This window comes from Maridesulfovibrio salinus, from assembly GCF_055394525.1.
In genome coordinates this window covers 918449-1015000 of sequence record NZ_AP042461.1, presented here as the reverse complement: position 1 = coordinate 1015000, position 96552 = coordinate 918449, and the positions used below count along the sequence as shown (strand labels likewise).

Genomic DNA, 96552 nt, shown 5'->3' with positions numbered 1-96552 from the left:
ACCCACCCGGCAAAATTTAATCATCCATACAGATCTCTGTAAAAGAGATTCCGAAGGAGCTCTGCTCCATTGGCTGCCGGAGTAAACCCCGTCAAAATCAAAACGAATCATAACACGTACACACGTGAAAGCCCGATACTTTATTGGGCCTGTCTAAACAGATTAAAGCTTAAGACCTAGATATACCAAGGATAAATATGTCAGAATTCGTTCATCTCCATGTCCACACCGAATACAGCCTTCTGGACGGAGCGATCCGCATCAAGGATTTATGCCAGCAGGCCAAGGATTTCGGCATGCCCGCAGTAGCCATTACTGACCACGGATCAATGTTCGGCGCAGTCACATTCTATATGACGGCAATGGATATGGGCATTAAACCCATCATCGGCTGTGAAGTCTACGTTGCGCCCGGTGATATCGATGATGAACTTGCCCATACCAGAAAAGACAGCAGACACCGTTACCACCTTGTGCTGCTGGCCAAGAACCAGCAGGGGTATAAAAATATCATCAAGCTCTGCTCGCTTGGCTTCCTTGAAGGCTTTCATTACAAGCCCAGGGTCAGTAAATATCTTCTGAATAAATACAGTGAAGGAGTGATCGCTCTTTCCGCTTGCCTTGCCGGAGAGATCCCCCGTGCTCTGAGAAATGAAGGTCTTGATGCCGGGGTTGAAATGGCTAAACAGTATGCCGAAATTTTTCCCGGCAACTTCTATCTTGAAATTCAATCCAATGGGCTCAAGGATCAGGAAGTGGCCAACGATCTGCTCATCCAGTGTTCAGAAAAAACCGGCCTGCCTCTGGTTGCGACCAATGACTGCCACTACCTGACCCAGGAAGACTATGAAGCCCACGATCTCCTGCTGTGCATCCAGACCCAGACCACTGTGGATGCGCAGAAACGTTTTCGCATGGACACAGACCAGCTGTATTTCAAGCCGCAGGAAGAGTTTGAACAGGAATTTGCCCATGTTCCGGAAGCAATCGCCAACACCCAGAGGATTGCCGAAATGTGCAATCTGGAAATCGAGCTGGGCAACTACTACTTCCCGGAGTATGAACTTCCGGAAGGAATGACCATTGAGACCGAATTTGTCCGGCTCTGCAAGGAAGGCCTGCAAAAGCGCATTGAAAGTGCCCCGTATAAGATTGACGAGAAAAAATACTGGGACAGGCTTGAGTATGAGCTTGGCGTCATCAACGAGATGGGCTTCCCAGCCTACTTCCTTATCGTTCAGGACTTTATCAACTGGGCCAAAGACAATAAAATCCCGGTAGGTCCGGGCCGAGGCTCGGCTGCAGGATCAATCGTTGCGTGGGCTCTTCGCATCACAAACCTGGACCCGCTCCCCTATGACCTTCTTTTTGAAAGATTTCTGAACGTTGAGCGTGTTTCCATGCCGGATATCGATGTCGACTTCTGCGAACGCCGCCGTCTTGAAGTTGTCCATTACTGCTCTGAAAAATACGGTTTTGACCATGTGGCCCAGATCACTACCTACGGAACCATGAAAACCAAGGCGGTAATCAAGGATGTGGGGCGCGCTCTGGGTATGCACTTCTCCGAAACCGACCCTATCGCCAAACTGGTTCCTGACGATCCGGCAATCATAGCGCAGGGCCTCGGAGTTAAAAAAGCTAAGATTACAGTCCCTAATGCGGTCAAAGCCATACCAGAGCTCCAGAACATGGTGGACACCAACCCCAAGATCGCAAAGCTGATGGATATCGCAACCCGTCTTGAGGGAATGTCCCGGCATGCATCAACTCACGCTGCCGGGGTTGTTATCTCAGACAAACCCATGACCGATTACCTGCCACTCTATAAGGGTAAAAAGGGTGAAATTGTAACCCAGTACGATATGAAAAAGGTCGAAAAAGTCGGCCTGATCAAATTCGACTTTCTGGGTCTGCGAACCATGACCGTTATCGAGGACTGCCTCGATATCATCCGTCTTCAGGGCAAGGAGGCTCCGGATCTGGACACTCTGTCTCTGGACGATCCCGCTACATTCGACATTTTCTGCAAGGGTGACACTGACGGGGTCTTTCAGGTTGAGTCTTCAGGCATGCGTAAATACCTGCGTATGTTGAGACCAAGCTGTTTTGAAGACATCATCGCTATGCTGGCCCTTTACCGCCCGGGTCCACTTGGCTCCGGGATGGTTGATGAATTCATCAAGCGTAAACATGGAGAAATAGAAGTCAGCTACCTCTGGCCTACCCTTGAACCAAGCCTTGCCCCCACATACGGGGTCATCGTTTATCAGGAGCAGGTTATGGCAGCTGCCATGACCATCGCAAACTACTCTCTCGGTGAGGGTGACCTTCTGCGGCGAGCCATGGGTAAAAAGATTCCCGAGGAAATGGCCAAACACAGAGTCCGTTTTCTGGAAGGAGCACGCGAAAACGAAATTCCTGAAAAAACAGCCAACGACATCTTCGACCTCATGGAACAGTTCGCGGCATACGGCTTCAACAAGTCACATTCGGCTGCATACGCACTGATTTCATATTACACAGCATATTTAAAGGCACACTTTCCAGTGGAATTCATGGCTGCCCTGATGAGCACAGAAATGAACAATACTGATAAGATCATCATGTATATCAACGCCTGCCGAGATATGAATGTTACTGTCCGCCAGCCGGATATCAATCTGGGTATTGCTCGTTTCTCGGTTTACGAAGGGGACATAATCTACGGGATGGCCGGGATCAAGAATGTCGGCGAAGAAGCTATTAATGAAATTGTGGCCGAACGCAGACAGAATGGAGTCTTCAATGATTTTGTAGATTTTGTGACTCGCGTGAACTTGAGGCGGGTAACAAAAAGGGTAATTGAATACCTGATCCGCGCCGGAGCTTTTGATTCAATGGGCGGCTCAAGGGCGGGTATGATCGCATCGCTTGACCGGGTTGTTGCCTATGGTCAGAAAAAAGCCAAAGAAAAAGATTCCGGGATGATCAACATGCTGGATATGCTCGGAGGCGGAGGAGAAGATCAGGAGCCTGCAACTGTTACTTTTGAAGAGTTCAATCTACCTGAGATGGATGACAAGGAAATGCAGAGACTTGAAAAGGAAGCCCTAGGGTTCTATCTGACCTGTCATCCCCTCCTGAGCTACAGGCACGAAATGAACCGACTGGGCCTGCAGACAATAGAAGGATGCAAACAGATGGCCCATGAAGCCCAGATAAGACTGGGAGTGATCATCACCGGATTCAAGGAGCATATAACCAAGAAAGGAAAAAAGATGGCTTTCTGCAATATGGAAGACATGACCGGTTCCGGAGAGCTTATTGTATTTCCCAACGCATACGAAGGGGCAGCTCAATATTTAGGACAGGATATCCCCCTGCTGATCAAAGGCAAAGTTGACAATCCTCCGCCGGAGGATGGTGAAGAGGAAGGTCTGGCACAGGCCAAGGTGATGGCTGATGAAGTCAGTCCTCTGGAAAATGCGCAGGCCGGATGTCAGGAGGCAGTTCCACTTCCCGTGCACCACAGTCTGTGCTCCGATGAGGGGATAGCTGAACTCAAAGCCATACTCGGTGGATATCCCGGTTCTGCCCCGGTGACACTGCAGATATTTCTGGATAATTCCGTCTGCACTTTAAGGCTGGGACATAGCTATAACATCCGCCCCAACGGTGATTTCTGGCGTGAATTCAACCAATGGCGGAAAAACGGAAACGGAAACAGTTCCCTGATTCAATGATCAATAAGTTATAAAGACCCCTTCGCGGCTAACTATTTGATACACTTACTTTTTTAAGATAGTAGTTCCTTTCGGGCACTCCGAAAGGAACTACTGCTAAATAACGACAATGATACGGAGAAATATATGAGCAAAGGAAAATGGAGACTCAAAGTCAAAAAGGACTTCAGCGCGGCACACCAGCTCAGAAACTACGGTGGAAAGTGCGAAAACATGCACGGTCACAACTTCGGCGTAGAAGTTGAAATAGAAGGCAACCACCTTGATTCAAAAGTTGAAATACTTATGGATTTCAAGGAGCTGAAGAAAGAACTTGGAGAAGTCCTTGATACTCTTGACCATAAGCACCTCAACAGTGTGGAGTATTTTGAGCACCGCAACCCGTCTTCGGAAAACATAGCCCGTTATATTTATCAGGAAATGAAAAAAAGAATCGCGAATGAACATGTCCGTATGGTCTACGCCTCTGTTTCCGAAAAGGATTCTTCCGTCGCAAGCTATTTCGAGGATTAGGTAATGCGGCTAGTAATTCAAAGGACCAGTGGCGGAAAGGTTGATGTTGAAGAGAACACAGTCGGAGAGATCGGTCCCGGAATAATGGTTCTGGTCGGATTCGGTAAAGAGGACAGTGAAGAACTTCCCGGATCAAAAGTCTGGAACACGCTGATCGACAAAATGATCGGACTCAGAATATTTGAAGATGATGACGGGCGGATGAACAAATCACTGGCTGACATTGAAGGTGACATTCTGCTGGTTTCCCAGTTCACACTCTATGCCTCCTGCAAAAAAGGCAGGCGTCCCTCATTCACTGATGCGGCAGCGCCGGATCTTGCACACGGATTATGTGACAGGTTCACAGCTGATGTTTCCGCAAAAGCCCCGGGAAAGGTTGCCACAGGAGAATTCGGGGCCATGATGAATGTGGATTTCGTCAACTGGGGGCCTGTTACAATTATCCTTGATTCCAGAGATTTTGCCTGATTTTCCTGTTTTACCTTGACTTCCTTTGCTAAAAAGTGAGGATTAGGTATATTGAACTTAAGATGAGAACATAGCATTAAGTTGTAACAACTGTCATTGCTGACTGAATGTCAGCGATTCTAATTGGAGCATTCATGCATAATTATGTGCTGGAAGCAGTTCCTACACCGGAAAAAAGCAGAGAAGTTGCACGCAAGGCAATAAATATCCTCAAAGACTATATCGCGGATGAGGATATGCTCCATGATATTGACCTTGTCCTTACCGAGGGCTGCTCCAATGTCGCACGCCATGCATATGAAGATGATGAGCCATGCAACAGACTTGAGCTCGCAATAACCCTGGACCCCGGCAAGATGGTTGTATTCGAAATATCAGACTGGGGTAAAGGCATGTGCTCCCAATCCATAGACTTCAGCATGCCGGCTCCTGAAGCCGTTGGCGGACGCGGGATGTTTATAATGTCCAAACTTATGGACTCCTTCGAATTGATACAGAAAGACGGTAAAAATACAATCAAGCTGACCAGAATAATAGAGGAAAAAAAATGGCTGAGGAAAGAATAAAAATTGAAGACGGCATTCTGACCCTCAAATGCGGCAGGGAAGTCACCATAGAAACCATTTACGATTTCAAAGAAGTGGCTGAAGCCAAAAGTGAATCTGCCGAAGTCAATGCAGTAGTGGCCGACCTTTCCGAAGCACATTTTCTGGACAGCTCCGGCATCGGATTTCTGGTTTCCCTGAATTCACGCTTGAAAAGTATAAACAAAAACATGTTTCTTCTTAAACCGAGTGAGCAGATCTGCAAAACACTCGAACTCGTAAGACTTATATCATTTTTCACTATCATCGAAGACGAACGGGAAATCATCTAGAACAGCCTTTACCGGTCCGGAGCTTTTAAATGCCTTGCCTGAGACACTACTTTGACCCAGACTTCGATTATCAGAATCTCAAACCGGTGGAAAAAAGCGACGGAAGTGTTGATTACTACAACATGGGCTATGTCCAGAGTGTGATCACAGGGCAGGTCCTCGCCCAGTGGGATGAGCAGGTTGCCGATGATCAATGCCCATACGGATACCGCCACTTTACAGACAAAAAGCTGCCTGCCGGGCCTAACACCAAGACAAATCCTGAGAACAGGGATCAGTTGATTGCCACTAAAAACGGCTATGTATTCTACAATGAATCTGGCCTGATCACGGTCAAGGAATTGCTGAATGTTCGTGGTGACGTCAATATTTCCACCGGGAACATTTTTTTTGTGGGAGACCTCGTAGTCCATGGAGCAATTAAATCCGGTCTCGATGTTAAGGCCAATAATGTAAATGTTAAGGGTGTAATCGAGCAGGCAAACGTGCATGCCGCAGGTTTTCTCAAATGTGATGGTGGAATAAAGGGCAACAGCAAGGCCCATGTGGAATCGAAAAAGACCCTGAGAACAACTTTTTGCGAAAATGCAACACTTGTCAGTGGTGGAAATATTATCATTGATAAAAACTGCATGCATACTAATATATACTGTGAAGGAAAATTCGCAGTTAAAGGTAGACTGGCTGGCGGTAAATGCTACAGTTGTCAATACGTTTATGTGGGAGAACAGCTTGGGGGCGGGCTGAGTGCACAGGCTCAGGTCATCGTAGGCTACAACCCGCTGCTTCTGCTCCAGATTGACAAAATTTCAGCCCAGATTTCGCTGCTTAAAAACAATGTTGATGTACTTCTTAAGGCTATGAGCAACGGAGCTGCGGCTACGTCTGATTTCAGACAGAAAATTGAGAAAAATGAAATGAAGATCAGATTTCTCAAAAACAAGAAAAGACAATTGTGGGACAAAATCCAGCAGACAGAAAATCTGGAAAGCTGCAAAATCATGGTTGGGGGACTTGTCAAACCCGGAGTTGAAATAAGCATCGGCCAGGCTTACATGCAGGTCGACACTCCGCTTGAGAATGTACTTTTCTACTATGAAAACAATGAAATTAAAGTGGGTTCACCCGCACTAAAAAAATAGAAAAAATATGGATATTGCAACCTTAATCGGTATCGTCGGGGGATTCGGACTCATTGTAGCCACTATTATCATGGGTGGTAATGCCGCCGGCTTCATAGATCCCCCATCTGTTGTAGTTGTTTTCGGTGGAACATTTGCCTCTGCTTTCATTATGTTTCCCATGGGCGTTGTACTGAAAGCCTTTAAAATTGCCCTTAAAGGTTTTTTCGCCAAACCCAGTGACCCGAAAGCCATTATAGATCAGATCGTGGCTCTTGCCGAAACAGCCAGAAAGGAGAGTCTTGTTGCTCTCGAAAAAGTTTCAATCGATGATGAATACCTCAAAAAAGGAATTATCCTCGTAGCAGACGGAACTGACGGTGATCTCGTGCGGCAGATCATGGAAATCGAAATCGACTTTATGAAGAAAAGGCATTTTCAGGGGCAGGCGGTAATGAAAGGTATGGGAACAATGGCCCCAGCTTTCGGGATGATCGGTACTCTGATCGGTCTGGTAAATATGCTTTCAAATCTGAGCGACCCCGATGCCATCGGTCCTGCCATGGCAGTTGCGTTGCTGACAACTCTTTACGGTGCTGTCGTGGCCAACGTTGTCTTTCTACCTTTGGCTAAGAAACTTGAAGAGCGTTCCCTTGAAGAATCGCTGTACATGGAGATAATGGTCGAAGGGGTAGTTGCAATCCAGAAAGGGGAGCACCCTTCCATAGTGAAAGAGAAGCTTCAGTCTTTCCTCGCTCCTGCAATGCGTGACGCATCAGCCTAATCCAGGCTTTTACCAGAACAAAGCACAGACCCAAGGCAGAATATGGCAAAAATAGTTGTTATCAAACCAAAGGATAACAGCCCACCACCGGAAGAAGGACTTCCTCCGTGGATGGCTACATTCGCCGATATGGTTACTCTGCTGCTCTGCTTTTTCGTTCTGCTGCTTTCTTTTGCCAACAACGACCTTGCCAAGTTCAAAGAGTTGCTTGGTTCCATCAGGGATGCATTCGGTGTTAAAATTGAACGCAGAGAAGCGGATCATCTCTCATTGGTTCCGTCAGACCTTGAGCGTAAAGAAGTCAAGATGGACAGCAACGACAAAAGACTTCTGGGATTGGTTCTGCAAATCAAGGCCCTACTGGATCAAGAAGAGGCCACCAGAAAATCTACCGGAGTAAAGGCTGACCGGGACGGGGTACTGGTAAACGCAGACTCAGCATCACTTTTCAAACCGGGAACTGCAGAACTGAACCCCGGTGCCAGCAAAATTCTGGACAAGGTTATCGAGTTCCTCAAGGAGCACAATTACAACCTTGTTGTCCGGGGGCATACTGACAACTCGGAAAAACGGACCAGAAAATTCCCCACAAACTGGGAGCTGTCATCTGCCCGAGCGGCAAGCGCGTTGCGCTACATAATAGAAAAGGGCGGTATTGCACCCAAAAGGCTTAAAGCAGTAGGCTACGCAGATACGCAACCGCTTGTTAAAAATGACACTGCCGAAAACCGCCGTAAAAACCGCAGGCTAGAATTTTTCTACCATAAACCTGCGCGCGATTCGTGGTAGGGCAATCATGAAAGCCTGCCAAGCAGAACTGCTCACAGAAGAATCTGGACCTTATGATGTCAGAATAATCTGTGACGGAAAAACAAAACACATGTGGGGCCGCTTCGGCCACCGGAAAGAAACCGAACTTGCCGCACAGTTGGAGAAAGACCATACCCCTGTCCTTATCGGAGCAGGAACAGGAGTAGCGGCAAAAATACTGGCAAAGAGAAAAGACCGTCCACTGCTCATTCTGGACAATCAGCCAGATATTCTTGAAGCAACCGGCCTCCGAAGCGAATTGCGTAAATTTCCGAATGTAATATGGATCACTACTTCCTCCCCTCTGAACGCAGCACGGCATATACTTGAGCTTGAGGAGAATTTCGGCCAAAAGATACAGCTTCTTAAGATTCCCTTTTATCTGCGTCTTTCAGATTTTTATATCCAGGTTGAAACTATCCTCCAGAAAGAATCCGAGGAAAAACCTGAATTTCCATCCTGGCCCAAGTTTCGGAGCCCTGTACCGCGCATTCTGCTTTTGACCAGCCAGTATTTTTTAATGGGAGAAATCGTCTCCGCCTGCCAAAGACAGGGAATTCCCCACATGTTCATCAATATGGACACTAAGGAAATGGAGCTTGAAAACTTTGTAGGCAGAATTTCCAAGGCACTGGACACATTCCGCCCTGATTTCGTGCTCACGGTCAACCACTTGGGGGTGGATCAGGAAGGAGTTCTGAACACCCTCCTTCATAAGTTTCAGGTTCCGCTTGCATCGTGGTTTGTGGATAATCCCCAGCTTATACTCCCGCTTTACAAGGCGCAGGCGAATGCACAGACTGTAATATTCACCTGGGACGCTGATCGCATGGATGCTCTTCGCGACATGGGATTCAGCAACATTTTTCACCTCCCACTCGGCACAGACCAGACCCGTTTTATCCCCTCCAAAGGATGCATTAAAAATCGATGGGCCAGAGATATTTCCTTTGTTGGCAATTCTATGGTCCACAAGACGAAAAAACGCCTTGAGGCCGCCGGGCTTTCCGGAATACTCCTTGAGAAATGGGAGGATGTGGCTCGCCACTTTGGAAGGAACTCTGAGCCTTCCGTGCTAAATTTTCTCTCTGCGAATTATCCGGAGCTGTTGCCACACTATGAAAATCTGATCTCACCATACCGGAAACTTGCCTTCGAAACCCTGATTATCTGGAAAGCCACACTAGAATACCGCCTTTCCTGCGTAAGAAAGACTCTGGATTTCAATCCGCTAATTGTGGGAGATGATGGTTGGCACCAACTTTTAGACGAAGAAGACAACTGGGATTATCACCGGGAACTGTCATATTACAATGATCTTCCTGAATTTTATCCCTGCTCTAAAATCAATTTCAACTGCACCAGCCAGCAGATGAAGGGAGCTGTGAACCAACGAGTCTTTGATGTTCCCGCATGTAATGGATTCCTATTAACAGACCACCGCTATCAGGTGGAAAAACTCTTTGAGCCAGAAAAAGAGATCGCCATATATAATTCAATAGATGAAATTCCGGAACTCATTCAAAAGTACCTCGGGGATAGTGAGGCAAGGCAGAACATAGTCAAGGCAGCGCGCAAACGGATTCTGGCCGAACACACCTACGATTGCCGGATCAGGACTTTAATTGATTTTATGAAAAAAAATTACGCATAAGAAAATCCTCCTGAAATGATAATTCAGGAGGATTTTTAAATACTTTCCGACCGGAAAGAGACCTATCAACCTCACGAAAATCCAGATGAGCCACAGCCGCCTTCAGGCATGGACGGCATAAAATCTGCTCCGCCAGAAGACCTTCCGCAAAATGTTGACAGTATTTTCTCAGTATCTTTGCTTTTACATTCAGGACATATCGGATTTTCTTTCGCTGTAGAGAAGACCAGCTCTTCAAACTGACGCCCGCATTCTCTGCATTTATATTCATAAATCGGCATTGATCAGCCTCCGCAACCGCCGCCCTTCTTATCGTCAGATTCCCCACGGGAACCCTTTCCAATCTGTCAAGGCGAAACTCCCATCTTGGGAATGACCAGCTTCACAATTACAAATACAACTGCGAAGATAGCCAAAAGACCGAGAATATCATTCATTTCAAACCTCACAACCTGTTAATGGTTCATTACATGATTTAAGATTTGAATAAATAATGTCAATACCTGAAAAGAAAAGCAATCAAAAAACCGGATAGAGCATATAAACCACAACGGCTATCCAAGCTTAACATAAAAAGAGAACTCCGAGCCTTCACCCAACCTGCTCTTGACGAACATATCGCCTCCCATCATAGCCACCAGCTTGCGTGAAATGGGGAGCCCAAGTCCCGTTCCACCATATTTTCTGCTCGTTGAAGAATCTGCCTGAGTGAAGCTTTCGAAAATAATATCCAACTTTTCTTTGGGTATACCGATCCCGTTATCCTTCACAGAGAACATAACCCTTCCTTCATCCATATGAAGTCTGACCTCAACTGCTCCACCCGTAGAAAATTTCACGGCGTTGCTGATTAGATTCAAAAGAACCTGCCTGATCCGGGTGGGATCCCCGACAACCTTTTCCGGTACGTTGTCATCAATAACGCAGGATAACTTAATTCCCTTCCTCTGGGCGTCAGTTTCAAACATACCGACCACCCTCTCGACCATCTCTGCAATCAAGAAAGTATGACACTCAATTTCGAGATGCCCTGCTTCGATCTTGGATATTTCCAGAACATCGTTGATTATTGAGAGCAGGGATTCCCCGGCTGTTCCCGCAATATTGAGAAAATCCCGCTGCTCTTCGTCAAGCTTCGTTTCCTTCAGCAATTCGACCATTCCCAGAATGGAGTGCATGGGAGTGCGAATTTCATGACTCATATTGGCTAGGAACTCACTCTTGACCCTGTTTGCAACCACGGCCTTTTCCTTCTCATTCTGCAAACGTTCCAGTGTATCATTTATGGCGGCGGAAAGATCAGTCAATTCATCGTTTCCACTTATAAGAACTGTCTGACGCTCATCTCCACTAAATGAATCCCCTTTTAACTGAGCCTGCAGTTTCTTTACTCTTGAAACAAAGTTGACGTTGAGAAGAACAATGGTGGCAATGCCGATAACAACCAAGGCTCCCATAAAGCATATTACAAAGGCACGGGTCATGGCACTGCCTATTTCATGGGCGTCACGAGTCATCTCAAGTTGAAGCAGAACCAGAGGTTCGCCGTCCAAATCATCAAGAACCATGAAACCTTTTATTGTATCATCACCGGGGTCAACCGCCTTGAAAAATACTTTCTCTGAACTTATCCCATCAAGAGCGCTGAAGGACAGATCAAGCAGGAGTCCATCTCCCAACCGCTTGATTGCCGGGTCACCGTAAAAGCGCCCCATAACAACATATCCCGGAGACTTTCCCTGCACTTCACTGTTAAGAATTTTCTGAACCGAGACCATCATTATCTTATGATTCATCCTTATCAGCCCCGAATCGCCAAAAGAACCGGTTTCTGCAAGAATTTCAGCACCCATGCAGCCATCTTTTCCAAAACACTCAAAATATGTTTCAGCCCCATCAGAAAACCGACCGGAAACAACTCTTCCCTCACGATCCAGATATATCAAAATATCCAGATTTAAATTGATCATCACATCTTCAGTGAGATTGGATTTGATGAATTCTTCATTTTTGTCTGACATGAAAGAGTAACTGTCGTCCCACCATGCCCAGTCACGACAATAACTCTCCAAAGTCCGTATTTCAGAAGAGATAGCGTATGAAGCCCGGGTCAGATTCTCTTTCATAAGAACCTTTTCAATTTCATTGGAACTTCGTTCCATAAGTAAACACGCCCCCAGCCACGCTGCGAAAAATATTGCAGTGCAAAAAAGGACTACCCCGCAGATACTTTTACCACTTAAGCCTAAACGCATTCAAACCTCACTCTTGATTAAGGATAGCCGACCATACTCCCTAGCTAAAAAAAAAGAAACCGGACTGACGTCCGGTTTCCAAATATAAATTATAAATCTTATTAAAGCTTAGATCACATTCCACACAGCGCCCTGCGGTGTATCTTTTACTTCAATACCTAAAGAAATCAACTCGTCCCGTATTTCATCAGAACGGGAAAAATCTTTATTTTTTCTGGCTTCCTGCCTTGCTGATACAAGCTCTTCCACCTTGCTCACTTCGATTCCCTTGCGTTCAAGCATACACTGCTTCAGATTTTCGAGGAAAATCTTTGGCTCTTCTGTGAATATACCGAGAACCTCACCCCATTTCTTTACATTTTCCAGAATACGGGTCCAGGCATCACGCCCACCCTCGCTTTTACGCCAAGACTTTTCCTCGGCAATACGTCCGGCAAGTCGGATGAGAGTAAACATGTGACCTAATGCTGCGGCAGTGTTCATGTCATCTTCCATTGCAGCAGCCCAACCTTTTTCGGCATCTGCAATCTCGGCAACAACTTCCTCGGGCAGGGCAGCTTTGGACCATTTGGATTTCAGTAAAGCCTCTTCAATCTGCTCGATAGCGGTATACACCCGCCTGATACCTTTTTCAGCTTCCTCAAGAGCTCCGAAGGAAAAATCCAGCGGACTGCGGTAATGCATTGTCAGCAGAAAATACCGCAGAGTTTCGGGCATAAATTTAGCAATTATATCACGGATGGTGAAAAAGTTTCCAAGTGACTTGGACATTTTCTCGGAGTTGATCTGCACAAATCCGTTATGAACCCAGAAACGGGCCATCTCTTTTCCGGTAGCCGCTTCACTCTGGGCAATTTCGTTTTCATGATGGGGAAAGCTCAGATCCTGTCCGCCGCCATGGATATCAAACGGCAAAGGAAGATACTTTTCGCTCATTGCGGAACACTCAAGGTGCCATCCGGGACGGCCTTTGCCCCAGGGGCTTTCCCATGAAGGTTCTCCGGGCTTTGCTGCCTTCCACAAAGCGAAATCAAGAGGGTCCTGCTTTTCTTCTCCGGGCTGGATGCGGGCTCCGGACTGCATATCCTCGATATTTCTACCCGACAGCTTACCGTAATTTTCAAAAGAGCGGACCTTGAAATAAACATCACCTGAAGGAGTTGGATACGCATGCCCCTTTTGGATGAGAGTCTCAGTTAGGCCGATCATCTCGGGAATGTGTTCCGTACATTTCGGCTCGATATCTGCGCGCAGGATGTTGAGCTTATCCATATCCACATAAAATTCACCGATGAATTTTTCAGCCAGTTCCATGGAGCTTACTCCAGTCTCATTGGCACGGTTGATGATTTTATCATCAATATCGGTAAAGTTACGAACAAAAGTCACATCATAACCTTTAAAACGGAGATACCGGACCAGAACATCAAAGACCACGGAAGAGCGGGCATGTCCGATATGGCAGAGGTCATATGCGGTAATTCCGCACGCATAAAGGCTGACCTTATTGCCGTTTAAGGGAACAAATTCTTCTTTCTTACGCTTAAGTGTATTGTAAAGGCGCATAGCCACTCCTTATTATTCTTGAATAAAGTCCATTGATGCTCAGATTATTATGGATTTTCGGTTTCAACCGTTACTCCGTAAACATCCAGCAGCTCTTCAAAACTGCGACCCATGAAAATATAGAGCAGAGGAACCGGTTCAACCGGATCCACCCTGAGCATCAGTTTTCCGGGGCGTTCGATGAATTCTTTCAATCCGCCATAAAAATTTTCCGCATGCCCGTTTCCACGGCTGCGGGCCTCCTGCATTCTGAGCTGTAGACCTTCCAGAAATCTGTTTCTGAACTGATCAGATCCCAGATTCTCAGACTCAGCGGCAAACTCAATCATTCTGGAAGTAAATGAACGATCCTGAACAACAAGCCTGCCATCAAGCATACTGACCCCGATGAGCCCACTCAATCCGGGATTCTGCAGCTTCATATCCCCAAGATCAAATCCTGCGCTTAGGCGCATTGTATCATCACCGTCAAAACTTATTTTTTTGACAGAAAGACGCCGTGTCCGAACTTCATATATGTAGTCCGCCTCAAGGTCAAAATTCAGTTTTTCATAACCGGCTTTTCTCAATTCAGAGGCATAGCTTCCGAAGTTCATAAAATCTACCGGAACAGAAACATCCTCAATACGTCCCTTGAAAAACTGCGGAATCCGATGCTCACGATCGAAGTCCTCAATAACTATTTTTCCGGCAGAACAGGTAGATCCGAATGCGAAATCACATTTTATTCCCCAGACATTCAGGCTTTGGTCAAACGGATTGATCATCGCCCTGTCAAAATCTACCCGCACCCACTTATCATAACGCTCTGCAAACTCCCTTACTTTCGCGGAAGAAAAATCCTCCAGCTTGTAATACCCGCCAGCGATTATACCGGCCAGAATCACAAACACGATCAGAAATTTTGTAAAGGATTTTCCGCCAGCCATTTCAAGCCTCAGGATATGGTTCTCAACCCGGTTACAGCGGCCACCGCCTTTATTCCCTTTTTCTCGCCTGTAAAGCCGAGTTTTTCTTCAGTCGTGGCCTTAACATTTACCTGCGCCTTATCAAGCCCCATGACCGAAGCGACATTCTTGCGGATCAATTCCCGATGTGGTGAAAGCTTGGGAATCTGGGCGATAACTGTCAGATCCACGTGGACAATTTCCACCCCGGCCTCTTCGGCCTTGACCATCACCTCTTTAAGAATAATACCGCTGGACATGTTTTCGCAGGCATCCGAAGTATCGGGGAAATGGGTTCCGATATCACCACCACCGAAAAGCCCGAGGATTGCATCGGACAGCGCGTGCAGGAGGACATCCCCGTCGGAATGGGCGATAACCTCAGGCCCGCCGGGAATCGGCACTCCCCCGAGAATCATGGGACGCCCTTCACCGAACTTATGGACATCATATCCCCAGCCCACGCAAGGCAAAGATCTTTTGCCTTCGTCAATGCGCTTCAAATCTTCAGGATTGGTCATTTTTACGTTTCCTTCCTCACCGGGGCAGATATGAACATTTTTACCGGCCATTTCTATCATGGAAGCATCATCTGTAACATCCCAGCCCTCCACATCTGCCTGTTTATGGGCAGCGAAAAGCTGCGGCAGCGAAAAGCCCTGCGGAGTCTGAACAGCTCTCAACCGTGACCGGACAAGAGTCTTCTCCACTATGCCGTCTTCAACTTCCTTGATGGTATCAGTAACAGCGACCGCCGGAATGACAGCATCCATACCGCTGTGCAGCATATCAATTATGTTACTGACCATGGAAACCGAAGCAAAAGGACGTGCCGAGTCATGAACAAGCACATGAGTACACCCGGAAGGAAGTTCATTCAACCCGTTAAAAACCGAGTCCTGTCTTCTAAGGCCCCCGGCTGTTATTCTATATGGCATTCCCAGTGAATCTGAACCATCAAGTTCCGCCACAACAGATTTCATTTCCTCCACCTGATCCGGTGGAAAAACAAAAACAACACCCTTCACAGCTGGTGTCTTTGAAAAAGTCAGTGCAGAGTGCCAGAAAAGCGGAAATCCTTTCCATTCAAGAAACTGCTTTTTAACTCCGCCCGCAGCTTCTGCCAGACGGGTCCCACTGCCGGCCGCCAGCAGGACAGCCCACACTTCACCGGATGCGCTCATGATTCATCCCCTGTCAGATATGAGAAAGGCAGCCCGAAGGCTGCCCGATTATTCAAAAAAAGGAGTCGGACTATAAGCCGGGTCCTGTATCCGCCAAAAGGCGGACGATCATCATTCCTCTAGGATGCATGTTACCATACACCTCAAGCAACCTACCCGAAAGCTTGGCCGGGCCGGCCTCAAACACTTCCCTATTTGGTCTTGCTCCGGACGGGGTTTACCTGGCCGGATATGTCACCATACCCGCCGGTGGGCTCTTACCCCACCGTTTCACCCTTACCCCGGTGAAATCACCGCGGCGGTCTGTTTTCTGTGGCACTTTCCCGGAATCACTTCCGCTGGGAGTTACCCAGCGCCCTGCCCTGCGGAGCCCGGACTTTCCTCCCCGGTACTAAAACCGCGGCGATGATCCGTCCAACTCCAAAATTCAATGCCACTTAAGGCAAAACGCCCCTGCGAGATAAGCAAAAAACTCACAGGGACGAATCTTTAAGATTTTATTTTGCTTCTTCTTTCTGAAGAGCTTTCGGCTTTGCAGCCTCGGGGATATGTTCGATCCAGTAGATAAGGCGCTGGCAATTGGGACAGCTCAGGATCTGTTTTCCTTCCTGCAGCACGTTATATTCCTGCGGAGGAATCATGATGTTGCAACCGGAGCAGACTGCGTTTTCAACAGGAACAATCACCGGATGGGAAAGACGTGAGCGGATAAACTCGTATCGGCCGAGGATGGGTTTGGGAACAACGTCCCCTGCCTTGTCACGGCGCTTAGTCAGCTTCTCAAGTTCTGCATTAGCTGCATCGAGCTTCTCTTTCAACCCGGCACGCTTTTCATCCAGCTCTTCATTGAGATCGCTGATCTTGGCGTTGAGTTCTTCCAGAGATTCAGTCTGGCGCGCAGTTTCTTCGAGAACGGTAATTTTTTCTTCTTCACGAAGGCGGTTGAGCTTTTCAAGGCTGTCCATCTCACGCATCATGGCGTGATATTCCTTGGTGGTACCAACAAGCATCAGCTTGCTTTTGCTCTTTTTTACCTTAACGGAGTCTTCTTCGATCTCGGTTTCAAGCTTTTTCCGCTGTTCTTTGAGGAGGTCAAGCTTTTCATCCAGCTGCTGCTTGCGCTTCATGAGAGATTCATGACGTGCTTCAAGAGCGGCTACATCTTTGGGTGCCTGATCGATTTCCGCTTCAAGAAGGATAATTTCGTCATCAACCTTCTGCAGGATTACAAGCTGTTCTATCTGTTTTTCGTACATTCTGGGGTCCCCTTTTGCGGACGGCCTTCAAAGGCCTCCGCCACATCGATGTTCGGAAACTTGGTTTGCCGCAAAGGCGGCCAGTCCGTTATAAAACATTATACAATCCCGTAAGGCCTCTACGGAACTGTTGGATTCTCTGTAATCAAAGTCCCTTTCAGGACCGACGGACGCCTTCCCCGGGCACATGGTAGGCAAAGGGATTTCGTCCGCTGAAAAATTTAACTTCAATACCCTCTCCGAGCTCACTGCCCAGAGAAACGGCAAAACGGCGCATCATCTCCTCTTCAAGAGAAAAATGCCCCACATCGAGAACCGCGCCAACGGTCTCCTGCGCAGGATGGTACTTAACATCACCGGTAATGAACACATCCGCTCCGGCGGCAAAAGCCCTGTCCATGAAAGACGATCCGGAACCGGGACAGATAGCCACACGGGTAACTTTTTCAGGTTCCGGCCCGCAGATAGCCACAACACCGCAGCCGGAAAGCTCTGAAACGCTTTCAACAAATTCACCGAAAACCACGGGGGCTGTGCAGTCACCTATGCAGCCGTAGCCCAGTATATCACCGGACTCATTTTCCGCAACAGGATCAAGTACCTCAAGATTTTTAAGCTTAAGGTCCCGTCCAAGCCAGGATACAGCTCCCTTGAACTGCACATCCAGAGAAGTGTGGGAGGCAAAAAGAGTAACTCCCGAGCACAGGACCTGCCGCATTACGTCATGATACCAGTCCAGTCTGACCGGAAGCTTTGGCTCAATAGCCAAAGGATGATGTGTCAGAATGAAATCCGCCCCCCAGTCAAGGGCACTGGAAACAACCTGGGGCAGAGGGTCCAAAGCCACGGCAATTTTATCCACCCTGCGTTCGGCTCCGGCTATCTGTACACCGCAGTTATCCCATGAGGCAGCAAATCCTGATGGAACAATCTTTTCAATCCGGCTGACAACTTCTGCTGTTTTCATAACGCCTACCGTGAATTTAAACCATCCGAAGCCCTGAAGCCACATGATGGACATATTCAATTATTACCGCATTTAATCTACAGACACAAACCATGATCCGCTAAAATAATATGCTCCCGCAAGGGTTTTCCCCCGGGAGCATATGAGCTTTCTCAAACTTGGAAAAGCGGAAAAGTCAGGATCATCTTCTGATATGTATCCATATGATAAAATTTGGTGGGCCAACCAGGATTCGAACCTGGGACCATCCGGTTATGAGCCGGGGGCTCTGCCAACTGAGCTATTGGCCCGTTTCGCCAAGCGAGTCGAGCTTAATACCCATAACTCGCTACACATGTCAAGCACTGAAAACTAAAAAATATCAAAAAAGATAATAATATCTAGCATACAAATCCGCGATTTGAAACTGCATCGGAGAGGTCCGGCCTATTCAATTTCGTTTTCCCGGATAAAACGTATTACCGAGGTAGTTGAATAACCCGGCAGCAGCGGCAGGGAAAGAACTTCACCACCACGTCCCTCAACTATGTCACGCCCGACAATGTTATCGACACTCCAGTCCCCGCCTTTAACGAGCACGTCAGGCTGCACTCTGCTGATCAGATTGTACGGAGTGTCTTCATCAAAATAAATAACGTAATCAATACATTCAAGTCCTGCCAGCACAAAGGCCCGCTGCCGCTGTCCTGTGACAGGACGCTTCTCGCCTTTGATTGAGCGGACAGATTTGTCACTGTTAAGCCCGAGTACCAGACAATCCCCATTTTCACCCGCGCGGGAGAGCAGGTCCACATGGCCGGCATGGAGGATATCAAAACATCCGTTGGTAAAAACTATTTTTTTACCGGACAAAGATTCTGACCTGATCTTTTCAAATTCCTCAGCAGTAACAATCTTGGGACTGCGAAGCTCTACATTAAGTTCCTGACTCAAAAAAATCTCCCATTTAAGGTGTGATCTGGTAATGATAAACAGAAATAACCGGTTGGCAAGGACTAAAAGATATGAATTACAAAGATAAGACCACAATTCTGGCAATTGCAGCCCTCCCGTTTTACCTGAATGACTTTTCCACAGCCTATGTCACCAGCTTCACACTCTGGATCGCTATAGATTACACCCTTAAGCTTCTTCCATTGTGGTTTTTATTCAGAATGCTTCAGAAAAGACATCTGACCGCTGAAGATCTCGGACTGGTCAGGATGTCCTTGAATGAACTTCTGACGTGGGCTGTCATTCTCACAACTGCAGGGTTCTGCCTTGATGAGCCCGGAATTATTTTCTGGAGCGGGATTTTCCCCATGCCCTTTCTGGACCCTGCAATAATGGACAGCAATCCGATTCTTAATCAGATTGACATGACTTTCGGTCTGGCTCTCGTGGCAATTGCGGAAGAAGTCATTTTCCGGGGGCTTGCCTTCAGTGCACTTAAAGAACGCGGATATTCCACGCCAAAGATCTTTATCGTTTCAGCCGCTATATTCGGTCTCATCCACTGGAGTCAGGGGCCCGCAGTCATCATTGCAACCGCGATCACCGGCTCGGCTCTGATGGTTTGCCGGTGGCGTTCTGGCTCAATCTATCCGGCAATTATAGCCCACTATTTCATCAACTATCTTGCTTTTTCAGGAATGGCCTCGGACTTCTGGACGTCTTTAATTTTCGGTTCCAGCGACTTAACACCCTTACTTTGATGACAAAATAGAGAATCAGACTGTCAAGAAAGATTCGGATGCAGGTTAAGCACAGAAACAAATGCTGCCCGACACATCTGAATTAAATGTCTTTAGGAGCACACAACTTTCGCATAAACATTCAACCCCAAAACCCACAAACAATTAATTTAAAGCGCAAATATCTATACTTCAGTTGAATAAGGGAATAGATCATCAAATCTATTCCCTTACTGCACTTTTCAACAAATTTATTTTCTGGGTTTTAAATTTTCACAGCTTCCGAGAACCAGAAGTTCAACCCAGTCAAGCGCGAAATCAAGGCAAGCCTCTTCATCATTAAGGATCGCCTGCTGCCGCTCTTCCGACACATCAAGGCGGGTGAACATATTCATATCCTTGACGAAATTTATGAAATTATCGACCTGATATAAGGCAAGAAAAACCATATTAAGCTTGCGCTCATCCAGCGCCGCTCCGGCCTGCCGTGCCCTGGTCATAATGGACATGTAGCGGTCATTGACTTCATTGTATCTCTCAAGACCCTGATCTTTGAGCCAATCCTCGCTTGTCCATTCTTTTTCCTCTTCAAAACCGCGACAGTGCGGTTCCTGCACAATGAAGAACTGTTCAATGGTTTCACCGTCTTCGCCCATGCGTGACGCACGGCCGAGAGGATATGTCCTGCAGGCTCCGGGACGATTTTCGTAGATGGAGCAGCCTTCTTCACGCACAAAAGGACAACTGCGTTTTGCATTATCAAGCATGCGCAGCTTGCACATTGGGAAACCGATCCCCGGAGTGCGGGTGATTTCAGCGTGGTTATGAATAAACTTCTTGCTGTCATGACCAAGCCCTTTGCGAAGACGCAGTACATCATAAGGTGTAAGCATGAGGTTGAGGTCACCACAGCAGGCATTGAAACAACGCACGCCGGGATGGCAGGCGAAACCGAAAGTTTTACCGGGCTCAAGTTCAGGCAGGTTATTCAGAAATTCCTGAGTTTGATCATGATCAGACATTATACTCTCCCTCTATTTCGATCCGGGGATAATTTCATTATCCACTAGAAATCTCATCTTTTTTTCCATATCCGACTGAAGAAGCCTTTCTTCATCAGCCATGATCTGCAGTATTTCACTTCTGGGGTGCATAGCCTGCATCTTGTATTTGTTGCCCAGAGCATTACCTTCCTGAACAACACTACTCCTGCTTGCCGCCCCCGTTCTCTTACGGTGCAGAATCCGCAGATGGCCCTGATAAACCGGAAAATCCCCTTTGAGGCAACTGCGCAGATCATGCTCCATGTCGTCATACTGCGACGGAGAAAGGAACAGGGAAAAGCCCCCGTTGTCAAGTAGCTTGGAAGTCCGGAAAAGATGGCAGCAGCCTGTAACAGAGGAACAGGGACGCAGGTAGTCAAAATAACCGGCGTCAAGAAGCTGGTGGTGCAGATCCGACACCTTGAAAGGATTTGGGGCAATCTTTGTGAGATCTACCTCGGGACCGTCCCCCTCGTCCCTCATGGGCTGGACAATATGCAGGTCAACCGATTGCAATACCGCAGGGGAATAATGGTCCACAACTCTGCATCCCCAGACGCCCGCATCAGGATACTCCCTGACCGCCGCGCCGAGCCGTGAAAGCCAGTCCGGCTCAACTTCCACATCATCATCAAGATACAGGGCGAAATCACACTCCCTGACTTGCGGAATATTCATCAGCCAGTTGCGTGCGGCAGCGGCCCCGACATTGACAGACAGGTCCACACGCTCCATCTGTAAGTCAAAAATCGATTCCCACTTGTCGATAACTTCTGCAGCCCCGTCATCAGAGCCGTTATCGAGCATGAAAATTCTTGAATCTCCGAGATCAGATTCATGAAGGGAGCGCAAAGTAGCATCCAGTTCTTCAGCTTTGTTGTAGGAATAGAGAAGTATGGCCAATTTTCCGGGCAAAGAGGCAAGAGAACCGTCCACCCCTTTGCTCAAATCATGAAGGCGTAAAGCCTCGGAAGTGCGCCACGGCTGCTCTTCCACCGCTCCGGCGAGGATTTTGACTGCTGAGCTGCGATCCCCGCGTGCAAGAGAAACAGACGCTGCGAGATGAGCCACGTTGTTGCTACCAAAAACATCCGTGGCAACTACTAATTCCCGGAAGGATTCAACATAATCACCAAGCATAAACCGGAAAAAAGCTCGGGAACTACTTACCGCAGGCATTAAATCACCGGGGAAATCATTACTCAGGACCTCAAGTCCGAACTGGAAATCAGATGCTGCTCCGGCATAAATAAGCCCCTGATGAACCCAGAAAATATTCCCGGGATCTTTCTCAAGACATGAACTGATATATTTCCTGATTTTAGTATCGTCGCGCCTGGAAGTAATGCGCAAAAAATAGGAGAGGTTTTCCGGCCTGTTCCAGAAATGGACCACAGATTGAAGACAGGCAACGGTGGAAACGGGAAAAAGAGACGTGACCCCTTCAATCTGAGAAATCTGACGGGCAATATTCCCATCAAGCGGACTTGAGGAATAGGCCGCAAAAAGCAGTTCGACTCCGAGCTGCGGGTCATGCTCAAGGGCCATTAGTCCGGTTTCAAGCAGATGCAGGGCTCCCACTGAACCCAGAAGCAGCTTCCGGCGCACAGCGGAATGCATTTCAGACCAATAGGAATCGGAGTATGTATTACTCATGAATTTCTCCCGCACAGATATATTTCAACAGTAATGAACCTGCTGAGATGCACATAACATTCATTGTGCAGGAATAAAACGCCCAGTTAACTGAAAATTACTTTCCAATAAGACTGTCAATATCCGGCAATTCAGTCTGGGGAGCATCTTTAGGCAGAGAGGAATACACTTTCAGCAAAGATTGCGCTTTGGCGGCAGAGCTCAGACAGGTGCGCACTATCCTGCGGTTAATGCGGCCCATATCCTTACGGAGTTCGCCATCCTCTATGAGCTTGCTCATGGCTCCGGCCAAGGCATCTACATCTTCCACTTCACAGAGAAAACCATTCACACCGTCCCGGATAAGTTCAGGAGTTCCCCCGGCTTTGGTACAGACTGCGGCCAGTCCGGCATCAAAAGCCTCCAGAAGAGTATTAGGCATTGATTCCTGGCGAGAGCTCATAACGTAAATATGTGAGGTGGCAAGCAGCTTCACAACCTCGTCATGGCGTATGTAACCGGGACATTCAATACGTTCCAAAGTAGAAGCAGACGCCATATCACGGTATTCCGCAAGGTCCTTCATCCCCACGGCGATAAACCTCACGCCTTCACATGAGTTCTCACCCAGCAGCCGGTCAACGGAACGGATAAACACATCCGGACCTTTGGCGTGCCCGGAGTTACCCACATAGATTACTGTGATCTCAATATTGCGGCGCGGCTTGCGCCCTCCGCCGACAAATGAATTATAGACAACCTGAGCACGCTTGGGGAGCACCCCGTGCTTTAACAGAACATTTCGGCTTTTAGCGGAATTGCAGATATAGCCGTTTCCAATCAGGGAAAATAGAGGAGCCAGCGGATTGGGTTTATAAATAACCCCACGGTTGAAGAACAGCTTGAACTTCTTCCCGCCCAGCAGGGAAAGCCCCTTGGCCATGCAACCTATCTTGACCGCGCGGTTATGAAAAGTGTGCACCACGTCCACCTGATGCTCTTCGATTACCTCGGAAAGAAAACCGGCCGCGGCAATCATGTTCTTGAAATCATCAAGAACCACAACCTCAGCCCCGATTTTTTCCAGCTCGGGAATCAGCCCTGATTCAGGCGGCAGAACCGCAACAACACCTACCCCGGCAAGCAGCATTGCTCTGGCACTGTTGATCAGCTGCCTGCTACCACCGGACAGTTTTTCGGTATCTGTTATATAAAGAACGTTACCTATGTCATTGCGCTTACTGAAAAACTTGAAACAGACCATTGCTGATGCTTCGTTGGAATACATCAGCAGACGTTTTTTAATCCACTGCGCATCCTTGCTGGAGCCGACACCTATCCGGTTAAGGCGCATCGGGTCCGTACCCAGCATGTTGGCGGAACGCTCAAGAGTGAAGGTGCCGGAAAAACCGGCCGCAGCCGCCTCCTGCATGGAAATGGAATCGAAATGCCCCCACGGCCAACAAAGGTACTGGCGGCGGGCCTTATTAATCTTCTGTATTTTTTCAATACAGCGATTGAAATCTTCACGGCAGAACTTTCGCCTGTCCTCGTCACTGCGTCTTTTAAACGATACATTGCCTTTACGGAATACAGGCCAGAACCCGTTATAGGCAAAGGCACTGCCATTATCGAAAACAGGCAGCTCGGGATTGAACTTGCGATATATCCCCCATGTGGACCAGTGTGAATTAGCGGAGTAGTTGCCTTTGGACCTAAAATCCTTGAAACAGCCCTGATGGCGACAGGTATGGGCATGAACCTCCATACCTTTGTCATGGACCAGAGACTTCAGCTCCGCCTCATTCATGAACTGGGAATTGTCGTTCTTTGACAAAACATTAATGAACGATTCGCGCATGGGCAGCATTTCCCGGACATCAGCACTGCTTCTGACCGGACCTTCACCTATGAAGTCACTGACAGCGAAAAAGACCCCGGTCATACCCCGTTCTTCGAGCAGGGGTACTGCATTGATCCAGTTGCTTATGTGACAGTCATCAAATGTGAGGACCACATACTTGTCATCTATGAGCTTGCGGCCCATACAGATTTCAAAAAGATGGTCCGCACTTATGGTTTTGAAGCCCATCTCAAGCATCATATCGAGATGGGAAGCAAACTGGGCGGGGGAATGGCCGTCCTCTTCGCAAACGGCGTGATAACAGAAAACAGGGACACTCTTACCGAGCATTAGACAACTCCCAAACGCTTCTATGTCAACAGCCCTCCCCCTGCCGAAACAGAGAGAGGGAGGTTATTTACATCTGCAGACGGAAAGTGTCGGTTGACAGCTTCCGTTCGAGTCGTCTTGCCACGAGACTCATCAGGTAGCAACAAATAAAGTACAAAAGTGCGATTGAGGTATAGATTTCGAAGGGGTAGATCATCAGCCTGTTATTAAGTCCCTGTGCTACGAATGTAAGCTCCAGTACCCCGATAACAAAAGCAAGGGAGGTGTCTTTGAAGATAGCGATGAACTGTCCGACAATGGCAGGAAGCATCTGCTTGAGAGCCTGTGGCAGAATAATCTTGCGCATCGCCTGCCAGTAGGTAAGCCCTGTGGAGACCGCAGCCTCAAACTGTCCGGGAGGAAGGTTCTGTATTCCTGAACGTACGATCTCGGCAAGATAGGCCCCGGTAAATACAGTCAGGGCAATTGTTGCAGACCAGAATACGTTCATGAACTGTCCGGTGAGAATGGGAATAAAAAAGTAAATCCAGAAAATAACCATAATCAGGGGGTTACCACGAATAAGTTCAATATAAAGAGTGGAGGGGATGAGAAAAAGTTTATTATTGGATGTACGTCCGATCCCAACTATCAGCCCAATAAAAAAGCTCACGGAAATGGCGATAACGGACATAAGGATGGAGAAGGACAGACCTCCCAGCCCCCAGAGTATTTCATCAGGCCCGCCATTGGGAAAACGCCACCAGAGCATAGTTCCGAGGTTTTCCCAGATTACCTGAAAATTGAAACTCATAACCCCCTGCCCGACTTTGAAAAGCAGAGCACACAAAGTGGCAACAAAGACACCTTTCCAGATGAAACCCAGAACTATGGATAACTTGGCAAAAAAAGCCTTTCTGGCAGCCTGGGCGCGGGTCAGGTTGAAATCATCCACCTTGCGCTTGCGCATAATCCGCCTGTGTATACGGGCCAGAAATACAATTGGAGCCTCGATAGGCCAGAAAAGCATATGGGCTGCTTTGTGTCCCATATTCCGGTTCTTAACCGGAACAATCTGCAACTTCCAGTTAACCAGAGTGAGAATACCGGCAATGATAAGGGACAGGGAAAGATAAATAACTGTCGCTGCCGTAGTTGCTTCAAACCCCCTGAAGGTCAGGGACTCGATCTGCTGCGAAGACCAGCAGAGTTCCGCAACGCCAACGACCATAGCAAGAGATGAGTTCTTCATGTTGTTGAGGAACTCACTGCCCAGAGGGGGAATGACGGCCCTGAAAGCCAGAGGCAGGACAATCTTGGTAAGAGTCTGAAAAGGGGTAAGCCCCGAAGAATAGGAAGCCTCCAGAAGTCCTTTCGGGATGGACTGGACACCGGCCCTGATAACTTCGGCCATGAAGGCACTAGTATAGATACCAAGCCCGACCGTTGCGGTTATCATTTCAAAATTCTGGTCAAAAAGAAAATCACGTACATTTTCCGGCAGGCCCATCGGCAGAGCGAAATACCAGAAAAAAAGCTGGACCAGCAGCGGGGTGTTTCTGAAAAATTCAACGTAACAGGTACAGAAATAATAAACAGGCTTGAACTGCGAAAGACGGCCAAGACCGAAAAGTATGCCAAGACCCAGCGCAATGACCGAACTCATGAGCGAAATACTTATGGTCAGCCCGAGCCCCTCGATAAGCATCTCACCGAGGACTTCACCGTAAGAGGGGTCTTCCTTGTAAAGGACACTCCAGTCAAACTTGTAGCCGAAGTCGAAGACCCAGCCGAAATAATAGACCAGCAGTCCGGTAACAGCAGCCAGACACAGGTACTGCACCCATGTTTTTTCCAGATAACGGTTGATCATTTTAAAAACTTTCTCTTTTTTATATCGACGCGCCATGCGCTTTAGTCAGACAATTCAAACTCTGACGATCAAAAACAAGCACCCGTTGTCCATGACAGAAGCCCGTATTCAGACTTTCATCCGAACAGCAGGAAGCTGTGAAAATTCCCGGGAATCAGGCTACAGCACCACCAGACAACTTAATTATGTCTTCAGGGAAGAGCGGGGCCGATACAATCAGCCCCGCCTTGGATCACTCAGATGCGATTTAAGAAAACCGTTCGGTTTTCAACTGCCCCCTAGGGCCACTGTTCGATTTTTTCAGTGAGAGGAAAGTAGTATTTGGTGTCGGGACCATACCACTTGTTGTAGATTTTTTCGTAAGTACCATCATTCCACATGTCCTGAAGAATGAAGTTAACGCTGTCACGAAGCTTGGAATCATCTTCGGGGAGGCCGATACCATAGGGCTCATTGGAGAAGAAATCGCCAACCAGTTCATACTTGCCGGGAACCTGTGCGGAGTAGCCAAGCAGAATGGTGGAGTCGGTGGACCATGCATTTACGCGACCCATCTGCAGCGCCTGAAAGCACTCGGACTCTTTCTGATAGGAGATAACTTTGGGATTGGCATCGCCAAGTTTCTTGAGCAGGTTTTTAACGTTAAGCTCGGAAGTGGTTCCCTGCATAACGGCAATTTTTTTGCCTACGAAATCCTTGAGAGAGGAAAACTTGCCTTTGGGAGCGAGCATTTTCTGACCATCGAAGAAGTAGGTAATGGAAAAGTCGATGGACTTATCACGGGAACGCTTGTGAGTCATGTTGGAAACAGACATGTCAATGCGGCCCTGCTGGAGGAAACCGATGCGGGTCTTGTTATTGACGGGAACCTGCTTGATTTCAACGCCCATACGCTTTGCGATTTCGTTGGCGATATCGACGTCGAAGCCGACCCATTCTTTTTTGGCATTGTAGAAAGCACCGGGGATGGAGTCGGTCATAATACCGACGTTAACAACCTTGTCTTTCATAATTTTGTCATAAGTAGGGCCTGCAAAAGCAGTAGCAGCAAAAGCCATAACCAGAGCGGCTGCGAGAGCCAGAGTCATAAACCTTTTCATTCTTTCCTCCTGCGTGGAAATAGACAAACAGTATACAATAAGAGCGGGCTCCGACACCGGAACACCGCCAGCTTCCTAGTGGGAAAGGATCTTGCTCAGGAAGAGCTTGGAACGCTCATGCTGCGGATTGTGGAAAAACTCATCGGGAGTATTTTCCTCAATCAAAGCTCCTTCATCCATAAATATTACGCGGTCCGCAACCTCACGGGCAAAACCCATTTCATGGGTGACACAGACCATGGTCATGCCTTCACGGGCCAGAGCCTTCATTACATCCAGAACCTCATTGATCATTTCCGGGTCCAGTGCTGAAGTTGGCTCGTCGAAAAGCATGATGTTGGGGCGCATGGCCAAACCTCTGGCAATAGCCACCCTCTGCTGCTGACCTCCGGAGAGCTGGGAAGGATAATCGCCCGCCTTGTCCGGGATATTGACCTTGGAAAGCAACTCCATGGCCAGTTCTTCAGCATCCTTGCGCTTCATTCCGCGCACCATGGTAGGTGCGAGTGTGATATTTTCCAAAACCGTCATATGCGGATAGAGGTTAAATGACTGAAAAACGAACCCGATCTCGGCCCTCAGCAAAGGCAGATTGACCCTGGGATCGTTCACACTCATCCCTTCTACAATAATTTCACCTTCCTGAATGGGCTCAAGACGGTTAATACAGCGGATCATGGTACTCTTTCCTGATCCGGAAGGACCACAGACGACAACCACCTCACCTTTTTTGATGTGAAGGTCGAGATCCCTCAGAGCGTGGTAGTCGCCATAATATTTATTGACATTGTTAAATTTTATCACTTTTGTACAAATCCCGTAAAAAATTTATTCAGACGCAGAGAAAATGGGTTATCAAATGGAACAAAATTCGGCAAGACCCGGTCATTTTTGGACGAAAGTTCTCTATTTTAGCGTTTCGCGAATTTTATATCTCAGCCAACGCCATTTTTGTTAAAAACACCCCTCTCTTTTCTAGTAAAAAGCAAAACCACACAATTTTGTTTATTGCGTAACACGAAATTAATTTAAAAATCTTTGCGTTTTCATTAGAAATATTCCTTTTTTATCAATGGTAAAGAAAGGGGGATTTCATTACTTCCGCTCATTATCTCTAAATAAAACATTATTATTTTCAGGCCAGCCGGGATAGAAACAAGATTTTTTTATAGTATTTGTTAGACTAATCACGATCAGAAAGTTAAAATTTATCGACATTCAATATATATAGAGTTGAAAAGGTTTCCACTTAAAGATATGAAAGCCCATGCCTGACAGTACATTACTCTTCATAGCAGAACCCCAGTCCGTCACAGCCGTGTTTTCACCGCTGAAAGAAGCCGGTTATCAAGCCGGCCTTGCCGACAACCTTGCCGGGGCCATAAATTTTATCAAAAAGTCAAAACCCTGCCTGATTTTTACCAGACCCATGATGCAGGGCTACTCTGCTCAGGCACTCCTCGCAGAAGCAGTCAACATTGAAAATTTCCCCCCTGTAGTGGTCTTCTCCCGATCCGGATCCGCTGATGAAGCCCGCAGATTCATGGAGCTCGGCGCCCGGGACTACTGGCTTGAGCCTCTTTCCTGGGAAAAGATCAAGCTTATGCTTCCGGATGAGCATCCACCGACTATGCCCACAGAAGAAGACCTTGGCACTCCTGCCCCCTCCAAGGGAGCGGATACTTCAGGAACTCAAGGTAGGTATCAGGTTATAGGTCAGCATCCTGCCATGATGAGGGTTCTCGGACTTGCCAAACAGGTTGCAAAATCCAAAGCCACGGTGCTTATTTCAGGTGAATCCGGTACTGGTAAGGAAATGTTCGCCAGATTTCTGCACCACCACTCCGACCGCAGTGACAAGCCGTTTGTAGCGATCAACTGTGCGGCACTCCCGGAGCACCTGCTTGAATCCGAACTCTTCGGACATGAAAAAGGAGCCTTCACAGGGGCGATCAGCCGCAAGCTCGGTAAATTCGAACTGGCTTCCGGCGGAACCATACTGCTTGATGAAATTACCGAAATGGAACTGGGCCTGCAGGCCAAACTGTTGAGGGTGCTTCAGGAAGGAGAGATTGACCGCGTAGGCGGAGTTGAAACCGTGAAAGTTGATGTGCGGGTGCTGGCAACCACCAACCGGGCCATCGAAGATACAGTAAAAGAAGGAAAATTCAGGCAGGACCTTTTCTACCGCCTGAACGTGATCCCTCTTAAACTGCCCGCTCTGGCTCAGCGCGGCAATGATGTAATGCTGCTGGCTAAATTTTTCGTGAACAAAAACTGCAGCGAATACGGTCTTCCCACACTTGAATTTTCCGAAGAAGCGGTGAAATGGCTTTTAAGCTATGATTGGCCCGGCAATGTCCGTGAACTTCAGAACCTGATGGAAAGGGCGGTACTTCTGGCCGGTGGCGGTCCCATCGAATCCAAGCACTTTCTCAATGATCCGGACGCATGGATGCCCGATGAAAATTATGTGCAGCCGGACTCGGCTGATAATCAGCCCGGTTCAGAAGCAAATTCGGCTCAAAACGGGGTCGCGGCTTCTTTTGAGGTTATGCCCATTTCAGAAATGGAAAAGAAACTCATCATCAAAAGTCTGAACCAGACTCAGGGCAACCGTACCAAGGCAGCAGAACTGCTTGGGATATCCGTTCGCACCCTTCGCAACAAGCTTAACGACTACAAGAAACAGGGACTGGATCTTTAGCCCGGAGCCCCTACACCCGAATCACAAACTCGAAGATAATTTGCTAATCATTCTCCGCACTATTTCAGTCGCGGCAACAATACCGCATTACTTTTCATCCGGAGCACAGACTCAAAGATTTCATACTAGCATCCCTGCGGAGTGCCATCCCTGTGACAATAGAGTTGTACCGAAATAAAATACCATGTCAGCACTCCCGGATTTAATCTGGTAGAATACCAGTAAAAGTGAAACTCACAAGGAGGGCTGAAATAGCTAAGCTGACAATATCATCAATTGGTAGGTTTGTGGAAGGCTTTGAGGGGCAACGTTTTTCCGTAGGTATTGATGTCCATAAACGCAGTTTTAGTGTGGCCTTGCTCAGGCCGGACGGAATGATTGATAGTTGGACAACTCCTGCAGATGTAAAAGCCATCACCAACAGACTGAGTTCTCTTCCGATGTACATTTCAACTGTGTAGTACGAGGCCGGAACGACAGGTTTCGGTCTTGCCCGCAGCCAGCGCTCAGCAGACATCAAAGTCATTGTTGCTGCTCCAAGCCGTATTCCTCGCCCAGTTGCTGCCACCGACAAAACCGACAGTCTCGATTGTATAAAACTAGTTGAGCTTGCAGCTTCAGGATTGGTTCGATCAATTGCTATTCCCAATGAAAAGGAAGAAGTATTCCTTGCTTTATCGAGAAGGCGCCACCAGTTCACGGATTCAATACGCAAGTCTAAACAACGCATCAGATCTTTACTTCTGGCTCTAGGTGTTGCTGAACCGGTAGGAATAGACAATTGAAGTAAAGCAGCAATATTTGCTCTTGAGCATCTGCCGCTCCCGGCAGGAGCAGCTGAGACTCGTGACAGCCTTCTTGCTAAACTGAAATATTTCATAGCGGGGTGCTTGACATTGTGCCGCACAAGAAAAGGCGATCCTAAATTGATTTGGTACCGAATCGGTACTTGGTGCCGCTGAGCACGACTAAGAAAGCCCCTTGCGACATCGTTGCAAGGGGCTTTGTAAATTCAAGCTGAATGCCTTTAATGTGTAAATTAATTCACCAACGCCAATTTATTATCATTACTTCCATATTCAAAATTTATTCTTTTTCTAACAACACTCTATAAAGATTTAAGAAATCATACCGAAAAAGCTAATCAAAGAATAACAACACTTAAATAACTGGAGAAATGATGAAAAAAAATTCAATCTCAGCTTTAATCTTTGTAGCTGCAATTCTGCTGATTTGCAGCTCTGCATTTGCGCAATCAGACTTTAACGCTCAGGGGCGTTTGTTGCTTCCGGGGATTAATTTTAAATACTTAGGTACATATAGCTATTCGTACACTGATATATATATATCAAACACAACCAACGAAACCATCACATGCAAAATTACAATTCTTGATGATGACGGAAACGATGCAACATTCCATATGAACCCTCCAACCGGTATACAAGAGATACCTCCCTATGGCACACGTCAGTTTGCCCTGCAAGACAGATCTCGAAATTTTTCCGTTAAAGGTCAGGCACGAATTGAATGGAAGTCAACCGACACCGGAGCAGCGGAAGCAATCACAGGCTTTGTACGTTACTATGGCCATGCTGGAAGTGCCAGTACCACCATGTCTGGTACTCATCTTATTAACAATGGACACCCCTTCTAAACTCCAAAACAACACGAAAAATACCATGTCAGCACTCCCGGGTTTAATCTGGTAGAATACCAGTAAAAGTGAAACTTACAAGGAGGGCTGACATGGCTAAGCTGACAATATCATCAATTGGTAGGTTTGTGGAAAGCTTTGAAGGACGACGTTTTTCCGTAGGTACGGGGTCGCGGCTTCTTTTGAGGTTATGCCCATTTCAGAAATGGAAAAAAAACTCATCATCAAAAGTCTGGACCAGACTCAGGGCAACCGTACCAAGGCAGCAGAACTGCTTGGGATATCCGTTCGCACCCTTCGCAACAAGCTTAACGACTACAAGAAACAGGGACTGGATCTTTAGCCCGGAGCCCCCTACTTTCTGAATACGGCAGCGAACCTTTCCCTGCAGACTTTGTCATTGGCAAAAGCTTTTGAAACGTCCAGAGGCATAACCTTTATCGCATCTGATTTTTTACCTGAAAAACTGATACCGCTCATCGCAGGATGCTGCCCCAGACTGGCCATAATTTTCTGCCCCTGTTCCGAAAGCATAAAATCCACATAAGCTTTGGCTGCATCATGATTAGTACTGGTGGCAAGCACAGCTACCGGCCTGGTCATAATGCTTGCCCCCTCATCCGGAATTACAAAATCCAAACCAAGCTTACTTATCATTTTGCGCACACTTTTAGTCGCGGCAACAATGCCGAATTCCTTGTCCCCACGGGCCACGGCCTCGAGAACACCATGGCAGCAGTTACTGTTTTCCGCACCATTTTTAGCAAGATTGTAGATAGCTTCCCACCCGAGCTCCGGGTGCTGAATTATTGAGTGCATATTGATCGCAGCGGAAGAGTCGTACAGCGGACTGCCCATAATGATTTTACCATTTGCCGCAGGACTAAGAAGATCCTTGATTGCCCGGGGCCTCAGGGAAGCATTCCTGCCGACAACTATCCCGGTAGGAATCATAGTTGTGCCGAAATAGAAAAAAGAAGAGTCATAGAATTCAGTGGAATATTTATCAAGACGGGCAAGTCCGTGCGCAAGAAGCCAATGTTTATTTTTGAGACCCTCCATGGCTATTCTGTCTTCAAGAATCACTACATCCGCATAGAATACTTTGCGCGCCCATTCCCCGCGTAAACGGTTTATCACCCCGGACTGCTCCCCGCATATCAAATCGACTTCTACGAACGGATACTTCTCCATAAACACATCCGCCAACAACCGGGCTTCAACATTATCCTGTACCGTATACACAACAAGTTTACTTCCGGCCCAGGAATGCCCGACACTAATGAGCAGAACCACAATCACTGTACAAAAAATTAATTTTCTCATTATCCCCTCCTGAAAAATCCCCCCATTGAAACAACTGCTTTTCATACATGCTTTCAGCATTTTATTGTGACACCTTCGTTTCTCAAAAGTTAAACATATGAGACTGTTGAAACATAACGTAATGCTGTACCCTCGCTACAATTCTCAATTACTGCAGGACAAAAAAAAGGACCGGCCCTGATGGACCGGTCCTGATATCTTTCAAAAAGATTGTGTAAAACTAATCAGCAGTAATCACTTCCATGCCACCCATGTAAGGACGCAGAGCTTCCGGCACAACAATGGAACCGTCTTTCTGCTGATAATTCTCCACTACAGCCACAAAGGTACGCCCGACGGCAAGCCCGGAACCATTGAGGGTGTGAACAAACCGTGCTTTTTTAGCATCTTTGGGCTTGAACTTGATATTCGCGCGGCGCGCCTGAAAATCAAGACAATTGGAGCAGGAGGATATCTCACGGTATTTGTCCTGTCCCGGCAGCCAGACTTCGATGTCATATGTTTTAGCGGAACCGAAACCGATATCTCCAGTACAAAGGGTAATTACCCGATAGTGAAGCCCCAGACGCTTGAGAATCTCCTCGGCGTGACCTGTCATTGCTTCAAGATCATCAAATGATTTGTCAGGATGTGCAAAGCGGACCATCTCCACTTTGTGGAACTGATGCTGACGGATCAACCCTTTGGTATCCTTGCCGTAGGAACCTGCCTCGGAACGGAAGCAGGGAGTGGGAGCGCAATAAGCGATGGAAAGTTCTTCTTCAGTAAGCACTTCATCCCGGTGCAGGTTGGTAAGTGGGACTTCAGCAGTGGGAATCATGAAATATTCCCAGTTTTCAAGCTTGAACAGGTCCTCGGCAAACTTCGGCAGCTGTCCTGTTCCGAAAAGGGAGTCACGGTTCACAATATAAGGAGGGATAACTTCAGTATAACCGTGCTCATTGGTCTGGATATCAACCATGAAAGAAGTGAGAGCCCTTTCCAGTTTTGCGCCCCATTTTTTGAGTACGGCAAACCTTGCGCCGGTCAATTTCGCAGCACGCTCGAAGTCTACTCCTCCCAATTCCACAGCCAGATCCCAGTGCTCACGGGGTTCAAAATCAAATTCCGGTTTTTCGCCGCAAACTCTGACCACAGGGTTGTCGTCCTCGGTTTTACCGAAAGGAACAGATTCGTCAGGCATGTTGGGAACGGAGACCAGCCAGTCACGCTCAGCGGCTTCAATATCTTTCAAGTCCTCATCAAGAGCCTTGATTCTGGAAGAAACTTCACCCATGCGGGCAATTATTTCAGAAGCATCGCCGCCTTCTCTTTTTATCTTCGCGATTTCGCCGGAAGTGGAATTACGCTCTGCTTTAAGGGCCTCCACTTCCTGCAGCAGCTCCCTGCGGCGGTCATCGAGTTCTTTGAATTCATTTACATCAAGCTTAGCGCCTCTTTTTTCAAGGCTTTCACGAACCACATCCAGATTGTTCTGAACAAATTTCAAATCGAGCATTTAAATTCTCCTCATCTCTGTATACAAAATACCTGCGCCAACCCTGCGCAGGTCTGGGATCCATGCGTTTCTTCGCCTCTGACGATCAATTGAGCCTCAGACGGTCAAAGGAACTCTCTCCTTTGAAATCCCGTTCAGTTGAAATAATTGTCGACCTGCTTCAGAGTAAATCGCTGTTTCAGCAAATATCCATACTGTCGCGCTGTCTTGCTACTACCTAATGTCTTACGGTTTTTAAAGGATCTTTTTGCCCTTAACCCATCCGGGAGATCATAAATCATCAATCCCCATGGCCTTATTGCCGTAAACGCAGCCGATGTTAACACAAATCCCTATAAATAAAAGCAGTGCCATTGCGCTTCCGAACCATGCAGCAGTACACACAAAAATCATCCCCGAAAAAAGGCCGAATGTCTGCATCCCCTTTTTCCAGCTCCAAGGAGACCTTAGCCACCTGCGTTCAATTTTAAGAATTCTCTCAATTAATTTGAATGGAGGCACAGCGGGTGGCAATTCGCATAATGAGGCAACCACTCCGGACATAAAGACAAAAAAAAGAAGAAAGGAACGGAACCACAGAGTCATCAGAAAGACAAGAACCGTACCCAGCATTATAATCCAGTTCCAGTGGGACTGATGCCTTTCCCAGACATATTCCACAACATTCCTGATAATCATCGGTTATTCCCTGAAGACATGAATCAAATAATTTTCCGGTAACTAATCCGGATAAGAACACTCCTTATGATGTAAAGCACTAAGTACCGACCGGGCAACAATTATATGGAAAACCGCGCTTCAAATATTTAAGAATTCCATATAGTGTAGCTTCATGATTAATAACATTGTTCCTTCTATCGGCAGAATTCTCGTTGAAAAAGGCTGGACCATGAGTACAGCCGAATCCTGCACCGGCGGTCTTGTCGCCGCCACATTGACAGATTTCTCCGGCAGCTCGGCCTGGTTTTCCGGTGCCATAGTTGCATACTCCAATGAAATCAAGATGGCTCACCTCAATGTTCCTGAAACTGCCATACTAGAACACGGGGCTGTAAGTGAGCCTACTGTCAGGGCTATGGCCGAGGGAATCTGCAAAGCCATGGAAACAGAAGTTGGGATTTCTCTTTCCGGCATAGCAGGACCTACAGGCGGAACCCCGGACAAACCTGTAGGGACAGTCTGGATGGGCTGGCATGTCAACGGAAAGACCTATGCTGAAAAATTTGTCTTTTCCGGTGACAGGATGGATGTAAAACAGAAAAGCCTGGAGAAAGTTCTCGAACGGCTTTTGGATATCCTAAAAGAGTGATGAGTCTGCCATGACTAAATACGTTTTCCTGCTCACGCTGATTATCTCACTTCTACTTACATCTACTGCAAAAAGTGCAGACCTGCACCTCTCTTCAGCTCAAAGTAGGAAAAGCGACGACAACAAGTCAGCCATGCTGCACTCTTTCGACAATGAGTGGAAGAGACTCCAGAATGCGACTGGCCCCCTGAGTATTTCCGGAGATGTTCTGACCTATTGGGATGGGTACACGGGCACGGAAATAGACGGCGAGAGTAGAGAAGGCAAAAATCAAGGCGCTGTAAAGGCGCGGCTGCGCTTGAACTGGAATCCTACTGAGAATGGGGAGTTTTTCTTCCAGATGCAGGGCGGTTATTCTGATACCGGCAGCAACCCTTCCAGCCGGGGACTGGTGGCTTCTCCCCTTAACAGCCAGGCCTCCCGCACCACTGCCGGAGGTCAGATCTCTGTTTCCGATGTCCTTTATACCCGGAAATTAGCGGAAGAACGAGCATACGTGACATTCGGGTGGACCGACCCCGAGTCATTCATCGATGAGAACCGCTTTGCAGGCAACGGACGCATTCAGTTCATCAACACCATTTTCAACAACGAGCCAATTTTCGATTCCATTGATGAAGCACTGCCCATAGTCGCAGCAAGTTTTCAGCCGATGGAATCATTGAAAATGACTGTTTTTACCCAGGCGTCAAGACGGAGTGCCCTTGACAGTGATCAACAGAAAGACGCTTTTGAAGACATGGCAGATGATCCCCTTATCGGAGGACAGATCACATTCACAACCCGGGCAGTGAAAAAGGAAGGGAACTACCGTTTCTTCCTGTGGACCGAGACATATGCTCAGCCGAGGCTGGACACTGACGGGACATCCGAAAACTGGGGAATCGGCTTCAATATGGATCAGGACATTACCGAGAACTTCGGTGTGTTCGCCCGAATCGGACGGGGAAACAGTGCGGTCAACAATATAACGTGGACATGGTCAGCCGGAACACATTGGCAGGGGCCCATTCAAAGCCGCAAGGATGATGTATGGGGAGTGGCTGCAGGAGGAGTGCAGGGCAACCGCCACACTTCCAACAGAGACATGGAATATCATTACGAAACATATTATCAGGCGAGTATAACTGAAAATTTCTCAATTGTTCCTGATATCACCTATGTGAATAATCCCAACTGCAACAGCGGGAACGATGACATATTGTTCGCAATGTTGAAATTTTTCTTCACTTTTTCCACACCCTGATCAAAACAGATATAACAGACGGAAATAAAATGAAAAAGATACGCACATTTATTGCACATCCGGTTCCGGACCAATGGAAGGAGATACTTGGTAACGCTTTTGGCGAACTACGGCAAGGAGTAAAATCCAGAGTAGCCTGGGTAAAGCCTGAGAACATGCACTTTACCCTTAAATTTCTGGGGAGTGTGTCTGAAGATTTTATCCCCGCATTGCACAAAAAGCTCCTTGAAATACCAGCCGTCCCATTCGAAATGAGCGCGGGAAATTCCGGCTTCTTTCCGGGTCCGGAAAAACCGCACGTTATATGGATAGGCCTTGGTGACGGGGCAAAAGAGATCTGTACCAATGCCGCTGCTGTGGATGAACAACTTTGCGCACTTGATTTTGAAAAGAACACAAAACCATGCCACGCCCACCTGACTCTGGGACGGGTAAAAAAACATGCTGAAGATGACTGGCCTGATCTTATCCGCAGGATCAATGCCATAGAGCTACCCAGAACAACAGTCACCTGTTTCAAGCTTTACCAGAGCGTTCTGACACCTCAAGGGCCCGTTTACTCCGTTCTGCACAAATACGGAGACTAAGCTTCAATACAGGAAAAACTGTTACCGTTTTATCTTGTAGCCCCACACCCCTCCGGCAGTCTTGAGCAGGCCGCCTATTGCCAAAAAACACCCGCAAAATTATTCCTTTTGCGGGTGTTTTTCAAAGCTTTATCCGGCTTCCAGGCCATATCCAATATGACCAAAGCCGTACAGTTCAAAGGATTACCACGACCAGACTAGGAATTTAGTTTCACGTAGTAGAAGTTGCGCCCACGCTGAACCTTGAGCATCACTTTATTGTTCATACGGTAGCGCAGGAATGCGTCAATAAAATCCTGCTGCGATCCGACTCTACGGTTACCGATCTGATGAATCTTGTCGCCGGACTGAAGGCCGAGCCTTCCGGCAGGGCTGTTCTTATTCACCTTTGTGACCAGCATGCCACGGCCACGGCTGTCACGGTCAACAGCCATCCCCCAACGGGACCATGCGAAGCTCTGCACCTGCCCGTTAGTCAACGACTGAGGTCGCAGTCTGATTTTACGAACTTTTTCCGCATGCAAAACCTCAAGTACGACATCTTCACTGCGGGTCTGTCCACGCATAAGGGCCAGATAGCTGTCCTTATCTTCGACTTCAATACCGTTGACAGAAAGGATCACATCACCGGGCCCCAACTGTGCTCTTGAAGCGGGAGTGGATTTGTAGACCTCGGCAACCAACAGGCCGTGAACGCGGGAAAGGCCGAAATAACTGGCGGAACTCTGGTCAAGGTCCTGACCGCTCACCCCGATCCATACCGGAGAAACCTTACCGGACGCAAGAAGCTCTTCCACCACCCGTTTAGCCCGGTTGATCGGTATTGCAAAACCTATCCCTTCTGCCTGGGCCTGAATGGCAGTGTTGATACCTATGAGCTCACCCAGAATATTCAAAAGCGGTCCGCCGCTGTTTCCGGGGTTGATTGCGGCATCAGTCTGGATAAAATCAGTAAAAGAACCTTGTTTCGATTTAACCGTGCGCTTGAGGGCGGATACAACACCTGTGGTGACCGTATGGGTGTAGCCAAAAGGGTTACCGATGGCGATCACCGTTTCACCAATGAAAATTCCGGATGAATCCCCCATGGACACCTGCGGAAGATTTCTGGCATCCCTTATTTTAAGCACTGCCAGATCAAAATCAGCGTCAGAGCCTACAATCTCGGCAGGAAATTCGTCCCCATCAATAGTTCTGACTTTGATGTCACTTCCGCCGGAAAGAACATGTGCGTTGGTAAGAACCAATCCACGCCGGCCGTTTATAATCACTCCTGACCCGGTACTGACTGAGCGGAATTTCTGTTTGCGCGCAGGGAATCCGTCAAAAAAAGAATCAAAGTGATCCCCGCCGAACATCTGCCCGAAAGGAGAAATGCCCCTCTCAACGATACGGGTAACAGTGATATTCACAACCGCGGGCGCTGTTTTCTGAACAGCTTTTACCACCGGAGTCATTCGCAGGGAGTCCCCGCCGGCGGACATAGCAGGCTGGGCAGCCATAACGACTGCCGCAGCCATAAAAACAAATATTCTGATTAACCTGGACATCTTAATTACGGGACATAGCCATAAGTCTTGCAATACGCTCTTCAGTAGAAGGGTGGGTGCTGAACCAGTTAGCCATGTTCCCGCCGCTGAACGGGTTGACTATAAACATATTCTCGGTAGCCGGGTTAGCATCCATAGGCAGATTGCGGGCATTAGCATCCAGTTTATAAAGAGCGGATGCCAGTGCTTTGGGATCATTGGAAATACGCGCGCCGGTTGAATCCGCAAGGTACTCCCTTGAACGGGAGATTGCCATCTGAATCAGGGTGGCTGCTACGGGGGCAATTATCGCCAGAGCAATTGCAGCTATGGGATTTACACCCTCCTCATCATCATTGCCGAAACCGAATATCGCGGCCCACTGCATCATATTCGCGATCATCATGATTGCACCCGCGAGAACCGCAGCTACAGACTGAATAAGAATATCACGATTGGCTATATGTCCTATTTCATGTGCAATAACCCCTCGTAACTCATCCGGAGTTAGAATTCGCATGATGCCGCTGGTGACAGCCACCACAGCGTTTTCGGGATTACGTCCGGTGGCAAAAGCGTTAGGGGAATCCTGATCTATTACATAAAGCCTTGGGGTGGGAATACCGGCATTGGCCGCCATTTCCTCAACCATTGAATAAACCTGCGGCGCATCATTGGGCGAAAGCTGCCTTGCCTTGTACATGGAAAGGACTATCTTATCCGAGTACCAGTAACTTCCCACATTCATGAACATGGCCAGAGCAAATGCTATAACCAGCCCCGTACGACCACCCATCATACCACCGAGAAAAAGAATGATTGCCGTCAGAGCGGCAAGCAGAAAAAAGGTTTTAATCTGACTTGTCATATTCTAAAACTCCTGTAACTTCCTGTTTTGTCATGTGTGTTTCGCCCCATAAGGCGACAGATAAGACCACCCTACCCGGTAGGGTACGGCAGTTCTAAAGATATGAATTTTAATTAACCCGTCAAGGGCCTGTAAATCAAGAAAATCAGGAATCGACAACCATATCGAGCGGCAGTTGGATAGTGAATGCTGTTCCCTGCCCTTCCTCGCTTGAACAACTTATCGTTCCACCCAGTCTGCTTGTAACCAGATTATATACGATGCTCATTCCAAGCCCGGTCCCGCCGTCCCCGCGCTTAGTGGTAAAGAAAGGCTCAAAGACCTTGCCGAGGTTGGTTTCACTCATCCCCTTACCGTCATCGGTATAACGGACCACAACGTTTTCATCTGTGACCTCTACTCCGATATCGATATTTCCCATCTCAATACCTTCAAAACCGTGAAGCAGGGAGTTTATGATGAGGTTTGAAAAAATCTGCATGAACGCGCCGGGATAAGTATTCAACTGCAGATCCTCCGGGCAGTTCACATGAATCTGATGCTTGGTCCTCTTGTATTTGGAACGAAGACTCAGCAGAATTTCATCTATATATTTACCCAAATAAATTGTCCGTTTCTGTCCGGACGCCTGATCAGCTGCAACCTGCTTAAAGTTACCGATAAGTTCGGCCGCGCGGTGGAGGTTCAACATACTTGATTTGGTAGCTTCACGGGCGACCCCTAAAAATTTATCAAAATCAGATTTCCGCAGCTCTCCGGCGGCAACCTTGCGGTCTATCTCCTTCAGCTTTTCTTCAAGATAACTGATGCTGGTTACGCTGATTCCTACCGGTGTATTGATTTCATGTGCCACCCCGGCCACCAGATCACCTAGCGCGGCCATTTTTTCAGACTGGATAAGCTGATTCTGGGCATTTTCCAACCGCCTGATTGAATTCTTCAACTCTTTGGTCCGCTCTCCAACTTTTTCTTCAAGATCCCGGTTGAGATCTCTTAACTGGTTCTGGGCTGTTCTCAATTCGGTGATTTCCCGTCCCTCAGCCAGAAGAAACAATATTTTTCCATCAGCATCGAAAGTAGGCTTCAAAGAAAAATCAATGTAGCGCGTCCCAAGCACCTCCGGCTCAATTTTTATTTCCCGCCGGATAACGTTACCATCGGCAGCACGGCGGATATCTTCTTTAAGAATTTCTTGCAGAGAAGGCGGCTCCTGCCACCATGGGCCGTTCCAGAAAGGTTTCTGCAGCACATCTTCAGCTCTGGTATCGCGAAAATCCAAAGCTGTCTGATTGACCTCAAGAAGAATCCCCTCCAGTGAAACTACTCCCATAAACTGAAGCGACTGGTTAAAGACTCCTTTGAACATCGCCTCACTGACCGACAGCCGTTCCTGAGCCTGTTTGAGTTCCGTTACATTGTGGCCTTCGGAGATAAGAAACTGGACCTGCCCGTCAGGGCCTTTTACCGGCTTGACTGAAAAATCTACAATAATCCGCTCACCATCCCTGCCGTAATGCTCAAATAGTCCTTTGCCGATTCCTCCCAGAGAACCTACCTGAATCGCCTCTTTCAAAGCCCGCTGGGCTTCTATGGAATAATTCCACCACGGGGTCTCCCAGAAATAACTGCCGAGAACATCCTCTTCTTCTATGCCCGCAAAATCAAGAGACACTCTATTCACCTTCAGCAGCACTCCCTCGGGGGTTAAAATCCCCATGAACTGCTGGCTGTAGCTGAAAACCCCCTTGAACAGGGTTTCACTTTCCTGGATACGCTGTCCGGCTTTCCGGCTCTGGAGAACAGTGTAGACTGACAGCAGACTGATAACCCCCAGGATTACCAGTGTCATCATTGCCAGTTCCCTGTTATGAACCGATGCGGCTTCTTCGATATCCTCAAGGTAGAGCCCGGTTCCTACCACCCAGCCCCAGGGCTCGAAACGTCTGACATATGAAACTTTAGGCAGGATCTTGTCCGGCTGGTCCTGCCACTGCCAGTAGTAGGTAATATAGCCGTCGCCGTCATCCTTGGTGATATTGACCATCTCCCTGAAAAGGGGCTTGCCTTTGAAATCAGTGAATTTGGACAGATCCCGTCCATCAAGCTCAGGCATATAGGGGTGAATGATCATCACAGCGTCTTCATCATTGATCCAGAAATAGTCTTTCTTTGCGGGACCGAAACGCATTTTCCCGATCATATCAGCGGCTTTCTTGCGAGCCTGCTCAGGGGTCAGCACCCCTTTACGCTCCTGATCGCGCATTTCCTCAAGCACCCCCAGTGCCACCTGGGTCATATGCTTCAATGAGTCCTTGCGCTGGGCAAGCATGGCATCACGAACTGCAGGCATGTGAACAGCAAAAATAACAAGAATGAAAAGGACCAGAGAGGCTACAGTAGGAATGGTCACCCTGAGCCAGACAGGTATCTTTTCAGCTCTCTCTTCGTTATTTTTGAAAATTCCCATCCGGCCCCCTCTGATCCATCAACACGATTACAGTTTATACACAGTTCAAAGCATACACCATTTCAATAAGATAACACAAGAAGCAATGTATTCAAAAGATTGGCTATGCCCTGCCTGAGTATTCCCACTTCATGCCCGATGCAGGAAGGAATTGTCCACTTACAGACAGTCCGGTTCTTCAGGCATAAGGACAAGTTGAAAACCCTGCAGCTTAGTATAAATATCAGACAGTCCGCTTTTTAGTACATTTAAGACTTGTTTGCGGATAATTTATTATTTAAGGTTCCATACCACCCACGAAGACACTATTCTACAAATAACACAAGTATAATCTTGGAGTTCAAATGCCTGTTTCACAAGCACAAGCCCCTTCCATAGGTGTAGTTACCGGCCTTACAGGGGAAGCCTTTGCCGAATCCTCTTCCGGTGTAAGAGCACTTGAACCGGGAAGCCCCATCTATCAGGGAGAAGAGCTTGTTACCGGTGCAGACGGCAATATTGAAGTCCGCTTCAGCGATGACACTCTTTTATCCCAGGGATCTGATTCCCGTATTGCACTTGACGACTACGCCTACGATCCTGGCAACGAATCAGGGTCTGAATTATTCGTGGATATGGCTCAGGGAACATTCCGCCTTGTCACCGGTAAAATAGCCGAAACCAATCCTGACAAATTCAAAGTAGGCTCTCCCCTTGCCACAATCGGCATCAGGGGAACCACAACTGTCCATGAGATAATCCCGGGAAACGGCGAAAAGCACGGTGTCGAACAGATTCATTCCGGAAAAGCACTCCTTGTCCAGAGCAACATAACCGGAGACATACGGCAGATAGGCCAGTCCATGGGACTGGTGGATGTAAGCTCTTCCGGGGGACTCTCGCAGGTTCGCCCGCTCACGATGCAGGAATTCAATTCATTCCGCCAGATTGCACCCTCAAATATTAGACAGGAACAGGAAATAGAATCCGGCCGTGAAGAGCAGGAAAAGAATGCCAATGACGATGAGGACCAAATTGATGAGCAGAATGAAGAACAAGGTGATGCGCAGCCCCCGGATCAGGGAGATGGTGGTCCGGAGGGACAGGATGACGTACAGCCAGCCGAACAACCTCAGGAACAGCAGGATGGAATTCCTCAGGATGTAACTCCCGGAGGAGGAGACACTCCCGCCGGTGAAGACATAGACAGTGTTCTCTTTCCGGACGGAGGCGCGATAAATCCCGGCGGCGATATTTTACCAAACCAGCAGGAAATCAACGGGCAAAAACTCGCTGAGCCGCCGAAAGAAGGTGACAAGCAGGAATTAGTTCAAAACGATCAGTCACAAAGACAATCCGGAGAGCAGCCCGCTGAGGAAGAAAGCGCTAAAGGTAACGGCCAAAACACCTCCGAACAGGACGAAGAAGATATCATTGATGAAACTGAAAACAATGATGACACAATTCTCGCGGGAAGCGGAGACTCCGATACCAGTGACGACAGTGGTAACGGCAATGGCGATTCAGATGAAGACGATTCAGAATACCCGGAAGGAGCGATTGTAGGAGACTCAGGAGAGGAAAACAATCTCACCGGAACCGCAGATGCCGACTCTATCTATGGGCAGGAACTTTCCGACACCCTGACCGGACTTACCGGAGATGATTACCTCGATGGAGGAACCGGAGCCGAAGATCAGGTTGACTTCGCGTCATACGCCGAAGCGGAAGGAAGCATAACAGCTACACTCGGCGGAACAGGAACCGGAACTGCCACCGGAGCAGACGGGAATGATACCCTTGTGAACATAGAGGGCCTTATAGGTTCAGATTACGCTGACACTCTTATCGGCGATGACGGGTCGAACAGGTTCGAGCCTCTTCTCAGCAAAGACTATCACCCCGACTCCCCTGACGACAATAAAGACTACATAGACGGCAAGGACGGAAGTGACTGGATCCAGTTTGAAAATATATCCAAAGGCTATACCGTAAATGTTGACCTAGGCTCGTCCACGGCAAGCATATTTGACAGCAATGAAGTTGAACAAAGCCTGATAGAAATAAGAAACATCGAAAACGTCATTGGAACTTCTGGAAACGACATTATCAATGGAGATTCCGGCGATAACACCATTGACGGAGGCAAAGGCGCGGATATTCTGAAAGGGGAAGGCGGCAATGACTTCATTCTGGGAGATGCAGGAGACGACACCATTTCCGGCGGAGAGGGAGATGATACTTTAAAAGGTAACGGCGGGGAAGACTTCATAGACGGAGGTAACGGTTCCAACTTTATTGACGGCGGCTCCGGAGAAGACAGCCTGAGTTATGAGGATTACAGTGATCCGGTAGAACTGGTTCTGAGCGCTGCAGGAGAAGGGACAGCAACGCATCACGCAAGCGGGCTGGACACTATTGTCAACATCGAAAAATTCAAAGGTTCATCCGGAAACGATATATTTAAAGGCAGTTCCGGAAGTGACACCTTTGATGGAAGTGCGGGCAGCGACTACATAAAGGGTGAGGCGGGAGATGACTACCTCATCGGTGGAGAGGGCTGCGACACTCTGGATGGCGGCAACGGCGAAGACTGGGTATCATACGGTTACACCTCCTCAGGAGTTACGCTAACCTTGCACCAAGGGACTGACGGCAGCGCAGTGATCGGTTCTGAAACAGACACTCTGAGATACATAGAAAACGCCGAAGGCAGTTCCGGAGCTGACAAAATTTACGGTTCTTCCGCAGACAACATACTTATGGGACTTGCCGGAGATGACACCATTAAAGGCGGGGACGGCAATGACACCCTGTTCGGAGGTGAAGGCTCAAACAAGCTCAAAGGCGAAGATGGTTACGACACGGTCTCCTATGCGGACTTGGAAAACAACGGGGTAAGTATAGATATCGCCGCCAACTCCGTAACCCACGGGTCCGACACGGACACTTTGCTTGACTCCTTCGACACCTTCATAGGAACCGACAACAACGACACCTATACTGGCGCTTCTGATGCTGACACGTTTTACGGTGGAGACGGAGACGATACACTCATTATCAGTGACGGCAATGACTACTTTGACGGAGGAACAGGGACCGACACAATCTCCTTTGAACAAGTGGATTCTGCTGTAACAGTGAATTACACCACAGGCAGCGCCACCGGACCTCATGATGGCGGCGGCAGCTTTACCGTCACCGGAGTGGAAAATTTCATCGGCACGGAATATAACGACGCCTTTACCGGAAGCAGTGCCGGGGAGACCTTTACCGGAGGCGGAGGAAATGACGCCATAGACGGACGTGGAGGCAGCGACTGGGTATCCTATGCCTACGATACCAGCTATGACGGACTCACTGTGAAACTCGCCAGCGGCTACGAATCCGGTGAACTGAGTGGGGAAACCGACACCCTCAAAAACATTGAGAATGTCATCGGAACCGGTGGAGATGATACCATTATCGGCTCTGAAGAGGAAAACCACTTCAAAGGCAGCGATGGCAGTGACTGGCTTGATGGCGCTGACGGAAACGATATTCTTGAAGGCGGTGAAAGTGATAACAGCATCATCGGCGGAGATGGATGTGACACAATCTCATTTGCCGGAACAAGTACCGGAATCACCATTGACCTTGCGGACGGGTCCGGAACCGCCTCACATGATGGGTATACCGATACTTTCAGCAGCATAGAAGCTGTAGTCGGGGGTTCTGGACACGACTCCATCACCGCCAGCAGCGGAATAATCCCGGATTGCCCCAGCAGTCCCAATGATACGATACAGGGGGCCGGAGGAAACGATACAATCACCCTCGTCAACGGACAGAAATCCCTGCTCGTTTATGAAGCCGGAAGTGAAGGCGGCGACAATGTATTCAATTTTGTTTCAGGTGAAGACAGCTTTCTGTTCAAAGGAGAGGATTTCGATTCCGCAGCCGATGACAACTTTGCGAAAATATCTGAAGAATATGATGGAACCAATTCCGGAATATCAGGAACCGAAGCCTGTTTCGTTTTTGACGATACCAATGATAAACTCTGGTATGACTGCAACGGCAGTGAGTCAGGCGGGACAACACTTATCGCGACACTTAATGGTGTGAACGATATGAGCGCGGACGATATCTCTGTTGTTACCTAAGTCAAACTTGCTATAGACTGAAAAATGCCGCTTCTGCTTGCAGAAGCGGCATTTTTTTCTCTAATGACACCATTATAATGCGACAGACACAATTTAAAAACATTCACAACCTACCATCATATTTATGATTAAATAACCGACTCAGCAAAACACAAACTGAAAGGCATAATACATGCAAAAGTTTTTCGTTACACAAGAGAAACATTTTAAAACTTGCTTAGAAGGCAAAAAGTACATATCTTTATATTTGTAAAGTTTCCTAATCAGCCTTTGACGAATCTCTTTTCACAGAAAAGAGGCAGCATTTAGGAGATCTGATGCCTGAAAGTACACAAAACCTGAATGAAATCGGTGTAGTTACCGGACTGTCAGGTGAAGTATATGCCGAATCCGCTTCAGGGATGCGGGCACTGGAAGCAGGCTCCCCCATTTATCAGGGAGAGGAGCTTGTAACTGGTGCGTCCGGCAATGTGGAAATCAGATTTATAGACGACACACTCCTTTCTCAAGGCGCGGACTCCCGCATAGCCCTCGACGATTACGTATACGAAGAAAACGGAGCCTCGGACTTTCTGGTTGATATCACCCAGGGAACCTTCCGTATGGTCACCGGTAAAATCGCCGAACAGAACCCCGAACGTTTCAAAGTAGGAACCCCTCTGGCAACCATCGGTATCAGGGGGACCACCACTGTTCATGAAGTCATCCCCGGTAACGGAGAAAAGCACGGAGTCGAACAGATTCACTCCGGCAAGGCTCTCATTGTCCAGAGTAATATCACCGGTGCAGTCCGCCAGATCGGCCAGTCCATGGGACTTGTTGATGTGGGAAGCTCCGGTGCGCTCTCCCCTGTCCGCTCACTGAGCATGCAGGAATTCAACACCTTCCGTGAAATAGCTCCGGCCAACATCAGACAGGAACAGGAAATCCAGCAGCAGCGCGATGATGAGCGGGAAGAAAGGGATGACGATGAAGATACTGTAGAAGAACAGACTGAAGAGCAAAATGAGGAACAGGGCGAAGATCAGGCGGAACAGCAATCAGAAGAGCAACAGGACGGCGAACAGACTGCTCAGGTAGCAGCAGAAATCGGGCAGGGAGAACTGCCTGCCGATATCGAGCCGGGCGGAGAATCAGAACAGGAAGGAGAGGAACTCGGGAGTGTTATACATGCCAAGAGCGATCTCGAGGGTTCGGAAGCTCCTTTGGTCAAGGAAAAAGAATTCGACCCCCGCAAAGTAAATATAAAGGAAGTTCCCGGCAAAGAAAAAGAAGTCGAAGAAGAAAAAGACCGCAAGGACGATGCTAAAGCTGAAGCTGAAGGCGCAGCCGGCGGCGAAGAACCCGCTGAAGGCGGAGACGAATCTCCCGTAGAAGAAACCAACCCCGAAGGTGGGTTGGGTGAGACAATAGCTGAAGGGGGAATTCCGCTTACAGAACCGGATGACCCACCCGAAAGTAATCCGGGCGAAGAACAATCCGGGGATACAGATGATGAAGAAATCCTGGACGAAGACCAGGATACCGCAGGAGAGGAACCTGCACCCGAAACAGACACGGAATCAGACTCAGAGCAGGCTGCATCAAGTGCGGTGATCACCGGGACCAGCGGCTCTGACACTCTCACAGGTGACTCTTCATCAAACACGATCTACGGCCTTCAGGCTGATGATCATCTTTACGGGCTCGATGGCGCAGATACTCTCTACGGAGACGAAGGAGAAGACCTGCTCAATGGTGGAACCGGAAACGACTACCTTGACGGCGGGACAGGATCCGCGGGCGAGTTGGATTACGCATCCTACTCTGACGCCACTGGAAGTGTAACAGTAGACCTCGGTTCCGGAACCTCAACCGGTGCGGACGGTCAGGATTCCCTGCTGCATATCGAAGGAGTGATAGGCTCCAACTATGATGACTACTTGATTGGCGATGCCGGGGACAACGAATTTCAGCCGCTTCTGGGAAATGACGTGATTCAGGGTGGAGCCGGATATGACACAATTTCATTTGAGTCACTTACCACTGATGTAAATGTCAGCATCACCACGACCACCGGCTCCGCTTCCATTGAAAATGCTGCAGGAACAGTAATCAACACTCTCAGCCTCGACAGCATTGAGAATATCGAAGGAGGCTCGGGTAATGACAGCCTTCGCGGCAGTAGTGGAGACAATTTCATTGAAGGGTACAATGGCAATGATACCATTGATGGCGGCTACGGAAACGACACCCTGATAGGCGGTCTTGGAGATGACTCCATAAACGGAGATTATGGGAACGACATTGTTTATGGCGGGGACGGAAATGACATTATCCGCGGGCGCTATGGCTCCAATTCTCTTTACGGTGGAAGTGGAGACGACACAATCCACAACGGCGAAAACAGTGATTACATTGATGCCGGGGACGGAAACGACTGGATATCCCTAAGCCTTGGAACAGACACTGTATACGGAGGCAATGGAAACGACCAGGTAACCGTCAGTTGGGATGTGGCATACATCTACGGTGGAGCTGGAGACGACAGTGTAACCTTTACCCCCTCCGGCGGTCCTTACGCAGCCGCACAGGGAACCATTGAAGGCGATTCCGGTAACGACACCATAATCGGCGGGGTCACCCATGACTACCTAAACGGCGGAGATGATCACGATTACATTGAAGGTAATGGTGGTAACGATACCATTCTGGGCGGTGCCGGGGATGATATCATAATAGGCGGAACCGGAGCTGATATCATAGACGGCGGGACCGGACTCGATGTTTTCGTGTACTCTGATCTTGGCGGGACATCGCCTACCGGTGAAGTTGTACAGAACTTTTCCTCAGCTGACGACATTTTTGATTTTAGCAGTATAAACTACAGCCCTGCGTCCGGTTTTGAATCATACAGCGGATCCTACACCGGCACTGCGAATTTACTCGGGACAGATCCCGGTTTCGTTTACGATACAGATGGCAATCTCTGGTACGACGATAACGGCAACACTGCCGGGGGACAACATTTCATAGCCAATGTTACCGGAGATGCTGTTTCACAGATGAATATAGCTGTTGACGGGATGCCCGTTACCGGCGGTATTACCCCGATTCCCGGAACAGCTTCTGACGACACACTTATCGGAACCTCCGCAGATGAATACATTACCGGACTCGCCGGAAACGACACTATTGACGGTGGTGGCGGTAATGACTTCATTGAAGGCGGGGACGACAACGATACAATCGCAGGTGGAAGCGGAGACGATACCATTGATGCAGGAGCCGGAGATGACCGGGTCACAGGAAGTACCGGAACAGACTCCCTGATCGGCGGGACAGGGTCTGATATTTTATCATACTACGGTATTGGCTTAACAAGCATCAACCTTGATCTGGGTTCCTCAGTAACCCTTTCACCAAGTGGAGATGTGCATACAATCAGCGGTTTTGAAGTTGTTGCAGCCACAAGCGGCAATGATACTCTCACAGGTACTTCCGGCGATGACAGAATGTACGGTAACGAGGGAGATGATACTCTTTTCGGCGCTGACGGCATAGATACTCTCTGGGGCGGAGACGGAAATGACTATGTTGACGGCGGGGCCGGAGATGACACATTGGATACCGGAATCGGCAACGACACCATCTCCGGTGGAGATGGGGTAGACTCCATCAATGCCGGCAGCGGAATTGACACCATCTCTTATGCTTATGCTTCTACAGGAGTATCTCTTGACCTTAACTCAGGAAATGCAACTGTTACGGTTGTCCCTGGAACTGATGTTGATACAATAACCGGTGTGGAAAATATTGATGGCTCCGCTTACGCAGATATATTTATTGCTTATAGCGGTGGCAGCTCTCTCTACGGTGCTGATGGCAATGACAGTCTTACCGGTGGCAATGGAGCAGACATCCTCATCGGCGGCAACGATAACGACTATATTTCCGGTGGGGATGGTCTTGACTCCCTTGATGGCGGAGCAGGAGTTGATACTCTCGACTACACCTATGCATCATCTGGAATCTTCATGAGACTTGCCAACGCCTCGGATCAGGTCACCGTTACCGCAGGAACTGATGTAGATAACGTTGCGGGTTCAAGCTTCGAACAGGTTATCGCATCAAATTACGCTGATAACATTGTTACCCACGATGGAAACGATACTGTTTACGGCATGGGTGGAGATGATACTATCGACACCGTCCTAGGAACCGCTACAGTTTATGGCGGAACAGGTAACGATACCATTCAGACCCACTCAGGAAATGACTACGTGGATGGCGGCGATGGAAATGATCATATCCGGAGCAGCAGTGGAGACAATACACTCATTGGCGGAATAGGAGATGATGATATTGCAGCCAACTATGGCAACAACATCATGGAAGGTGGAGACGGAAACGACAAGCTGGCTGACGGAGAGCACAACTCTACTTTTACCGGAGGTGCCGGAAACGACACCATATGGGGCAATGGCGGTCAGGACCACATGAGCGGCGGGGCTGACTCCGACATTATATACGCCGGGGCAGGCAATGACTACATGGATGGCGGGGACGGAGATGACCGTCTTGAAGGACAGTCAGGGGATAACACCTTCATCGGCGGGCTCGGCCTTGACTCACTTATCGGCGGAACCGGAACTGATATTGTTGACTACTCATACCATGCAGGCGGTGGCGGCATAAGTGTTGACCTGGCAGCTGGAACCGCATCTTTGATCGCGGCCACTGATGAAGACACCATGTCATCAATAGAAGCCGTCATCGGATCAAGTAACGGGGACACATTCACAGCCAACAGTGCCGCGGCTGACACATTTACCGGGGCTGGCGGGTCAGACACTTTTAATCTGTATACCGGACAGAGCACACAGCTGGTTTACAATGCCCTTACTGAAGGTGGAGATACCATTGATAATTTCAAGAGCGGGGAAGATACTTTCAAATTCGATAGTCTAGCCTTCGACTCAACCGCAGTCTCACGCTTTACCACAATATCAAACTTTGACGGTCAGACTGGGCTTGCCGACAGTCAGACTTATTTTGTCTATGACGATGTGAATGACAAGCTTTTTTATGATGGGGACGGTGACAGTTCTACCTCTGCGACACTTATTGCAGATTTCACCAACAGTGACCCAGTGACTTCAGGCGATCTCAGCTTCTGATTCAAACAGCGTACATACAAAAACCCCGTGTGCATATTTATGCCTACGGGGTTGCGTCATTACTGATCAACTAGTTTTACATTCCCTTAAAATCAAGATTACTGTCTGCTGCAGCCTGTTCAAGATTGACCAGCTTAGTCTTTAACTCACGGAGTCTGACAAGTGCCTTTTTCTGCTCACGAACAGCACTAGACATGCTACGCCGCAAATTATCCTCTTCACGCCTGATGACTTTGATCGTCTCATCATGCCATTTGGAAAGCATCCGGTTTACAATCAAAGCAGCAATGAGAATTACAGCCAAAAGGATCAAGTCAAGAATCATCCATATCCTCCAACGGTCCCTCAAGCAGAATTTTCAACTCCTCAATTCTCTCTGAAACCTCTCCGATTTCCTTATTGATCTGCTCGGTTCCTCTCCTGAGTTTTTTGACTCTGAACTCAACCTGATCACGAAGATTTTCCAGCTGGATCCTGCGTTTGGAGATGTCCCCGTTTGCATTCATATAGCGTGCGTAAAGTATCAGAAAAAGGATAAAGCAAGAAACCACAACGGTGAAGAAAGTCATCTGGGAACAATCCTGGAGCTATATTTATCAGCACTATAAGCAGAAATCAGTTTTTAGCCGTGGCCTTTTTCAACAGGGCTTTAAGCCTTTCATCATCGGGGAATTCACTCATGGCCTCTTCAATTACAACCCGGGCCTCTTCATGCATTCCCACCTTGAGAAAAATACCGGCTATATTTCTGGCCACAGAAGGTGCAGACTTATGCACCATCTGCTCCGAGCGCACTGCACGCTTGAAGTATTTAGCGCACAAAGCATACTCTTTACCGTCCGAGTAAGCCAGCCCTATATTATAGTATAATCCGGCCTCATTCGGCGCGACTCTCAGAGCTTCCTGATAGTTTTCAACCGCACGCCTCCACTTGCCCTGTTTACGGAGCGCAATCCCAAGCCTATTGTAGGTTTCCAGGTCTTCGGAAGTCAGGCTGCCGGCCTTTACGGCAAGCAGTTTTGAATAGTACTTCTCCGCCTTTTCCGGAGCTACATCGAAAAGAGATTCGGCAATGCCGCTCATTACCTGTGACAGGTAACTGTGGGCTTCCCTCACAGCGCATCGAACAGCCTGGTCAAAATATGACTCAGCCTCGTCAAGGTCCTCACGCTCAAGATAGACACGCCCTATTTCACACTTTCTTTCCGTATTAAGAGGGCTGATTGAATCTAGCTTTTTAAGGTAGCGCAGGTACTCATTGTCGTCATTGCCCTTATAGAATTCAGCAAGCTTCTTTATCGGCTCCATGAATACCTTTGATTGGTTATGAGCCTTCAGGTAGGCTTTCAGGGCTTCATCCCTGCGCCCCATACCGCTTAAAGCATCCCCCAGAAGCATAAGTCCCGCGGGGCTGTCCGGCTTGATTTCCAGTATCTTTGCACTTATCTGCATAACCTTCTCAAGTTCGCCACGCCTGAGAAGCTGTTTTCCCCCCTCAACAAGCTGGTTAAGCTTCCCCTGAGGTTTGATTGTGAAAGCCAGTTTCTGAACCAGACTGTCCACAGAAACAGGTTTTGTAATTATGTTGTTGGCACCCAGCTCATGGAGAAAAATTAGATCCTCCTCACCGATTTCACCGGTGAGTACAACAAGCTTTACTTCAGGAAACAGCTTACGGATATTCAGAATAAAATCGGCAGAAGGTTTTCCTCTTAAAAGCCGCTCTACAAAAACCAACACCGGAACCCCGCTGCCGGTCTTGTCTTTGATTTCCAGCATAGCCTTGGACTGTTCCTGAAAAAAACCGAGGCAATCACGGCGGATAGCCAGTATCTTATACAGCGTACCTCTAAGGAGCTTATAGAATGAAGGTTCATCACTGAGCAGGATAACCTGTCCCGACTGCCCTTCAAAATAATCCCTTACTATCTGATCATATTGGGTTGCCACTTAATCCTCACTTGTCGCATAGCTGCTTCCTATCGGTCTCACCCAGCAGAAAACTCTGCCCTTCTTCAGGCACAACAGCCTCAATAGACTCATATTTATTTAATAATCTAACTATCTCATCTTTTTTACAGGTTCTCACAGAATGGTCCATATGCACAAGTGCAACTTGCTTCATTTCAGTGAGAGTAGCAAAATCTATACATTCCTGAACTGTAAAATGCCCCTGAACCTGCTCTGTAACATAATATGCTTCCATAATCCCAAGGTCTGCACCTTTAGCAAGAGCTTTGCTCTCTGCAAGCATACGGCCGTCACCACTATAAAAAACGGCTGCCCCATCCTTACCAACACGGACAGACAAGGCCGACTGGGAATGCTCAACAGAGCAGAAACTGATTTCAAATCCTGCCCTGCATAACTGGTCTCCGGGGGCAACATCTTCAAACACGAGTCTAAAGGGCAGTTTCGCAAGGAGACTTGGATAGGCAAGTTCGATAGCCGAAATAACTTTCTCCTCTACTCCCGCAGGGCCGAGTATCATGAAATCCCTGGTCCTTCCTGAACTGAAAAGATAACCGATCAGAAATGGAATCCCGAAGAAGTGGTCACCGTGAAAATGCGATATCCACAACAAATCAAGATCCGCAGGCCGTTCAGAGATTCTGGCAAAAGAATGCCCCGCATTGAATCCACAATCCAGAAGTATGGAACTGTCCGTAGATTCAATGAGAATGGATGTATTTGTCTGCCCGGCATCAAAGGCGGAACCGACTCCAGCAAATGTGCACTTCATAATTACATCCTCTGCCAGAGAAGTTTACCCCAGCTGATTTTTACCGGCAAACCATCATAGAGAATCAAGACAGGCAGGCTCCTGAGCTCAAAGCAGCAACTGAATGTCCTGCCTAAAAAGATATTATAAGCCCGTCACCAGTGGCAGTTCCTTCAGGTTTAATACCGAAATAGCCAAGCAACTCCTGGAGAAGAGGTTTTTCTTCTTCCGGGCCTTCCACAACAGCAACATCACCTTCAATGCTACACAGGACCTTGAGTACAGCCACTGCGTCTTCAAATCCTCCGAGACGGTCAACAAGCCCCATTTCCTTGGCCTCACGGCCTGTCACGGCACGTCCGTCAGCAATTTTCTCAACATCTTCACGCTTAAGCTTTCTGGCTTTGGCAACATCATCCACAAACTGATTATGTATATCCATGATCAAGCCTTGAAGATATTCACGCTGCTCGGGTGTAAGTTCTGAAAATGGAGAACCGGCCCCCTTGAGTTTGCCGCTTGTGATGACTATCGGCTGAACTCCGACTTTGTCCATAAGCTGTTTGAAATTGGCGTATTCGGCTTTTACCCCGATAGATCCGGTAATAGACCCGGAACTGGCCAGAATCTTCGTGGCAGGAGAAGCTGCATAATAACCCCCTGAAGCAGCGACTGTACCGAATGAGGCAACAATAGGTTTAACATCCGCAAAGGACTTCACCGCATGGTAAAGCTCCTGAGAGGGTGCAATCGTTCCGCCGGGGGAGTTGATGCGCAACAGCACTCCTTTGACAGATTCATCCCTGCGCAGTTCACGCAGGAATTTTACCGTAGGCAATGATTCGGTGATGGTTCCCTGAACATTGACTATACCGATCTTTCCGGATGAAAACACGGCGCTGCCATGAAAAAAGGCTGCAGCCCCCCAAATGAGGGCTACAGCCATAATAAGCAGACTTAAACCGAAAAGAAACGGATGTCTGACAGAGAACCCTTTCTTAGGATTCTTCATCCTCGCTCTCTGCGGCCTTTGCTTCAGTAGCATCGGCAAGTTTCTGTTTCAGCAGTTCGCCCAGGGAGTTGCCGCTGTCGGCAGGACCGGAACGGAATTCCTTGGACTGGCGTTTTTCGCCTTCTTCCTTGAGCTGCTTGATGGAGAGGCCGAGGCGGCGCTCGTCAGCAGACACATGGATAACTTTAGCCTGGATGGTAACACCTTCTTTGAACATCTCGGAAGGATTCTTGATCTTCTTGTGGGAGATCTCAGAAACATGAACCAGACCTTCAATACCTTCTTCAACTTCAACGAAGAGGCCGAAATCGGTAATGTTGGTGATAAGTCCTTCAAGAGTGCAGCCAACAGGATACTTGGAGGGAACCTGAGACCAGGGGTCTTCGGAAAGCTGTTTCACGCCGAGGGTGAACTTCTCGTTTTCCTTGTCAACAGTGAGGACTTTAGCCTGTACGGTATCGCCCACGCTGTAAACTTCTGAAGGATGGCGAACCTTGCGGGTCCAGGAGATATCGGAAACGTGAATCAGGCCGTCAATGCCGTCTTCAATACCGATGAACACACCGAATTCAGTGATGTTCTTGATCTGGCCTTCAAGGATAGTACCTTCGGGGAATTTCTCAGCAACAACATCCCAGGGGTTGGGTTTAACCTGCTTCATGCCAAGAGAGATGCGTTTCTTGTCGGGATCAACACCCAGAACAACAACATCCACTTCATCGCCTACGCGAACCATCTGGGAAGGATGACGCAGCTTGCGGGTCCAGGACATCTCGGAGATGTGAACCAGACCTTCAACACCTGCTTCAAGCTCAACAAATGCACCGTAGTCAGCGAGGTTGGTAACCTTACCGGAGAACTTGGCACCTTCGGGGTATTTACCGGAGATGTCTTCCCACGGATCGGGAACGAGCTGTTTGAGGCCGAGAGAAACTTTCTGGCCTTCTTTGTCGAAGTTCAGAACTTTCAGTTCCAGCTCATCACCGAGAGCAACCATTTCCTTGGGATGCTTGATGCGCTTCCAGGACATGTCAGTGATATGCAGAAGTCCGTCGAGACCGCCGAGATCAATGAACACACCGTATTCGGTGATGTTTTTAACCTTACCGGTAACGGTCTGGTTTTCCTCGAGGGTACCGAGCAGCTGAGAACGCATTTCGTTGCGCTGTTCTTCGAGAAGAACACGACGGGAAACGATAACGTTGCTGCGGCGACGGTTGATTTTAAGAATTTTGAACTCGTAAGTCTGATCCACGAGAGCGTCCATATCGGGAACGGGGCGCAGATCAACGTGAGAACCGGGCAGGAATGCTTCAACTCCGCCGAGATCAACAGTGTAACCACCTTTGATGCGGCGAATGATTCTGCCTTCGACAACGCCTTCCTGCTCCTGCATTTCTTCGAGCTTGTCGAAGAGCTGCATGCGCTTGGCTTTGTCGCGGGAGAGATGGATGGTTCCTTCGCTTTCGTTTTTGTTAGCAACAAAAACGTCTACTTTGTCACCAACCTCAACAGTCATGTTGCCTTCTGCATCAAGAAATTCTGATGCGGCAATCTGACCTTCGGACTTGAAGTTTACGTCGATAAGGACGAAGTCTTTGTCGACCTTTACAACTTCACCGGAAACGATGCTTCCTTCGTCCAGGTTTCCGAAATCGGCATTAAGATAATCTTCGAGGGCAGCCTCAAAGTCCATTTCCATTTCGGCGTTCATGTTTTCATTGTTTTCCATGGGTTACCTCCAACAACGATGTCCTCGGACAAAATTTCGGCATATATATTGTGGGAAAAATGCATTGGATCCAACCTGCTCATGCGTTCCGAGGCAGCCGATGCCCAGACTGTCCGTTGGTCTTCTTGACCGCATTTGTCCCTAATGCCCGTTAAGGGATAACTTAATCACAGCCATTACCCGCCAGATATTTTTAAATCTTCCGGATAAGGTTTTCCAGCTTGAGATTAAGAGAATTGCTTCTATCCTAAAAAAGGGCTGATGTAAACCTAATTCACCAGAGCATTTCGGCCTGACAAGGTTTATTCGAACGTGCAAAAAAAAAGAGCCGGAACGAATCCGGCCCTAATCATCTTTTTAAAAAGTCCGAGAGGCTAACCGCGGCACTGGTGCTTGATGTTGATTCCCTGATTTATAAAAATAACTGATTCAGCGATGTTGGTTGCCTGATCGGCAATACGTTCAAGATGGCTGGCTGCCATAATGAGATGCACTCCACGCTCTACAATTCTTGTTTCGGAAACCATATTCTCGATCAGTCCCTTAAGAATCCTCAAATTGAGGCTGTCTGCTTCATTGTCCATTCCACAGACTCTGTTCGCAAGCTCAATATCCTCATCGGCAAAAGATTTTACCGCCATGCTGACCATATCGCTTGCCACCTGAGACATCTGTTCCAACAGCTGGTTAAAAGGCAGCGGAGGACGGGTACTGAGAAAAACAGCCCTGTGAGCTAAGTTTACAGCCTCGTCACCGATGCGCTCAAGATTGCTGGTAATACGCATGGAGCCGACGATAAAACGCAAGTCCCTGGCCATTGGCTGGTCAAGAGCCAGAAGCTCAATGTTGAACTTGTCCAGTTCGCACTCAAGCTCGTTGATTTTGATATCATTCTGGATAATATCTTCGGCCAGTTCGGCATTGCAGTCGGCAAGGGCTTTGACAGAGTTAAGCATTGCAGTCTCAGCCATGCTGGACATACGCAGAACCAGAACTTTCAGATCATCCATTTTTCTCGTGAAATTAGCACGCTGCTCCATACCTATCGTCTCCTAAAAGAACTGTGAATGTCCGTAATCATATAAACTTCCGTCTGCGGACTCAAACGGATCTGAACGGCCACCGCTGGAGAATATCCCCAACGGGAATTAACCAAAACGACCAGTGATATAATCTTCTGTCTGTTTATTTTTGGGCTTGGTGAACATCGTTTCAGTGTTGCCCACCTCGATCAGACGTCCCATGTAGAAGAATGCCGTCTGGTCGGAAACTCGGGCAGCCTGCTGCATGCTATGGGTAACAATGATGATGGTAAAATTCTTTTTAAGCTCGTGGATCAGATCTTCAATCTTCTGAGTCGCGATAGGGTCGAGAGCGGAAGCAGGCTCGTCCATAAGCAGGACTTCAGGTTCGACAGCAAGGGCGCGGGCAATACACAGGCGCTGCTGCTGACCACCGGAGAGACCAAGTGCGGAGCTGTGGAGGCGATCTTTAACCTCATCCCAGAGAGCACCGCCCTTGAGACTTTCCTCCACCTTGCGTGCAATGAATTCCTTATCCTGAATTCCGTTGACGCGCAGTCCGTAAGCCACGTTTTCGAAAATTGACTTGGGAAAAGGATTCGGCTTCTGAAAAACCATACCCACACGTCTCCGCAAGGTAACAACATCCAACCCCTGAGCGTAGATATCTTCCTCATCAAGAGTAAGATCTCCATCCACCTTAGTACCCGGGATCAGGTCGTTCATCCTGTTCAGACAGCGAAGAAATGTACTTTTACCGCAACCGGAAGGCCCGATAAGCGCGGTTACCCTGTTTTCTTCAAAGTCCATGCTGATATCTTCAAGAGCCTTGAAGTCACCATAGTAAAAGTCGAGATTTCTGGAAGCGATTTTAACAGCTTGCCCCATTGGAACACTCTCCGTAACAAGTTTCATATAAAATAAATAAACGGGCCAACCCTCTGCGACCCCGAGTTAATAGACAGATCAACGCAGCGGCCTTCACGGCCATCATGCGATTGTCCCTTGATATCTATAACGAGTTACAGAGCAATGACCCGATTGTTACATTTATGTTACGCAGAATAAGATTTCATATAAATACAGTTGAAGCCCCACAAAGATGATCCTCCAGGCGCAACCTGTGCATGAATAATTTCCAATACCCATGCTGACTTCAGGCACAATCAGCATTGCATCAGAACTTAAATTCTATAAAAAGGCCGGGACTGATCGATTTTACGGTTGGAGCTACTTTCGAAGGAAATTCCTGTTTAAGATAAAATACAAACCGGAGCTTATCAGGATGCTCACCGACTATTACCTTTTCCACCCCGCAGTTCTTCAAACGATAAAGGGACTTTCCTTTACTCTCCCATTTGCCTGCCATGTCAACAACAAGCCTGCGCGGCTTGTCCAGGTTGAACCACTTGACCTTGCCCGCATCTGCGTCCAAAGGAACTTCAATGCCTATTGCTCCGGCCTCGCATTTAATGCTGAGGAAACCTGCTACACCCGATGCTCTTTGTTTATTCTCCGGCTCAGTCTTTTTTTCAGGGACGGAAGCAGAAGAATCCATGGTTTTGGCTAACTCAGGTTCTTCCTGTCCTTTTTCATCAGCAGCTTCAGGGCGGACCTCGGCCACTGTATTTTCAGCCATCTGCTGTTCCCCTTCCTCTGCCGCCTTAACCATGTCCCCCTGCGAAATCTCTGATTCATTCAATTCCTGGCCATTCATATCCACAGACTCACCTTCTGAAGACTTCAAAGGCAGAACCAGATCATTTACTTCTTTACGCACAACAGGACCTTGACCGGCATCGCCTGTCGTTTTTTCCTGTTCTTCTGACAGTAAGGAGTCAAACATGCCGTAGTGGTAAAGTCCGACACCTGTCCCGACTACCAGCATGATAATAAGCAATAAAATTGTTACCGGGCGTACTTTTATATCCATTTCTCAGTTATCCGTTTTTCAAGGTCATTAGGAAACAAGCAATATATAAAATTTACACTGGAAAGCAAAGGGAGACTAAGATCCCCTTAAAGCTGAAACAGAACAAAACACATTCAGGGCTCAAAATAAATCCTTTTTTAAAAGCAACCTTCCACGCATAAAAATACAGCCGCCATAAAACACAGCGGCTGTACTCATATTTTCATTTAAACAAGCTCTATGATTCGCTTTGCATGGGGCGGACTCCCCAAATCCGCGCTGCGTAGTCCTTTATCGATCTGTCACTGGAGAATCTGCCGGACCCGGCTGTATTCAGGATTGACTTCCTGATCCAGTTTTTACGGTCCAGCCAGAGGGCATCCACCTGATCCTGTGCGTCAATATAAGCCCGGTAATCTGCTAGCACCATATAGGGATCTCCACCATCAAACAGGGAATCAAGAACCGGCCGGAAGAGGTCACGGTCTCCTTCGGAAAAAGTACCGTCTCCTATGTAGTGAAGAGCTTCGGACAACTCCTTGTCGGATGATGCCACCTCTGAAGGATTGTATCCGTTATATCTGCGGGTCACCACGTCAGAGGAGTCCATTCCGAAGATGAACATATTTTCACGCCCTACTTCTTCCATTATTTCGATGTTGGCACCATCAAGAGTCCCGATGGTAAGGGCTCCATTTAGAGCAAACTTCATGTTTCCGGTTCCCGAAGCCTCCGTTCCGGCGAGAGATATCTGTTCTGAAAGATCTGTTGCCGGAATAATCTTTTCCGCCTGAGACACCCGGTAATTAGGCATGAAAGCAATCCGAAGCTTATGGTTAACAGCAGGATCAGAGTTCACCACCGCACCAACTGAATTGATCAGCCGAATTATTCTTTTGGCCAGAAAATATCCCGGAGCAGCCTTGCCCGCAAACATTTTCAGTCTGGGAACCGAGACACTGCCGGGATCATTCTTCAACCGGCAGTAAAGAGTGACCGCGTGGAGAATATTCAGAACCTGCCTTTTATATTCATGAATCCGCTTTACCTGAACATCATACATCCAGTCCGCAGGCAGATACAGTCCGTAATCCTTCCGGGCATACCCAACAAGCCGTTCCTTGGCTTTCAGTCTGCAATCATACCAGCGTTCCTGAAATTCCGAATCATCAGCGAATGGCTCAAGGTCGCGCAGCCGGTCAAGATCGGTCACCCATTCCGGACCTATTTTTTCAGTAATGAGATCCGAAAGGGGGTTGTTGCACTGCTTCAACCATCTGCGGGGAGTTATCCCATTGGTCACCGAGGTAAACCTGCCGGGAAACATCTCCACAAAATCCTTGAAAATAGTTTTCTGAATCAGATCACCATGTAAAGCGGAGACACCGTTAACGGTGAAGCTGCCCACCACAGCCAGCCAGGCCATGCGCACCTGAGGGGCCTCACCGTCCTCAATGATAGACATCCGCTTAAGCCTTTCTTCGTCACCGGGAAACTTGGCTTTTACATCTTCCATAAACCGCCGATTGATTTCAAAGATGATGGAAACGTGCCGGGGCAGTACCCTGCGCATCATATCAAGAGGCCACTTTTCAAGGGCTTCGGGCATTACAGTATGGTTTGTGTAGGCAAAAGTGCGCCTGCAGATACGCCAGGCCTGATCCCAGTTCAACATATGCTCATCCACCAGAATCCGCATAAGTTCGGGAATGGCTATTGCGGGATGGGTTTCATTAAGCTGGACAACAGCCCGATTCGGCAGTTCCGAATAATCAAGCTTAAGTTTTTTAAAGCGGCGCATCATATCCTGCATGGTCGCCGACACAAAAAAATACTGCTGGACAAGACGTAGCTCCCGCCCGGTAGTCAATTGGTCACTGGGATACAATACCTTGGAGATTGTTTCAGACCGGACCGCGTCCTCCATGGAGCGGATATAGTCTCCGCTGTTGAACAGGTCCAGATTGAACCGCCGGGCAGGCTGGGCCTCCCACAATCTCATGTTGATCACATTTCCGTTGCGGTAGCCGGGGATCAGCATATCCACCGGCATAGCCATCACCTTTGCTGTGTCAGCCCAGCGTTGACGGGGAGAACCATCCTCGTGCGTATACTGTTCCTCGCGACCGTAAAGCCTAACATCAAACATGAACCCCCGCCTGCGGAACTCCCAGGGGTTGCCGGAATGGAGCCAGTCATCAGGCAGCTCCACCTGCTCTCCATTTTCAATTGCCTGCTTGAAAATTCCATATTCATATCTGATTCCATAGCCGTACCCAGAAATGCCCAGCGTAGCCATGGAATCAAGAAAACACGAAGCCAACCTGCCGAGCCCGCCATTTCCAAGTCCGGCATCCGCTTCGGCACTCTCCGCATCATCAAGATTCGCACCAAAATTCTTTAGAGCTTCATTGCATTCCTTTTCCGCTCCCAGACTCATGGCATTGCTACCCAGCGACTTTCCCTGAAGAAATTCTAAAGAAAGATAATAAACGCTTTTCGCCCTCTGGTTATAGTAGGATCTTTGAGTCTTGATCCAGTTACCGACAAGTCTGTCCCGCAGCGAGAAGGCCAGAGCCTGATACAGGGAAAATAGGTCCGGCCGGCTGTAATCCCGACCGAGGTTGGAAAGATGGTGCCTACTGATACACTCTGTAAGAGAGTCAGCATCGGTTCCTCCCATCTTTTCCAAAAGCTCAAGGGAATCAATTTTAGACATGGTCAAACCTCACAGGTTGCATATTGAGTTATGTATATTTTTAAAAAGCACCTTCCCAGAACAGCCTGTCGTCAATCCGGGCAGATAAAGATTATACTCAATATATAGCCCACTATTACCAAAAAAGTAAGGATGTGATTAAAAAAGATGCATTTGAAATTATTCTAAACAGTAAATAGCAATCCATACCAACAGTTACCGCGATGAAGAAGAAAATCCGTATAGCAGCAATTCAGTTATAATTTTATGCCATCCTGCAAGGAATAGCTTCTCCCCATATACCTATATTCTGGTTTATTTTTATATAGAGCTACAAATCATTACACGCCATGGACGTCACTTGAATATACAACAAATGAATGAAACAACTTTTTTTTAAACATTCTACTTCACCTTTTTCCCGAGATAATGCTAATAATATTTAATCCTGCAGTAACGACTAACAGAGAGATGGTGAAGATATATCAGCAAAATTATCTTCATGGACAGCAGCGTTTTTTTACGTCTGTCACATTTTGCCAGTAAAATTTACTGCCATAGACACAAGTACATTTAGTGCTGACTTTGAATTACACTTTTAGAAAATAGAAAGGAGGAGAAATGGAAGACCACTTAAAAGAAGCACTTGAAATTGTTAAAGCTCAGGCTAGTGTCAGGACCATGACCGAAGATGAAATAACCTCCATGGTCCAGAGACTGGCGTCAGGCATTCAAAAAATAAGTGAAGGGATAACGGAACAGAATTCCAAAGAGCAGGTTCCACCTGTAGACCCCAAAAAAGCTATCAGGGAAAAATCCATAATCTGTCTTGAATCGGGAAAATCGTTCAAGGTGCTGACCAAACGTCACCTCGCCAAATTCGGGCTTACTCCTGAAGAGTACAGAGAAAAGTGGGGTTATGCCAAGAAAACGCCCCTGGTTTGCAAATCGCTTCAGCGCGAACGGCGTAAAAAGATGAAAGAAATGAAATTGTGGGAAAAACGCAAGAAAAAGTCATGAATAAACGGCTGCTTCAAAGTCAAAAACGTCCGAATCTGCATGAAATAGGTTCGGACGTTTTAATAACTAAATCCAACAAGCTACCATTTTTCAGATGGCGGCTGGTAATAAAACTCAACCCTCCGGTTGATTGCTCTGTTCCTGTTTGATGTATTGGGCACCAAAGGTTTGGTTCCGGCATATCCCACAGCCTTAACCCTTGTGGATGAAATTCCGGTTTTGCCCAGAATATAACGTAGGCATGACGCCGCGCGGGCAGCCGAGAGTTCCCAGTTCGAACTGTAAATATTATTATGAGTTGCCCGGTCATCCGTGTGCCCCCGGACGACCAGATTGAAATCTTTTTTCTTCATCACCGAAGCGACCTTGTTCAGCAGACCGACCGCTCTCGGATTGATTTCCGCTGTGCCGGGCTTGAAAATAGCGCGGGTCGGAACCCTTACCAGAACTCCCTGCTGGTCAGTATTCACAGCCATGAGTTTCTGCAGTTTGCCCGCTGTAATAAAAGCTCTCATATCCACTTCCAGAGCTTCCATTTCTTTCTTTGCCTTGGCACTTTGCGAAGACGCAGTGTTGGGGCTTTCTGAAAAGGCCATATGCTTTGCACCGGAATCCTGAAACTGGACACCGAAAGCATCACGCATCGAACCTTTAAGAGTTTCGAAGTTGGCAATATCCTGATTGGAAAAAGACAGCAGAAGAACGAAGAAGCAAAGCAGCAGGGTCACCATATCAGCAAAAGTTGCCATCCACGGAGGAAGCCCTTCCTCCGGAGGCGGTTCAGTAGGGGCTTTCCCTTCTACATAAATAATTTCTTCTTCCTGCTTAGCCAATTCAATCTCCTTAAGTGCTCCACCAAACATTCTATATAATGGCTGGCAAACACTTACCCCTACTGGTTGCAAACCTCAATGATAAATCATTCTACTTAAGCATGCGCCTTATTTCGGCGACAAGCACATCGCTTGAAGGCAGAGGCTTAAGAAAAACAGAATTGGAAACATTGTGCATCAGTGACAAGTCTACCGGAATATTGAATTCGGGAGACCCGGTGTAGATAATGAACTTCATATCCGGCCATCTCGCACTGGCGGCACTAATAAAATCTGTCCCGTTCATTCCCGGCAGACGCAGGTCCACTACCACCAGATCAACTGCAACCCCGCTCAGAAGGTTAAGAGCATCCTCGGAACTTGTTGCTTCATAGACATTAAAAAGCTCATCCTCAAGGCTGATTGCTAAACTCTCCCTTACATGGACATCATCATCCAGAACAAGAATAGAATATTTCATTATTCTTCACCTCAATCCATTACCGGAATTCTGACCGAAAAACGGGTCCAGTCTCCTGGTTTTGACTGCACCTCCATAGTCCCGCCATGCTGGTCGGTAATGATAAAATAGGAAACAGACAATCCCAAGCCGGTTCCCTTGCCTACACTTTTGGTTGAAAAAAAAGGCTCAAACACCCTTTTCAAGACAACCTCCGGCATCCCCGTCCCGTTGTCTTCAATTTCAACAAGAACCATATCACCATCCGATCTGGCACGCAGTGTAAATTTCGGGCCACCATGTGCATAATTTTTATCATACATGGCTTCAGCTCCGTTTTTAAGCAGATTCAAAAAAACCTGCTGGATCTCATTTTCTTCGCAAAGAACCTCAGGCAACTCATCATCGTACTCTCTTACTATAGATATCTGCCTGAAGTCGTTGTCTTTCTTTAAATCATAATCGTTTGCAGCGAGATCAATAGTCTTTTCCAGAAGGGTCAACAGATTACAGCGCCTGAATTGCTTATCGCTTTTACGGCTGAAACTGAGCATATTACTCACAATTGTAGCCGCACGCTCACAGGAACCGGCGATTACCTCCAGCATTTCGGGGACTTCCCGCTCAGATAGGTATTTCCTTATTCCTTCCATGGAAACATCACATTTGCATGCTATTTCATGATTTTTGTCGAGGTCCTTATAAATACGATTTCTGATATTCTGAGTATTTCCCGCAATAGCCGCCAGTGGGTTATTAATTTCATGAGCCATTCCAGCCGCAAGACCGCCCACAGACATCATTTTTTCAGTCTGAATCATCATCTGCTCAAGATTAAAACGCTCAGTCACGTCACTGATCTGGATTACCGCCCCCTCTATCCCGTTAGAAGTCAACGGGAAAACAGTCATATCCTCATAGCGGACCCCTTCAGATGTCTTGCGCGGTTTTCTCAGCTCCAATCTGGGTTTTTTATCTTTGAGGGCCTCATTTACTTTATCCATTTCATCAGTCATTCGCGGAAAGACATCTTCCAGTTTTTTTCCTTTGGCTTCTGAAGGAGTAATACCTGTCGCCTTTTCTGCTGAAGCGTTCCATTGAGTAACCCTCTTTTCAGCATCGACTCCGATCAGGACGGAAGGCATTGAATCTATAATATTGGAAAGGTAATTGCGAAGCTTTCGAAGCTCCTCCTCCCGTTTGAATTCTTCAGTGATATCCCTGAAGACCAGAACCGCACCCAAAACGGCCCCCGCTTCATTCAGGATAGGAGCCGCTGAGTCAGCGATTCTGAAGTTAACTCCAAACCTTGAAATCAGCATTCTATGGGCAAAAGATTCGTAAGACTGATTGGGGGAAAGGACATCTTCCAATATGCTTTTACAAGGCTCACCGGTTCTGGCGTTAATCACGTTAAAAACATCCTGAAGCGGCCTTCCAAGGGCTTCCGCCATGTTCCATCCTGTAAGGTATTCAGCGACCCGGTTCATCCTTGCTATGCCCCCCGCTGCATCTGTGGCGATCACCGCATCACCGATGGACCGGAAGGTTATTCTCAATTCCTCTTCATTCTTTCTGGCCTGGCGTTCCGAAAGAACCAGTTTGCCATACATCCGTGAGACGATTCCACCGCTAACCAGCACCGTACTGACAAGAAGGGTCCGTGAGAACATTTCATGAGGTCTGTCCAGAGGCAGCAATAGATCTCCCAGACTCTGCGAGTCAGGATTAAACCAAAGCAGTTCCATGATTGAATCCAGAAACCAGAGACATACAGCTGCAAACATAAAAGAGAACAGCAGATCCCTGCCCGCATAAAATTCTGATTTACTCATGATTCTTTCTACTCTCAATCCAGACCAGTACCGGCATGGCCAGAATAATATTACCAAAAGAGTGAGCCAGGCTCCACCGGGCTACCGATACGGCAAATTCTCCATCCGGGAGCAGCCCGAGAATATATTTACTGGTGATTCCCCCCAAGCCGGCAAGCAAGGGTACCAGCCCGATGCCTACCGACATGACAAATACCAGCTCACCAAAGCTCTTGAACCGCAATTTTCTTCCGACTTTCCTTCTTATCAATTCGGCGCCCAGCTCTGGGCCCAGTGTATTCATGACTGAAATACCGACTGCAAACGCCCAGCTCGCTCCCAAGGAAAAATGAGTCGCAAATATTACCCCGACAGCAATCCCCGGAGCGACAGCCCACCCTATATAGAGGGAGTACAAGATTGCTACACCTGCAGCTGGCCACACAGGCATCGGCAGAACCCCGACACTACTGAAAATCATCCAGTTGAGATGCGAAACTCCCCAGTAAAGTGCGCACACAACTACGTTGTGACATATTATTTTAGAATAATTTATCATAAACTCACTACCTTATCAGGACACACCACCCCTTAATGCTAATAAAATTTACAGACCTGTCCTGAACTGTCCGTAAATACCGCGTTCTGATTCAATTGAAAGTCAGATCTCACGCAACTGAGCTGTCCGGGCAATAGATTTCAATATACACTAAATACCGGTCTCCCTCCAGACGTTTCAAAAAAAGACTGTAAAAATACAAAAAGGGCGGAAGTTTCAGCTTCCGCCCTCAAAATAACCAGTCAATAAAAGTAATTATGAAAGGGCTTCATCCGGGGTTATTGATTCAAGGCCGAAGGCCTCACCAACAGCCGCATAAGTCAGTTTGCCGCCCATGGTGTTGAGTCCCAACTTGAGGGACGGGTTAACCCGCAAAGCATCAAGCCCCTTATCCGCCAATTGAAGCGCATATGAAAGAGTCTGGTTTACGAGAGCAAAAGTGGATGTTCTGGGTACAGCTCCAGGCATATTAGCAACACCGTAATGGACAACACCTTCAACTTCGTAAGTCGGATCAGTATGTGTAGTCGGCTTTATGGTTTCCACACACCCGCCCTGATCAACAGCTACATCGACAATAACGGATCCCTCTTTCATGGTGGAAAGCATGCCCCGGGTAATCAGATTCGGGGCCTTGGCTCCGGGAATAAGAACCGCCCCAATGACCAGATCCGCCTGGGTAACCGCTGCGCGGACATTTGGCTCGGTTGAAGTCATTGTGGTAACTCGCCCCCCGAAAATATCATCAAGGTACTGCAGCCGAGAATGATTCACGTCAAAAATAGTAACCCTTGCCCCCATACCGGCGGCGATCTTGGCTGCGTTTGTTCCCACCACTCCGCCACCGAGGACCATGACATTTGCAGGAGCAACCCCGGGAACACCACCCACCAGAATACCCCGTCCCCCTTTCGGTTTTTCAAGATGCAGGGCTCCTTCCTGAGCGGCCATACGCCCGGCGACTTCACTCATGGGGGTAAGCAGGGGTAGTGAACCGTCAGGAAGCTGAACGGTTTCGTATGCAACACCGGTAGTTCCGGCATCAAGAAGTGCTTTTGTCAGCGGCTCATCAGCGGCCAGGTGCAGATAAGTAAAAAGCAAAAGATCATCGCGCAGAAATTTGTATTCAGATGCAATCGGTTCCTTGACCTTGATGACCATTTCAGCAGCCCATGCCTCCTCGACTGTGACCATTCGCGCTCCGGCCGCAACATACTCCTCATCCGCAAGTCCGGACCCTATCCCGGCCCCCTGCTCAACAACCACCGCATGGCCGCGACGGACAAGTGTTTCAACCCCACCGGGAGTCATTGAGACTCTGTTCTCCATGGTTTTGATCTCTTTAGGTATACCTATCAACATGACCATACTCCTGCGATATAAAATTGTGGATAAAAAGCGGCAGAACCTAAATCCACCGCTGCCGTACCTGAGCAATCCTCTTAAGAACACATTGAATAAAAACCGGCATGGGCAGCCAAGCACTTCTCCCCTTTTCCTCTCTTGCACAATCTTTATTGCTACAGTGTTCGCGAGTTGATAGAATGAAGATTCAAGGGCAGGACCATTTTCTTACAGCCCGGTTTAAATCCTTAATTTGTAACCCCAAGCTATCCCGGACAATAGTTTTTTGGCAATATGTAAATCCGAATAATGTACAATTATGAAAAAAATGGTAAAAACTTTTTTCTGATATTTTTCATTTAACAGAACAGCCCACTCACCATTCAAACAGCCCGTAAAGGATTCAGATTATGCCCGTCAAGCCAAGCTTCATCCCTAAAATACTGATCATTGACGATGAACCTTTCAACCTGGAGTTTCTCGAAGTTATTCTTCGCCAGCATGGTTATATAACCATAACCGCCAACAACGGCAAATCCGGGCGCAGACAGGCTGAAACCCAAAACCCGGATCTCATACTGCTTGATATAATGATGCCCGGCGAAACCGGATTCGAGTGTGCTGCCGCCCTGCGCCTGTCTCCTGACACATGTGAAATTCCGATCATTTTTCTTACCGCGCTGGATGACCCACAAAGCACTTCCAAGGGCTACGATGCAGGGGCAGTTGATTTTATAGTAAAGCCATTTGAATACAAAGATGTACTTCAGCGGATTAAAACCCACCTGCAGATCGCTGAAAGCGAAAAAAGATTTCTGAAACCTTCCTACTCAGATGAAAAGCGGACACCTGACCAGACTGGATGTTTCAAAACAAATACAGCTTTTTATCCGGCAGAGAAAAACGAATCTGAAATATTCATTCATGAATCGGTCAACCTGTCCGAACGATCTGAAGGACATATACTTTTGAACTTCAGCGCTCCCGTCACACATCCCGGTCTTTATAATATTGTTTCGAACCTGCTCGCAAACAACAGCGGACCGTTGTTTACACCATCAACTGTTGTGCGCAACCTTGGAATAGAACTTAAAAAAGTCTTGAATAAAAAGGTCAGCCTGTCCGGAATTTATGCCGAGGTAAACCGGGACAACAACCAGTTCACCGTGGTCAACTCAGGAGCGTTACCTGTAATACACCAGCAGAAAGGAAAAGCTCCCGTACTCATTGAGCGCCAGAGCGATGAAATGGGAAGCCTCGGACTGGGGCTCCCCCCCTGTAAAACTCTTTCAATGGGAAAGGGAGACCGTCTTTTCATGTTCAGTAATGGAATGATAGAAGCTTTTCCTTCAGCCGGGTCTGCAATAATAGAATTGAGTGAGGCCTGTGAACTGTCTGCCCGGGTAGACCTGGAGACAGCCTGTCTGGCTGTGGGTGAAATGCTTCAGAAAGGCGGCAGGGAACCGGATGGTATTCTGATTGGCATAGAGGCATAAGAAAAGGCCGGAACAAAACTGCCCCGGCCTCTTCAAGTAAGGTATATCCAGAAAGCTTTTACTTAACGGAAGCAACAGTATTCTTGGCACCTTTCCATGCAAAAATACCACCGGGATAGCGCTTTACATTAGTGTATCCGAGCTTCTTGGCCCAGGCGGCACCATTGTGGCTGCGGGTGCATTTGACGAATCCGCAGTAGATGACAATCAGCTTGTCCTTATCGGGGCCAAGCATTTCTACAAACTGTTCTTTGGTTTTACCGTCAGTTTCCTTAACATCCCACTCAAGCATATCCGGAATGGGAAAGAGGAACTGCTCAGCACCGGGAACATGTTCTTTTTTGTAGCTGGCTTCGTAAGGCATGGTATCAATGATAACCATGTCTTCTTTCTTATCAATAAGCCCTTTAAGCTCTGCAGTGCTGATAACATCGTAGCCTCCACGCTGCACCTCACGGACGAGCTTGATCGCACCTTTTTCTTTTTCCACTTCCTGAACGAATTTGTCGGAACCGAGGCAACCGACCATTACAAACATTAGAGAGCAAACAGCGCAAAGAGAAATAAAATTTTTCCACATTTTCATCACGACATCCTCCGTAAATTCAATTCATTAACGTACAGCATAAGACACAATAGACCGGGGACGGCATCCCCTAGACTTGCGCGACAGATACAGATAAAGACAGCCGACAAGCAAAAACGCGTCACGGACAAGGGCTTCACGCAACGAATGATAGGCCTTTCCTTCCGGATCACCCGGAGCAAAACACCCGCAGTCAACATCAAGCCCCATATTTATCCCGTGAGCCAGAACCGCCATAAAAATCAAAAGCAAAACCGTGTATGAAGCCAAAGCTCCACGAACATCCCATACCAGCCCCGCTGCAATGACTATCTCAGCCAAAGGCAGAATAACCGCCGCCAAAAGAGTCAACTGGTCAGGCAGTAGTCCATAACCGCCTATAACCGTTGCAAAACCATTCACATCAAGCAGCTTCCCCGCTCCGGCATAAAGAAAGACACCGGCAAGAATGCACCTGACAATAAAATAAAGGCGGGCTGACATAATTCTGTCGATCATTATAACCCCTGTAATTTTAATAAACAGAATCTGATTACACTGCCGGATATTTTAAAATCAAATCGTTATCGCTGATTAATGCACCCCACTATGATAGTTAAATCCGATACAATTTTGCTTTGCTTAAAATACCCTTTGCAAGAGTGGGAGGTTATAGCGTAGTCTAAAGGGCTGAAGTACAAGTTCTAACAGGAAAATTATATGACCAAAGAAGACCTACCCACTGATGCAATGCAAAACAGCGTTCATGACGAACCGGATAAAGTGGTTGAGCCAGAAGCCGCCCTGCCGGAAATCGCCAAAGAAGACCTACCCCAATCAATAGTAAACGCTTTAGATAACGCCGGATGGGACAAACTTACTCCGGTTCAGGCAAAATCCCTTCCCTATCAGCTCAAAAACTGGGATCTCATGGTTCAGGCCAAGACCGGAAGCGGAAAAACCGGTGCATTTGTCCTGCCTCTGCTTGAAAAACTAGATCCTAATATCAACTACACACAGGCGCTTATCCTTGTTCCTACCCGCGAACTTGCAAAACAGGTTGAAAGAGAAGCCCAGACAATTCTGGAAGGCTCCGGACTGAGAGTCCTTTCCGTATACGGCGGCGTGGGCTACGGACACCAGAGAGAAATGCTCTCCAAAGGCGCACATATGGTAGTAGGTACTCCGGGCAGGATACTCGACCATCTTCTGCACCGTACTTTCGATCTTGAGGATCTTGAAACACTGATTTTCGATGAAGCTGACCGCATGCTGTCCATCGGTTTCTACCCGGACATGCGTGAAGTTAGAAGCTACCTGCCCCGGCGCCCAATCTCCACATACATGTTTTCTGCTACATTCCCCGAGCATGTACTGCGTCTGGCAAAAGAATTCATGTATAAACCTGAAATGCTCAGCCTCAGCAGCAAACAGGTTCACGTAAGCGAAATTGAGCACGTTTATTATGAAGTGCAATCCATGGGGCGTGAACGTCAACTCATGCGCATTCTGGAACTGGAAAATCCCACTTCTGCCATCATTTTCTGTAATACCAAGGCCAATGTGGAATTTGTCAGCGCAGTTCTGAACAATTTCGGTTTCAACGCGGCACAACTGACCTCGGATCTTTCTCAATCTAAACGTGAACAGGTACTTGCACAGCTGCGAAGCGGGGACGTTCGCTTTCTTGTCGCCACGGATATCGCAGCACGTGGGATCGATGTGCCGGACCTGTCCCATGTTGTGATGTATGAACCTCCCGAAGACAAGGAATCATACATTCACCGCGCAGGACGTACCGGCCGTGCAGGAGCTTCCGGAATTGCCATTTCACTGGTTGATGTTATCCAGAAACTGGAACTTCAACGCATCGGGACCTCATATAGCATCAATTTTGAAGAACGCTCCCTGCCCGACGACAAACAGGTACTGGAAGCAATCAACGAGAGACTGACCACAATTCTGGAAACCAGATTCCGCTCCAGAACGATACTCGAGCGGGAAAGAATAACCAGATACAAAGATCTAGTCCGGCAACTGGCCGAAGATGATGAACAATGCATCCTTGTAGGGATGCTACTTGACGAACTCTATCAGAGTTCTCTTCATGCCAGACCGGAACAGCCACCGGCTCCCAAACAGAATCCAAGGCCGGAGCAAAGACGCAAACCCAAACCAAGGCCGAAAATCAATAACAGCCGCCCGAAAAGTCCGCAGCCGAAACAACAGTCCGGACCAAAGCCTGAGCCGAGACAAAATTCCGATCCAAAGCCTGCACCGAAAATGGATCGCGAAATTTCTGAAGACAGACCACCCGAAGTCGAGAAGAAAAAGAAATACACCGGCAGACGCCGGAGGCCCAGCAGGGGCAGGAAAAGATCATAAAAGACCTTTCTGAGCCCTGACCGCATGCCGGGCTATATCTGAAAAGGCCCAAACGGATACACTTCGACATTCCTGCCGCTATGTTTAGTGGCAGGAATACTTTATCTTCAAACAGCCCTTTCAGGCTTCGAAGTGCGCCTGCTCCTATGGAGTATTCGAAAAAAGCTCCGCCGCAGGCAATATCCGCCAATATTTTTAAAGAGTCCGGAGAAAATCAACAAAACATCTCCGTCCCCGGCCTTACTCCTCACAGAGTTACCGGGAGAGGACTAAACGATAATAATGGAGACAGATATGAAACTTCTTTCTAGTCAGGTTGAAGGTTACATTGACCGCTCTTCCTGGATTCGCAAAATGTTCGAAACCGGAATGGAACTCAAAAAGAAATACGGTGAGGAAGCAGTTTGCGACTTCTCATTAGGCAACCCAGATGTTCCTGCCCCCGAAGCTGTGGGAGAAGGACTTAAGGAACTGGCCGGATGTGCCGGAGAACCTTTTGCTTTCGGCTACATGCCCAACTTCGGCTACCCCACCCTGCGTGAAAAACTGGCAGAGGCAGTTTCTGAAGAGCAGGGAGTAAAGGTTTCAGGTTCCGACCTTATTGTGACCTGCGGTGCGGCAGGTGCCATCAATGCTCTATACCGGGCCATACTCGAACCCGGAGATGAAATTCTCTGCCCTGCACCTTTTTTTGTTGAATACGGCTTTTACGCTCAGAACTCCGGTGGTGAACTGGTAACCGTTCCATCCAGACCGCTTACTTTCGAGCTTGATCTTGAAGCCATAGAAAAAGCCATCAATGAGAAGACACGGGTGGTTCTGATAAACTCTCCCAACAACCCCACCGGAGCTGTTTACACCGAAGAAGAGCTCAAAGGTCTCACTGATATTCTCAAAAAGGCCAATGAAGGCCGTGAACGCCCCATATTCCTCGTTGCAGATGAACCTTACAGGTTCCTTGCCTTCGATGAAGTTGAAGTGCCCTCCATCCTTCCCCTTTATCCATACAGCGTAGTGGTAAGTTCCTTCTCCAAGAACCTTTCGCTTGCCGGGGAAAGAGTCGGTTACGCACTGCTTAACCCGGAAATGCCAGGCAAAGAGCAGCTCATGGCCGGACTAGTTCTGACCAACCGTATTCTTGGTTTTGTCAACGCTCCAGCCGTGGGACAGAAACTTCTGGAGAAAGCTCTCGGCTCTCAGGTGGATAAAAACATCTACCTTGAAAGACGCAATTCCATGGCTTCCGTTCTTGACGAAGCAGGCTACTCCTACACCATGCCCCGAGGAGCATTCTACTTCTTCCCGGAAGCTCCGGGTGGTGATGATGTCAAATTCTGCGCAGCCCTGCAGGAAGAAAAGATTCTGGCCGTTCCCGGCACGGGATTCGGCTACCCCGGATACTTCAGATTGGCATTCTGCGTTGGCGTTGAAGTTATCGAACGCTCAAGAGAAGGCTTTAAAAAAGCAATTGAATCCTTCAAATAAGTTACTCAAAGCCCCTGCATCTGATTATGCAGGGGCTTATCATATTCAATAAAAAGTACGATGTACTTACGTCAATATCCAATTTACAAGGCACATTCGAACACAAATTATTACTCCCTCACATTTTTTTCGCCCTTGGCGGCGTCTTTAATCAGGCTGAAACAGGAAGGACTGACATGGAAAGAATAAGACGACTGATCAAACACATAAGTTCAAGAATCAACGTCAACCTGAAACCCATGGGTCTTGATGTTGAGCAGGTCCTTGATAGCACAATCAATACTGACGATCTCATCAAATACTACGCCTACTACGCTCTTTCCATTGATCATCCGATTTACTTTCGATTTCAGGAAAGCAACCTCGGCGGCTCATACTTCCTCGGGAAATGTGATGTGGACCGCTCAATAATCTACTTGAGTGATATCCGCGGAGATGAACTCAAGACGAAGGACACCATTGTTCAGGTTGGAGATGTGGAAACAGAGCTGTATCAGGATGAAGTGATTCAGGTCATAAACAGCTACATGATCAAAACCCTTGTCCACAACCACTCCCGCAACCCGGAAATTCCCGAATACTTCCGCATCCTGAACACGGTTGCCATGCACTACTCCAACATCCACGGGACCACTACTGAAGGTGTCTACCTGGGGCCCTTCTCCACCGTGGACCTTTCTGTCCTGCATAACTGTATTCTGGGAAATTTCTGCTATGTGCAGGCCGGAGATCTTTCCCGCGTCTATATTGACCCGGGCAGAGTCTGGATTAAAGCCGACGGAAAATATGAATTTGATTACAACTACCCGCAGGCGACACTTGAAAAATATATTTCATGGGACCAGAATGGAGAACTCGCGGGACTTTTCGTAGATTTTCTAACCGGTCGCAGAAGCGACTTTCTGCCTGTTTACGATTCACTCGCGGCCAAAGCACCAGTCCCTGTTCCCGAGAGTGCTTTTCTGAGCCGCTACTCCGTGATCAGAGGAGACTGTGTTCTCGGTGAAAACTCACTGGTGGCGCAGCGGGCATACATTGAAAATTCTGTTCTGGGAACCGGCTCCAACGCCCAGGAAAACAGTTACATAGTCGATACCAGACTGTCCGATCTGGTGGTTGTCGCCCACGGCGGAAAGATGGTCCATTCCGATATAGGTGAAAAGGTATTCATCGGCTTCAACTCATTTCTTTACGGAACCCGCAAGACCCCGATCAAAGTGGGAGCAGGATGCATTGTGATGCCGCACACCATCATTGATGCAGCCGAACCCTTGAATATTCCCGATGATACAATTATCTGGGGCTACGTCCGCACTCAGGAGGACCTGAAGACACAGGCCATATCCTTAAGCGAATTTGCTAAGCAAAAGGACCTGAAAATAGGTAATATGACATTTAAAGGTGACGGAGCAGCATTCGTTCGTGACTTCCAGAACCGCGTCGAACATATTCTCGTAGAAAACGGAGCCCGCTACAACGGGGAGAAAGAATCACGGGGGCACGCCCAACGCACGCAAAGTGTCTCCTACAATCTTTTTCAGCCATACCTCGGGGGAGAAAAAAAGGGAATGTTCCCCACTATAATTGTGGATGACAGTTAATCTTAAGATGACAAAAAAGAAACAGCACTGAGACAAAATCTGCGACCATAATCATCTTAAATATCGAGAAAATGGCCAGGGCAACTTATCTTCACTACATAAAAATTCCGCCCTGCTAACGAATCGGACAAGACTTCACCAAGAGTCACTGGCCGGGCAGTTCTTTATTGTCCGGCCTTTTACTTATATGCTAGCCTTACAAAAACAAAGCAGACCATCTCAGCATAAAGAATATTTAGTTTCACGTGAGCTGCTGTAATTATAAACCTACATGAAATTTAAACAAAACCAATCATACACCGTAAAGATTGCAGCATTTATAATGGTTGCTGTCTTTGCCTGCCTCTCAAGCAGTTATGCCCGGGCAAGAGAACTAAAGATTTACTACGGCAACCTCCCTCCCTTCAACTACCTATCAGAATCCGGACAGCTGACCGGAATATCGGTGGATGTGCTGAATTCCATGATAAAAAAGGGAGGACATCACCTTACAATAAATCCTATAAAACATACTCCGCTTGCAAGAGCACTTCGCTATACCAAAACAAACAAAAACAGCATCCTTTTCAGCATAGCCCGCACTCCGGTCAGGGAAAACTCATATAAATGGATCGGTCCTATCTATACATTAAAACTTGGACTGGTGAGTAAAAAAAACAGGATGATATTCGTAAAGGATAAAGCCGAACTCAGGCAATATAGAATCGCTGTAATCAGAGACAGTGCCCCGCAATCTATCCTGGAAAACAGATTTAATTACCCGCAGAGTTTAATGACCAAGGTGGCTTCAGACGAACAGCAGATAAAAATGCTGGACCGAAACAGGGTGGACCTCATCAGTCAGTCCAACACAGGTGCTCCTTCCCTGATCCGTGAAAGCGGACTGGATCCGGCGGATTTTGAAATGTCATTCACTATGATGGATCTTCCCCTTTATTTCTGTTTGAACAAAGACTTTGATGATGACTTTGTAAATGCCATGCAACAGGCTCTTGATGAAATCAAACAGAGAAAAAACAACGGCAAATCAGAACTTGATTTGATTCTTGAAAAATATATTGGAAGTGACACAATCAGTATCCGCGGAGAATAGCATTTTTACAAAAAAGCGCCCCGGATCAATTAAGATCCGGGGCGCCCAGACTGCATAATTACTCAAAAGCCATCTGAACCTGCCATTCCTCCCACACCTTTCCGACAAGACCGGGACCGGGTTTGAGAGTCTTCTTGCCTGGTCTCCATCCTGAAGGACAAACTTCGGCGGCGCCTGTTTCCCGCACAAGCTGGTACGCCTGAATCTGGCGCAGTGTTTCGGAAACATTACGTCCCACAGGAGGTGTCAGCACCTCATAGCCCACAATAACCCCATCGGGATCAATAAGGAAACGGCCACGGACGTCCACGCCGGCATCTGCATCATAAACACCATAAAGCTCGCCAACTTTTCCTCCGCCATCGGACAGCATGGGGAAAGGCACCTTTCCGGCAGTGATCATTTTGGACAGCTCTTCCTGTTCCCACATCTTATGCACGAACATGCTGTCTGTGCTCATGGAAAGGACCTGTACTCCCAGAGCGTCAAATTCGGATTTTTTTTCTGCGACCGCAGAAATCTCAGTTGCTCAGACAAAAGTGAAGTCACCGGGGTAGAAACAAAGCACAACCCACTTACCGATATATTCGGAAAGGGTTACCTCACGGAATCCACCGTCCTGGTATGCACCAGCAGTGAAATTAGGTGCCTTCTGACCGGCTTTAATCATAACTTCAGCTCCTTTTTGACTGTTTTCGGAGGACTCTGTCTTGATTTCCGGTCTGTTCTTTTCCGAGGCGTTACCAACGGGCTTGGAACAACCGGCAGGTTTTGAATTACTCATCTGTATATTCCCTCCATTTTTTAATCACACTTTTACATATCAGGAATATTTATCGACAGGAAGTGCTTTGATAAAAAATACCGATAAAAAATATTAAGAGACAACATTGAAGGCTTGATAAGTGCAACGAATTTGGTTAGAGGTCTGCTCCCCGCATGAATCAGAATTACGTGAGTAATGGATGCTAAAATAGTTCTGGACAGGTTTTAAATAATAAATACTTTTTAAATATAGACACTTACCTAAGGTATATACATCATGTGGAAAACTGTGAGTTACTTCTGTTCCTGTTCATAATCCACCCACCCGGGGACAAGCTGTCCCGCAAGTCCCAACTCCTTTTCAAGTTTATCCACTTCTGGAACGACCATTTTCACCAGACGCCAATATCTGGCAGAGTGATTCAAGTGTACAGTATGGCAGAGTTCATGAATCAGAACATAGCGGACCAGATGATAGGGCAGAAACATCAATTTCATATTTAAATTTATGTTCCCTTTGGATGAACAGCTTCCCCAGCGTTTGCGCTGTGAACGGATAAAAACCTTACCAAAGGGCAGGTTCAATTCCCGGGAAAGACGCTGCAGCTCCGGAACCAGAAACCTGCGGGCTTCTTCACGCACAAACTTCCTGAGCAGCGCAAGCTCATCCGAATCACTCCATTCGCTGCCGCTCAATTGAAGCTTATCAACATTACGCCTCATTTTCAGTCCCGGTTTGCGATTGCGAACCCGCCGGACAGAATACACTGTCCTGTTAGCTTCGAATCGTATTTCATCAGGCAGTTCAAGACCGGCAGGAATCAGTGAGAATCCCCGGCCTTCCAGCTTCGCTATATTTTCCTGAATCCACTCTTTTCTCTTCTCCAGAAAAGCCGGAACCTCTCTTTTGTCCACTCCTCTGGGCAGGACAACTTCCACTCCTTTATCCGGAATGAGCTTGATGATAACATTTTTTGCCCGGCTGCTGACCCGGACACAATATGGAGGAGGAAAATCATTCAACGGAAAACTCCTGAGCATGGAATAATGGGAGAGTGCATGCATCGCCCGTATCCCATAATTTTATTTCATGTGGTGGCGCAGCCGACTTTGCCGTGCAGGGATATGTGACCACCCACATCCATCTTTTTGCTTGTCTTATAAAAGTCGGGAGATTAGCTTTTTTGTCCTTTCCCGGCTCAAGGCCGTAACGCATTTACAAATTTCAAGGACAAGAAAGTGCCTACTAAAAATCTCACTTCCCGCAAAATGTATATATTTCTGCTGGTCCTGACCATAGCGACAGCCATCGGCTTTCAAGGCTGGCGAACCCTTTTAAACAACTTTGCGGTTGAAATAGCCGGACTTGACGGCGGAGAGTTCGGCATGATCGGCTCGATCCGGGAAATTCCCGGCTTTCTGGCCCTTCTGGTTATTTACGTTTTAATTTTCATCAAGGAACACCGGCTGGCCGCCCTTTCCGTAGCGGTCATGGGTGCGGGAATTTCAATAACAGGCTTTATGCCCTCTTTCGCAGGAATAGCCTTCACTACCCTACTGATGTCTTTCGGGTTCCACTACTACGAAACACTCAATCAATCCCTCACGCTGCAATATTTCGGGTACTCTGAAGCACCTCTGGTGATGGGCCGCCTGCGCAGCCTTGCTGCTGCAACCAATATTGCCGTGGGCATAACCATTTTGTCTATCTCGGGGATTTTCAGCTACCAGCAACTCTTTCTGGGGGCGGGACTGATAGCTATAGCCGCCGCAATTTACTGCCTGTTTCAGGACCCTTCATCGACAGAAATACCTGTCCAGCACAAAAAGATGATCTTCCGCTCCAAATACTGGCTCTTCTACGCCCTTACTTTCATAGCAGGGGCAAGGCGCCAGATTTTTGTAGCCTTCGCCGTTTTTCTGCTGGTCAAAAAATTTGACTACTCCATTCAGGCCATTGCCGCACTTTTTGTAATCAATAATGTCATCAACTACTTCGTCAATCCAATCATTGCCAGATCCGTCAACAGATTCGGGGAGCGCAAGGTCCTTACCCTTGAATACACCAGCCTTGTGCTCATTTTTGTGGCCTATGCCTACACAGACAGCCCGATTGTCGGAGGTATTCTCTATGTCCTTGACAATATTTTCTTCAACTTCACCATCGCCATCAAGACCTTCTTCCAGAAAATAGCCGATCCGAAAGATATATCTCCCAGCATGGCTGTTAGCTTCACCATCAACCATATCGCCGCAGTTTTTGTTCCAGCTCTGGGTGGCATAGCCTGGATGCAGGACTATCGCATAGTCTTTCTCGGGGCCGCAGCACTGGCCGGAGTATCATTGATTCTCAGCCAGTTCGTTGATTATGAACTGCGCCTTAAAGCCAATGAGCAGGTGGACTGATTTCATCTGCCGAAATCTCTAAAATAAGGCAGTAGCCAGCGGCAGTGAGAAAGTTACACAATCCGGACATGTAAAACTTGATAAAAATTGTCAATTCAAACGGCTTTTTTTCTGGAGACAGGAAGCCTGCGTTTCTGTTAATGTTCTGACCGTAAAAGACTCCATATAAGCGAACACTCCAAGGGAAAATACATGAACAAATTGCAACTCTGTCTTCTTGGCCTATTAATCCTGCTTTGCGCATCACCGGTCTCTGCCCGGGATGAAGGACTATTCACTCCTGTAGATATCAGAGCTCAGGGTTCTTTCACCGGTTCAGCCGACTACAAAGATTCCGATGCATCCTCAAGTGTTGCGGGCGGTCAGGTCAGAGTCAAAGCAGGTGCGTTTACCTTAAGTTATGAAGGGAAGCATTACTCATGGGACAAAGTGGAACAGCTAAGCTTTGGCAATGGCAATGATGATCCATGGAATTCCCTCCACAGGATAAGCCTCGGATACAGCCATGACGGAACAATCTCGGAGAACTGGTTCTACGGCACGGGGATAACCGCGACTTCCGCTTTTGAAGAGGAAATGAGTGATTCCTTTGGTGGAGCCATCCGTGGGTATGCAGGTTATATATTTAACGAAAACTGGACAGCCATGATCGGTGCACGCGCCTTCATCAACTCTGTCCGCTTTTCAGCCATGCCTTTCGTTGGACTAAATTTCAAGGACTTCGACAAGGACGGCTCAGGTTTTTTCATGAATATAGGACTCCCCGCCAATGAAGCCGGATACGCTTTCTCCAAAAGCTCAAAAATACGTGCGGCCTTCTCAGTCCAAGGCAGAACCTACAGACTCAAGGACAGCAGCACTGTCTCTGAATCGGGTTATGTAGAAATAAGCTCCATGAAAACCGGACTCTATTATGATTGCGTCCCGCTCAAAGGATTGTCGCTCTCGGTGGGTCCGGAATATTATTTTTCCCGTACAACAAAAACATATGACAAACATGGCAACAGATTCGGGGGAAAGAACGAGCAGGACAGCGCGTTCGGCGGTTTGCTGAGTGTACGATACAAATTTTAATAACAGACTAAATAACAGTTCAGTATCACGATTTCTGCTTGGCAGGGCTGCGGTCTTTATCCGCAGCCCTGTTTTTTTTAATCAGGACCGCCACACAAAGTCCCCGCAATCATGGCAGGCCCCGGCGATTCTATCACTGTGTCTCTTTACAAACTCCGCCAAATAAATGAGATTAGAAGCTCCATAATAAAATAAACAAAATCATATTTCCAAGGGTACCAAATGGAAATCAATACAAAGAAATATAACGGGATCAGTATCGTCAACGTGAAGGGGCGGCTGGACGCAATTACTTCAACGGATTTCGAAGAGAATGTCTGCCGGCTTATTGAAAGCGGGGAAACCAGATTTGTCTTCGACCTGAGTAGTCTTGAGTACTTATCAAGTGCCGGATTGCGAGCGATTCTATTTACAGCCAAACAGATTAAAGCTGTCGATGGCCATATCGCTTTTGCCTGCATAAGCGGAATGATAAGTGAAGTTTTCGAGATTTCCGGATTTGGAACCATGTTTGAAATTTATGGTTCCCCTCTTGCTGCTGCAGAACAGATTTCAAAACAGGATTGATATCATGGGCAGGGTACTCATTTCAATACTCGCGGCCCTTTTGCTTTGGGCCCATCCAGCCTGTGCTGATAATAGCGGGATTGACCAGAAAATGCTGCGGGAATCCATTAAAGAGATTTTGAAACAAAACCCCGAAATAATCTTCGATAGCTTCAAGGGACATGAGGACAAACTGTATGACCTTTTGCAGGTGGGCCTTGAAAAGAAAAATAAAGCCAAAATACGAAACCGAAGACTGAAGCAACTGGAAAATCCCAAGAAAGCGGACATGCATCCGGAACGTCCTGTATGGGGTAATCCGGATAGCCCTGTCTCCATAATTGTCTTTTCTGACTTCCAGAGCGCAACCTGCAGCAAGGCTGACAGGACCATCCGTGAGCTTCTGCGGAAGTATCCGGATATCAGCTATAGATATCGCCATAACCCTCTGGGAATCCATAAAATGTCTTTTCCTGCCGCCCATTATTACGAAGCCATAGCACTTCAGGATCACGGTAAGGCCATGAAATTCAACCATCTTGTTCTGGAGAACCGCCTCAAAATCAAAAAGAACGGTCTCAATGAACTGAACAGGCTGGCGCAGAAAGTTGGAGCGGACATGGACAGACTGCGGCGTGATACCAATTCGGATAAAGTTAGGAATACGGTCCTTAGGGATATCAGGGAGTCAAAGAAACTCGGGTTCACGGCTTCTCCCGTATTTCTTATCAACGGAGTAACCGTCACTGGGGCAGCTCCTCTTGAAGAATTTGAAGAGGTCGTTGAAATGGTAACTACAAAGAATAAGTGATGTTAATTTAACATAACAATATACGTAGAAATAATTTCCTAGGAAAAAGGCCACAGATAATATATTGTTATATTATGAATGTTTTTTCTAAAAAAAGGACCTCCACAATGCCCCTCAAAGACTCCGAAATCCCCCGTGTATTTCTCCATACCGGAGATGCATACATCGGAGTGAAACCTACTATCGTCTCTACGGTTCTTGGCTCCTGTGTATCCATATCAATGCATTCCAAAAGGGCAAGACAGGGGGTAATCTGTCACGCATTTCTGCCCTACAGGGCTGAAAGTAAGAAGGAAAAAGGTCCATCAATACAGATATGCAGATATGTGGACACAGCAGTTGACCATTTGCTAGAATGCATGCTGCGTTTAGGGGTCAAAAAGAATGAGATTGAAGTCAAACTCTTCGGCGGGGCAACGGGTCTTACAACCACGCAGGTCCGCCCGCCCTCTGCCCTTGGAATCGGGAATAAAAATGTTGCCGCCGCCTTGGACTGTCTTTCGGATAAGGGACTTTATCCGAGCAGAATGGATGTTGGTGGAAATGTAGGCCGTAAAATTCTTTTTGCCACTCACAGTGGCGATATCTGGATGAAACGGCTTGAAAAAAGAATGTTCCCGAATGATCTCGGCAGAAAATAGTTTACGGACTTTCAATCGACAGGGCTCATTTCAGTAATTCAGAACTCTTCCGTACCTTTTATTATATGAAAAAATTTCTGCGAAACACATCAGTAATATTACTGTTTATCGTTCTTACCCTTGCAACAGCCAACTTCTGTTCGGCAGGGGATACCATTTACCAGTATTCAACTATTAACTCCCTGCTGCTTGGCAATTATGATGGCGAACTTACAATGCCCATGCTCCTTGAAAAGGGAGACACCGGTATAGGAACATTCAATACACTCGATGGAGAAATGGTCCTTATTGATGGCAAGGTTTTCAGAATTGATGACCGGGGAAAAGCAAAGGAAGTCCCAAAAGCCACCAGAACTCCTTATGCCGTGGCAGTTTTTTTCAAGACCGACTCCATACTCAAGCTTGAAGGAGTGACGTCCCTTGAAGAACTCAACCGCAAAGTGAATGAAGCCCTTGTTTCGGACAACATATTTTACGCCATTCGGATTGACGGCATGTTCAGCACAGTCCGGACCAGAAGTGTTCCGGCTCAGAAAAAACCATACCCGCCGCTCATTGATGTAGTAAAAAAACAAAGCATATTTAAATTCAGCAAAATCAAAGGAACGATGATAGGCATAAAATGCCCTGCCTATATCAAAGGTATTGGGGTACCCGGTTTTCACTGGCACTTCATAACCGAGGACCGCAAAGCAGGAGGGCACGTTCTCGACTGTTCATTTGAGAATCTTCCCGCCAAAACAGGCTCATATAATAATTTTTTCCTACAGCTTCCTGAAACATCGGACTTTCTTGATGCTGACCTTGAAAAGGATCAGGATAAAAACTTGAAAAAAGTAGAAAAGAATCCCGGGAACGGATAATATTAATTAATACAGCCAAGATCATCTCTTTCAGTTAAAGAAACAGCTTTTTCGGAGGAACAAATGAGCGAGCGCATAGTTGTTCAAGTTGATGAAGATCTTGAGGAGATCATGCCCCGTTATCTTGAAATCAGGCAGAAGGAACTGCTGGAGCTTGAAGACGCGGTTGAGAAAGAAAACTTTGAACAGATCAGAATGCTAGGGCACAAGTTGAAAGGAACTGGAGCTGCATACGGTTTTGAAGAATTATCACGGCTGGGGATGCTTATTGAAGACAAGGCCGTTGCAAAGGACATAATTGATGTTCCGCAATTCACATCAGAGGTTCGACACTTTCTGGAACATCTGGAAATCGAATACGTGGAAATGGAATAAAGAAAAGCGCAGCCTGCCGAAACAGACTGCGCTTTTTTCATGTCCTTAAGAGATAAAACGCCCGGTCACAGAATCCGGGTTGGCGACAATCTCCTCAGGAGTACCCTGAGCAACTATCTGTCCACCCGACTCCCCGCCTCCGGGGCCGAGATCGAACACATAATCAGAGGCCCTGATCACATCTGTATTGTGCTCAATAACAATAACAGTGGCCCCTTTATCGACAAGCTGCTGCAAAACCTTGATCAACTTGCCTACCTCATGCATATGCAATCCGGTGGTAGGTTCATCAAGTATATATAACGCTCCGGGAAGACTCCGTTTGCCGAGTTCACGGGAAATCTTGATACGCTGCGCCTCACCACCGGAGAGAGTGGTTGCAGGCTGCCCGAGCTGCAGATATTCAAGCCCCACCTGCTCAAGCACATCGAGACGGCGCTTCAGGGTGGGATGATTCTCAAAGAATGCCCGGGACTGACGAACAGTCATATCAAGAACTTCCGCAATATTGCGGCCTTTGTAATCAACCTCGAGGGTCTGGCTGTTGTAACGCTTGCCTTTGCATACGTCACAAGTCACATAGACATCGGGGAGAAAGTGCATCTCCACCCGTATCTGACCGTCACCCTTACACGCCTCGCAGCGTCCTCCACGCACGTTGAAGCTGAAACGTCCGGGCTTGTAACCCCGCTTCCTTGCTTCCTTGGACCCGCTGAATATTTTACGTATCTCATCAAAGATCTTGGTGTATGTTGCCGGATTGGAACGCGGTGTCCGGCCGATGGGAGACTGGTCAATAGAAATGACTTTTTCAATCTTTTCTATCCCTTCAATCCCCTCAATGCGTCCCGGCTGATCAACCTTAACTCCCCGGGCCAGTGCCATATGCTTATACATGGAATCCACCACAAGGGAGCTTTTCCCTGACCCGGACACTCCGGTGAAACAGCACAGAACTCCGAGCGGAATATCCACGTCGAGATTCTTGAGGTTGTTGGTTTTAACCCCTCTTAACTTGATCCAGTCCTTGGGAACACGCCGCTCTTCGGGCATATCCAGAACCAGTTCGCCGCGCAGATATTTAGCGGTCAGTGATTTGGATTTATCAAGAAGTTTCTTAACGCTGCCCTGATAAACAATTTCCCCGCCAAGCATCCCGGACCCGGGCCCCAATTCAATAATATGATCGGCATGCCGGATGGTGGATTCATCATGCTCCACCACGAGCACGGTATTTCCCCGGGACTGCAGGGAGCGCAGGGTTTTAAGCAACCGTTCGTTATCACGGGGGTGCAATCCGATTGAAGGCTCATCCAGAACATAAGTAACACCCACCAGACCTGAACCGAGCTGACCGGCCAGCCTGATGCGCTGGGCTTCCCCACCGGAAAGGGTCGCCATATTCCGGCCAAGGTTGAGATAATCAAGACCGACATTAACCATAAAGCCGAGGCGGTGGGTCAACTCTTTCAGCAAAGGTTCAGCGATAAGCAGATCGTGTCCCTTGAACTCCAGACTTTCCAGCCAGTCCAGAGCCCTTTGGATAGACATGGAACAAAAATCGAAAATGGAAACGCCTTCCACCTTAACAGCCAGAGATTCGGGCCGCAGCCTCGCACCATTACAGGCAGGGCAGGGACGGGACTGCCTGAAACGGGACAGTTCATCCCGCCAGATGCGGCCCAGATTGTGGCCCACCTCAAGAAGATCCACCACACCTTCCCAGCCAAGCTCTTTATCCCCGTAAAATAAAGCGTTCCGTGCTTCCTCGGAAAAATCGCTCAGCGGAGTGGTAACTTTGAATCCGTGCTTTTTGCCCAAAGCCCGGAAATCTTCTTCGTACCGCTCAAACATCTTAGGCGACTTCCAGGGAATCACCGCTCCGGTCTTAAGCGACAGCCCCTTGTTGGGGGCCAAAAGCTCAGGCTCATAATACTCAACACTGCCGATACCGGAACACAGGGTACAGGCTCCCTGAGGGCTGTTGAAAGAAAAAAGCTGCGGGGTAAGCTTGGGCATGCTGATCTTGCATGAAGGGCAGGTGGACATGGTGGACAGATAAATATCATCACCACCGATTACCGACACCACGATGGACTCTTCACCATAACGCAAAGCAAGCTCAAGGGAATCGCCGAGACGCTTCTTCATATCCCCTTTGATGACCAGACGGTCCACAACAAGATCCACATTATGTTTTTTGTTTTTCTCAAGGTCCGGCACATCATCGATGGGATAAACCTGCCCATCCACCCGGACTCGCACAAAGCCTTCTTTTTTGAGCTTTTTCAGCAGATCTTTGTGGGTCCCCTTCTGATGATCAATCAGCGGGGCCAGCAGCATGAACTTAGTGCCTTCCTCAAGAGCCATGATACGGTCCAGAATCTCATCTGAAGTCTGAGCCTCAATGGGAATGCCGCACTCGGGACAGTGAAACTTACCCAGTCTGGCAAAAAAGACACGCAGAAAGTCGTATATCTCGGTCACCGTACCCACTGTAGAACGGGGGTTACGCGAAGTGGACTGCTGCTCAAGGGAAATTGCCGGGGAAAGTCCTTCAATCTTGTCAACCTGAGGCTTATCCAGCTGCGGCAGAAACTGACGGGCGTAAGCCGAAAGGGATTCAACATATCTGCGTTGTCCTTCCGCGTAGACTATGTCGAAAGAAAGAGTGGACTTGCCCGAACCGGAAGGGCCGCAGACCACCACAAGCTGATCACGGGGAATATCAAGATTCAGGTCTTTGAGGTTGTGCTGTCTCGCGCCTTCAATATGGATGGATTTTTTATTCATATATTAAATTTCTTCGGCGATCACGCCGTGGCTTATCTGTTCCAAATAACTTTCGTGAAACTATTGGAGTTCCATATCTGTAAAACCATGTTCAATTATCGCCAGCTTCCGATCTCAAAATCAGCTATGCAATCTTGCAGCGGTTAAAATAATTCAGCCTCACTTTCGTAAGTTTATCCTTTGCTGCAAGCGAGTGCATAGAATAAGCACTTTTGATTTTAAGGCAAGCTTATTAAGAATGGTTATTAATATTTACCAGCCAACTTTGAGCGGTAACCCCCTGCCTTTATCATAACCGGCCAATGGAAAAATAAGATCGAATTAAAGTCGTATTCCTCAAATTACAAAGATGAGATATAAAATCAAAAAAACATTTGCTGAGAGGTTTAGTTGCTGTAACCTTTAAAAGTCTTACTGAAACAGACAACAGATTGGATCTTTGAACATTTTCCGGCTGAGCTTTGTCTGATCAAATATTGTAGCAGGTTTTGGCAATTAGCTTTGTTCAAAGTAAGGCATCGCAGCCAAGAAACAATCACTTAAGGAGAATTTATGCAAACTTCCTTTAATTTTTTCATCCCCACCAACATTATTTTCGGTCCCGGACGCATCAAGGAACTGGCAACCATGCAACTGCCCGGTAAAAAAGCACTCATCGTAACAACTGCCGGTAAATCAGTAATCAAATTCGGCTATCTGGATATGGTAAAAGATGCTCTGAAGGAACACGGAATTGAATCAGTAGTGTTCAACAAAATTCTGCCCAACCCTATTCTTGATCATGTAACTGAAGGCGCGCAGGTCGCACGTGAAAACGACTGTGACTTCGTAATCGGGCTTGGCGGCGGCAGTCCCATCGATTCCGCTAAATCCATCGCAATCATGGTCAACAACCCCGGCAACTACTGGGATTACATCCACGGAGGCACAGGAAAAGGGAAACCCGTAACCGAACCGGTACTGCCGCTTGTTGCCATCCCGACAACTGCCGGAACCGGAACTGAAGCCGACCCATGGACAGTTATCACGAATATGGAGACACAGGAAAAAATCGGGTTCGGCATGGTTCCCCAGACCTTCCCCGTGCTATCCATAGTCGATCCCGAACTGATGGTCAGCGTTCCGCCGCATCTCACAGCGTATCAGGGCATGGATGCCTTTTTCCACGCAGCCGAAGGATACCTCGCAAACATCAGCCAGCCCGCCAGTGATCATTTCGCACTCGGCTCAATTGAGCTGATCAACAAATTCCTGCCACGCGCGGTAAAAGACGGCAGCGACATGGAAGCCAGAACGGCCCTCGCATGGGCCAGCACCCAGTCCGGACTGGTGGAGTCCACCTCCAGCTGTATCTCCCAGCATTCCATGGAGCACGCGCTCTCCGCATTCGACCCTTCAGTCACCCATGGCGCAGGTCTGATCATGCTCTCCATCCCCTACTTCACCTTCATGGCTGAAAAAGTACCCGGAAGATTCCCGGCTATGGCAAAAGCTATGGGAGTGGATGTTGAGGCACTTCCTGAAAATGAACGTCCAATGGCATTCATCGCCGCGCTGAAAGAGCTGATCAAAAACATCGGCTGCGACAATCTGGATATCAAAGACTTCAACCTCGACAAGTCCCAGTGTGAAGCATTGGCAGAAAACGCCATGACCGCCATGGGATTCCTGTTTTCCCTTGATCCATACAAGATGAAGAAGGAAGAAGTTGTCGGGATATTTGAGAAGCTATTTGAGGGGTAACTTTGGATTATAAATAACCGACACTGAATTTATGCAAAAGAAATGGCTGCCCCCTGTCTATCACAGACAGGGGGCATTAAATTCACTAGACACTATGATTAGAGAGATACTTCACTTCTCAACAGCCTTACCCCGATAGCTATCCCACTCGGCAACGCCGCCCCCGATGTAAACCTGCCCCGGGAGGGGAAAATGAGTATGGATAAATATCCATTTACGTTCAGCTCCGGTGTGTTCGACCAACGCATCCGCAATTGCTGTCATCATTTCCTTAACTTTATCATCATCAAAGAACCCCGGTACGTACAGATCTACAAATAGAGGCTTGCTATTTCTCTTACCATCATAAACCACCGCATCAAAAGTCTGCCAATAATAAGTAATGAACGATGCTTTGATTCCCGTTTTTTCACTGACATCCTTACTTATCTTTATCAGAGCCGCCTCGACATCAATATCTGTTTTGGGTGAGGTCACTCTTACCATAGGATCGGCAGGATCAATCCCACCTCCGGCATATGAATCTGCAGGCAGGGAACATTGTGCTGATAAAAAGAAGATCAAAACAGTGAGAAAAAAAGGCATATTTTTAAGACGATGCTGCATTGCTTATGCTCCCTGAGGTGACTTGGTTGCGGATAAAAAACGGGCCGCTGTAAGAATACAACGGCCCGTTCAACTTGAAAAGCATATTGCTGCTAAGATAAAATTAAGCCCCGACATGCTCCTTGTAAGCCTGCACGGTGTTCATAAGCAGCTGGGCAATGGTCATGGGGCCGACACCACCGGGAACCGGAGTCATGGCGGAAGCAACGTCTTCCAGTGCAGCGTAGTCGCAGTCACCTACCAGACCTTCTTCAGTGCGGTTGATACCTACATCAACAACAACCGCGCCGTCTTTGACCATTTCCTTCTTGATGAACTTGGGGATGCCGATAGCGGCGAAAACGAAATCCGCTCCTTTAACTTCCTCGGCGAGGTTGTCGGTGCGGGAGTGGCAGACAGTTACGGTCGCGTTTGCGAAATCACCGTACTGCATGAGCATCATTGCCAGCGGCTTGCCAACGATGTTGGAACGCCCAACGACAACGGCTTTCTTGCCGGAAGTGGGCAGATTGTAGCGTTCAAGAAGGGTGATGATACCTGCGGGGGTACAGGAACGGAAGCCGGGCAGTCCGAGCATGAGCTTACCAACGTTCATGGGGTGGAACCCGTCAACGTCCTTGCCGGGATCGATGAGCTCGAGGCAGCGCTGGCTGTCCAGCCCCTTGGGCAGAGGCAGCTGCAGCAGGATGCCATCAATGCTGTCGTCTTTATTGAGTTTCTGGATCAGGTCTTCAAGTTCCTGCTGAGAAACGCCCGCATCAATTCTATGTGCACTGGAAACAATACCCGCTTTTTCACAGGCGATTTCCTTGTTGCGTACATAAACCTGAGAAGCGGGATCTTCTCCAACAAGAATGACGGCCAGACCGGGGGCTCTGCCGTTTTTTTCCTTAAGTCCGTCTATCTCTACCTTAAGCTCTTCACGAATGGTGAGAGCTGTTTCTTTACCATTAAGAACCTGCATAAAATCTCTCCGTGCTGACGTTGGTGGGACAAGCCCCCTTTATAATACAAAGGGCCGAAGCGCAATCACGCCACGGCCCCTTTTTGATTTTTATAAAGGCATATTCCTAGTCTTCGCCGAAGAAGGCTTCCTTCAAAGCGGGACCGTAGTAGATGCCATCATCTTCAAGGTCTTCCTCGATGCGCAGCAGCTGGTTGTACTTGGCAAGACGGTCGGAGCGGCACAGGGAACCGGTTTTGATCTGGCCGGCGTTGAGACCGACAGCGAGATCAGCGATGAAATGGTCGCTGGTTTCACCGGAGCGGTGGGATACAACATTGGTGTAGCCTGCCTGCTTGGCAAGTTCCATGGTGTCGAGGGTTTCAGTAACAGTACCGATCTGGTTCAGTTTGATCAGAATGGAGTTACATGCGCCACGCTCGATACCTTCTGCGAGGATTTCAGGGTTGGTTACGAAAAGATCGTCACCAACGAGCTGGATTTTTTCACCGAGGATATCGGTCATTTCCTTCCAGCCGTCCCAGTCGCCTTCAGCAAGGCCGTCTTCGATGGAGATAAGCGGGAAACGCTCTACGAAATCAGCGTAGAAATCGATCATGCCCTTGGCGTCGAATTCCTTGTTTTCGCCAGCAAGAACATACTTGCCGTCTTTGTAGAATTCGGAAGCAGCAGCATCGATAGCGAGAGCTACATCCGCACCGGGACGGTAGCCTGCTTTCTCGATAGCCTTCATAATGTATTCGAAAGCCTGAGCGTGGGACTCAAGGTTAGGAGCGAATCCACCTTCGTCACCAACTGCGGTGTTATGGCCGTCAGCAGCCAGCAGACCTTTGAGGGTGTGGAAGATCTCTGCACCCATGCGCAGGGCTTCAGCAAAAGTCTCAGCACCGATGGGCATGATCATGAATTCCTGGATATCCAGGTTGTTGGGTGCATGCTCACCACCGTTGATGATGTTCATCAGGGGGACGGGCAGCAGTTTACCGTTAACGCCGCCGAGGTACTGGTAAAGAGGAATACCGAGAAGGTTGGCAGCAGCTCTGGCAACAGCCATGGAAACGCCGAGCATTGCGTTGGCGCCCAGACGCTCCTTGTTTTCAGTGCCGTCGAGTTCGATGAGCAGGTTGTCGACAGTAACCTGACGCAGAGCGTCCTGCCCGACAAGTGCTTCAGCAATTTCTTCGCGAACGTTTGCTACTGCAACCTGAACACCTTTACCGTTGTAGCGGTCTTTGTCGCCGTCACGCAGTTCAAGGGCTTCACGGGTACCGGTGGATGCTCCGGAAGGCACTGCGGCACGTCCGGTTGCTCCGGACTCGAGAACCACTTCAACTTCAACGGTGGGATTGCCTCTGGAATCAAGAATTTCTCTGGCCCATACGGCTACGATAGTGCTCATGACATTTCTCCTTGAAAATAAATCAACACGTTTCCGGTTAGTTGGAAATGCCGGACTCACTCCCGGCAAAAACCTACACTTAAACTATTTTTTCATGCCGAACCAGCCCATGCGCAATCCGTCCAGCAGGAGGGTCGGTTCCACACGGTCAATGGCAAGGCAAACCTCAGCTATTTTAGAAGCAAACCCTCCGGTGGCGATGAGTTCAACATCTCCGCCGAGAGTTTTGCCAAGTCTCTCTTTAAGTCCTTCCACCATTGCCGCGAATCCGAATATAAGTCCCTGATTAAGACTGTCGGCAGTGGACTTGCCCGGCCGGATCAGATCAGACTCTATCTCAAGTGAGATATGAGGCAGCTTGGCGGTTCCCGAAGCAAGCGCCTTGGTGGAAGAAAGAACTCCGGGACAGATCAATCCACCCAGATAGTCATCCCCGACAACACAGTCGAAGGTTGTGGCTGTTCCAAAATCCACAACAATTATTTTTTCACTGTTGCTGATTCTGCGCCCGGCAAAAGCTGTCACCAGACGGTCGGCACCAACTTCCCACGGCCTTTCATATTTGTTGTTAAGCGGCAGAGGGATCGAATGGGGAACAAAACGGAGTTCACAGGGAAAAAAACGCTCCACTGCATTTTTAAGGATGGGATTCATGGGCGGAACAACCGAGGACACAGCCCCGCCGGCGATATCCGTATGCGCATAACCTGCAATACGACAGATCTCCACTAGCCTCAGTCCCCATGAATCGGACGTCTCTCCCGGATCGGTGGGCAAGGTGTATGAGGGGCCGATTTCATCCCGGGTGGAAAACCCGATCTTGGTATTTGTATTACCTACATCGAAAAGAAGTATGGTTTCAGAACTCAAGACTAATCTCCATCAAAACATGCAGTATTTTTGTGCCAAAAAACTTTTTATCACATTCCGCGAAAACTAAAAACATTAATGGTGTCTCAATCAGGTACCAAAACCATTAAATATACAAACCTGACTGACCGCCTACTCCATTATTCAAGAGGAATCAATGGGGGCAAATGATCTTTTTCGAACACCAAATGTTCACTTTCCAACATTTTGTGTAAGAAACTGATACTTTATTGACACAAAACGAATTTAAAATTAAATAATAATAATCCAGAAATTTTTATTCCACTCACCTCAAGCCTCAACACGGAGCATAAAGTGCCGGATAAAAAACTCCTGTCAATCGCAGAAATATCGCGTCTGCTGGAAGTACCTGAATCAACTCTCCATTACTGGAAGAACCGATTCGCCCAATACCTGCCGAGCACCGGACGCAACAGGCAGAAAAGATTCCGCCCTGAAGCGGTAGAAGTGTTCAGGCTTATTTCAGGCATGCTCAAACAGGGGCACACAGCCGATGACGTTATGGCTGAACTGTCCAGGCTCTATCCTGTAAATGTCGCCATTGACCATGAATCCCCATCCGGACAACCAGCCTCCCAGAGTTCCTCCCCCGCTCCCATGTCACAGGCAAACCTTGAACCTGCGGTTCAGATGGCAGCAGCGATGGGGGCGGAGATAGCGAAATCCATCAACGAAGGGTTGAAGGGACTTATGGCCTGTATGCCAGCTAACAACGCCCTTCCCGAAGATTTACAGAGCTGCATGGACAAAGCGGTAAAAGGACTCGGCGAGCAGGGTGAATCAATTGAAGCCCTCAAGTCTGAAAACGACCAGCTCAAAGAAAAACTGTCCATCATGGAAGCGGAAATGATCCGTTTACGCAAAGATCGCCGAGAAATGGAGAAGTACCTTCTTGACAAGCTAAAAGCCGTAACTAAATAAGTCTGGCCTTCATTGCAAGGCATTCCAAATATAAATTTCATTTACCTTTCCGGCCTTTGCACCGTTTAAGGCCGGGAGGAAATTTCACGTTATCGGAGGAAAACAATGACTGCACAGACTGAAAAATTTGAATTCAAAGCTGAGGTGAACCAGCTCCTGGACATCCTTGTTCACTCACTCTACACAAACCGCGAAATCTTTCTGCGCGAACTGGTTTCCAACGCTTCTGACGCCCTTGATAAAATGCGCTTCGCCATCAACAGCAATCCGGAACTGGATGACGAAGTCGATCCGGAAATCTTTATTGCCTATGACGAAGAGAAAAAGACCATCACTGTCACCGATACCGGAATCGGTATGACCCGCGAAGAAGTGATGAGCAACATCGGAACCATCGCCCATTCCGGCTCTGCTGAATTCGTCAAACAGGCAGCAGAGTCCAATGAAAGTCTGGACTCTCTTATCGGTCGTTTCGGTGTCGGTTTCTACTCCATTTTCATGGTTTCCGACCACGTGGTTGTCCGCACCAAATCCTACAAAAAGGACGAGCCTGCAATCCAGTGGGTCTCTGATGGTAAAAACTCCTACGAGCTCACCGAAATCGAAGCGGAAATGGACCACGGTACGTCCATAGAAATCCATCTCAACGATGACAACGCAGAACGTTTCGGTTCCGATGACACCCTCAAAGACATCGTTAAAAGGCACTCCAATTTCGTATCCTTCCCGATTATGATCGGCGGCGAAAGGGTCAACACCGTAACCGCCCTCTGGCGTGAGCCGAAATTTCAGATCAAGCAGGAACAGTACGAAGAGTTCTACAAATTCCTGACTTACGATGTTCAGCCCCCGATTGATACCCTGCACTTCTCTGTAGACGCGCCCGTGCAGTTCAACTCCCTGCTGTTCATTCCTGAAAAAGATCTCGATATTTTCGGCATGGACCGTGACAACTGGGGACTTGACCTTTATGTCCGCCGCGTGCTCATTGAAAAACAAAACAAGAACCTGCTCCCCGAATACCTGAGCTTTATCAAAGGTGTAGTTGACACTGAAGACCTGCCCCTGAACATCTCCCGTGAGACCCTGCAGGACAATCTGCTCATCGGCAAAATCAGCGCGACCCTCACCAAACAGGTTCTGGGACAGCTTGAGAAAATCGCCAAAGACGATCCTGAAAAATACGCTAAATTCTGGAAGGCACACTCCAAGATTTTCAAAGCGGGCCACATGGATTTCGTCAACCGCGAAAAATACTCCAAACTTCTGCGCTTCGACTCCTCAAAGGCAGAAGAAGGAAGCCTTGTTTCTTTCGCCGATTATATTGAACGCGCCAAAGAAGACCAGAAGGAAGTATACTACTCGGTCGTTGCCAGCCGTGAGGCCGCAAATCTCAACCCCCATCTTGAGATTTTCCGCAACAAAGACCTTGAGGTACTCTACCTGTATGAACCTATTGATGAATTCGTAATGGAAGCGTTGCGTGAAGTCGAAGGATTCAACCTCGTAGCCGCTGAATACGCGGACCTTGAAAAGCTGGATAAGTTCGAATCCGCCAAAAAAGAGAATGAGCCGGAACCTCTTTCCGAAGATCAGGAAAAAGACATGGAAGCTCTGGCCGCCAAAATGAAGGAAATACTCGGTGACGAAGTTGCTGAAGTCAAAATTTCCGAACGGCTTTCAGACTCCCCCTGCCGCCTGATCAACCCCGATGGCCAGATGACATCGTCCATGGAAAAAATCATGAAGGCCATGAACAAGGATAACACCATCCCCACCAAAACTATGGAGATCAACGCGGACCATCCCCTGTTGCGCTCCATGCTGAATATCTTCAAGGTCAACGCAGACGATGATTTCATCGCCCTGTCATCCAGACAGCTTCTGGAGTCCGCACTGCTTCTGGAAGGATACCTCA

The 96552-nt window shown here is 47.9% G+C and carries 78 protein-coding genes, 1 tRNA gene, 1 other RNA gene and 1 pseudogene (1 of these 81 running past the window's edge); 34 read left to right on the top strand and 47 right to left on the bottom strand.

The annotated features are described in order from the left end of the window. Positions 1–197 precede the first annotated feature (197 nt). The 9 genes from dnaE (at position 198) to ACZ5PW_RS04415 (ending at position 9955) form a co-directional block, all read left to right on the top strand. On the top strand, positions 198–3725 hold the full coding sequence (gene dnaE, locus ACZ5PW_RS04455; protein WP_464558337.1) for a DNA polymerase III subunit alpha: 3528 nt from the start codon (positions 198–200) through the stop codon (positions 3723–3725). Positions 3726–3851: 126 nt separating this feature from the next. Further along, a complete protein-coding gene (queD, locus tag ACZ5PW_RS04450; protein ID WP_464558335.1) occupies positions 3852–4238 on the top strand; it encodes a 6-carboxytetrahydropterin synthase QueD in 387 nt (128 codons plus the stop codon). Positions 4239–4241: 3 nt separating this feature from the next. Beyond that, positions 4242–4709: a D-aminoacyl-tRNA deacylase gene (gene dtd, locus ACZ5PW_RS04445; protein WP_464558333.1), complete on the top strand. Its 468-nt coding sequence runs from the start codon at positions 4242–4244 to the stop codon at positions 4707–4709. A gap of 134 nt (positions 4710–4843) precedes the next feature. Continuing rightward, on the top strand, positions 4844–5275 hold the full coding sequence (locus tag ACZ5PW_RS04440; protein WP_464558331.1) for an ATP-binding protein: 432 nt from the start codon (positions 4844–4846) through the stop codon (positions 5273–5275). Next, positions 5257–5586, top strand: a complete 330-nt coding sequence (locus ACZ5PW_RS04435; RefSeq protein ID WP_464558329.1) for an STAS domain-containing protein — start codon at positions 5257–5259, stop codon at positions 5584–5586. Before ACZ5PW_RS04440 ends, ACZ5PW_RS04435 begins: the two co-directional genes overlap by 19 nt. 29 nt (positions 5587–5615) lie before the next feature. After that, positions 5616–6728 (top strand): FapA family protein, encoded by a 1113-nt coding sequence (locus ACZ5PW_RS04430; RefSeq protein WP_464558327.1) that lies wholly within the window; start codon positions 5616–5618, stop codon positions 6726–6728. A gap of 7 nt (positions 6729–6735) precedes the next feature. After that, entirely contained in the window at positions 6736–7491 is a 756-nt protein-coding gene (locus ACZ5PW_RS04425) for a motility protein A (protein WP_464558325.1), read from the top strand. 42 nt (positions 7492–7533) lie between these two features. After that, positions 7534–8280, top strand: a complete 747-nt coding sequence (locus tag ACZ5PW_RS04420; protein ID WP_464558323.1) for an OmpA family protein — start codon at positions 7534–7536, stop codon at positions 8278–8280. A gap of 7 nt (positions 8281–8287) precedes the next feature. Beyond that, positions 8288–9955 carry a CgeB family protein gene (locus ACZ5PW_RS04415; RefSeq protein ID WP_464558321.1) on the top strand — a complete coding sequence of 556 codons (1668 nt, stop codon included), beginning with the start codon at positions 8288–8290 and terminating at the stop codon, positions 9953–9955. Positions 9956–10026: 71 nt separating this feature from the next. On the opposite strand, the gene ACZ5PW_RS04410 is transcribed toward ACZ5PW_RS04415, so the two are convergent. The 10 genes from ACZ5PW_RS04410 to rfaE2 form a co-directional block, all read right to left on the bottom strand. Then, a complete protein-coding gene (locus ACZ5PW_RS04410) occupies positions 10027–10236 on the bottom strand; it encodes an FmdB family zinc ribbon protein (protein ID WP_464558319.1) in 210 nt (69 codons plus the stop codon). A gap of 273 nt (positions 10237–10509) precedes the next feature. Next, entirely contained in the window at positions 10510–12117 is a 1608-nt protein-coding gene (locus ACZ5PW_RS04405; RefSeq protein WP_464558317.1) for a sensor histidine kinase, read from the bottom strand. 201 nt (positions 12118–12318) lie between these two features. Then, positions 12319–13776 (bottom strand): cysteine--tRNA ligase, encoded by a 1458-nt coding sequence (gene cysS, locus ACZ5PW_RS04400; RefSeq protein ID WP_464558315.1) that lies wholly within the window; start codon positions 13774–13776, stop codon positions 12319–12321. 47 nt (positions 13777–13823) lie between these two features. Then, positions 13824–14705, bottom strand: a complete 882-nt coding sequence (locus tag ACZ5PW_RS04395) for a hypothetical protein (RefSeq protein WP_464558313.1) — start codon at positions 14703–14705, stop codon at positions 13824–13826. 8 nt (positions 14706–14713) lie between these two features. Next, entirely contained in the window at positions 14714–15907 is a 1194-nt protein-coding gene (gene ispD / locus ACZ5PW_RS04390; protein WP_464558311.1) for a 2-C-methyl-D-erythritol 4-phosphate cytidylyltransferase, read from the bottom strand. A gap of 57 nt (positions 15908–15964) precedes the next feature. Next, an RNA gene (gene rnpB, locus ACZ5PW_RS04385) (RNase P RNA component class A) lies at positions 15965–16329 on the bottom strand. Positions 16330–16404: 75 nt separating this feature from the next. Then, the gene (locus ACZ5PW_RS04380; protein WP_464558309.1) at positions 16405–17163 is read right to left on the bottom strand and encodes a zinc ribbon domain-containing protein; all 759 of its coding nucleotides are present in this window, start codon (positions 17161–17163) and stop codon (positions 16405–16407) included. A 157-nt stretch (positions 17164–17320) separates the two neighbouring features. Continuing rightward, positions 17321–18130, bottom strand: coding sequence for a Nif3-like dinuclear metal center hexameric protein (locus tag ACZ5PW_RS04375; RefSeq protein WP_464558307.1), 810 nt, complete (start codon positions 18128–18130; stop codon positions 17321–17323). 214 nt (positions 18131–18344) lie between these two features. Next, positions 18345–18420, bottom strand: a tRNA-Ile gene (locus ACZ5PW_RS04370). Positions 18421–18556: 136 nt separating this feature from the next. Then, the gene (rfaE2, locus tag ACZ5PW_RS04365) at positions 18557–19063 is read right to left on the bottom strand and encodes a D-glycero-beta-D-manno-heptose 1-phosphate adenylyltransferase (RefSeq protein WP_464558305.1); all 507 of its coding nucleotides are present in this window, start codon (positions 19061–19063) and stop codon (positions 18557–18559) included. Positions 19064–19134: 71 nt separating this feature from the next. On the opposite strand from rfaE2, the gene ACZ5PW_RS04360 reads away from it, so the two are divergent. Then, on the top strand, positions 19135–19824 hold the full coding sequence (locus tag ACZ5PW_RS04360; protein ID WP_464558303.1) for a CPBP family intramembrane glutamic endopeptidase: 690 nt from the start codon (positions 19135–19137) through the stop codon (positions 19822–19824). Between the two features lie 230 nt (positions 19825–20054). On the opposite strand, the gene ACZ5PW_RS04355 is transcribed toward ACZ5PW_RS04360, so the two are convergent. The 6 genes from ACZ5PW_RS04355 to ACZ5PW_RS04330 form a co-directional block, all read right to left on the bottom strand. Next, the gene (locus tag ACZ5PW_RS04355) at positions 20055–20825 is read right to left on the bottom strand and encodes a YkgJ family cysteine cluster protein (protein WP_464558301.1); all 771 of its coding nucleotides are present in this window, start codon (positions 20823–20825) and stop codon (positions 20055–20057) included. A gap of 12 nt (positions 20826–20837) precedes the next feature. Next, on the bottom strand, positions 20838–22502 hold the full coding sequence (locus tag ACZ5PW_RS04350) for a glycosyltransferase family 2 protein (protein WP_464558299.1): 1665 nt from the start codon (positions 22500–22502) through the stop codon (positions 20838–20840). A gap of 97 nt (positions 22503–22599) precedes the next feature. Next, on the bottom strand, positions 22600–24675 hold the full coding sequence (locus ACZ5PW_RS04345; protein ID WP_464558297.1) for a glycosyltransferase: 2076 nt from the start codon (positions 24673–24675) through the stop codon (positions 22600–22602). A 67-nt stretch (positions 24676–24742) separates the two neighbouring features. Next, positions 24743–26527 carry an amino acid ABC transporter permease gene (locus ACZ5PW_RS04340; RefSeq protein ID WP_464558295.1) on the bottom strand — a complete coding sequence of 595 codons (1785 nt, stop codon included), beginning with the start codon at positions 26525–26527 and terminating at the stop codon, positions 24743–24745. Positions 26528–26805: 278 nt separating this feature from the next. Beyond that, positions 26806–27627 (bottom strand): transporter substrate-binding domain-containing protein, encoded by an 822-nt coding sequence (locus ACZ5PW_RS04335; RefSeq protein WP_464558293.1) that lies wholly within the window; start codon positions 27625–27627, stop codon positions 26806–26808. 75 nt (positions 27628–27702) lie between these two features. Beyond that, a complete protein-coding gene (locus tag ACZ5PW_RS04330) occupies positions 27703–28431 on the bottom strand; it encodes an amino acid ABC transporter ATP-binding protein (RefSeq protein ID WP_464558291.1) in 729 nt (242 codons plus the stop codon). A 463-nt stretch (positions 28432–28894) separates the two neighbouring features. Here ACZ5PW_RS04330 and ACZ5PW_RS04325 point away from each other — a divergent pair, with 463 nt between their 5' ends. Next, positions 28895–30334 carry a sigma 54-interacting transcriptional regulator gene (locus ACZ5PW_RS04325; protein ID WP_464558289.1) on the top strand — a complete coding sequence of 480 codons (1440 nt, stop codon included), beginning with the start codon at positions 28895–28897 and terminating at the stop codon, positions 30332–30334. Positions 30335–30536: 202 nt separating this feature from the next. Here the strand turns inward: ACZ5PW_RS04325 and ACZ5PW_RS04320 are convergent, their stop codons facing one another. Next, the gene (locus ACZ5PW_RS04320) at positions 30537–31214 is read right to left on the bottom strand and encodes a hypothetical protein (RefSeq protein WP_464558287.1); all 678 of its coding nucleotides are present in this window, start codon (positions 31212–31214) and stop codon (positions 30537–30539) included. A gap of 297 nt (positions 31215–31511) precedes the next feature. Here ACZ5PW_RS04320 and ACZ5PW_RS04315 point away from each other — a divergent pair, with 297 nt between their 5' ends. Together ACZ5PW_RS04315 and ACZ5PW_RS04310 are read left to right on the top strand one after the other, a co-directional pair. Then, positions 31512–31991 (top strand): hypothetical protein, encoded by a 480-nt coding sequence (locus ACZ5PW_RS04315; RefSeq protein ID WP_464558285.1) that lies wholly within the window; start codon positions 31512–31514, stop codon positions 31989–31991. 178 nt (positions 31992–32169) lie between these two features. Beyond that, positions 32170–32334, top strand: a pseudogene (locus ACZ5PW_RS04310) (helix-turn-helix domain-containing protein); the annotation flags it as partial. An 11-nt stretch (positions 32335–32345) separates the two neighbouring features. On the opposite strand, the gene ACZ5PW_RS04305 reads toward ACZ5PW_RS04310, so the two are convergent. The 3 genes from ACZ5PW_RS04305 to ACZ5PW_RS04295 all read right to left on the bottom strand — a co-directional run bounded on the left by ACZ5PW_RS04305 (position 32346) and on the right by ACZ5PW_RS04295 (position 35493). Further along, positions 32346–33317, bottom strand: coding sequence for an extracellular solute-binding protein (locus tag ACZ5PW_RS04305; RefSeq protein WP_464558283.1), 972 nt, complete (start codon positions 33315–33317; stop codon positions 32346–32348). Between the two features lie 220 nt (positions 33318–33537). Beyond that, positions 33538–34815 (bottom strand): serine--tRNA ligase, encoded by a 1278-nt coding sequence (gene serS, locus ACZ5PW_RS04300; protein ID WP_464558281.1) that lies wholly within the window; start codon positions 34813–34815, stop codon positions 33538–33540. 270 nt (positions 34816–35085) lie between these two features. Then, entirely contained in the window at positions 35086–35493 is a 408-nt protein-coding gene (locus ACZ5PW_RS04295) for a hypothetical protein (RefSeq protein ID WP_464558279.1), read from the bottom strand. Between the two features lie 154 nt (positions 35494–35647). On the opposite strand from ACZ5PW_RS04295, the gene ACZ5PW_RS04290 reads away from it, so the two are divergent. The 3 genes from ACZ5PW_RS04290 to thpR are packed head-to-tail and all read left to right on the top strand — an operon-like array spanning position 35648 to position 37957. Then, on the top strand, positions 35648–36124 hold the full coding sequence (locus ACZ5PW_RS04290; RefSeq protein ID WP_464558277.1) for a CinA family protein: 477 nt from the start codon (positions 35648–35650) through the stop codon (positions 36122–36124). Between the two features lie 10 nt (positions 36125–36134). After that, complete coding sequence (locus ACZ5PW_RS04285) at positions 36135–37370, top strand: carbohydrate porin (RefSeq protein WP_464558275.1); 1236 nt, start codon at positions 36135–36137, stop codon at positions 37368–37370. A 29-nt stretch (positions 37371–37399) separates the two neighbouring features. Next, positions 37400–37957, top strand: coding sequence for an RNA 2',3'-cyclic phosphodiesterase (thpR, locus tag ACZ5PW_RS04280; protein ID WP_464558273.1), 558 nt, complete (start codon positions 37400–37402; stop codon positions 37955–37957). A gap of 197 nt (positions 37958–38154) precedes the next feature. Here the strand turns inward: thpR and ACZ5PW_RS04275 are convergent, their stop codons facing one another. The 3 genes from ACZ5PW_RS04275 to ACZ5PW_RS04265 form a co-directional block, all read right to left on the bottom strand. Beyond that, the gene (locus ACZ5PW_RS04275; RefSeq protein ID WP_464558271.1) at positions 38155–39459 is read right to left on the bottom strand and encodes a trypsin-like peptidase domain-containing protein; all 1305 of its coding nucleotides are present in this window, start codon (positions 39457–39459) and stop codon (positions 38155–38157) included. A gap of 49 nt (positions 39460–39508) precedes the next feature. Further along, positions 39509–40354, bottom strand: coding sequence for a zinc metalloprotease HtpX (gene htpX / locus ACZ5PW_RS04270; RefSeq protein ID WP_464558269.1), 846 nt, complete (start codon positions 40352–40354; stop codon positions 39509–39511). Positions 40355–40499: 145 nt separating this feature from the next. Further along, positions 40500–42821 carry a cache domain-containing protein gene (locus tag ACZ5PW_RS04265; protein ID WP_464558267.1) on the bottom strand — a complete coding sequence of 774 codons (2322 nt, stop codon included), beginning with the start codon at positions 42819–42821 and terminating at the stop codon, positions 40500–40502. 344 nt (positions 42822–43165) lie between these two features. Here ACZ5PW_RS04265 and ACZ5PW_RS04260 point away from each other — a divergent pair, with 344 nt between their 5' ends. Both ACZ5PW_RS04260 and ACZ5PW_RS04255 read left to right on the top strand, forming a co-directional pair. Then, positions 43166–46945: a FecR domain-containing protein gene (locus tag ACZ5PW_RS04260; RefSeq protein ID WP_464558265.1), complete on the top strand. Its 3780-nt coding sequence runs from the start codon at positions 43166–43168 to the stop codon at positions 46943–46945. Positions 46946–47262: 317 nt separating this feature from the next. Next, on the top strand, positions 47263–52104 hold the full coding sequence (locus ACZ5PW_RS04255) for a FecR domain-containing protein (RefSeq protein ID WP_464558263.1): 4842 nt from the start codon (positions 47263–47265) through the stop codon (positions 52102–52104). Between the two features lie 76 nt (positions 52105–52180). Here ACZ5PW_RS04255 and ACZ5PW_RS04250 read toward each other — a convergent pair whose 3' ends face one another. From ACZ5PW_RS04250 to ACZ5PW_RS04205, 10 genes are all read right to left on the bottom strand, one after another. Then, positions 52181–52429 (bottom strand): hypothetical protein, encoded by a 249-nt coding sequence (locus ACZ5PW_RS04250; RefSeq protein ID WP_464558261.1) that lies wholly within the window; start codon positions 52427–52429, stop codon positions 52181–52183. Continuing rightward, the gene (locus ACZ5PW_RS04245) at positions 52419–52673 is read right to left on the bottom strand and encodes a hypothetical protein (protein ID WP_464558259.1); all 255 of its coding nucleotides are present in this window, start codon (positions 52671–52673) and stop codon (positions 52419–52421) included. The genes ACZ5PW_RS04250 and ACZ5PW_RS04245 overlap by 11 nt, the downstream gene beginning before the upstream one ends. A gap of 46 nt (positions 52674–52719) precedes the next feature. Beyond that, entirely contained in the window at positions 52720–54054 is a 1335-nt protein-coding gene (locus ACZ5PW_RS04240) for a tetratricopeptide repeat protein (RefSeq protein ID WP_464558257.1), read from the bottom strand. A 7-nt stretch (positions 54055–54061) separates the two neighbouring features. Beyond that, positions 54062–54847, bottom strand: coding sequence for an MBL fold metallo-hydrolase (locus tag ACZ5PW_RS04235; protein ID WP_464558255.1), 786 nt, complete (start codon positions 54845–54847; stop codon positions 54062–54064). A gap of 112 nt (positions 54848–54959) precedes the next feature. Further along, a complete protein-coding gene (gene sppA, locus ACZ5PW_RS04230) occupies positions 54960–55838 on the bottom strand; it encodes a signal peptide peptidase SppA (RefSeq protein WP_464558253.1) in 879 nt (292 codons plus the stop codon). Next, entirely contained in the window at positions 55825–57570 is a 1746-nt protein-coding gene (locus ACZ5PW_RS04225; RefSeq protein WP_464558251.1) for a 30S ribosomal protein S1, read from the bottom strand. The genes sppA and ACZ5PW_RS04225 overlap by 14 nt, the downstream gene beginning before the upstream one ends. Before the next feature lie 374 nt (positions 57571–57944). Further along, entirely contained in the window at positions 57945–58610 is a 666-nt protein-coding gene (phoU, locus tag ACZ5PW_RS04220) for a phosphate signaling complex protein PhoU (protein WP_464558249.1), read from the bottom strand. Between the two features lie 108 nt (positions 58611–58718). Next, the gene (pstB, locus tag ACZ5PW_RS04215; protein WP_464558247.1) at positions 58719–59480 is read right to left on the bottom strand and encodes a phosphate ABC transporter ATP-binding protein PstB; all 762 of its coding nucleotides are present in this window, start codon (positions 59478–59480) and stop codon (positions 58719–58721) included. Positions 59481–59769: 289 nt separating this feature from the next. Next, on the bottom strand, positions 59770–60525 hold the full coding sequence (locus ACZ5PW_RS04210) for an AMIN domain-containing protein (RefSeq protein ID WP_464558245.1): 756 nt from the start codon (positions 60523–60525) through the stop codon (positions 59770–59772). 217 nt (positions 60526–60742) lie between these two features. Further along, positions 60743–63223: a glycogen/starch/alpha-glucan phosphorylase gene (locus ACZ5PW_RS04205; RefSeq protein WP_464558243.1), complete on the bottom strand. Its 2481-nt coding sequence runs from the start codon at positions 63221–63223 to the stop codon at positions 60743–60745. Positions 63224–63823: 600 nt separating this feature from the next. Between ACZ5PW_RS04205 and ACZ5PW_RS04200 the strand changes: the two genes are divergently transcribed. Then, the gene (locus ACZ5PW_RS04200) at positions 63824–64222 is read left to right on the top strand and encodes a Ros/MucR family transcriptional regulator (protein ID WP_464558241.1); all 399 of its coding nucleotides are present in this window, start codon (positions 63824–63826) and stop codon (positions 64220–64222) included. 80 nt (positions 64223–64302) lie between these two features. Here ACZ5PW_RS04200 and ACZ5PW_RS04195 read toward each other — a convergent pair whose 3' ends face one another. The 5 genes from ACZ5PW_RS04195 to ald all read right to left on the bottom strand — a co-directional run bounded on the left by ACZ5PW_RS04195 (position 64303) and on the right by ald (position 69229). After that, positions 64303–65055 carry an OmpA family protein gene (locus ACZ5PW_RS04195; RefSeq protein WP_464558239.1) on the bottom strand — a complete coding sequence of 251 codons (753 nt, stop codon included), beginning with the start codon at positions 65053–65055 and terminating at the stop codon, positions 64303–64305. Positions 65056–65146: 91 nt separating this feature from the next. After that, the gene (locus ACZ5PW_RS04190) at positions 65147–65515 is read right to left on the bottom strand and encodes a response regulator (RefSeq protein WP_464558237.1); all 369 of its coding nucleotides are present in this window, start codon (positions 65513–65515) and stop codon (positions 65147–65149) included. Positions 65516–65526: 11 nt separating this feature from the next. Continuing rightward, positions 65527–67329 (bottom strand): PAS domain-containing sensor histidine kinase, encoded by a 1803-nt coding sequence (locus tag ACZ5PW_RS04185; RefSeq protein ID WP_464558235.1) that lies wholly within the window; start codon positions 67327–67329, stop codon positions 65527–65529. Next, positions 67322–67867: an MASE1 domain-containing protein gene (locus tag ACZ5PW_RS04180; RefSeq protein WP_464558233.1), complete on the bottom strand. Its 546-nt coding sequence runs from the start codon at positions 67865–67867 to the stop codon at positions 67322–67324. Before ACZ5PW_RS04180 ends, ACZ5PW_RS04185 begins: the two co-directional genes overlap by 8 nt. 255 nt (positions 67868–68122) lie before the next feature. Then, positions 68123–69229, bottom strand: a complete 1107-nt coding sequence (gene ald / locus ACZ5PW_RS04175) for an alanine dehydrogenase (RefSeq protein WP_464558231.1) — start codon at positions 69227–69229, stop codon at positions 68123–68125. 392 nt (positions 69230–69621) lie between these two features. Between ald and ACZ5PW_RS04170 the strand changes: the two genes are divergently transcribed. Continuing rightward, positions 69622–70707 carry a response regulator gene (locus ACZ5PW_RS04170; protein WP_464558229.1) on the top strand — a complete coding sequence of 362 codons (1086 nt, stop codon included), beginning with the start codon at positions 69622–69624 and terminating at the stop codon, positions 70705–70707. A gap of 58 nt (positions 70708–70765) precedes the next feature. Here the strand turns inward: ACZ5PW_RS04170 and ACZ5PW_RS04165 are convergent, their stop codons facing one another. Further along, a complete protein-coding gene (locus ACZ5PW_RS04165) occupies positions 70766–71293 on the bottom strand; it encodes a rhodanese-like domain-containing protein (RefSeq protein WP_464558227.1) in 528 nt (175 codons plus the stop codon). 27 nt (positions 71294–71320) lie between these two features. Next, positions 71321–71791, bottom strand: coding sequence for a MauE/DoxX family redox-associated membrane protein (locus ACZ5PW_RS04160; RefSeq protein ID WP_464558225.1), 471 nt, complete (start codon positions 71789–71791; stop codon positions 71321–71323). 201 nt (positions 71792–71992) lie between these two features. On the opposite strand from ACZ5PW_RS04160, the gene ACZ5PW_RS04155 reads away from it, so the two are divergent. From ACZ5PW_RS04155 to ACZ5PW_RS04140, 4 genes are all read left to right on the top strand, one after another. After that, positions 71993–73657: a DEAD/DEAH box helicase gene (locus tag ACZ5PW_RS04155; protein WP_464558223.1), complete on the top strand. Its 1665-nt coding sequence runs from the start codon at positions 71993–71995 to the stop codon at positions 73655–73657. Positions 73658–73951: 294 nt separating this feature from the next. After that, entirely contained in the window at positions 73952–75142 is a 1191-nt protein-coding gene (locus ACZ5PW_RS04150; protein ID WP_464558221.1) for a pyridoxal phosphate-dependent aminotransferase, read from the top strand. Positions 75143–75318: 176 nt separating this feature from the next. Continuing rightward, a complete protein-coding gene (locus ACZ5PW_RS04145) occupies positions 75319–76743 on the top strand; it encodes a transferase (RefSeq protein WP_464558219.1) in 1425 nt (474 codons plus the stop codon). Positions 76744–77065: 322 nt separating this feature from the next. Next, a complete protein-coding gene (locus ACZ5PW_RS04140) occupies positions 77066–77836 on the top strand; it encodes a substrate-binding periplasmic protein (protein ID WP_464558217.1) in 771 nt (256 codons plus the stop codon). Between the two features lie 58 nt (positions 77837–77894). On the opposite strand, the gene prxU is transcribed toward ACZ5PW_RS04140, so the two are convergent. Both prxU and ACZ5PW_RS04130 read right to left on the bottom strand, forming a co-directional pair. Next, the gene (gene prxU, locus ACZ5PW_RS04135) at positions 77895–78620 is read right to left on the bottom strand and encodes a thioredoxin-dependent peroxiredoxin (RefSeq protein WP_464558215.1); all 726 of its coding nucleotides are present in this window, start codon (positions 78618–78620) and stop codon (positions 77895–77897) included. A 275-nt stretch (positions 78621–78895) separates the two neighbouring features. Beyond that, a complete protein-coding gene (locus tag ACZ5PW_RS04130; protein ID WP_464558213.1) occupies positions 78896–79624 on the bottom strand; it encodes a M48 family metallopeptidase in 729 nt (242 codons plus the stop codon). Between the two features lie 216 nt (positions 79625–79840). Here ACZ5PW_RS04130 and ACZ5PW_RS04125 point away from each other — a divergent pair, with 216 nt between their 5' ends. From ACZ5PW_RS04125 to ACZ5PW_RS04095, 7 genes are all read left to right on the top strand, one after another. Beyond that, positions 79841–81007 carry an MFS transporter gene (locus ACZ5PW_RS04125; RefSeq protein WP_464558211.1) on the top strand — a complete coding sequence of 389 codons (1167 nt, stop codon included), beginning with the start codon at positions 79841–79843 and terminating at the stop codon, positions 81005–81007. A gap of 192 nt (positions 81008–81199) precedes the next feature. Continuing rightward, positions 81200–82081 (top strand): hypothetical protein, encoded by an 882-nt coding sequence (locus tag ACZ5PW_RS04120; RefSeq protein WP_464558209.1) that lies wholly within the window; start codon positions 81200–81202, stop codon positions 82079–82081. A 222-nt stretch (positions 82082–82303) separates the two neighbouring features. Continuing rightward, complete coding sequence (locus ACZ5PW_RS04115; protein WP_464558207.1) at positions 82304–82648, top strand: STAS domain-containing protein; 345 nt, start codon at positions 82304–82306, stop codon at positions 82646–82648. Between the two features lie 4 nt (positions 82649–82652). After that, positions 82653–83438, top strand: a complete 786-nt coding sequence (locus tag ACZ5PW_RS04110) for a DsbA family protein (protein WP_464558205.1) — start codon at positions 82653–82655, stop codon at positions 83436–83438. A gap of 107 nt (positions 83439–83545) precedes the next feature. After that, entirely contained in the window at positions 83546–84079 is a 534-nt protein-coding gene (locus ACZ5PW_RS04105) for a chemotaxis protein CheD (protein ID WP_464558203.1), read from the top strand. Between the two features lie 65 nt (positions 84080–84144). Beyond that, the gene (gene budA, locus ACZ5PW_RS04100; RefSeq protein ID WP_464558201.1) at positions 84145–84942 is read left to right on the top strand and encodes an acetolactate decarboxylase; all 798 of its coding nucleotides are present in this window, start codon (positions 84145–84147) and stop codon (positions 84940–84942) included. 63 nt (positions 84943–85005) lie between these two features. Then, positions 85006–85317 carry an Hpt domain-containing protein gene (locus tag ACZ5PW_RS04095; RefSeq protein WP_464558199.1) on the top strand — a complete coding sequence of 104 codons (312 nt, stop codon included), beginning with the start codon at positions 85006–85008 and terminating at the stop codon, positions 85315–85317. Between the two features lie 45 nt (positions 85318–85362). On the opposite strand, the gene uvrA is transcribed toward ACZ5PW_RS04095, so the two are convergent. Then, the gene (gene uvrA, locus ACZ5PW_RS04090) at positions 85363–88110 is read right to left on the bottom strand and encodes an excinuclease ABC subunit UvrA (RefSeq protein ID WP_464558197.1); all 2748 of its coding nucleotides are present in this window, start codon (positions 88108–88110) and stop codon (positions 85363–85365) included. A 552-nt stretch (positions 88111–88662) separates the two neighbouring features. On the opposite strand from uvrA, the gene ACZ5PW_RS04085 reads away from it, so the two are divergent. Beyond that, positions 88663–89853, top strand: a complete 1191-nt coding sequence (locus ACZ5PW_RS04085; RefSeq protein WP_464558195.1) for an iron-containing alcohol dehydrogenase — start codon at positions 88663–88665, stop codon at positions 89851–89853. Between the two features lie 111 nt (positions 89854–89964). On the opposite strand, the gene ACZ5PW_RS04080 is transcribed toward ACZ5PW_RS04085, so the two are convergent. The 4 genes from ACZ5PW_RS04080 to ACZ5PW_RS04065 all read right to left on the bottom strand — a co-directional run bounded on the left by ACZ5PW_RS04080 (position 89965) and on the right by ACZ5PW_RS04065 (position 93692). Then, positions 89965–90459: a tautomerase family protein gene (locus tag ACZ5PW_RS04080; protein WP_464558193.1), complete on the bottom strand. Its 495-nt coding sequence runs from the start codon at positions 90457–90459 to the stop codon at positions 89965–89967. Between the two features lie 103 nt (positions 90460–90562). Next, positions 90563–91423, bottom strand: a complete 861-nt coding sequence (folD, locus tag ACZ5PW_RS04075) for a bifunctional methylenetetrahydrofolate dehydrogenase/methenyltetrahydrofolate cyclohydrolase FolD (RefSeq protein ID WP_464558191.1) — start codon at positions 91421–91423, stop codon at positions 90563–90565. 106 nt (positions 91424–91529) lie between these two features. Next, positions 91530–92822, bottom strand: coding sequence for a phosphopyruvate hydratase (gene eno, locus ACZ5PW_RS04070; RefSeq protein ID WP_464558189.1), 1293 nt, complete (start codon positions 92820–92822; stop codon positions 91530–91532). Positions 92823–92906: 84 nt separating this feature from the next. Further along, positions 92907–93692 (bottom strand): type III pantothenate kinase, encoded by a 786-nt coding sequence (locus ACZ5PW_RS04065; RefSeq protein WP_464558187.1) that lies wholly within the window; start codon positions 93690–93692, stop codon positions 92907–92909. Between the two features lie 315 nt (positions 93693–94007). Here ACZ5PW_RS04065 and ACZ5PW_RS04060 point away from each other — a divergent pair, with 315 nt between their 5' ends. Both ACZ5PW_RS04060 and htpG read left to right on the top strand, forming a co-directional pair. Continuing rightward, positions 94008–94634, top strand: coding sequence for a MerR family transcriptional regulator (locus tag ACZ5PW_RS04060; RefSeq protein WP_464558185.1), 627 nt, complete (start codon positions 94008–94010; stop codon positions 94632–94634). Between the two features lie 105 nt (positions 94635–94739). Then, positions 94740–96552: the 5' portion of a molecular chaperone HtpG gene (htpG, locus tag ACZ5PW_RS04055; protein ID WP_464558183.1), read on the top strand. 86 nt of this gene lie beyond the right edge of the window; 1813 of the gene's 1899 nt are visible here — the first part of the coding sequence; the start codon lies at positions 94740–94742; its stop codon lies off the right edge, out of view.

Bases quoted from the DNA above. Each gene is read 5' to 3' on its own strand.
- dnaE (WP_464558337.1), top strand. From the start codon at position 198: ATGTCAGAATTCGTTCATCTCCATGTCCACACCGAATACAGCCTTCTG.
- queD (WP_464558335.1), top strand. From the start codon at position 3,852: ATGAGCAAAGGAAAATGGAGACTCAAAGTCAAAAAGGACTTCAGCGCG.
- dtd (WP_464558333.1), top strand. From the start codon at position 4,242: ATGCGGCTAGTAATTCAAAGGACCAGTGGCGGAAAGGTTGATGTTGAA.
- ACZ5PW_RS04440 (WP_464558331.1), top strand. From the start codon at position 4,844: ATGCATAATTATGTGCTGGAAGCAGTTCCTACACCGGAAAAAAGCAGA.
- ACZ5PW_RS04435 (WP_464558329.1), top strand. From the start codon at position 5,257: ATGGCTGAGGAAAGAATAAAAATTGAAGACGGCATTCTGACCCTCAAA.
- ACZ5PW_RS04430 (WP_464558327.1), top strand. From the start codon at position 5,616: ATGCCTTGCCTGAGACACTACTTTGACCCAGACTTCGATTATCAGAAT.
- ACZ5PW_RS04425 (WP_464558325.1), top strand. From the start codon at position 6,736: ATGGATATTGCAACCTTAATCGGTATCGTCGGGGGATTCGGACTCATT.
- ACZ5PW_RS04420 (WP_464558323.1), top strand. From the start codon at position 7,534: ATGGCAAAAATAGTTGTTATCAAACCAAAGGATAACAGCCCACCACCG.
- ACZ5PW_RS04415 (WP_464558321.1), top strand. From the start codon at position 8,288: ATGAAAGCCTGCCAAGCAGAACTGCTCACAGAAGAATCTGGACCTTAT.
- ACZ5PW_RS04410 (WP_464558319.1), bottom strand. From the start codon at position 10,236: ATGCCGATTTATGAATATAAATGCAGAGAATGCGGGCGTCAGTTTGAA.
- ACZ5PW_RS04405 (WP_464558317.1), bottom strand. From the start codon at position 12,117: ATGGAACGAAGTTCCAATGAAATTGAAAAGGTTCTTATGAAAGAGAAT.
- cysS (WP_464558315.1), bottom strand. From the start codon at position 13,776: ATGCGCCTTTACAATACACTTAAGCGTAAGAAAGAAGAATTTGTTCCC.
- ACZ5PW_RS04395 (WP_464558313.1), bottom strand. From the start codon at position 14,705: ATGGCTGGCGGAAAATCCTTTACAAAATTTCTGATCGTGTTTGTGATT.
- ispD (WP_464558311.1), bottom strand. From the start codon at position 15,907: ATGAGCGCATCCGGTGAAGTGTGGGCTGTCCTGCTGGCGGCCGGCAGT.
- ACZ5PW_RS04380 (WP_464558309.1), bottom strand. From the start codon at position 17,163: ATGTACGAAAAACAGATAGAACAGCTTGTAATCCTGCAGAAGGTTGAT.
- ACZ5PW_RS04375 (WP_464558307.1), bottom strand. From the start codon at position 18,130: ATGAAAACAGCAGAAGTTGTCAGCCGGATTGAAAAGATTGTTCCATCA.
- ACZ5PW_RS04360 (WP_464558303.1), top strand. From the start codon at position 19,135: ATGAATTACAAAGATAAGACCACAATTCTGGCAATTGCAGCCCTCCCG.
- ACZ5PW_RS04355 (WP_464558301.1), bottom strand. From the start codon at position 20,825: ATGTCTGATCATGATCAAACTCAGGAATTTCTGAATAACCTGCCTGAA.
- ACZ5PW_RS04350 (WP_464558299.1), bottom strand. From the start codon at position 22,502: ATGAGTAATACATACTCCGATTCCTATTGGTCTGAAATGCATTCCGCT.
- ACZ5PW_RS04345 (WP_464558297.1), bottom strand. From the start codon at position 24,675: ATGCTCGGTAAGAGTGTCCCTGTTTTCTGTTATCACGCCGTTTGCGAA.
- ACZ5PW_RS04340 (WP_464558295.1), bottom strand. From the start codon at position 26,527: ATGATCAACCGTTATCTGGAAAAAACATGGGTGCAGTACCTGTGTCTG.
- ACZ5PW_RS04335 (WP_464558293.1), bottom strand. From the start codon at position 27,627: ATGAAAAGGTTTATGACTCTGGCTCTCGCAGCCGCTCTGGTTATGGCT.
- ACZ5PW_RS04325 (WP_464558289.1), top strand. From the start codon at position 28,895: ATGCCTGACAGTACATTACTCTTCATAGCAGAACCCCAGTCCGTCACA.
- ACZ5PW_RS04320 (WP_464558287.1), bottom strand. From the start codon at position 31,214: ATGAAATATTTCAGTTTAGCAAGAAGGCTGTCACGAGTCTCAGCTGCT.
- ACZ5PW_RS04315 (WP_464558285.1), top strand. From the start codon at position 31,512: ATGATGAAAAAAAATTCAATCTCAGCTTTAATCTTTGTAGCTGCAATT.
- ACZ5PW_RS04305 (WP_464558283.1), bottom strand. From the start codon at position 33,317: ATGAGAAAATTAATTTTTTGTACAGTGATTGTGGTTCTGCTCATTAGT.
- serS (WP_464558281.1), bottom strand. From the start codon at position 34,815: ATGCTCGATTTGAAATTTGTTCAGAACAATCTGGATGTGGTTCGTGAA.
- ACZ5PW_RS04295 (WP_464558279.1), bottom strand. From the start codon at position 35,493: ATGATTATCAGGAATGTTGTGGAATATGTCTGGGAAAGGCATCAGTCC.
- ACZ5PW_RS04290 (WP_464558277.1), top strand. From the start codon at position 35,648: ATGATTAATAACATTGTTCCTTCTATCGGCAGAATTCTCGTTGAAAAA.
- ACZ5PW_RS04285 (WP_464558275.1), top strand. From the start codon at position 36,135: ATGACTAAATACGTTTTCCTGCTCACGCTGATTATCTCACTTCTACTT.
- thpR (WP_464558273.1), top strand. From the start codon at position 37,400: ATGAAAAAGATACGCACATTTATTGCACATCCGGTTCCGGACCAATGG.
- ACZ5PW_RS04275 (WP_464558271.1), bottom strand. From the start codon at position 39,459: ATGGCTGCCCAGCCTGCTATGTCCGCCGGCGGGGACTCCCTGCGAATG.
- htpX (WP_464558269.1), bottom strand. From the start codon at position 40,354: ATGACAAGTCAGATTAAAACCTTTTTTCTGCTTGCCGCTCTGACGGCA.
- ACZ5PW_RS04265 (WP_464558267.1), bottom strand. From the start codon at position 42,821: ATGGGAATTTTCAAAAATAACGAAGAGAGAGCTGAAAAGATACCTGTC.
- ACZ5PW_RS04260 (WP_464558265.1), top strand. From the start codon at position 43,166: ATGCCTGTTTCACAAGCACAAGCCCCTTCCATAGGTGTAGTTACCGGC.
- ACZ5PW_RS04255 (WP_464558263.1), top strand. From the start codon at position 47,263: ATGCCTGAAAGTACACAAAACCTGAATGAAATCGGTGTAGTTACCGGA.
- ACZ5PW_RS04250 (WP_464558261.1), bottom strand. From the start codon at position 52,429: ATGATTCTTGACTTGATCCTTTTGGCTGTAATTCTCATTGCTGCTTTG.
- ACZ5PW_RS04245 (WP_464558259.1), bottom strand. From the start codon at position 52,673: ATGACTTTCTTCACCGTTGTGGTTTCTTGCTTTATCCTTTTTCTGATA.
- ACZ5PW_RS04235 (WP_464558255.1), bottom strand. From the start codon at position 54,847: ATGAAGTGCACATTTGCTGGAGTCGGTTCCGCCTTTGATGCCGGGCAG.
- sppA (WP_464558253.1), bottom strand. From the start codon at position 55,838: ATGAAGAATCCTAAGAAAGGGTTCTCTGTCAGACATCCGTTTCTTTTC.
- ACZ5PW_RS04225 (WP_464558251.1), bottom strand. From the start codon at position 57,570: ATGGAAAACAATGAAAACATGAACGCCGAAATGGAAATGGACTTTGAG.
- phoU (WP_464558249.1), bottom strand. From the start codon at position 58,610: ATGGAGCAGCGTGCTAATTTCACGAGAAAAATGGATGATCTGAAAGTT.
- pstB (WP_464558247.1), bottom strand. From the start codon at position 59,480: ATGGGGCAAGCTGTTAAAATCGCTTCCAGAAATCTCGACTTTTACTAT.
- ACZ5PW_RS04210 (WP_464558245.1), bottom strand. From the start codon at position 60,525: ATGGATATAAAAGTACGCCCGGTAACAATTTTATTGCTTATTATCATG.
- ACZ5PW_RS04205 (WP_464558243.1), bottom strand. From the start codon at position 63,223: ATGTCTAAAATTGATTCCCTTGAGCTTTTGGAAAAGATGGGAGGAACC.
- ACZ5PW_RS04200 (WP_464558241.1), top strand. From the start codon at position 63,824: ATGGAAGACCACTTAAAAGAAGCACTTGAAATTGTTAAAGCTCAGGCT.
- ACZ5PW_RS04190 (WP_464558237.1), bottom strand. From the start codon at position 65,515: ATGAAATATTCTATTCTTGTTCTGGATGATGATGTCCATGTAAGGGAG.
- ACZ5PW_RS04185 (WP_464558235.1), bottom strand. From the start codon at position 67,329: ATGAGTAAATCAGAATTTTATGCGGGCAGGGATCTGCTGTTCTCTTTT.
- ACZ5PW_RS04180 (WP_464558233.1), bottom strand. From the start codon at position 67,867: ATGATAAATTATTCTAAAATAATATGTCACAACGTAGTTGTGTGCGCA.
- ald (WP_464558231.1), bottom strand. From the start codon at position 69,229: ATGTTGATAGGTATACCTAAAGAGATCAAAACCATGGAGAACAGAGTC.
- ACZ5PW_RS04170 (WP_464558229.1), top strand. From the start codon at position 69,622: ATGCCCGTCAAGCCAAGCTTCATCCCTAAAATACTGATCATTGACGAT.
- ACZ5PW_RS04165 (WP_464558227.1), bottom strand. From the start codon at position 71,293: ATGAAAATGTGGAAAAATTTTATTTCTCTTTGCGCTGTTTGCTCTCTA.
- ACZ5PW_RS04160 (WP_464558225.1), bottom strand. From the start codon at position 71,791: ATGATCGACAGAATTATGTCAGCCCGCCTTTATTTTATTGTCAGGTGC.
- ACZ5PW_RS04155 (WP_464558223.1), top strand. From the start codon at position 71,993: ATGACCAAAGAAGACCTACCCACTGATGCAATGCAAAACAGCGTTCAT.
- ACZ5PW_RS04150 (WP_464558221.1), top strand. From the start codon at position 73,952: ATGAAACTTCTTTCTAGTCAGGTTGAAGGTTACATTGACCGCTCTTCC.
- ACZ5PW_RS04145 (WP_464558219.1), top strand. From the start codon at position 75,319: ATGGAAAGAATAAGACGACTGATCAAACACATAAGTTCAAGAATCAAC.
- ACZ5PW_RS04140 (WP_464558217.1), top strand. From the start codon at position 77,066: ATGGTTGCTGTCTTTGCCTGCCTCTCAAGCAGTTATGCCCGGGCAAGA.
- ACZ5PW_RS04120 (WP_464558209.1), top strand. From the start codon at position 81,200: ATGAACAAATTGCAACTCTGTCTTCTTGGCCTATTAATCCTGCTTTGC.
- ACZ5PW_RS04115 (WP_464558207.1), top strand. From the start codon at position 82,304: ATGGAAATCAATACAAAGAAATATAACGGGATCAGTATCGTCAACGTG.
- ACZ5PW_RS04110 (WP_464558205.1), top strand. From the start codon at position 82,653: ATGGGCAGGGTACTCATTTCAATACTCGCGGCCCTTTTGCTTTGGGCC.
- ACZ5PW_RS04105 (WP_464558203.1), top strand. From the start codon at position 83,546: ATGCCCCTCAAAGACTCCGAAATCCCCCGTGTATTTCTCCATACCGGA.
- budA (WP_464558201.1), top strand. From the start codon at position 84,145: ATGAAAAAATTTCTGCGAAACACATCAGTAATATTACTGTTTATCGTT.
- ACZ5PW_RS04095 (WP_464558199.1), top strand. From the start codon at position 85,006: ATGAGCGAGCGCATAGTTGTTCAAGTTGATGAAGATCTTGAGGAGATC.
- uvrA (WP_464558197.1), bottom strand. From the start codon at position 88,110: ATGAATAAAAAATCCATCCATATTGAAGGCGCGAGACAGCACAACCTC.
- ACZ5PW_RS04085 (WP_464558195.1), top strand. From the start codon at position 88,663: ATGCAAACTTCCTTTAATTTTTTCATCCCCACCAACATTATTTTCGGT.
- ACZ5PW_RS04080 (WP_464558193.1), bottom strand. From the start codon at position 90,459: ATGCAGCATCGTCTTAAAAATATGCCTTTTTTTCTCACTGTTTTGATC.
- folD (WP_464558191.1), bottom strand. From the start codon at position 91,423: ATGCAGGTTCTTAATGGTAAAGAAACAGCTCTCACCATTCGTGAAGAG.
- eno (WP_464558189.1), bottom strand. From the start codon at position 92,822: ATGAGCACTATCGTAGCCGTATGGGCCAGAGAAATTCTTGATTCCAGA.